This window comes from Streptomyces sp. NPDC048442, from assembly GCF_040651475.1.
Classification (GTDB): Bacteria; Actinomycetota; Actinomycetes; order Streptomycetales; family Streptomycetaceae; genus Streptomyces.
In genome coordinates this window covers 1-93,351 of record NZ_JBEZKB010000035.1, presented here as the reverse complement: position 1 = coordinate 93,351, position 93,351 = coordinate 1, and the positions used below count along the sequence as shown (strand labels likewise).

The 93,351-nt window shown below is 70.3% G+C and carries 85 protein-coding genes, 1 pseudogene and 1 riboswitch; of the genes and pseudogenes, 46 read left to right on the top strand and 40 right to left on the bottom strand.

Going from position 1 to position 93,351, the window contains the following annotated elements; genetic code table 11:
- Positions 1-186 precede the first annotated feature (186 nt).
- The 10 genes from AB0D18_RS35920 to AB0D18_RS35875 all read left to right on the top strand — a co-directional run bounded on the left by AB0D18_RS35920 (position 187) and on the right by AB0D18_RS35875 (position 10,233).
- Positions 187-795 (top strand): CDP-alcohol phosphatidyltransferase family protein, encoded by a 609-nt coding sequence (locus AB0D18_RS35920; protein WP_362428607.1) that lies wholly within the window; start codon positions 187-189, stop codon positions 793-795.
- Positions 796-910: 115 nt separating this feature from the next.
- Complete coding sequence (locus AB0D18_RS35915) at positions 911-3,406, top strand: mannose-1-phosphate guanyltransferase (RefSeq protein ID WP_362428604.1); 2,496 nt, start codon at positions 911-913, stop codon at positions 3,404-3,406.
- A 97-nt stretch (positions 3,407-3,503) separates the two neighbouring features.
- Positions 3,504-4,430: a DUF881 domain-containing protein gene (locus AB0D18_RS35910; protein ID WP_362428601.1), complete on the top strand. Its 927-nt coding sequence runs from the start codon at positions 3,504-3,506 to the stop codon at positions 4,428-4,430.
- Positions 4,427-4,759 (top strand): small basic family protein, encoded by a 333-nt coding sequence (locus tag AB0D18_RS35905; protein ID WP_040019805.1) that lies wholly within the window; start codon positions 4,427-4,429, stop codon positions 4,757-4,759. Before AB0D18_RS35910 ends, AB0D18_RS35905 begins: the two co-directional genes overlap by 4 nt.
- Complete coding sequence (locus AB0D18_RS35900; RefSeq protein WP_362428598.1) at positions 4,756-5,553, top strand: DUF881 domain-containing protein; 798 nt, start codon at positions 4,756-4,758, stop codon at positions 5,551-5,553. Before AB0D18_RS35905 ends, AB0D18_RS35900 begins: the two co-directional genes overlap by 4 nt.
- A 478-nt stretch (positions 5,554-6,031) precedes the next feature.
- Complete coding sequence (locus AB0D18_RS35895; protein ID WP_362428595.1) at positions 6,032-6,571, top strand: FHA domain-containing protein; 540 nt, start codon at positions 6,032-6,034, stop codon at positions 6,569-6,571.
- An 18-nt stretch (positions 6,572-6,589) separates the two neighbouring features.
- The gene (locus AB0D18_RS35890) at positions 6,590-7,333 is read left to right on the top strand and encodes a MerR family transcriptional regulator (protein WP_362428592.1); all 744 of its coding nucleotides are present in this window, start codon (positions 6,590-6,592) and stop codon (positions 7,331-7,333) included.
- A 65-nt stretch (positions 7,334-7,398) separates the two neighbouring features.
- Entirely contained in the window at positions 7,399-7,872 is a 474-nt protein-coding gene (locus AB0D18_RS35885) for a bifunctional nuclease family protein (RefSeq protein ID WP_185033262.1), read from the top strand.
- 220 nt (positions 7,873-8,092) lie between these two features.
- On the top strand, positions 8,093-8,701 hold the full coding sequence (locus AB0D18_RS35880) for a MerR family transcriptional regulator (RefSeq protein ID WP_362428589.1): 609 nt from the start codon (positions 8,093-8,095) through the stop codon (positions 8,699-8,701).
- A 44-nt stretch (positions 8,702-8,745) separates the two neighbouring features.
- On the top strand, positions 8,746-10,233 hold the full coding sequence (locus AB0D18_RS35875) for a DNA polymerase IV (protein WP_362428586.1): 1,488 nt from the start codon (positions 8,746-8,748) through the stop codon (positions 10,231-10,233).
- A gap of 690 nt (positions 10,234-10,923) precedes the next feature.
- On the opposite strand, the gene AB0D18_RS35870 is transcribed toward AB0D18_RS35875, so the two are convergent.
- Positions 10,924-11,289, bottom strand: a complete 366-nt coding sequence (locus AB0D18_RS35870; RefSeq protein WP_362428583.1) for a PRC-barrel domain-containing protein — start codon at positions 11,287-11,289, stop codon at positions 10,924-10,926.
- 126 nt (positions 11,290-11,415) lie between these two features.
- A riboswitch (glycine riboswitch) is annotated at positions 11,416-11,513 on the top strand.
- 199 nt (positions 11,514-11,712) lie between these two features.
- Here AB0D18_RS35870 and gcvP point away from each other — a divergent pair.
- Complete coding sequence (gcvP, locus tag AB0D18_RS35865) at positions 11,713-14,601, top strand: aminomethyl-transferring glycine dehydrogenase (protein WP_362428580.1); 2,889 nt, start codon at positions 11,713-11,715, stop codon at positions 14,599-14,601.
- A 127-nt stretch (positions 14,602-14,728) separates the two neighbouring features.
- Here gcvP and AB0D18_RS35860 read toward each other — a convergent pair whose 3' ends face one another.
- The 3 genes from AB0D18_RS35860 to AB0D18_RS35850 all read right to left on the bottom strand — a co-directional run bounded on the left by AB0D18_RS35860 (position 14,729) and on the right by AB0D18_RS35850 (position 16,183).
- On the bottom strand, positions 14,729-14,926 hold the full coding sequence (locus AB0D18_RS35860; protein WP_362428633.1) for a DUF5999 family protein: 198 nt from the start codon (positions 14,924-14,926) through the stop codon (positions 14,729-14,731).
- Positions 14,927-15,237: 311 nt separating this feature from the next.
- Positions 15,238-15,834 (bottom strand): hypothetical protein, encoded by a 597-nt coding sequence (locus AB0D18_RS35855; protein ID WP_362428578.1) that lies wholly within the window; start codon positions 15,832-15,834, stop codon positions 15,238-15,240.
- A 160-nt stretch (positions 15,835-15,994) separates the two neighbouring features.
- Positions 15,995-16,183: a hypothetical protein gene (locus tag AB0D18_RS35850; RefSeq protein WP_362428576.1), complete on the bottom strand. Its 189-nt coding sequence runs from the start codon at positions 16,181-16,183 to the stop codon at positions 15,995-15,997.
- A gap of 157 nt (positions 16,184-16,340) precedes the next feature.
- Between AB0D18_RS35850 and AB0D18_RS35845 the strand changes: the two genes are divergently transcribed.
- Positions 16,341-17,849, top strand: a complete 1,509-nt coding sequence (locus AB0D18_RS35845) for a glutamate--cysteine ligase (RefSeq protein WP_362428573.1) — start codon at positions 16,341-16,343, stop codon at positions 17,847-17,849.
- 77 nt (positions 17,850-17,926) lie between these two features.
- Here AB0D18_RS35845 and AB0D18_RS35840 read toward each other — a convergent pair whose 3' ends face one another.
- Entirely contained in the window at positions 17,927-19,693 is a 1,767-nt protein-coding gene (locus tag AB0D18_RS35840) for a substrate-binding and VWA domain-containing protein (protein WP_362428570.1), read from the bottom strand.
- A gap of 190 nt (positions 19,694-19,883) precedes the next feature.
- On the opposite strand from AB0D18_RS35840, the gene AB0D18_RS35835 reads away from it, so the two are divergent.
- Positions 19,884-20,705: a CPBP family intramembrane glutamic endopeptidase gene (locus AB0D18_RS35835; protein ID WP_362428567.1), complete on the top strand. Its 822-nt coding sequence runs from the start codon at positions 19,884-19,886 to the stop codon at positions 20,703-20,705.
- A gap of 16 nt (positions 20,706-20,721) precedes the next feature.
- On the opposite strand, the gene AB0D18_RS35830 is transcribed toward AB0D18_RS35835, so the two are convergent.
- A complete protein-coding gene (locus AB0D18_RS35830; RefSeq protein WP_362428564.1) occupies positions 20,722-21,582 on the bottom strand; it encodes a PhzF family phenazine biosynthesis protein in 861 nt (286 codons plus the stop codon).
- 207 nt (positions 21,583-21,789) lie between these two features.
- On the opposite strand from AB0D18_RS35830, the gene AB0D18_RS35825 reads away from it, so the two are divergent.
- The gene (locus AB0D18_RS35825; RefSeq protein ID WP_362428561.1) at positions 21,790-22,029 is read left to right on the top strand and encodes a hypothetical protein; all 240 of its coding nucleotides are present in this window, start codon (positions 21,790-21,792) and stop codon (positions 22,027-22,029) included.
- On the opposite strand, the gene AB0D18_RS35820 is transcribed toward AB0D18_RS35825, so the two are convergent.
- Positions 22,023-22,634, bottom strand: coding sequence for a hypothetical protein (locus AB0D18_RS35820; RefSeq protein ID WP_362428559.1), 612 nt, complete (start codon positions 22,632-22,634; stop codon positions 22,023-22,025). The two genes, AB0D18_RS35825 and AB0D18_RS35820, sit on opposite strands and share 7 nt — an antisense overlap.
- A 101-nt stretch (positions 22,635-22,735) precedes the next feature.
- Here AB0D18_RS35820 and AB0D18_RS35815 point away from each other — a divergent pair, with 101 nt between their 5' ends.
- Positions 22,736-24,211, top strand: a complete 1,476-nt coding sequence (locus AB0D18_RS35815) for a SulP family inorganic anion transporter (protein ID WP_362428556.1) — start codon at positions 22,736-22,738, stop codon at positions 24,209-24,211.
- A 74-nt stretch (positions 24,212-24,285) separates the two neighbouring features.
- Here the strand turns inward: AB0D18_RS35815 and AB0D18_RS35810 are convergent, their stop codons facing one another.
- Complete coding sequence (locus AB0D18_RS35810; RefSeq protein WP_362428553.1) at positions 24,286-24,717, bottom strand: SRPBCC family protein; 432 nt, start codon at positions 24,715-24,717, stop codon at positions 24,286-24,288.
- 312 nt (positions 24,718-25,029) lie between these two features.
- Here AB0D18_RS35810 and AB0D18_RS35805 point away from each other — a divergent pair, with 312 nt between their 5' ends.
- The 3 genes from AB0D18_RS35805 to AB0D18_RS35795 all read left to right on the top strand — a co-directional run bounded on the left by AB0D18_RS35805 (position 25,030) and on the right by AB0D18_RS35795 (position 27,809).
- Positions 25,030-25,506 carry a Clp protease N-terminal domain-containing protein gene (locus tag AB0D18_RS35805; RefSeq protein WP_362428630.1) on the top strand — a complete coding sequence of 159 codons (477 nt, stop codon included), beginning with the start codon at positions 25,030-25,032 and terminating at the stop codon, positions 25,504-25,506.
- Between the two features lie 40 nt (positions 25,507-25,546).
- Positions 25,547-26,605, top strand: coding sequence for an EamA family transporter (locus AB0D18_RS35800; RefSeq protein WP_362428550.1), 1,059 nt, complete (start codon positions 25,547-25,549; stop codon positions 26,603-26,605).
- Positions 26,606-26,825: 220 nt separating this feature from the next.
- Positions 26,826-27,809: an EamA family transporter gene (locus tag AB0D18_RS35795; protein ID WP_362428627.1), complete on the top strand. Its 984-nt coding sequence runs from the start codon at positions 26,826-26,828 to the stop codon at positions 27,807-27,809.
- On the opposite strand, the gene AB0D18_RS35790 is transcribed toward AB0D18_RS35795, so the two are convergent.
- Positions 27,810-28,463, bottom strand: coding sequence for an FMN-binding negative transcriptional regulator (locus tag AB0D18_RS35790; RefSeq protein ID WP_362428547.1), 654 nt, complete (start codon positions 28,461-28,463; stop codon positions 27,810-27,812).
- 10 nt (positions 28,464-28,473) lie between these two features.
- Entirely contained in the window at positions 28,474-29,178 is a 705-nt protein-coding gene (locus tag AB0D18_RS35785) for a pyridoxamine 5'-phosphate oxidase family protein (RefSeq protein WP_362428544.1), read from the bottom strand.
- A 35-nt stretch (positions 29,179-29,213) separates the two neighbouring features.
- Here AB0D18_RS35785 and AB0D18_RS35780 point away from each other — a divergent pair, with 35 nt between their 5' ends.
- A complete protein-coding gene (locus AB0D18_RS35780; protein WP_362428541.1) occupies positions 29,214-30,557 on the top strand; it encodes an aminotransferase class I/II-fold pyridoxal phosphate-dependent enzyme in 1,344 nt (447 codons plus the stop codon).
- 142 nt (positions 30,558-30,699) lie between these two features.
- Here the strand turns inward: AB0D18_RS35780 and AB0D18_RS35775 are convergent, their stop codons facing one another.
- Positions 30,700-31,707 (bottom strand): DMT family transporter, encoded by a 1,008-nt coding sequence (locus tag AB0D18_RS35775; RefSeq protein ID WP_362428538.1) that lies wholly within the window; start codon positions 31,705-31,707, stop codon positions 30,700-30,702.
- Between the two features lie 37 nt (positions 31,708-31,744).
- Here AB0D18_RS35775 and AB0D18_RS35770 point away from each other — a divergent pair, with 37 nt between their 5' ends.
- Positions 31,745-32,650: a LysR family transcriptional regulator gene (locus AB0D18_RS35770; RefSeq protein WP_362428535.1), complete on the top strand. Its 906-nt coding sequence runs from the start codon at positions 31,745-31,747 to the stop codon at positions 32,648-32,650.
- A gap of 30 nt (positions 32,651-32,680) precedes the next feature.
- Here the strand turns inward: AB0D18_RS35770 and AB0D18_RS35765 are convergent, their stop codons facing one another.
- Positions 32,681-33,157: a pyridoxamine 5'-phosphate oxidase family protein gene (locus tag AB0D18_RS35765; protein ID WP_362428532.1), complete on the bottom strand. Its 477-nt coding sequence runs from the start codon at positions 33,155-33,157 to the stop codon at positions 32,681-32,683.
- Between the two features lie 88 nt (positions 33,158-33,245).
- Here AB0D18_RS35765 and AB0D18_RS35760 point away from each other — a divergent pair, with 88 nt between their 5' ends.
- The gene (locus AB0D18_RS35760) at positions 33,246-33,893 is read left to right on the top strand and encodes an isochorismatase family protein (protein WP_362428529.1); all 648 of its coding nucleotides are present in this window, start codon (positions 33,246-33,248) and stop codon (positions 33,891-33,893) included.
- Here the strand turns inward: AB0D18_RS35760 and AB0D18_RS35755 are convergent.
- The 3 genes from AB0D18_RS35755 to aspT are packed head-to-tail and all read right to left on the bottom strand — an operon-like array spanning position 33,890 to position 38,818.
- Positions 33,890-35,377 (bottom strand): phosphatase PAP2 family protein, encoded by a 1,488-nt coding sequence (locus tag AB0D18_RS35755; RefSeq protein ID WP_362428526.1) that lies wholly within the window; start codon positions 35,375-35,377, stop codon positions 33,890-33,892. The two genes, AB0D18_RS35760 and AB0D18_RS35755, sit on opposite strands and share 4 nt — an antisense overlap.
- 58 nt (positions 35,378-35,435) lie before the next feature.
- Positions 35,436-37,085: a bifunctional aspartate transaminase/aspartate 4-decarboxylase gene (locus AB0D18_RS35750; protein WP_362428523.1), complete on the bottom strand. Its 1,650-nt coding sequence runs from the start codon at positions 37,083-37,085 to the stop codon at positions 35,436-35,438.
- 50 nt (positions 37,086-37,135) lie between these two features.
- Positions 37,136-38,818 carry an aspartate-alanine antiporter gene (gene aspT, locus AB0D18_RS35745; RefSeq protein ID WP_362428521.1) on the bottom strand — a complete coding sequence of 561 codons (1,683 nt, stop codon included), beginning with the start codon at positions 38,816-38,818 and terminating at the stop codon, positions 37,136-37,138.
- 230 nt (positions 38,819-39,048) lie between these two features.
- Here aspT and AB0D18_RS35740 point away from each other — a divergent pair, with 230 nt between their 5' ends.
- Positions 39,049-39,717, top strand: a complete 669-nt coding sequence (locus AB0D18_RS35740) for an HdeD family acid-resistance protein (RefSeq protein ID WP_362428518.1) — start codon at positions 39,049-39,051, stop codon at positions 39,715-39,717.
- 158 nt (positions 39,718-39,875) lie between these two features.
- The gene (locus tag AB0D18_RS35735) at positions 39,876-41,186 is read left to right on the top strand and encodes an FUSC family protein (RefSeq protein ID WP_362428515.1); all 1,311 of its coding nucleotides are present in this window, start codon (positions 39,876-39,878) and stop codon (positions 41,184-41,186) included.
- Between the two features lie 23 nt (positions 41,187-41,209).
- Here the strand turns inward: AB0D18_RS35735 and AB0D18_RS35730 are convergent, their stop codons facing one another.
- Complete coding sequence (locus AB0D18_RS35730; RefSeq protein WP_362428512.1) at positions 41,210-41,752, bottom strand: isochorismatase family cysteine hydrolase; 543 nt, start codon at positions 41,750-41,752, stop codon at positions 41,210-41,212.
- A 169-nt stretch (positions 41,753-41,921) separates the two neighbouring features.
- Between AB0D18_RS35730 and AB0D18_RS35725 the strand changes: the two genes are divergently transcribed.
- On the top strand, positions 41,922-42,887 hold the full coding sequence (locus AB0D18_RS35725) for an LLM class F420-dependent oxidoreductase (protein ID WP_362428509.1): 966 nt from the start codon (positions 41,922-41,924) through the stop codon (positions 42,885-42,887).
- A gap of 58 nt (positions 42,888-42,945) precedes the next feature.
- Here AB0D18_RS35725 and AB0D18_RS35720 read toward each other — a convergent pair whose 3' ends face one another.
- Both AB0D18_RS35720 and AB0D18_RS35715 read right to left on the bottom strand, forming a co-directional pair.
- The gene (locus tag AB0D18_RS35720) at positions 42,946-44,421 is read right to left on the bottom strand and encodes an aminotransferase class I/II-fold pyridoxal phosphate-dependent enzyme (protein ID WP_362428507.1); all 1,476 of its coding nucleotides are present in this window, start codon (positions 44,419-44,421) and stop codon (positions 42,946-42,948) included.
- A gap of 198 nt (positions 44,422-44,619) precedes the next feature.
- Positions 44,620-45,117 carry a hemerythrin domain-containing protein gene (locus AB0D18_RS35715; protein ID WP_362428504.1) on the bottom strand — a complete coding sequence of 166 codons (498 nt, stop codon included), beginning with the start codon at positions 45,115-45,117 and terminating at the stop codon, positions 44,620-44,622.
- A 179-nt stretch (positions 45,118-45,296) separates the two neighbouring features.
- Between AB0D18_RS35715 and AB0D18_RS35710 the strand changes: the two genes are divergently transcribed.
- Positions 45,297-45,539: a DUF6479 family protein gene (locus tag AB0D18_RS35710; RefSeq protein WP_362428501.1), complete on the top strand. Its 243-nt coding sequence runs from the start codon at positions 45,297-45,299 to the stop codon at positions 45,537-45,539.
- 215 nt (positions 45,540-45,754) lie between these two features.
- Entirely contained in the window at positions 45,755-47,341 is a 1,587-nt protein-coding gene (locus AB0D18_RS35705) for an FAD-dependent oxidoreductase (RefSeq protein WP_362428624.1), read from the top strand.
- Positions 47,342-47,398: 57 nt separating this feature from the next.
- Here the strand turns inward: AB0D18_RS35705 and AB0D18_RS35700 are convergent, their stop codons facing one another.
- The 9 genes from AB0D18_RS35700 to AB0D18_RS35660 form a co-directional block, all read right to left on the bottom strand.
- Entirely contained in the window at positions 47,399-48,874 is a 1,476-nt protein-coding gene (locus AB0D18_RS35700; RefSeq protein ID WP_362428498.1) for a non-reducing end alpha-L-arabinofuranosidase family hydrolase, read from the bottom strand.
- Positions 48,874-49,620 carry a cupin domain-containing protein gene (locus tag AB0D18_RS35695; protein ID WP_362428495.1) on the bottom strand — a complete coding sequence of 249 codons (747 nt, stop codon included), beginning with the start codon at positions 49,618-49,620 and terminating at the stop codon, positions 48,874-48,876. Before AB0D18_RS35695 ends, AB0D18_RS35700 begins: the two co-directional genes overlap by 1 nt.
- On the bottom strand, positions 49,614-50,492 hold the full coding sequence (locus AB0D18_RS35690) for a PmoA family protein (protein WP_362428493.1): 879 nt from the start codon (positions 50,490-50,492) through the stop codon (positions 49,614-49,616). Before AB0D18_RS35690 ends, AB0D18_RS35695 begins: the two co-directional genes overlap by 7 nt.
- On the bottom strand, positions 50,489-51,535 hold the full coding sequence (locus tag AB0D18_RS35685; RefSeq protein WP_362428492.1) for a Gfo/Idh/MocA family oxidoreductase: 1,047 nt from the start codon (positions 51,533-51,535) through the stop codon (positions 50,489-50,491). Before AB0D18_RS35685 ends, AB0D18_RS35690 begins: the two co-directional genes overlap by 4 nt.
- Positions 51,532-52,617: an endo-1,4-beta-xylanase gene (locus AB0D18_RS35680; RefSeq protein WP_362428489.1), complete on the bottom strand. Its 1,086-nt coding sequence runs from the start codon at positions 52,615-52,617 to the stop codon at positions 51,532-51,534. Before AB0D18_RS35680 ends, AB0D18_RS35685 begins: the two co-directional genes overlap by 4 nt.
- 26 nt (positions 52,618-52,643) lie before the next feature.
- A complete protein-coding gene (locus tag AB0D18_RS35675) occupies positions 52,644-54,041 on the bottom strand; it encodes a glycoside hydrolase (protein ID WP_362428487.1) in 1,398 nt (465 codons plus the stop codon).
- A gap of 47 nt (positions 54,042-54,088) precedes the next feature.
- The gene (locus AB0D18_RS35670; protein WP_362428484.1) at positions 54,089-54,919 is read right to left on the bottom strand and encodes a carbohydrate ABC transporter permease; all 831 of its coding nucleotides are present in this window, start codon (positions 54,917-54,919) and stop codon (positions 54,089-54,091) included.
- Complete coding sequence (locus tag AB0D18_RS35665) at positions 54,916-55,821, bottom strand: sugar ABC transporter permease (RefSeq protein WP_362428621.1); 906 nt, start codon at positions 55,819-55,821, stop codon at positions 54,916-54,918. Before AB0D18_RS35665 ends, AB0D18_RS35670 begins: the two co-directional genes overlap by 4 nt.
- 112 nt (positions 55,822-55,933) lie before the next feature.
- Complete coding sequence (locus tag AB0D18_RS35660; RefSeq protein WP_362428481.1) at positions 55,934-57,226, bottom strand: extracellular solute-binding protein; 1,293 nt, start codon at positions 57,224-57,226, stop codon at positions 55,934-55,936.
- Between the two features lie 272 nt (positions 57,227-57,498).
- Between AB0D18_RS35660 and AB0D18_RS35655 the strand changes: the two genes are divergently transcribed.
- The 3 genes from AB0D18_RS35655 (at position 57,499) to AB0D18_RS35645 (ending at position 62,545) form a co-directional block, all read left to right on the top strand.
- Positions 57,499-58,512, top strand: coding sequence for a LacI family DNA-binding transcriptional regulator (locus AB0D18_RS35655; RefSeq protein WP_362428479.1), 1,014 nt, complete (start codon positions 57,499-57,501; stop codon positions 58,510-58,512).
- Between the two features lie 9 nt (positions 58,513-58,521).
- The gene (locus AB0D18_RS35650) at positions 58,522-60,741 is read left to right on the top strand and encodes a glycoside hydrolase family 3 N-terminal domain-containing protein (RefSeq protein WP_362428476.1); all 2,220 of its coding nucleotides are present in this window, start codon (positions 58,522-58,524) and stop codon (positions 60,739-60,741) included.
- 373 nt (positions 60,742-61,114) lie between these two features.
- A complete protein-coding gene (locus AB0D18_RS35645) occupies positions 61,115-62,545 on the top strand; it encodes an endo-1,4-beta-xylanase (RefSeq protein ID WP_362428473.1) in 1,431 nt (476 codons plus the stop codon).
- Positions 62,546-62,549: 4 nt separating this feature from the next.
- Here AB0D18_RS35645 and AB0D18_RS35640 read toward each other — a convergent pair.
- The 4 genes and pseudogenes from AB0D18_RS35640 to AB0D18_RS35625 form a co-directional block, all read right to left on the bottom strand.
- Positions 62,550-63,545, bottom strand: a pseudogene (locus AB0D18_RS35640) (serine hydrolase domain-containing protein).
- A gap of 403 nt (positions 63,546-63,948) precedes the next feature.
- On the bottom strand, positions 63,949-64,359 hold the full coding sequence (locus AB0D18_RS35635; RefSeq protein ID WP_362428470.1) for a hypothetical protein: 411 nt from the start codon (positions 64,357-64,359) through the stop codon (positions 63,949-63,951).
- A gap of 69 nt (positions 64,360-64,428) precedes the next feature.
- The gene (locus tag AB0D18_RS35630) at positions 64,429-67,053 is read right to left on the bottom strand and encodes an FtsX-like permease family protein (protein WP_362428618.1); all 2,625 of its coding nucleotides are present in this window, start codon (positions 67,051-67,053) and stop codon (positions 64,429-64,431) included.
- Between the two features lie 128 nt (positions 67,054-67,181).
- Positions 67,182-68,000, bottom strand: coding sequence for an ABC transporter ATP-binding protein (locus AB0D18_RS35625; protein WP_362428615.1), 819 nt, complete (start codon positions 67,998-68,000; stop codon positions 67,182-67,184).
- A gap of 295 nt (positions 68,001-68,295) precedes the next feature.
- On the opposite strand from AB0D18_RS35625, the gene AB0D18_RS35620 reads away from it, so the two are divergent.
- On the top strand, positions 68,296-69,507 hold the full coding sequence (locus tag AB0D18_RS35620) for a sensor histidine kinase (RefSeq protein ID WP_362428467.1): 1,212 nt from the start codon (positions 68,296-68,298) through the stop codon (positions 69,505-69,507).
- Entirely contained in the window at positions 69,495-70,178 is a 684-nt protein-coding gene (locus tag AB0D18_RS35615) for a response regulator transcription factor (RefSeq protein WP_362428464.1), read from the top strand. The genes AB0D18_RS35620 and AB0D18_RS35615 overlap by 13 nt, the downstream gene beginning before the upstream one ends.
- A 169-nt stretch (positions 70,179-70,347) precedes the next feature.
- On the opposite strand, the gene AB0D18_RS35610 is transcribed toward AB0D18_RS35615, so the two are convergent.
- Both AB0D18_RS35610 and AB0D18_RS35605 read right to left on the bottom strand, forming a co-directional pair.
- Positions 70,348-70,779, bottom strand: coding sequence for a hypothetical protein (locus tag AB0D18_RS35610; protein ID WP_362428461.1), 432 nt, complete (start codon positions 70,777-70,779; stop codon positions 70,348-70,350).
- Between the two features lie 55 nt (positions 70,780-70,834).
- Complete coding sequence (locus AB0D18_RS35605; protein WP_362428459.1) at positions 70,835-71,044, bottom strand: hypothetical protein; 210 nt, start codon at positions 71,042-71,044, stop codon at positions 70,835-70,837.
- Positions 71,045-71,343: 299 nt separating this feature from the next.
- Here AB0D18_RS35605 and AB0D18_RS35600 point away from each other — a divergent pair, with 299 nt between their 5' ends.
- From AB0D18_RS35600 to AB0D18_RS35565, 8 genes are all read left to right on the top strand, one after another.
- Positions 71,344-72,615, top strand: a complete 1,272-nt coding sequence (locus tag AB0D18_RS35600) for an MFS transporter (protein WP_362428457.1) — start codon at positions 71,344-71,346, stop codon at positions 72,613-72,615.
- 9 nt (positions 72,616-72,624) lie between these two features.
- The gene (locus tag AB0D18_RS35595) at positions 72,625-73,536 is read left to right on the top strand and encodes a HipA family kinase (RefSeq protein WP_362428454.1); all 912 of its coding nucleotides are present in this window, start codon (positions 72,625-72,627) and stop codon (positions 73,534-73,536) included.
- Positions 73,533-73,946, top strand: a complete 414-nt coding sequence (locus tag AB0D18_RS35590; RefSeq protein WP_362428453.1) for a DUF3037 domain-containing protein — start codon at positions 73,533-73,535, stop codon at positions 73,944-73,946. The genes AB0D18_RS35595 and AB0D18_RS35590 overlap by 4 nt, the downstream gene beginning before the upstream one ends.
- 159 nt (positions 73,947-74,105) lie before the next feature.
- Positions 74,106-74,867, top strand: coding sequence for a 3-oxoacyl-ACP reductase FabG (fabG, locus tag AB0D18_RS35585; RefSeq protein ID WP_362428450.1), 762 nt, complete (start codon positions 74,106-74,108; stop codon positions 74,865-74,867).
- Between the two features lie 25 nt (positions 74,868-74,892).
- Positions 74,893-75,714: an SDR family oxidoreductase gene (locus AB0D18_RS35580; protein WP_362428447.1), complete on the top strand. Its 822-nt coding sequence runs from the start codon at positions 74,893-74,895 to the stop codon at positions 75,712-75,714.
- Positions 75,715-75,919: 205 nt separating this feature from the next.
- Positions 75,920-77,509: an ABC transporter substrate-binding protein gene (locus AB0D18_RS35575; protein ID WP_362428612.1), complete on the top strand. Its 1,590-nt coding sequence runs from the start codon at positions 75,920-75,922 to the stop codon at positions 77,507-77,509.
- Positions 77,510-77,667: 158 nt separating this feature from the next.
- Complete coding sequence (ung, locus tag AB0D18_RS35570; protein ID WP_362428444.1) at positions 77,668-78,351, top strand: uracil-DNA glycosylase; 684 nt, start codon at positions 77,668-77,670, stop codon at positions 78,349-78,351.
- Between the two features lie 198 nt (positions 78,352-78,549).
- Positions 78,550-79,059 (top strand): hypothetical protein, encoded by a 510-nt coding sequence (locus AB0D18_RS35565; protein WP_362428441.1) that lies wholly within the window; start codon positions 78,550-78,552, stop codon positions 79,057-79,059.
- A gap of 50 nt (positions 79,060-79,109) precedes the next feature.
- Here the strand turns inward: AB0D18_RS35565 and AB0D18_RS35560 are convergent, their stop codons facing one another.
- Both AB0D18_RS35560 and AB0D18_RS35555 read right to left on the bottom strand, forming a co-directional pair.
- A complete protein-coding gene (locus tag AB0D18_RS35560) occupies positions 79,110-79,625 on the bottom strand; it encodes a hypothetical protein (protein ID WP_362428438.1) in 516 nt (171 codons plus the stop codon).
- 136 nt (positions 79,626-79,761) lie between these two features.
- Positions 79,762-80,397, bottom strand: a complete 636-nt coding sequence (locus AB0D18_RS35555; protein ID WP_362428435.1) for a TetR/AcrR family transcriptional regulator — start codon at positions 80,395-80,397, stop codon at positions 79,762-79,764.
- A gap of 80 nt (positions 80,398-80,477) precedes the next feature.
- Between AB0D18_RS35555 and AB0D18_RS35550 the strand changes: the two genes are divergently transcribed.
- Both AB0D18_RS35550 and AB0D18_RS35545 read left to right on the top strand, forming a co-directional pair.
- Positions 80,478-81,704 (top strand): FAD-dependent monooxygenase, encoded by a 1,227-nt coding sequence (locus tag AB0D18_RS35550; protein ID WP_362428433.1) that lies wholly within the window; start codon positions 80,478-80,480, stop codon positions 81,702-81,704.
- A 20-nt stretch (positions 81,705-81,724) separates the two neighbouring features.
- Positions 81,725-82,630 (top strand): Gfo/Idh/MocA family oxidoreductase, encoded by a 906-nt coding sequence (locus tag AB0D18_RS35545; protein ID WP_362428430.1) that lies wholly within the window; start codon positions 81,725-81,727, stop codon positions 82,628-82,630.
- Here AB0D18_RS35545 and lnt read toward each other — a convergent pair.
- Positions 82,515-84,143 (bottom strand): apolipoprotein N-acyltransferase, encoded by a 1,629-nt coding sequence (gene lnt, locus AB0D18_RS35540; RefSeq protein ID WP_362428428.1) that lies wholly within the window; start codon positions 84,141-84,143, stop codon positions 82,515-82,517. The genes AB0D18_RS35545 and lnt overlap by 116 nt on opposite strands.
- Before the next feature lie 218 nt (positions 84,144-84,361).
- On the opposite strand from lnt, the gene AB0D18_RS35535 reads away from it, so the two are divergent.
- Complete coding sequence (locus AB0D18_RS35535; protein ID WP_362428609.1) at positions 84,362-85,630, top strand: IS701 family transposase; 1,269 nt, start codon at positions 84,362-84,364, stop codon at positions 85,628-85,630.
- A gap of 268 nt (positions 85,631-85,898) precedes the next feature.
- Here AB0D18_RS35535 and AB0D18_RS35530 read toward each other — a convergent pair whose 3' ends face one another.
- Positions 85,899-86,375 carry a nuclear transport factor 2 family protein gene (locus AB0D18_RS35530; RefSeq protein WP_362428425.1) on the bottom strand — a complete coding sequence of 159 codons (477 nt, stop codon included), beginning with the start codon at positions 86,373-86,375 and terminating at the stop codon, positions 85,899-85,901.
- Positions 86,376-86,566: 191 nt separating this feature from the next.
- Between AB0D18_RS35530 and AB0D18_RS35525 the strand changes: the two genes are divergently transcribed.
- Positions 86,567-87,529, top strand: coding sequence for a S8 family serine peptidase (locus tag AB0D18_RS35525; RefSeq protein WP_362428422.1), 963 nt, complete (start codon positions 86,567-86,569; stop codon positions 87,527-87,529).
- A gap of 100 nt (positions 87,530-87,629) precedes the next feature.
- On the opposite strand, the gene AB0D18_RS35520 is transcribed toward AB0D18_RS35525, so the two are convergent.
- Together AB0D18_RS35520 and AB0D18_RS35515 are read right to left on the bottom strand one after the other, a co-directional pair.
- A complete protein-coding gene (locus tag AB0D18_RS35520; protein ID WP_362428419.1) occupies positions 87,630-88,514 on the bottom strand; it encodes an undecaprenyl-diphosphate phosphatase in 885 nt (294 codons plus the stop codon).
- A gap of 140 nt (positions 88,515-88,654) precedes the next feature.
- Positions 88,655-89,512: a TVP38/TMEM64 family protein gene (locus tag AB0D18_RS35515; RefSeq protein WP_362428416.1), complete on the bottom strand. Its 858-nt coding sequence runs from the start codon at positions 89,510-89,512 to the stop codon at positions 88,655-88,657.
- A gap of 49 nt (positions 89,513-89,561) precedes the next feature.
- On the opposite strand from AB0D18_RS35515, the gene AB0D18_RS35510 reads away from it, so the two are divergent.
- The 3 genes from AB0D18_RS35510 to tuf all read left to right on the top strand — a co-directional run bounded on the left by AB0D18_RS35510 (position 89,562) and on the right by tuf (position 91,841).
- Positions 89,562-90,278, top strand: a complete 717-nt coding sequence (locus AB0D18_RS35510) for a DNA alkylation repair protein (RefSeq protein WP_362428413.1) — start codon at positions 89,562-89,564, stop codon at positions 90,276-90,278.
- Between the two features lie 69 nt (positions 90,279-90,347).
- Positions 90,348-90,533 carry a hypothetical protein gene (locus AB0D18_RS35505; RefSeq protein WP_362428410.1) on the top strand — a complete coding sequence of 62 codons (186 nt, stop codon included), beginning with the start codon at positions 90,348-90,350 and terminating at the stop codon, positions 90,531-90,533.
- 102 nt (positions 90,534-90,635) lie between these two features.
- Complete coding sequence (tuf, locus tag AB0D18_RS35500) at positions 90,636-91,841, top strand: elongation factor Tu (protein WP_362428407.1); 1,206 nt, start codon at positions 90,636-90,638, stop codon at positions 91,839-91,841.
- Positions 91,842-92,045: 204 nt separating this feature from the next.
- On the opposite strand, the gene AB0D18_RS35495 is transcribed toward tuf, so the two are convergent.
- Positions 92,046-92,648 carry a glyoxalase gene (locus tag AB0D18_RS35495; protein WP_362428404.1) on the bottom strand — a complete coding sequence of 201 codons (603 nt, stop codon included), beginning with the start codon at positions 92,646-92,648 and terminating at the stop codon, positions 92,046-92,048.
- Positions 92,649-93,351: the final 703 nt, after the last annotated feature.

Here is a 93,351-nt window from a genome sequence, read left to right as displayed (position 1 = left end):
CAGGGGGGACCCTGTGGGAGAGTAGGACGCCGCCGAACAATTATTGTGGGATTGCCCCGCACCAGGAAACTGGTGCGGGGCTTTTCTGCGTTCACAGGCAGGCCGCACCCCTGTGCGGCCATCGGTAGTGGCTGAGGGTAAGGTCAGTGTGAAAATCGTTGGCACGTTCCCACAGGAGGCTCCCGGGTGGAGGTCCAGGAGACTCGCGTTCAGACGGACCGAGTCCTCACCATCCCCAACATTCTGAGCATGGCTCGTCTCGTTGGCGTGCCCTTGTTCCTGTGGCTGATTCTTCGCCCTGTGTTCGGTGGGCCCAACAGCGACGGCTGGGCCTTGCTGGTGCTGATGCTCAGCGGCATCAGCGACTACCTCGACGGCAAGCTGGCGCGCAAGTGGAACCAGATCAGCAATCTTGGGCGGCTGCTCGACCCGGCAGCCGACCGGCTCTACATTCTGTCCACCCTGGTGGGGCTGACCTGGCGGGAGATCCTTCCCTGGTGGGTGACGGCAGTCCTCCTGGTGCGCGAGCTCATGCTTCTCGTGATGGTGGGTATCCTCCGACGACACGGCTATCCGCCGCCGCAGGTGAACTTCCTGGGTAAGGCAGCCACGTTCAATCTGATGTACGCCTTCCCGTTGCTGCTGCTCAGCGGTTACGACGGGTGGCTTGGCACACTCGGTGCTATTTTCGGATGGGCGTTCGCAGGATGGGGTACAACCCTGTATTGGTGGGCAGGGATTCTCTACGTGGTACAGGTCCGTCGGCTGGTCAAGGCGGACACCGCGGCCGATTGAGTCTGTCGAAGTGGCGCAGCGCAGCGCCGGCCCTTCCGGACCTCTGATGTCCGTGCGAGGGCCCCGGGCGGGCGCAGTCGGTTAGATCTTCTCTTCAAAGGAGGACGCTTCCGACATGAAGGCCGTCGTGATGGCCGGTGGTGAAGGTACACGCCTTCGCCCCATGACCTCGAGCATGCCCAAGCCGCTTCTACCGGTTGCCAACAGGCCGATCATGGAGCACGTGCTGCGGCTGCTCAAGCGGCATGGGCTCAATGAGACCGTCGTAACCGTGCAGTTTCTGGCCTCGCTCGTCAAGAACTACTTCGGCGACGGGGAAGAGCTCGGAATGGAGCTCACCTATGCCAATGAGGAGAAGCCACTCGGCACTGCGGGCAGCGTGAAGAATGCCGAAGAAGCGTTGAAGGACGACGCTTTCCTCGTCATCTCGGGCGATGCCCTGACCGACTTCGACCTGACCGACCTCATCCGTTTCCACAAGGAGAAAGGCGCACTCGTCACGGTGTGCCTGACTCGGGTTCCGAATCCGCTGGAATTCGGCATCACGATCGTGGACGAGGAAGGCAAGGTGGAGCGTTTCCTGGAGAAGCCGACCTGGGGTCAGGTCTTCTCCGACACCGTGAACACGGGCATCTACGTCATGGAGCCCGAGGTCTTCGACTACGTCGACGCTGACGTTTCGGTGGACTGGTCCGGCGACGTCTTCCCTCAGCTCATGAAGGAAGGCAAGCCGGTATACGGGTACATCGCCGAGGGCTACTGGGAAGACGTCGGTACCCACGAGAGCTATGTGAAGGCCCAGGCCGATGTCCTTGAGGGCAAGGTCGACGTCGAACTCGACGGGTTCGAGATCTCGCCCGGAGTCTGGGTCGCCGAAGGTGCCGAGGTCCATCCGGATGCCGTGCTCAGGGGGCCGCTCTACATCGGCGACTACGCCAAGGTTGAGGCCGGGGCGGAGATTCGCGAGCACAGCGTTATCGGGTCGAACGTGGTGGTGAAGAGCGGTGCGTTCCTGCACCGGGCCGTCGTCCACGACAACGTCTACATCGGGCAGCACAGCAACCTCCGCGGCTGTGTGATCGGCAAGAACACCGACATTATGCGGGCGGCCCGGATCGAGGACGGGGCCGTCATCGGGGACGAGTGCCTGGTCGGTGAAGAATCGATCATTCAGGGCAATGTGCGGGTGTACCCGTTCAAGACCATCGAGGCCGGCGCCTTCGTCAATACGTCGGTGATCTGGGAGTCCAGGGGCCAGGCGCACCTCTTCGGGGCACGTGGTGTCTCGGGGATCCTGAATGTGGAGATCACCCCGGAGCTCGCGGTGCGACTGGCCGGGGCGTACGCGACGACCCTGAAGAAGGGGTCCACTGTCACCACCGCGCGCGACCACTCCCGTGGTGCGCGGGCGCTCAAGCGGGCGGTGATCTCCGCGTTGCAGGCGAGCGCCATCGACGTACGGGACCTGGAGAACGTACCGCTGCCGGTGGCGCGGCAGCAGACCGCGCGGGGCAGTGCCGGCGGGATCATGATCCGTACGACACCGGGTGTTCCGGACTCGGTGGACATCATGTTCTTTGACGAGCGCGGCGCGGACCTGTCGCAGGGCGGGCAGCGGAAGCTGGATCGCGTGTACGCGCGTCAGGAGTACCGGCGGGCGTTCCCCGGGGAGATCGGGGATCTGCACTTCCCGGCGAGCGTCTTCGACTCGTACACCGGATCGCTGCTCAGGAATCTGGACACGACGGGGATCGCCGACTCCGGGCTGAAGGTCGTCGTCGATGCGTCGAACGGGAGCGCCGGGCTGGTGCTGCCCAGTCTGCTGGGGCGGTTGGGGGTCGATTCGCTGACCATCAACCCCGGGCTCGACGAGGCGCGGCCCACCGAGACCACTGATTCGCGGAGGGCCGGGCTGGTCAGGCTCGGTGAGATCGTCGCGTCGGCGCGGGCCGACTTCGGGGTGCGGTTCGACCCGGTCGGGGAGCGGCTTTCGCTGGTGGACGAGCGTGGGCGGATCATCGAGGACGACCGGGCGCTGCTCGTGATGCTCGACCTGGTGGCCGCCGATCGGCGCAGCGGGCGGGTGGCGCTGCCGGTGACGACCACACGGGTCGCCGAGCAGGTGGCGGCGTACCACGGGACCCAGGTGGAGTGGACGACCACCTCGCCGGACGATCTGACAAGGGTGGGTCGTGAGGACGAGACCATCTTCGGTGGGGACGGGCGCGGCGGGTTCATCGTGCCGGAGTTCAGCAGTGTCTTCGACGGGGCAGCGGCCTTCGTCCGGCTGATCGGGCTGGTTGCGAGGACGCAGTTGACGTTGAGTCAGATCGATGCGCGGATTCCGCGGGCGCACGTGCTGCGGCGCGACCTTGCCACGCCGTGGGCGGTCAAGGGTCTCGTGATGCGCCGGGTGGTCGAGGCGGCCGGGGACCGTTCGGTGGACACCACCGACGGTGTGCGGGTCGTCGAGGCCGACGGGCGCTGGGTGATGGTGCTGCCCGATCCGGCGGAGGCCGTCACTCATTTGTGGGCCGAAGGGCCGGACGACGAATCCGCCCAGGCACTCCTCGACGAGTGGTCGGCGATCGTCGACAGCGCAGGTCACTGAGGTCGGGCCGGTGTGCCGGAGGCCGTCGCAAGACGGCCTCCGGCACACCGGTGGGGCCATTCGGTGGCAGGTGCTGCGACATGCGACGATGTGCGGCATGTCGCAGCAGCCCCCCGTTCGGAGCACCCCTTCTCCACCGCGGCGTCCAGACGCCTCCATGTCGCTGCTGACGAACGTGATGGAGCACAGCCTCGACGACGGATACGCGGAGGCGGCGGCCCGTCAGAAGGCCGACGGAACCGCCGGGATGCCGCGGACCCTGCGGCGGAAGCTCGGTCTGGCGGCATGTCTTGTCCTTGCTGCCGCCGTCGTCACGCTCGGCGCTGCGAATGCCCGGATAGCGGCACCGGTGGTGGCCAAGGAGCGCGAGGAGCTCGTCGGCCGGATCGATTCGGAGACCGCGGCCGCGGACAAGCTGGAGAAGGAAGTCGACGCCCTGCGCGTGGACGTGGGGGAGCGCCAGCGCAAGGCGCTTGAGGAGCACGGTGGCGACCAGGGTCAGTTGGTGGCCCTGCTGTCCGGCGCCACCCCCGTCCAGGGGCCCGGCATCAAACTCGTCGTGGACGATGCCAAGGAGACCGGCGAAGGCAGTGACGGGCCGCGCGGCAGCAGCGGGTTCACCGACACCGGACGGGTACGGGACCGGGACATGCAACGGGTCGTCAACGGCCTTTGGCAGTCCGGCGCAGAGGCCGTGGCGATCAACGGGCAGCGTCTGACGATGCTGTCGGCGATCAGGGCGGCGGGGGACGCCATACTGGTCGACAACAAGCCCCTCGCGCCGCCCTACACGGTGCTCGCCGTGGGCGGGAAGCACCTCAACACCACGTTCAATGACAGTGCCGACGGGCAGTACCTGCATGTGCTGCAGGAGAGCTACGGCATTCGCACCAGCATTTCCGACCAGGAGGACGTGCGGCTGCCGGCCGCGCCGACCCTGATCGTACGCATCGCCCAACCACAGGCCGCAGGCGCCGGGAAGGGCGTGGCCGACGCACAGAAGACAGAGAAGGGCACATCGTGATCGCCGTACTGGGCCTCGTCGTGGGAGTCGTGGTCGGATTGCTGGTCCGGCCCGAAGTGCCGGCGGTGGTCGAGCCCTACCTGCCGATTGCCGTCGTCGCCGCGCTGGACGCGGTCTTCGGCGGGCTGCGGGCCATGCTCGACGGCATCTTCGTCGACAAGGTCTTCGTCGTCTCCTTCCTGTCGAACGTGGTGGTGGCCGCTCTGATCGTCTTCCTCGGCGACAAGCTCGGTGTCGGTGCGCAGCTGTCGACGGGCGTGGTCGTCGTCCTCGGCATCCGGATCTTCTCCAACGCTGCCGCCATCCGCCGGCACATCTTCCGGGCGTGACGCCGGTGAGCAGCGAAGAGCAGCACGCGGGCGAAGAGAACCCCCAGCACGAGGAGCACCACAGCCACAAGGAAGTGACGGGCCGGCAGCGGCTGGTCGCGGGGCTGTGGCCGCCGCGGGTCACCAGGGCCCAACTGATCGTCGCTCTACTCCTGTTCGGTCTCGGGCTCGGGCTGGCCATTCAGGTCAACTCGACCAACGCCGACGGCGCGCTGCGGGGGGCGCGACAGGAGGACCTCGTACGGATCCTGAACGAGCTGGACGACCGTACGCAGCGGCTGGAGGACGAGAAGCAGCGGCTGGAGGCGCAGCGGACGGAGCTGGAGAGCAGTTCCGACCAGGCCGAGGAAGCCCGTAAGCAGACCGTGGAGAAGGAGCGTCAGCTCGGAGTGCTCGCCGGCACGGTCGGTGCGCAGGGGCCCGGCATCACGCTGACCGTCAATGACCCGAGCGCCGCGGTCGAGCCCGACCGGCTGCTCGACACCATTCAGGAACTCCGGGCGGCCGGTGCGGAAGCGATTCAGATCAATGACGTACGGGTCGTGGCCAACACCTATTTCTCCGGGGACGCCGGCAGCATCCAGGTGGACGGCAAGGAAGTCCGAGCCCCGTACACCTTCAAGGTGATCGGGAAGCCGCAGGATCTGGAGCCCGCGCTGAACATTCCGGGCGGGGTCGTGCAGACTCTGGAGAAGGAGCAGGCCACCGCCACGGTGCAGCGACTTGAGAAGATCGTCGTGAATGCCTTGCGACCGGCGAAGCGGCCTGACTACGCTCGGTCGTCATCCCAGTGAAGCGGGGGCGAATGAGCGTTGTCGGACACGGGCATGAGGTTGCGGGGGGTCGGCGCATCAAGGACGTGGTGCGTGGTGGAAACTGTCCGAGTGATACGGACGTTGTGAAGATGTCCAAGTCAGCAGGTTTGTTGATGCAGGGTTCGTCCTGCCCCACGGGCGGGTCTGTTTCGGTCAAGGGGAATCGCCCGTGAAGTTGTTTGCGAAATTGTTCGGCAAGAGCGCACGTGAGGACAGCAGCTCGCGCACTGCTCGTCACCGTGCTCCGCGCCCTGGTGACGGGGAGGAGCAGAGCGGAGAGCGCCCGCTCTTCCGCGACGAGGTCGGCGGCCACGGCGCGCCGTCTGTTGACCCGGCCGGTCCCGGCCGCATAGGTTCCGGAGAACCATCAACCTCAAGTACGGGTGGAGGGTTTACCCCCGATCCGTACGCAACCAGCGCCCACCACGCGGGGCAGCCGCGGCAGGAGGATCCGTCCATGTCGGCCTTGCCGGTTTGTACGAGGTGCGGTCACCGGAACGCTGCGGACAGCCGATTCTGCTCCCACTGCGGCGCGCCGCTGCGGGGCGGCGCCGCTGCGGAGCGTCCGTCGGAGACCACGTCGACCATCTCCATCTCGGGCCTTGAGGCGTACGAGGCGGAGAAGACCGGGCAGACCGCTCTTCCGTCGCTGTCGCCCGAGGCTCAGGCCGCGGTCGACGCCCTTCCGCTCGGTGCGGCGCTGCTGGTGGTGCGCCGCGGTCCGAACTCGGGAAGCCGCTTCCTGCTGGACGGTGAGCTGACCACGGCCGGCCGCCACCCGCAGAGCGACATCTTCCTCGACGACGTGACCGTCTCGCGACGGCACGTGGAGTTCCGCCGGGGTGCGGACGGCGGGTTCACCGTCTCCGACGTCGGCAGCCTCAACGGCACGTACGTCAACCGGGAGCGCATCGACGCGGTCCTGCTGGCGAACGGCGACGAGGTGCAGATCGGTAAGTACCGGCTGGTCTTCTATGCGAGCCAGCAGGTCGTCTGATCCTTCCAGGGAAGGTCCATGCTGCGAATCCAGACGGGCGGTGCCGTGCGCGGCACCGCCCCTGCCGGCAGTCGGCTGATGAGCATCGGTTCGGTGCTCAGCCTGCTGCGTGAGGAATTTCCCGAAGTCACGATCTCGAAGATCCGCTTTCTGGAGGCGGAGGGGCTGGTCGAACCGCAGCGCACGCCGTCCGGGTACCGGAAGTTCAGCCCGGCAGATGTCGAGCGGCTCGCCCAGGTGTTGCGCATGCAGCGCGACCACTACCTCCCGCTCAAGGTCATCAAGGAGCACCTCGACGCGCTGGAGCGCGGCGAGGACGTTCAGCTGCCTTCCCCCGGCGGCCCGCGCGAGCTGCTCGAAGGGGCGCCGGAGACGGCGCCCGAGCGAGTGACCGTCGCCCGCCTCGGGCGGGAGGAGCTGCTCGCCGCCGCCGAGGTGGAGGAGAGCGACCTCGTCGAGTGGGAGGCGTACGGACTCATCGCGGAGCTGTCGGAGGGCGGCTACGACGCGGAGGCCGTCACGGTCGCCAAGCTCGTGGCGGATCTGGGGCGATTCGGCCTGGAGCCGCGGCACCTGCGGGCCATGAAGGCCGCGGCGGACCGGGAGGCCGGGCTGATTGGCAATGTCGTCGCACCGCTGCGGCGGCACCGCAATCCGCAGACCAGGGCACATGCCGAGGCGACCACCAGGGAGCTCGCGGGCCTGACCGTACGACTGCATGCTGCGCTGGTTCAGACGGCGCTGAGGTCCGGTTCGAACTGAGCCGTACTTGGAGTGAACAGGAGCCCGACTACCCAAACCGGTCGGGCACGTCCTAGGGTTGCTGTGTGAACGAGCTCGACGTCGTAGGTGTCAGGGTGGAAATGCCCAACAACCAGCCGATCGTGCTCCTGCGTGAAGTGGGAGGCGACCGGTACCTTCCCATTTGGATCGGACCGGGTGAGGCCACGGCCATCGCCTTCGCCCAGCAGGGGCTGGCACCCGCCAGGCCGCTGACGCACGACCTTTTCAAGGACGTGCTCGAAGCGGTCGGCCAGGAGCTCACCGAAGTGCGGATCACTGATCTGCGGGACGGGGTCTTCTACGCCGAGCTGGTTTTCGCCAGCGGGGTGGAGGTCAGTGCGCGGCCGTCCGACGCGATAGCGCTGGCGCTGCGCACCGGGACGCCGATCTACGGCAGTGACGGGGTGCTGGACGACGCCGGGATCGCCATTCCGGACGAGCAGGAGGACGAGGTGGAGAAGTTCCGCGAGTTCCTCGACCAGATCTCGCCGGAGGACTTCGGCACCAACAGCCAGTGAGCTGCTGCCGGCCGTGAGCCGTGGCCGGTGAGCCGTGGTTCCCGGCCGGGCCTGCCGTTCCTCAGGGGATTTCAGCGCATTCAGGCAGCCTTTCCCCGATGAGAGACACGGGAAACCACTCTCAGGGTGATTATCACTCGGCATGCCGAGTGTGGCGATCGTTGACGCACCCCGGGTGACTGCCTACCGTCGACAAGGCAGGTCAAGGACGGAGGTCGGCGTGAGAATCAGCGGCGATGGTACGGCGACGGGCGGGCCGTATCCGCTCGGCAGTTCGGCCGACCCCACAGCAGGTCAGCACTCCCTCGCGGCGGCACAGGCCGCCGCGGGAGTGACCGAGTCGGTCGGGTATCGGGGGCCCACCGCGTGCGCGGCAGCCGGTATCACGTACCGGCAACTGGACTACTGGGCGCGTACCGGGCTCGTCGAGCCGAGTGTGCGGCCCGCCTACGGATCAGGGACGCAACGGCTCTACAGCTTTCGTGACGTCGTGGTCCTCAAGATCGTCAAGCGGTTCCTGGACACCGGTGTCGCGCTCCAGAACATCCGTGCCGCCGTGCAGCACCTCAGGGAGCGCGGCTTCCAGGACCTGGAGCGGATGACGCTCATGAGCGACGGGGCGACCGTCTACGAGTGTGTCTCGCCGGACGAGGTCGTCAGCCTGCTGCAGGGCGGTCAGGGGATCTTCGGGATCGCCGTGGGCGTGGTGTGGCGGGACGTGGAGACGGCCCTGTCGCAGCTGCACGGGGAACGCGTCGACACGGGCGAGACGCTCGTCGGGAACAACCCGGGTGACGAGCTGGCGCGCCGGCGGAACCGGGCCGGCTGACGCTCTTCGGCCGATTGTCAGTGGCGTAGGGCAGCATCGGTGGTGTGAGGACCGCGCCGACCATTCTGCATCTCGACATGGATGCCTTCTTCGCCGCCGCAGAGCAGGCGGCGAAACCCAGCCTGCGCGGGAAACCGGTGGTCGTGGGCGGGCTGGGGCCGCGTGGGGTGGTCGCCACCGCTTCGTACGAGGCGAGGCGCTTCGGGGTGCACTCGGCGATGCCGATGGCCCAGGCGCGCAGGCTCGCGCCGAACGCCGCCTATCTGGTGCCGCGCTTCTCGCTCTACCGGACGGTGAGCGAGCAGGTGATGGAGCTGCTGGGGCAGCTGTCGCCCCTCGTGGAGCCGCTCAGCATGGACGAGGCGTTCGTGGACCTGGAGGCGGGCGGGACGGCCGCGGACACCGCGTCCGCGCGGGAGGTCGGTGAGCGGCTGCGGAAGCGGATCAGGGCGGTCACCGGGCTGAGCGGGTCGGTGGGGCTCGCGGGCTCCAAGATGCTGGCCAAGATCGCGTCCGAGCAGGCCAAGCCGGACGGGCTGGTGCTGATAACTCCGGGGACCGAGAGAGAGCTGCTCGCGCCGATGTCGGTGCGGATCCTGCCGGGGGTGGGACCCGCGACGGGGGATCACCTGCGGCGAGCCGGGATGACGACGGTGGCGGACCTCGCGGCGGCGGGCGAGGACGAGCTCGTACGGCTGCTGGGGCGGTCACACGGGGCGTCGCTGTACCGGATGGCGCGGGGGATCGACGACCGGCCCGTGGTGGCGGAGCGGGACGCGAAGTCAGTGTCGGTCGAGGACACCTTTGACGTGGATCTGCACGACCGGGTGCGGGTGCGGTCCGAGGTGGAGCGGCTGGCCGAGCGCTGTGTGGAGCGGCTGCGGGCGGCGGGGCGGTCGGGGCGGACCGTGGTGCTCAAGGTGCGAAGGTTCGACTTCTCGACGCTGACGCGGTCGGAGACGCTGCGAGGGCCGACGGACGACACCGGGGTGGTGCGGGAGGCGGCCGCGCGGCTGCTGGAGGGTGTCGACACCACGGGCGGGGTGCGGTTGCTGGGGGTGGGGGTGACGGGGCTGGCGGACTTTACGCAGGAGGACCTTTTTGCGCAGGCGGCGCAGGTTGCCCGGGAGGAGGCGGCGGCGGCGGGGGCTGTGCCGGGGACGGGGTCTGTGGATTCGGGGCGTGCGGGAGCGGTGGACGCGGTGGGGGAGGGCGTTGCGGGCGGCATTGAGGAGGCGGGGGAGAGCGGGGCGGACGAGGCAGCCGGGGCTGGGCGTGGAGCTGGGGCCGGGGGTGGCGGGGGTGAGCCGGTTTCTGCGCGGCGGTGGCATGCGGGGCACGACGTGCGGCATGCGGAGTACGGCGCGGGGTGGGTGCAGGGGAGCGGGGTGGGGCGGGTGACGGTGCGGTTCGAGGAGCCGGGGTCGCCGGCGCCGGGACGGGTGAGGACTTTCCGGGTGGACGATCCGGAGCTGGAAGCGGCGGAGCCGTTGCCGTTGGTGGGGGTGCCGGGGGAGGACGTGGGGGTTTAGGGGCGGGACAGGGGTCTGGGGCCTTTCCCTGGTGGGGCGGCGGCATGGCTGGGTGGGGTGGTGCCGGTGGGGTGGTGGTGCGGCTGGGTGGGGTCGCGTCGGCCGAGGGCGCGGCTGGATGGGGCGGTGTCGGTGGGGGGGATGGCATGGCTGGGCGGGGCGGGGCCGGTCGGGGCGGTGGCATCGCTGGGTGGGGCGGGGCCGGTCGGGGTGGAGGTGCGGCTGGGTGGGGTCGCGCCGGCCGAGGGCGCGGCAGGATGGGGCGGTGCCGGTGGGGGGATGGCAAGGCTGGGTGGGGCGTGCCAGTAGGGAGGCGGCATCGCTGGGCAGGGCGGGGCGGGGCCGGTCGGGGCGGTGGCATGGCTGGATGGGGTGGTGCCGGTGGGGTGGTGGCATGGCTGGACGGGGCGGTGTCGGTGGGGGGCAAGGCTGGGTGGGGCGTGCCAGTAGGGAGGCGGCATCGCTGGGCAGGGCGGGGCGGGGCCGGTCGGGGTGGTGGCATGGATGGGTGGGGTGGTGCCGGTGGGGTGGTGGTTTGTGGCTGAGTGGCTGTTGGTGCGGGTGAGGTGTGTTTGTCGTTGAGCAGGGTGCGGGTGTGCACGGTGTGCAGGTGGGGGTGTGTTTGGGGGCGTGGTGGTCCGTGGGGTGGGGCGGGTGTGGGGGTAGCGGGGGACCGGGGTGGGGTGGGGGTTAGGTTTCTCCGTTGGTCAGGGTGCCGAAGTCCTGGTCGGGGGTGGTCGGGGGTGCGGAGTCCAGGCCGTAGTGGTGGTAGAGCTGGAGTTCTTGTTCGGGGGAGAGGTGGCGGCCCACGCCGAAGTCAGGGGCGTCTTTGATCAGGGACTTTTCGAAGGGGATGCGGAGGGCGTTGTCGACGAGGCTGCTGGGTTCCAGGGGGACGAAGGCGTCGCGGGAGAAGAGGCCGGTGCGGACGGCTGCCCACTCCGGGATGCCCGTGGCGTCGTCCAGGTAGACCTCGTCCACCGTTCCGATCTTGGTGCCGTTGCGGTCGAATGCTTTGCGGCCGATCAGGCTGCGCGGATCGATGTCGGTCTGCACGGTCGGTCCCTTCAACTGGTCGCAACTGCTGTGTGAACCCCGTAAAACATACGAAAGAGCAGAATTGAGAGCCTGGCCACTCGAGGGATTGAGGCGGGAGTGCGCTGGTAGGCTGGCCGTGGCTGCTGACCCCGCGCGGGAGAGTCCTCCGAGGTGGATTTCGGAGGCGCCGAAGGAGCAACTCCTCCCCGGAATCTCTCAGGCCCCTGTACCGCACGGACGAGGTCACTCTGGAAAGCAGGGCGGGTGGCGGGCACGGCGCAGGCCGGTGCGTGACCCTTCCTCACCGACGGTGAAAGTCGGAGCTCCGTACGCGGTGTTCCGGTGAAGCTCTCAGGTTGAGATGACAGAGGGGGAGGCCGTCCGGGTACCCGTGCCGTGGTGCCCCTCGCAGGTCGTGTCAGACCAGGAGGCCTTCCGCAGATGACCGCCAACCGTCGTATTGCGCTCGCAGAGCTTGAGCGTGGAATCCCCTTTGAGCAGCGCCACATCGGACCTGATGACGAAGCGCAGGCCAAGATGCTCGCGCAGGTCGGTTACGGGTCGCTCGACGAGCTGACTGCTGCCGCGGTGCCGGACGCCATCAAGAACGCCGAGGCGCTGAACCTGCCGGACGCGCGCACCGAGGCCGAGGTGCTGGCCGAGCTGCGTACGCTCGCCGACCGCAACCAGGTGCTGGCCCCGATGATCGGGCTCGGGTATTACGGGACGTTCACCCCGCCCGTCATCCTGCGGAACGTGATGGAGAACCCGGCCTGGTACACGGCCTACACGCCCTACCAGCCGGAGATTTCGCAGGGGCGCCTCGAAGCGCTGCTCAACTTCCAGACGATGGTCGCCGAGCTGACCGGGCTGCCGACGTCCGGCGCCTCGCTGCTCGACGAGGGCACTGCCGCCGCCGAGGCCATGTCGCTCGCGCGGCGGGTGGGCAAGGTCAAGAAGGGAGTGTTCCTCGTCGATGAGGAAACGCTTCCGCAGACCATTGCCGTGATTCAGACGCGCGCCGAGCCCACCGGTGTCGAGGTCGTCGTCGCCGACCTGGCGGCAGGGATTCCGGCCGAGGTCGCCGAGCGCGGTGTGTTCGGTGTGCTGCTGCAGTACCCGGGCGCCTCCGGTGTCGTACGGGACATCAAGCCGGTCATCGAGCAGGCGCACGAGCTGGGCGCCATCGTCACCGTTGCCGCGGATCTGCTGGCGCTGACGCTGCTGACCTCGCCGGGCGAGCTGGGTGCCGACATCGCCGTCGGTACGACGCAGCGGTTCGGTGTGCCGATGGGCTTCGGCGGTCCGCATGCCGGGTTCATGGCCGTACGCGAGAAGTTCGCGCGCAGCCTGCCGGGGCGGCTCGTGGGTGTGTCCGTGGACGCGGACGGCAACAAGGCATACCGGCTGGCGCTCCAGACGCGTGAGCAGCACATCCGCCGCGAGAAGGCGACCAGCAACATCTGTACGGCGCAGGTGCTGCTGGCGGTGATGGCGGGGATGTACGCCGTCTACCACGGCCCGGACGGGCTCAAGGGGATCGCGCGCCGGACCCACCGCTACGCGTCGATCCTCGCCGAGGGGCTGCGCGCCGGCGGCGTCGAGGTCGTGCACGGCGAGTACTTCGACACGCTGACCGTACGGGTGCCGGGCAAGGCCGCCGAGGTCGTCGCCGCCGCCCGTGATCACGGGGTCAATGTGCGTCTGGTCGACGCCGACCTGGTGTCCGTGGCGTGCGACGAGACCACCGCGCGGGCCCAAGTCACCGCGGTCTGGGCCGCGTTCGGCGTCGAGGGCGACATCGAGGCGCTGGACACGGCCGTCGCTGAGGCGCTGCCCGACGCGCTGCTGCGGGCCGACGAGTTCCTGGCCCACCCGGTCTTCCACCAGCACCGCTCCGAGACGGCCATGCTGCGCTACCTGCGCAAGCTCGCCGACCGTGACTACGCGCTGGACCGCGGCATGATCCCGCTCGGCTCCTGCACCATGAAGCTGAACGCGACGACCGAGATGGAGCCGGTGACCTGGCCCGAGTTCGGTGCGATCCACCCCTTCGCGCCCATCGAGCAGGCCGCCGGTTACCTGACGCTCATCCGTGAGCTGGAGGAGCGCCTCGCCGAGGTCACCGGGTACGACGCGGTGTCCATCCAGCCCAACGCCGGTTCGCAGGGCGAGCTGGCCGGACTGCTCGCCGTACGGGCGTACCACCGGGCGAACGGCGACGAGCAGCGCACCGTGTGCCTGATTCCGTCCTCCGCGCACGGTACGAACGCCGCGAGCGCGGTCATGGCCGGCATGAAGGTCGTCGTGGTGAAGACCGCGGACGACGGCGAGGTAGACGTAGAGGACCTGCGGGCCAAGATCGAGCAGTACCGGGACGAGCTGTCGGTGCTGATGATCACCTACCCGTCCACGCACGGCGTCTTCGAGGAGCACGTCGCCGACATCTGCGCGACCGTGCACGAGGCCGGCGGCCAGGTGTACGTCGACGGTGCCAACCTCAACGCGCTGGTGGGCCTCGCCAAGCCCGGCAAGTTCGGCGGCGACGTCAGCCACCTGAACCTGCACAAGACCTTCTGCATCCCGCACGGCGGCGGCGGTCCCGGCGTCGGCCCGGTCGGTGTGCGCGCGCACCTCGCGCCGTACCTCCCCAACCACCCGCTCCAGCCGGCGGCGGGCCCTGAGACGGGCGTCGGTCCGATCTCTGCCGCACCGTGGGGTTCGGCCGGCATCCTGCCGATCTCGTGGGCGTACGTACGGCTCATGGGCGGCGAGGGCCTGAAGCGGGCCACCCAGGTGGCCGTGCTCGCCGCGAACTACATCGCGAAGCGTCTTGAGCCGCACTACCCGGTGCTCTACACCGGTCCGAACGGCCTCGTCGCGCACGAGTGCATCGTGGACCTGCGCCCGCTGTCGAAGGCGACGGGCGTCAGCGTCGACGACATCGCCAAGCGCCTCATCGACTACGGCTTCCACGCGCCGACCATGTCGTTCCCGGTCGCCGGGACGCTGATGATCGAGCCGACGGAGAGCGAGAACCTCTTCGAGCTGGACCGGTTCTGCGACACGATGATCGCCATCCGTGGCGAGATCGAGAAGGTCGCGGCGGGCGCATGGCCGGCCGACGACAATCCCCTCGCGAACGCCCCGCACACCGCTGCCGCGCTCGGTGGCGAGTGGACGCACGCGTACAGCCGCGAGGAGGCCGTCTTCCCGGCCGGGGTCTCGGCGGCCGACAAGTACTGGCCGCCGGTGCGCCGGATCGACGGTGCGTTCGGCGACCGCAACCTGGTGTGCTCGTGCCCGCCGATGGACGAGTACGACAACTGACGGGCGCCGTCGGTGGGTTGACATGAGTGGGGGCCGGTTCGGAGTGGATGCTCCGGGCCGGCCCCTTTGTCGTACGTCCTGCTGCGTGGTGCGTGTGGCGGCTGCGATAAGCCCCTGCGCGGATTGCCTAGGCAGCGGTGGCCACGTCCAGCGGGCGGTGCGGTGCGATGATCTGCCCGTTCGGCAGCAGTTCGCCGGTGTCCTCGAAGAGGAGGACGCCGTTGCACAGCAGGCTCCAGCCCTGCTCCGGGTGGTTCGCCGTCGGACGGGCGGCCTCCCGGTCGGCTGATTCGGCGGTCGGGCAGGACGGCTGGTGCTGGCACATGGAAGGGTTCTTTCGCTGCGTGGTGGTGGTGAAGGTGTTCCTGCGGCTTGAATCGGTGTTCATGGCCGCCCCCCGTATCAGTTGGTCCGGTCCCAGTGTTGCCCCACGGGCGTCGATCCGCAGGGATTTCACGGCAGCTCTTCTCACTGATTGAGGACGCATCACCCGTGCGGACGGTTCAGCTCAACTGGCCCCTCTTTTCGGGTGGTTCGGGGTGACCCGGGCGGGCTAGTCCGGATGGGTCATACGGGGGCAAGGCAGCGCCCCGCGCCTCCGGGCCTGGAGGGGCGGGGCGCCGTGCATGGGGACGGTCAGGCGGGCTGGCCGAGGAGGGGGGCCGACGGGACCGGGTTCAGCCGCAGGGCGAGGACGGGCAGCAGGTCGGCGACCTTGCAGGGGTGGTGCGGAGCGATGCCGGGCGGGGCGGGGGCCAGCGGCACCAGGATGTCGGACGGGGCGGGCGAGCCGGTGGAGGCGTCGGCGGTGGGGTCGCCGTGCAGCCAGAGGGTCAGCATGTACAGGGCGGGAATGGACAGCAGGCGGGGTTGGTAGGCGGCTGCCATGCCCTCGGCCTGGCGCAGTGCGCGCTCGGTGGAGCTCAGATAGGGGCCCTCGAAGAAGTGCGAGAAGGTCCAGCCGTCGGGGGTGAGTACGGTGTCGGCCGCGGCCACCGCCCGGTCGCCGTTGCGGATCAGGAACCGCCATCCGGTGAGGCGGGTGCGGGCCGGCCTGGCGCCTCCGGTGATCTGGTCCAGGACGTGGACGGGGAGCGGGAGTTCGGGAGTGAACGGCCCCTGGAGGGAACGGAGGGCCGGGGTGCGGGCCTCGGTGACGGCTGTGGGGGAGCCGAGTGCCGCGAGAACGCTGCGCAGGGCGGGCGCGGGAGCCGGGGGTACGTGCAGCGGCATGGTGGGTCGCCTCTCGCTCTGGGAGACATGGTGAAGCCTGGGCGGTGCGGACGGCGCTGTCAGCGGTGCGGGGCGGGAGGGGGCCGTGGGCAATGGCCTGGCGTCAACTCTCCGCCTCGTTCGCGGAGTTTATACGACACGTGTTCACGCGATGTTTCGGCTAGTCGTCGCGGGTATGGCCCGCAAGGCGGTATTCGGCCTTGCGGGAAGGGCATTGCGTGAGGGAAAAATCCCGGTTCGGGGCCGGAATGCAGGGTCCTTCCAGGGCATTTACCACAAGGGTGGTCGGCCGATACTCGTCGGCGTTTTTGACCACTTCGGTGAAGCTGGTAACTGCGCTCTGCGCCATGCCCGCGGAATGTGCCTGCCGGAATTCGCATCGAGAGTACTGCGTACCGGTCGCGCGCGGGGCGTTATGGATCAGTCCGCCGGGGCATCATCGACCGTGAACCACAGGACGCAGCGGTCGTTGCCGCGGGCTGCCCCGGCTGAGGAAGGACGCTTCGATGGGTGAGAAGGTCGTGGCAGACGGATTCGATCTGGTCGACCGGCAGAAGTACCGGCACAAGCTCCACGAGTGTCTGGCGGGGCTCGGGAGGCTCCTGGAGGAGAAGAAGTTCGACCGGCCGAAGAATCTCATGGGGCTGGAGATCGAGCTGAATCTCGCGGGGGCCGACGGGATGCCGAAGATGATGAATGCGGAGGTGCTGGAGCGCATTGCGAGCCGGGATTTCCAGACCGAGCTCGGGATGTTCAACCTGGAGGTGAACATTGTTCCGCACCGGTTGGGCGGTCGCGTTCTCGATCAATTGGCGGAGGAACTGCGCACCGGTCTTGGCTATGCCCACCGGAAGGCCGCCGAGGTCGACGCGGGAATCGTGATGATCGGCATCCTGCCCACGCTGGGGCAGGGCGACCTGGTCCACGCGAACCTCTCGGACGTGGACCGCTACGAGCTGCTGAACGAGCAGATCGTGACGGCCAGGGGCGAGCCCTTCCGGCTCGACATCGAGGGTGTCGAGCGTCTGGTCTGCAACTCCGAGTCGATCGTGCCCGAATCGGCCTGCACGTCCGTGCAGTTGCACCTCCAGGTGACACCGGGTCGCTTCGCCGACGTGTGGAACGCGGCGCAGGCCGTCGCCGGGGTGCAGATCGCGGTGGGGGCCAACGCGCCGTTCCTGTTCGGGCGCGAGCTGTGGCGGGAGTCGAGGCCGCCGCTGTTCCTGCAGGCGACGGACACCCGGCCGCCGGAGCTGATCGCGCAGGGGGTGCGACCGCGGACCTGGTTCGGGGAGAAGTGGGTGGACTCGGCCTACGAGCTGTTTGAGGAGAACCTGCGCTACTTCCCCGCGCTGCTGCCCATCTGCGACGAGGAGGAGCCGCTGCGGGTGCTGGACGAGGGCGGGGTGCCCCAGCTCAAGGAGCTGGTGCTGCACAACGGGACCGTGTACCGGTGGAACCGGCCGGTGTACGGGATCGCCGACGGTGTGCCGCACCTGAGGGTGGAGAACCGGGTGCTGCCGGCGGGGCCGACCGTGACCGACGTGATCGCGAACGCGGCCTTCTACTACGGGCTGGTGCGGGCGTTGGCCGAGGACACCAGGCCGGTGTGGCGGCGGATGTCGTTCGCGGACGCGGAGGCGAATTTCGATACGGCCTGCCGGTACGGGATCGACGCGGAGCTGGTGTGGCCGCGGGCGGGGCGGGGGTCGGGGACGCAGAAGGTGCCGGCGGTGAAGCTCGTACGGGACGAGCTGCTGCCGCTGGCCGCGGCGGGGCTGGACGCGTGGGGGGTGGAGGCGGCGGACCGGGACCGGTATCTCGGGGTGATCGAGGAGCGGTGCCGGCGGAAGGTGAACGGGGCTTCCTGGCAGGTGGAGACGTATCACCGGGCGCTGGAGGCGGGGTTGGGGAGGGAGGCGGCGCTGGCGGCGATGACGCGGAGGTATGGGGAGTTGATGCATTTGGGGGAGCCGGTGCATTTGTGGGGGGTGGGGTTTCCGGGGCGGGGGTGAGGGGGCCTTCCGGTGGTGGTGGCGGTGACGGTGACGGTGGCGGTGCGTGTGGGTGTGGGTGGGGTGCGTGACTGTGGTTAGGGGGTTTGGGAGGAGTTGGTGATGGCTTTGAGGATGACGGAGTGGATTTCGGCGGGGTCGGTTACCTGGTAGCCGCCGCCGCCCGTTGCCCTGGCGATTTGCTGGACCTCGTCCTTGTCGGCCTCGGGGCCGACCGCGATGGCGATCAGGGGGATCGGGCGCTGTGGGTCGGCGAGGGTCTTGAGCCGGGCGATCAGGGTGCTGCGGGAGAGGGAGACGGCGTCCTGGTTGGAGCCGTCGGTGAGGATCACGACCGCGTTGAACCTGCCGGGGGAGTAGCCGGCTCGGGCGTCCTGGTAGGCGGCGAGGGTGGTGTCGTACAGGCCGGTCGCCCCGTTCGGGTCGGGCTGCAGGGCGTGGAACGCGGCGGTGAGCCTGGTGCGGTGGGTGCCGCCGCCCGGCACGGGGGAGCCGAGCCGGGACGTGGGCACGAGCCTGCGGTAGTCGCGGGGGCCGTCGAGGTTCGTGGCGAACTTCCACAGACCGATCTCGTCCTCGTCGGTGAACTGGCTCAGGGCTCCGGCCAGCGACGTCTTGGTGACGTCCATCCGGGACCTGCCGCCGCTCCCCGGCACCAGGGTCGCCATCGAACCCGACGCGTCGACGACCGTCGTCAGCCGGGCGCTCTGGAGGGTGATCGTCCACATGCCGAGCGTCTCCTCGACGGCCTTCGTGGTCGGCGGAGCGTCCGCCGTCCGTACGTACGGCTGTGGAGCGAGCCCGCCCGCGGTGCGTACGACCTTCTCGTCCGCCGGCCTGCCCGGGGCGCGGAAGCCGTGCCGGGCCAGGACACGGCGGCCTTCGGACTGTCCGAGGTACGTCTGGAAGAGCATCGCGGCCCGGCTCTGGTCGGTGGTCGTCCCCGGCTGGTCGAGCAGCGTGTACGGATAGTCGAGCAGCGCGGTGCCGTCCTTCGGGTAGAACAGCTGGAGCTTCGGGGTGCGTCCCGCGGCGTTGTGCGCGAACGCGGCCTGTTCGGAGAGGAAGAGGGCCTGGTTGCGCCGCGGATCGCTGCGTTCCGTGGGGGAGTCGTTGCGGGCGAGGGTGTTCAGGAGCGGGCCTTCGCCGTCCGACATGCGTTTCGACAGCATCTTGGCGACGGCCGCGGTCCTGGTCCCCTCCGGGTCCGAGGCGCCCGCGGACTGACCGACGCTGGTGAGGGCGATCAGGCCGGTGGCGCTGCGGGAGGGGTCGGCCGTGCCCAGGTGCGGGGCGTTCCCCGAGGTGGTGGCGGTGGTCAGTTCGGCCCAGGTGTACGTCTTGCCCGGCCAGCCGAGGCTCTTGCCCGCGGAAGGGACCGTGGCCACTCCCAGCGGTGAGGAGGCCACGTTGCCGGCCGCGGTGAGCTGCGCGGTCGCCGAACCCCGCACCCGCTGGGGCCACATGTCGGCGTCGGGGATCCACACCTGGTGGCCCCCGGTCCCCTTGCCGCTGGTGAGCGCGTCGGCCGTCCGGGCGGAGTCCTGGGCGGTGACCCGGACGTCGAGGCAGTTGCCGTCGGACTTGGCCCGGGTACGGCGTACCTCGTCGGCGGCGGCGCGCAGGGCGGGGGCGATGTCGGGAGACGCCACGACGCCGAGCCGTACCGTACCGTCGCCGCAGGAACCGGAGCCGAGCACTCCGCTGCGTACGGCATAAGTGGTGGCTGCCGCCATGGCCAGGACCAGCGCGGTGGTGAGGACGACGGTACGGGTACGCACGCGTGGCCGGGCGGACCTGCTGCCGTCCGGTCCGTGCTCGTCGGGCAAGCTGTGACGTCCCATGCGGTGGTGCCCCTCCTTGAGTCCTGCGGCTGTGCGCCGTGAAGCCATTCAGCAAGGAAAAAAGGGGGGTTCGGCCGGTGGATTTGGCGCTCGGCCCCCCGGCCTGTCGCGCGCGATCTTCGTACCTGTATTCGAGACCCTAGTGGTGCGGGGAACGGGATGAGGGGGGATTACACAAGTGGAGGTTGGAGTGCAAGGGGATGCGGGGCAGATGGCCGACATGTCACCAGGGAAGTCGGCTCCGGTGGGTGAACGCCCGCTGACGCGGCGGGTGTTGGGTGCCGAGCTGCTGTTGGTGCTGGCCCTGTCGTTGGGGGCCAGCGGGCTGTCCGCGCTGATCAGGTTCATCGGGGCGATGACGAAGCCGGGTGGGCTGAAGGACCAGGCGGCGCATCTCAACAGCTCTGCCGCTCCGGGGCGTCCGTGGCTGGATCTCGTCTGGCAGCTGTTCGGTATCTCGACCGCCCTGGTGCCGGTGGCGCTCGTCGCGCATCTGCTGCTGCGGGAGGGAAGCGGGCTGCGTGCGCTCGGCTTCGACCGGCTGCGGCCGTGGTCGGACCTGGGGCGCGGGACGCTGATCGCGGCGGGGATCGGGAGTGCGGGTCTTGCCTTCTACCTGGTGGCGAACGCGACCGGGTTCAACCTGACGGTGGTGCCGGAGTCGCTGCCCGAGGTGTGGTGGAAGTACCCGGTGCTGATCCTGTCGGCGATCCAGAACTCGGTGCTGGAGGAGGTCATCGTCGTCGGGTATCTGCTGCGCAGGCTGGGGCAGTTGGGCTGGACGCCGATGGCCGCGCTCGTGGCGAGTTCGGTGCTTCGGGGGTCCTACCACCTGTACCAGGGGGTGGGGGGCTTCATCGGGAACATGGTGATGGGCGTGGTGTTCGTCCTGCTCTACCGGAAGTGGGGGCGGGTGGGGCCGCTGGTGGCGGCCCACGCGCTGCTCGACATCGGGGCCTTCGTGGGATACGCGGTGCTGGCCGGGAAGGTGGACTGGCTGCCCACCCTCTAGGCCGTCGGGGAGGGGGCTACTGGGGGGCTGCGAGGAGTTCGCCGTCGAGGACGGTGACCGCGTGGCCGGTGAGGTGGGTGCGGTCGCCGTGCAGGGCGGTGCGGACGAGGCCGGTACGGGCGCCGCCCTGGAGGCCGGTCAGTTCGGTACGGCCCAGGCGGGCGGACCAGAACGGGGCGAGCGCGGTGTGGGCGCTGCCGGTCACCGGGTCCTCGTCGATGCCGACCGCGGGGAAGAAGCAGCGGGAGGCGAAGTCGTAGCCCCGGGAGGGGTCTTCGGCGGGCGCCGTCGCGATGATGCCGCGGCGGGAGAGGGCTGCCAGGGCCTTCAGATCGGGGGCGAGTGCGCGGACTTCCTGCTCGCTGCGGCACTCGACGAGGTAGTCGCCGACCTGGTCCCCGGTGTAGAGGACCGTGAGGGGTTCGGTGCCGAGGGCTTCGGCGAGTCCCTGCGGTGCCTCTGCGGGGACCAGGGGTGCGGTGGGGAAGTCGAGGGTGAGGGTGCCGTCGGGGTGGGTGGTGGAGGTGAGGATGCCGCTTCGGGTGGTGAAGCGGACCGTGCCGGTGGCGGTGCCCGTGGTGTGCAGGACGTGGGCCGTGGCCAGGGTGGCGTGGCCGCACAGGTCGACTTCGGTGGTGGGGGTGAACCAGCGGAGGGCCCAGCCGGCGGGACCGGTGTGCTCGTCCGGGGCGTCGGTGGCTGCGTCCGTGGGCGGGAGGGGGTGGGCGAAGGCTGTTTCGGCGAGGTTGAGTTCGGTGGCTACGTGCTGGAGCCATTCGTCCTTCGGGAAGGAGGTGGCGTCCTCCAGGAGGAGGACGGCGGCGGGGTTCCCCTGGAAGGGAGTTGACGTGAAGGCGTCGACCGTTCGCATGCGCATGGGGCGAGCGTAGGGAGGGGTGATGACCGGCGGGTATGGCCAATTCGGGGTGGGTGGACCGCGAGGTGGGCGGGAGCGGGCGGCGCAGTCGGTTGGGAGGTGGTGGTGGACGTTTGTCGGGATGGGCTCAATGGGTGGTTGTGGGAAGGGTGTTGGGATTTGGGGGGTTAGGGTGCTTCGGTTCGCTGTTGGGGCTGAGGAGGCGTTGTGGCCGTATTTATGTTGCAGTTGGCCGAGGGTGTCGATGACGTGGTGGAGGCGCGGGCGGCCGGGCGGACCAGGTCGGGGGAGATCGTGCTGGAGTCCGTCGACGAGCGGGGGAATCCCGTGCGGATCAGGACCTATCGGCCCGACACGGTGACCGCGGTCTTCCGGCGCGGGCCGGGTGACTCGGGGAGCTACGGGTGGATTCCGCAGCCTGCGAGCGGTACTTGGTGGTGCTACTGAGACGGGAGCCGGCCGATGGGGGCGAGCGAGTGGCCCTGCGCGCACCACCACAGTGCCGAGTCCTCGTGCACGACCGCGTGTGCGCCCAGGCCGTGCCGGGTGCACACCGGCCACACCTCGCGGGTCCGGTCCATGAGCTCTTCCTGTACGTGACGTGCCATCGCCGCCACCGCACAGGTCGGGTCGTCACCCGTCGGGGCCTGAAGGCCCCCGTTGAGCCGCCGCCCGTCCGCCAGCACCACCCCGGCGGCCGGCGGGAACGTGTCCTTCAGGACCACCAGCCGGGGCGGGCCGAGGACTCCGGCCAGGGGCAGGTCCCGGGCCGTGAGACGCAGGGCGTGACGCAGGACCTCCAGACGTTCCGGGGCGAGGTCGAATCCCGGGTCGAAGCCGGTTTCGGCGAGGAGACGTGCGGCCAGGCCGGAGAGTTCCGCCGCCGGCATCCGGGCCGGGACCTCTTCCATGGCCTCCCGCGCGGCCTTGCCTTCGTACCCCTGGTCGATCAGTTCGCAGGCGAGAGCGACGACGTCCGGGGCGGAGGGGCTTCCCGTGCGCAGGCCGGCGTACACCCGGCGGCTCAGCCGGTCGATGGTGTCGGGGGTCATGGTGCTCCGTGGCTCCGGGGTGGCCACCACTAGAGTGGAGCTCTTTGCTCCGCACGGCGCCACAGTTTTCCGCGCCACGGTATTTCTACGGAAACGGCGCCATGTCCTCCCTGCACGTCCCCCGTCTGTCCCGGCCCGACTGGCTGGCCTCCCCGAAAGTGTTCCGGACCGAGGTTCTGGGTGGGCTGGTGGTCGGGCTGGCGCTGATTCCCGAGGCGATTTCGTTCTCGGTGATCGCGGGGGTCTCGCCGAGCGTGGGGCTGTTCTCCGCCGTCACGATGGCCGTGGTGATCTCCTTCGTCGGCGGGCGCAAGGCGATGATCTCGGCGGCCACGGGGGCCGTCGCGCTCGTCGTGGCGCCGCTGAACAAGGAGCACGGGCTCGGCTATCTGGTCGCCGCCGTGATCCTTGGCGGGCTGATGCAGGTGGTGCTGGGGGCGCTCGGAGTGGCCCGGCTGATGCGGTTCGTGCCGCGCAGCGTGATGGTGGGGTTCGTCAACGCGCTCGCGATCCTTGTGTTCATGGGGCAGTTCCCCGAGCTGACCTCGGTGCCGTGGGCGGTGTATCCGCTGGTCGTGGGCGGGCTGGTGCTGACCGCGCTGTTTCCCCGTATCACCACCGTGGTGCCCGCGCCGCTGGTCTCCATCGTCGTACTGACGCTGATCACGGTCGGGGCGGGCATCGCCGTACCGACGGTGGGGGACCGGGGCGAGCTGCCGTCGTCGCTGCCGGTGCCGGGGCTGCCGGACGTGCCGTTCATCATGGACACGCTGACCACCGTCGCGCCGTACGCCTTCGCGCTCGCGCTCGTAGGACTGCTGGAGTCGCTGATGACGGCGAAGCTCGTGGACGACATCACGGACACGCATTCCAACAAGACCCGTGAGTCCGTCGGGCAGGGCATCGCCAACATCGTCACCGGCCTCCTCGGCGGCATGGGCGGCTGCGCCATGATCGGCCAGACGATGATCAACGTGAAGGTGTCCGGGGCCAGGACCCGGCTGTCGACCTTCCTGTCGGGTGCGTTCCTGCTGGTGCTGTGTCTGCTGCTCGGGCCGGTCGTCTCCGAGATCCCGATGGCGGCACTGGTGGCGATCATGGTGCTGGTGTCGGCCGCGACCTTCGACTGGCATTCCGTACTGCCGAAGACACTGCGGCGGCTGCCGGTCGGCGAGACGCTCGTCATGGTCATCACCGTGGTGTGCGTGGTCGCCACCCACAACCTGGCCGTCGGTGTGGTCGTCGGCTCCATCAGCGCGATGGTGATCTTCGCGAAGCGGGTGGCGCACCTGGCGGACGTGGTGCGGGAGGTGGACGGCGGGAGGGTCGTCTACACCGTCACCGGTGAGCTGTTCTTCGCCTCGTCGAACGACCTCGTCTTCCGGTTCCGGTACAAGGACGACCCTCAGGACGTGGTCGTCGACCTGTCCCGGGCGCACATCTGGGACGCCTCGTCCGTGGCGGCGCTCGACGCGGTCGAAACGAAGTACGCCCGGTACGGGAAGACCGTCACCATCACCGGGCTCAACGAAGCGAGCGCGGCGATGCACAGGAAGCTCGCGGGGCGGCTGGGGTAGGCGGGCGGGGCGGGGGAGCGGTGCTCAGGAGGCCGGCGGGCGGGAATCCGCGCAGGCGGGCAGGAATTCCGTGCTCAGCAGACCAGTCCCGCCAGCTTCCGGAGCGACTCGTTCAGGGCCGTCGTCGCCGACTCCCTGAGCTTGCCCGCCATCAGTGACACGGCGGCGCCGGTGAATTCGCCGTCGATACGGGCCAGGGTGGAGCCCACGTCGGTAGGCGTCAGGGAGTACCGCATCGCCAGGGTCACGCCCATCGGGCCCTTGCCCCGGACGGCGAGCAGCCGGTCCTCCGTCAGTTCCTCGACCGTCCAGTTCACCTCGGCCGGGAAGCCCATCAGCTTCATATTTTCCTCGTACGTCGCCCCGACCGCGAGGGTGTCGGGGCCGCCGTGCGGGAAGCTGGTGTGGGTCGCGTTCCACCGGTCGTACGACGTGAAGTCCGTCAGCCGGGACCAGAGTTTGTCCGCGGGTGCTTCGATACGTGCCTCTGCGCTGACCTCGGCCATGTGAGCGTCCCTTCGCGCGGGTACCTGCTGGGTGTCGCGGAACGTAGCCGCCGGGCCGCGAACATTCAATACTGATGAACCGTCAGGCCTGCTGTCCGTCTCAGGGAAGATTCATGAGATCTCCTTCCCAAGGAGGAGAGGGCGCGCGGCATGCCCAACTCCGGTGGGATGCGGGAATGCTCCCCCGCGTGGATGACCGCACGGGCCCCGCTCTGATGGGGTGAGGGGGTGCACAGTTCCGCCCGACGGATCTCCGGCAACGGGGAGGCCGTCCCTCCCCGTGCCGGCATCGAGGCCGGACTCACCGTCGAGATGGCCACGGTGGTCGCCGGTGCGCGCCGTCGCGCGCAGCGCGACGGCGACCGGCAGATCGACACCGCCCACCTGCTGCACTCCCTGCTGGAGAGCGACCCCGAGGTGCGGGCGGCCTTCGAGAGCGGGTCACAGGTCGCGCGGGTGCTCGGCTATCTCGTGCAGCGCAGCATCGGGTACGGGCTGCGCTGGCAGTCCCGCGTCGAGGGTGCGCAGTCCCGCGTCGACGGTGCGGTGGGCGTGACACCGGTGGCGGGCTGGTCGCCCGCCGCCGTGGCCGCCATGGAGGCGGCGCTCGCGCGGGCGGCGGAACGCGGGGATCCGCAGGCCGGCGGTACCGGTCTGGCCGGCGGCACCGATCTGCTGGCCGCGCTTGTCGGTGACGTGGACTGCCGGGCGGTGGAGGTGCTGCGGCGCGCGGGGGTGGAACCTGCGGATTTCTGCCGGTATGCCGGGGGCCCGTCTCGACAGGCGTAACGCCGGTGACGGTCCTGACCGCAGCTGACATGATGTGCCGATGCACGCTCAGGGGAGAAGCGTCGGCCTGGGCCTCGCCCTTGCCTCGGCGCTCGCATTCGGTGGATCAGGTGTCGCGGCCAAGCCGCTGATCGAGGCGGGGCTCGACCCGCTGCACGTGGTGTGGTTGCGGGTGGCGGGGGCGGCGCTGGTGATGCTGCCGGTCGCCTGGCGCCACCGGACGCTGCTGCGCCGCAGGCCCGCGCTGCTCGCGGGCTTCGGACTGCTCGCCGTCGCCGGAGTGCAGGCCTTCTACTTCGCCTCGCTGTCCCTGATCCCGGTCGGCGTCGCCCTGCTCGTCGAGTACCTGGCGCCCGCGCTGGTCCTCGGCTGGGTGCGGTTCGTGCAGCGCCGGCCGGTGACCCGGGCGGCCGCCGTGGGCGTGGTGCTCGCGGTGGGCGGTCTCGCGTGCGTGGTCGAGGTGTGGGCGGGGCTCAGCTTCGACCTGCTGGGACTCCTGCTCGCGCTGGGCGCCGCCTGCTGTCAGGTCGGCTACTTCGTGCTGTCCGACCAGGGTGGTGACGGCGAGGACGCGGCCGACCCGATGGGTGTCATCGCGTTCGGACTGCTGATCGGCACCGCCGTCCTCACGGTGGTCGCCCGGCCATGGGGCATGAAGTGGGAACTCCTCGGCGCCGCTGTCGACATGGGCGGCAGCCAGGTGCAGGCAGGGCTGCTGCTCGGCTGGATCGTCCTGATCGCGACCGTGCTGGCGTACGTCACCGGGGTGGTGTCCGTACGGAAGCTGTCGCCGCAGGTGGCGGGCGTGGTGGCATGCCTGGAGGCGGTCATCGCGACCGTGGCGGCGTGGGTGCTGCTGCGCGAACACCTGTCGCTGCCGCAGATCGTGGGCGGGGCCGTGGTGCTGATCGGCGCGTTCATCGCACAGTCGTCGACGCCGAAGGCGGCGGGCGAGGGGCCGGTGGCGGGCGGCTCAGGCGACGCGGGCGAGGCGAGTGGTTCGGGTGAGGCGAGAGGCTCGGGTGAGGCAAGGGGCTCGGGTGGGAGCGGGGTCCAGGATGCGGAAAGGGCGTTGTCCGCCGGACGGACCACGCCGTAGGGTGACGATCATGCCGATGACGCTCGTACTTCCCCCTCCCGCCGCCTCCTAGCGCGCGGGCGCCCACCGGAGCCGCTGTCGGCGGCCGGTGGAGGCTCACTGAGGACGAAGACTCGACCCGGGCAGCCCCCGGGTGGATCGTCGCTGCCCGCGTGCGCAGCCGAGCGACCCATTCCGTCTTCGTTTTCCGTGGGGAAGTCACGTGTCCAGTCCCGTTGTGGTGTCCCGTCCTGCCGTTGTACGTTCCACCGGCCTGCCCGTAGGGCGTGGCCTGCTGTATCTGATCGTCGCCGGAGTCGCCTGGGGGACCGCGGGGGCGGCCGCCTCGCTGGTGTACGTGGCCAGTGATCTGGGGCCGCTCGCCCTGTCGTTCTGGCGGTGCGCGGGCGGGCTCCTGCTGTTGCTCGCCGCCGGCCGCTGCATGCGTACGGGCCGTACCGGCAAGGGAGTCGAGACCGCGGTGCGCGGCAGCCGGGCGGTCCGGGTGGCCCGGGTGCTGTCCACCGGGCTCGCCTTCACCGTCTTCCAGAGCGCGTACTTCGCGGCCGTCGAGGCGACCGGGCTCACGGTCGCGACCGTGATCACGCTCGGGGCCGGGCCGGTGTTCATCGCGCTGGGCGCGCGGGCGCTGCTCGGTGAACGGCTCGGAATCGGCGGAATCGGCGCAGTCGTCGGGGCGCTGGCCGGGCTCGGGGTGCTGACACTCGGCGGCGACGACGCCTCGGTGCGTACCGATGGTGTGTTCATGGCGCTGCTGTCGGCCGCCGCGTACGCGGTGATGACGCTGCTGACGCGGTGGCTGGGCCGGGACGGCGGCGGGGACGACCCGGTCGTGACGAGCGCCTGGTCCTTCGGTATCGGGTCGGTGTGCCTGCTGCCGCTCGCACTGGCGGAGGGAATCCTGCCGCACACCGTCGAACTCACCCGGGTGGTCTGGCTGTTGGTGTACGTGGCGGCCGTGCCGACGGCGCTCGCGTACGCGCTCTACTTCGCCGGAGCCGCCGTCGTACGGTCCGCGACGGTCTCAGTGATCATGCTGCTCGAACCGGTCAGTGCCGCCGTCATCGCCGTCGTGCTGCTCGATGAGCGGCTGACGGCGGCCACCGTGGCGGGCACCCTGCTGCTGCTCGCCGCAGTGGTGGGGCTGGCGTACGGGGAAGCACGGGAGGCCGCCCGGGTGCGCCGGGCGGCCGCCTTGGTCTGACTACGAGGCGCTGTACGAGGACCGGCGGCGGGCGTGGTGTGCGGCTGCCGCCGGGTCGTGCGGGCCGTTGCGGGCGGCGAGGCCGGCTGCCGTTTGGTCCTTGACCGCGTCGGGCTTGTGGCTCGCGTACTTGAACTTCGCCCGTACGTCGGTGACTTCCAGCCGCACTACGCGAATGCCCGACAGCATCCGGCCGAACGGGGCCTCGCCCGGCACGGCGGGCGCGGTACCGCCCTCGGGCTGGAAGTGGGCCACCTGCCGGTTGAGGAGCTCCGCCTTGGCGGCGGGATCGTCCACCAGGTGTGCGGTGCAGCGCAGTTGGACCGCCGTGTAGAAGCTGGTCGGGGTGGAGTGCTCGGACGGGGCACCCTCCGGGGCCTGCCAGGGGCCCGGGACGAAGGCGTAGTCGTCGACGACGCTCAGCAGGACCTGCGGGTTCGCCTCGAAGGCCGCCCAGATCGGGTTCGGGCGGGCGAGATGGATGATCACTTCGCCGTACGGGCCGGTCCGTGCGTCGTACGAGAAGTGGGTGGGCTGCACGAACGGCGGCTCGCCGCCCACGCCGTTGACCGCGAGCTGCCCGAAGTCGTGCGCGGCGAGCCAGAGTTGCCACTCGGAGTCGTCGGCGGGCGCGTCCCAGGGATGGATCAGCACGGCCGGCCTCTCAGACGGTGGAGAGGTAGTCGGGGAGCGTGACGGCCGGGTCCAGGTCGTCGGCGGGGATCGGCGTGCCGTGACCGCGGGTGAGGGGGACGACACCGGTCCAGTACGAGAGGGTGGCGTCCTCGGGCTCGTCGTTCGGCGGGCCGGTGCGGACCTTGGCAGACACCTCGTCAAGATCCAGCCGCAGTACGGCTGTTGCGGCGAGCTCCTTGGCGTTCGCGGGGCGCGAGTCGGCGGAGCGGCCGGGGACGACGTGGTCGACAAGGGCGTCCAGCGCGATGCGCCGCTCCTCCTCGTCGACGACCGGGCGGGCCGTGCCGTGCACGACGACGGAGCGGTAGTTGATCGAGTGGTGGAAGGCGGAACGGGCCAGCACCAGGCCGTCGACGTGGGTCACGGTCAGGCAGACCTCGATGCCCGGGGCCTCCTCGGTGCGCCCGGCGGCGCGCAACGGGCGCGAACCGGTCGAGCCGTGGACGTAGAGGCTTTCGCCGATCCGGCCGTACAGGGTCGGCAGCACGACCGGGGCGCCGTCGCGGACGAAGCCCAGGTGGCAGACGTACGCCTCGTCGAGTATCGAGTGCACCAGCTCGCGGTCGTACGACGCGCGGTCCGGGGAGCGGGTGGGGACGGTGCGGTCGGTGGGGGTGTAGGAATCAGGGGTGACAGCCGTCGCGGTGGGGCTATCCTGAGGGGCGTCCTGCATTGCGCTCTCCATTGCACTAGTGCATACTGCGTTTTGTGCTAGGAGAGTATCGGATCAGTGGCAGGCGTGCATCAGAAATCTCTGCGAGCGTGGAACGGGCGGTGGGTGAGGGTGAGCTGGAACCAGGTCAACTCCTGCCGCCCATGCGGGAGTTGGCGGCGCAGCTGGGCGTGAATCCCAATACGGTCGCGTCCGCATACCGGACGCTGCGGGAGCGCGGAGTGATCGAGACGGCCGGACGGAGGGGCAGCCGGATCAGGGCGAGGCCCGTCAGTACCGCGCGCGAGTCGATCAGGGCCGACGTCCCGGAGGGCGTGCGGGATCTCTCCAAGGGCAATCCCGACACCGCGCTGCTGCCGCCGCTGCGGGACGCGCTGCTGTACGCGGCCGAGCAGGCCGACGCGACGCCGGGGCTGTACGGGGAGGAGGCGCGGGATCCCGAACTGGTGCGGCTGGCGCGGGCGGACTTCGACGCCGCGGGGGTTCCGGACGGGCCGGTCGCCGTCGCGTCGGGTTCGCTGGACGCGATCGAGCGGGTGCTGGCCGTACATCTGAAGCCGGGGGACACGGTCGCCGTGGAGGACCCGGGGTGGGGCGCGATGCTCGACCTGGTTCCGGCGCTCGGGCTGCGGGCGGTGCCGGTGGCGGTGGACGACGAGGGTCCGCTGCCGGACGAGGTGGAGCGGGCGCTGCGGGGCGGAGCGCGGGCCGTCGTGGTGACCGCGCGGGCGCAGAACCCGACGGGGGCTGCGGTGAGCGCGGAGCGGGCGGTCGCGCTTCGGGAGGTGCTGGCGGCCCATCCGTCGGTGCTGCTGGTCGAGGACGACCACGGGCACGGGATCGTGGACCTGCCGGTGCACGTGCTGGCGGGGGCGGGCGGCGGGCCGTGGGTGTTCGTACGGTCCGTCTCCAAGGGGTACGGGCCTGACCTGCGGGTTGCCGTACTGACCGGGGACGCGGTGACGGTCGACCGGGTGCGGGGCCGGCAGCGGCTCGGGCCCGGGTGGGTGAGCCGGCTGCTCCAGCGGGCGGTCGTGCGGTTGTGGACTTCCGGCGTGGTGGACGCGGACGTCGTGGCCCGGTCGTACGGGGAGCGGCGGGACACGCTTGTCGCGGCGCTGGCGGAGCGGGGGGTGCGGGCGCACGGACGGAGCGGGATGAATGTGTGGGTGCCGGTGGCGGACGAGACGGGGGTGGTGTCGCGGATGCTCTATGCGGGGTGGGGGGTGGCGCCGGGGGCACGGTTTCGCGTGGCGGCGGGGGCGGGGGTTCGGCTCACCGTTTCCACGCTGAGTGTGGGGGAGATCGGGGTGGTGGCGGATGCGGTGGCGGCGGCGATTGGTCCTGGGCCGGAGGGGGAGGGGCGGAGGTACGGGTGAGGGGTGGTGGGGGCGGGTGTGGCGGGTTGGTACGTGCGGGTGCGTTGTGGCTGGTCGCGCCCACGCGGCGGAGCCGCACATGTGACAGCCCCGCGCCCCTATGGGGCGCTCCTGAGCGCGCGCCCCTGAAGGTGCGCCCCGGTCAGGGGCGGGGCTTGGTTTGGGTGAGGGCGGCGCCGGTCAGGACGATGAGGGCGCCCACGGGGGTGTTCCAGGTGAGCGGTTCGGAGAGAAGGGTGACTCCGGCGACCGTGGCGATGACGGGGATGAAGTAGGTGACCATCTGGGCGGTGGTCGGGCCGACTTCCGACACCAGGTTGTACTGGAGGAGCATCGCCAGGCCGGTGCCGAGCGCGCCGAGTGCCACCACGGCGAGCAGGGGGAGGACCGGGAAGGCGGTGGGGAGCGTGGTGAAGAGGGGCGTGACGACGGCCAACTGGACGGTGGCGAGCAGGAGTTGCGCACCGGTCATCGAGAGGGCCGAGTCGGTGCTGCCGGCGAGGGTGCGGCGCAGGTAGATCCAGCCGATCGGGTAGCTGAGCGAGGCCAGCAGGGCCATCGCCGTGCCGGTGAGGTCCAGTCCCGAGAAGCCCTGCCAGGCGCCGAGGACGGTGAGTACGCCGAGGAAGCCGAGGCCCAGGCCCGCCACCCGGCGGCGGGTGGGGCGGTCCTCGGAGAGGGCGACCAGGGAGAGGGCCATTCCCCACAGCGGGGAGGTGGCGTTGCAGATGCCTGCGAGCGTCGAGGGGATGGTCAGCTCGGAGTAGGCGAAGAGCGAGAACGGCAGTGCGTTGAGGAAGAACGCGGCGACCGTGAGATGACCCCAGGTGCGGGCGGAGCGCGGCAGCCGGGTGCGCTTGACCGCCATGGCCGCGACCAGGACGAGTGTGCCGAACAGCAGCCGCCCGAAAGTCACTTGGAAGGGCGCGTACGCCTCGGTGCCGACCTTGATGAAGAGGAAGCTGAAGCCCCAGATGAGAGCGAGCGCCGCGAAGCGGATGCGCCAGTCGAGGGTGCGGCGGCGGGTGGGGGCCGCGGAAGCGGCGGCAGGTGTGGCGGCGGAGGCGGGCCTCGGCTCGGTGGTGCGGGTTCGGGCCGCGGTCACGGGGGTCATGGAAACAACGATGGCGGCCCCGACCTCGTAGCACAAGCAAGTTCTGTTGGAGTGACCGCGTAGCATTGCTTACATGTTGAATCTGGAGCGGCTGCGCACCCTCGACGCCCTCGCCCGGCACGGCTCGGTCAGCGGCGCCGCCGAGGGGCTGCACGTCACCACGTCCGCGGTGTCCCAGCAGCTGGCCAAGCTGGAGCGCGAGGTCGGCGAGCCGCTGCTCGCCAAGAACGGGCGCGGGGTACGGCTCACCGAGGCGGGACGGCTGCTCGCCGGGCACGCGGCCCGGATCCTCTCCCAGGCCGAGCGCGCCCAGTCCGACATCGAGGCCCAGCGCGGCAGGGTCGTCGGGGACCTCGCGCTCGCCGCGTTCCCGACCGCGGCCCGCGGCCTGGTGCCGTCCGCGCTGGCCGAGCTGCGGGACCGGCACCCCCAACTGCGGGTGAAAATGCGGGAGGTGGAGCCGGACGCGGCGGTGCGGGGTGTGGTGCGCGGCGACTACGACCTCGCCGTCGTACTCGACTGGTACAACAAACCGCTGTCCATGCCGGCCGGACTCGCCAAGCGCGAGCTCCTGGAGGACCCGGCCGATGTGGCGATGCCCGCCGGGCACGCGCTCGCCGGGCAGGACGAGGTCGACCTCGCGGAATTCGCCGACGACGACTGGGTGACCTGGGCGGAGGGCGAGTTCTGCCACGAATGGCTGCTGCTCACCCTGCGCGGAGTGGGCGTGGAACCCCGGCTCGCGCACGTCGCCGAGGAGCATGCCACTCAACTCGCCCTGGTCGAGGCGGGGTTGGGGGTGTGCGTCGCGCCCAGGCTCGGGCGCGGACCCGTGCCGGACGGCGTGCGCGTCGTACCCGTACGGCATGCGATGCGGCGGCATGTGTACGTGGTGTGGCGCGCGGACGCCGACCGGCGGCCGTCGATCAGGGCGGCGGTGGAGGCGCTGGCGGCGGCGGGGACACGGGTGGCGAGCTGAATCCCCCCGCTCAAGGGCCGCCGGCTTGCGCTACAGGTCCGCCAGCTTGCGGAAGTCCCAGGAGGCGATCGCGTCCGGAGTCAGCCGCAGCCAGGCGTGCCTGCCGTCGTGCGGCAGCTGCGTCATACCGAAGTACTTCCGGGCGAACAGCCCCTCGGGGGCGTCCAGTTCGGGGCACGGCTCGCCCGTGCGGGGAGCCTCGCCGACGAACTCCGCGGTGCCGGACAGCTCCACGCCGCGCAGCTCCCCGTACTCGACACCGTCGTCCACGACCACCGCGAGCCGCGGGTCCTTGCGGAGCTGGGCCCAACGGCGGCTGCGGGTGATCGAATACAGCCAGAGCGAGGCCCCGTCCCAGACGAACCACAGGGCGCCCACGTGCGGGGCGCCGTCCGCCGAGACCGTGGCCACTCGGCAGACGCGCTGCCCGGCGAGGTATGTGTCGCGCTCGGCGTCCGTCATCATGATGCGGCGGCCCCGGCGCTGGGTGTGGTCCGTGGTGGCCATGAGGTCTCCCCTGAAAGGTTTCTGATGTGGCGTCAGAAATCATGGGGGCTCTTCCTTCGGTACGCAATGGCCGCTACTCTCGCGCGCCATGTCGGCATACGAACGACTCGTGGCACAGCTCGACCCCGCAAGCACCGCACTGCTCACCGTGGAGTGTCAGGAAGGCGTGGTCGGCGCGGACAGCGCACTGCCCGAACTGGCCGCGCAGGCAACGAAGTCGGGCGCCCTGCGCAATGTCGCGCTCCTGGTCGACGCCGCGCACCTGGCCGGCGTACAGGTGCTGCACGCCGTCGCCGAGCGGCGGCCGGACGGGCGCGGTGCGAACCACAACGCGCGCCTCTTCCGTGCCGCGGCGCGGCTTCCCGTGCAACAGGTGACCGGGACACCCGCCGTACGGGTCGCCGCCCCGATCGAGGTGGCGGACTCGGACCTCGTGGTGCGTCGGCTGCACGGCCTGTCGCCGGTCGCGGGCACGGAGGTGGACGCGCTGCTGCGCAACCTCGGATGCCGCAGCGTGGTCGTCGTCGGGGTGTCCGCGAACGTGGCCGTTCCGGGCGCGGTGTTCGACCTGGTGAACCTGGGATACCAGGTGGTGGTGGGGGCCGACGCGATCGCGGGCGTACCGGCGGACTACGTCCCGGCCATGGTGCAGAACACCCTCGCCCTCGTCGCGACGATCGCGTCGACGGACGAGGTGCGAGGGTGCTGGATGCGGCAGCCGGGCAGCCGGGTCTAGCCTTCCCAGAGAGAGCGGCGGGACGGGCTGTAAACCGTGAGCGCCGCACGGGACTTGGAGAGAAGCAGGGTGTCCGGCGCGGGGGCCGTCTCGCCGTCGTAGGCGAGGAGTTCGACGTCCGCGAGGCCGCCCACCTCCAGCCGCCGCACGCGTTCGGCGCAAAAGACCCGGGAGCGGTTCAGCGCGCCGGCGAGAGCGGAGATCACCAGGCGGGTGCGGGCCAGGCGGGCCGCCGCGTCGACGGTACGGACGTCCAGGAGTCCGTCGTCCAGGTGCGGGCGGTGCGAAGGGGCGAGGCCGTCGGGGAGGTAGCGGCCGTTGCCCACGAACAGCAGCCACAGGCAACGGGGTTCGCCGTCGAGGACGACGTTCAGGGGCGAGGCGTCGCGCAACACGCCCACCAGGGACACCGCAGCGGCCGGCCACTTACCGATCCGGCCCTCCCACCGCTCGCGGCGCTTCACCAGTTCCGGGTAGAAGCCGATGCTGAAGGTGTTCACGAAGTCGGTCACGCGGCGGCCCTCGCCGTCCGTGACCCGGGCCAGGTCCACCCGTACCGCCTCGCCGTGATGGACCGCGTGCGTGGTGTCCTCGAAGGTGTCGGAGTCCGCGTCGAGCGCGAAGTGGTTCAGGGTGCCGCCCGGGAACACGGCGAGCGGCAGACCGGCTTCCGCGGCGCGCGCCGCGGCCGCGCTCACCGTGCCGTCGCCGCCGCAGACGCCCAGGACCTTGGCCGACTGACCGGCCCGCATGACCGCATCGTCCAGGACGTCGTCGAGGTCGGCGCCCTCCTCACGTACGAGGATCTCGGCCTTGGGGAGGAGCAGCCGCAGGCGTTCCTCGGCGGAGAGGCGGCCCGGAACACCCTTGCCCGAACCGGAGTTGACGACCACGACCAGGCCCTCGCCGTGGGTGAGCGCGGGCGCTTCGGCGCGCGTGCGTCCGTCGCGTACGTACCGAGGACGGGGCGGCCACCAGTGGCAGGTGACGGCGGCAGCGGCCATCCCCAGCGCGCACCCGGCGAGAACGTCACCGGGGTAGTGGGCACCGACGTACACCCGGGAGAAGGCGACGGCGGCGGCGACCGGGGCGAGGAGGGCGCCGTAGCGGGGGGATTCGAGGGCGACTCCGGTGACGAAGGCGGCGGCGGAGGCGGAGTGGCCGGAGGGGAAGGAGGGGGTCCAGGGGGCCTTGGCGGGGAGCCGCCGGAGGGGGACCAGGTCGGTGAGGGGCCGGCGGCGGCGGATGGCGTACTTGGCGACGGCGTTGGTGGTGAGGGAGGCGAGGGCGAGGGAGCCGACGCCCCGGCGGGCGGCGCGGCGGGCGGCGGGGCCGCCGGCGGCGAGGGCCGCTGCTGTGGCGAACCAGAGGCGGCCGTGGTTGGCGGAGGCGGAGAGGGCGGGGAGGAGGCGGTCGGCGCCGGGGAGGCGGGCGGAGGCGACCTTGTCGAACCAGCGGTGGTCGAGCTTGCTGAGGCGGGTCATGGGGGCGCCGTCCAGTTTGGGGGTGGGGGCTCTTTGCGGGTGGGCACAGCGGGTGGGGTCAGGTGTGGGAGGCGTGCCACTCTGCTACGTAGTCGTTGAAAATGGTGCGCAGGTGGTGGCCGATCTGGAGGTAGTCGAGGTCGTCCAGGTTGGCGAGGGAGGCGCGGACGGACCACTGGGGGCCGTCGAAGCCGCCGCCGTTGAGGAGGACGACGGAGGTCTGTTCGGCGAGGCGGAACAGCGGGTCGACCGGGTCGTAGTTCTTCTCCAGGAAGTCGGCGAACGCCTTGCCGTGGGTCCGCTCCGCCTCTGCGAGGAGGTCCAGCTCGATGTAGTAGGCCGCCCGCTTTGGGTCCTCGGCGATCTTCATTTGGGCGCCTTCGAGGAGCAGTTGGAGGCGGCGCTGCACGATCGCGCGGATGCGCTCCTTGTACGCCTGGCCCTCCTCCAGCATGTCGAAGAGCGAGAAGAGGGCCATCATCACCTGCTGCGGGAGGGAGAGGCCCGCGGTGTGGTTGAGGGCGACCTGGCGGGAGTCGGCGACCAGACGGTCGATGAACTTGATCTTCTCGGGTTCGAGGGAGAGCGTGCTGTAGCGCTTGTTGAGGCGTTCCTTCTGGTCCTGCGGCTGGGCGGCGAGCATCGCGTCGATGACGTTGTCGTCGTGCAGGCCGATCACGCCGATGCGCCAGCCGGTCGCCCCGTAGTGCTTGGAGTACGAGTAGACGAGGAGCGTGTTGCGCGGCAGGTCGGCGGCGATCGAGCGGAAGCCCTCGACGAACGTGCCGTACACGTCGTCGGTGACGATCACGAGGTTCGGGTTGGAGTCCGCCACGATCTGCTTGATCTGGTCGGTGACCCGCCGGGAAAGCGCCAGGGACGGCGGGTTGCTGGGGTTGACCAGGCAGACCATCTTGATCGAGGGGTCAGCCAGCTTGGCGACCTCTTCCGTGGGGTAGCGCCACTGGCGCACCCCGGTCTCGGTGAACATGTTCGCCTCGACGAGCACCACGTCGAAGGCGTACGTGTCGAGCTCGGGGATCTCCAGGTACGGGGTGAACTCCGGCACCATCAGGGCGATCCGGTCGCCCTTGCGCAGGATGCCGTTCTTCATGAGGGAGTCGAAGATGTAGCACATCGCCGCCGTGCCGCCCTCGGTGGCGAAGACGCTGAGGTGGTCGGCCGGGGGGTCCGCGTCGAACATCTCGTCCTGCAGATAGCCGCGGACGATCTTCTCGCAGTGCGCCAGCATGCGGTCGGGGCTCGGGTAGTTGTCCCCGATCATCGAGTCGCTCATCTCATGGACGAACGCGTCCTTCTCGAAGCCGAAGCGCGCCACCGCCAGGTCGAAGCAGGCCTTCAGCATCTCGATGCCGGGCAGCTCCGGATGCGTACGGACGAACTTTTCGAAGCGCTCGCCGCAGCCCGGCTCCTCCGGCATGCCGCCCAGGTTGTCGGCGGTCCACACCCGGCGGGACTCGCCGAGCGCGAAGTAGCCGAGCGCGTAGTACGCCTCGCGGGGCCCGGTGGCGACCCAGTTGGGGTTGCCGCGGCCCGCGTTGAGCATGGTGCGGGTGGCCCTGCCCTTCTGGCCCGGCTTGTCGGCCTGCGCGGATTCGGCGAGCTTGATGAACTCGGCCTTCAGCTCGAAGGGGCTGAGGGAGGAGAGGCGCCGCATCTCTTCGCGGCTGTACGTGGACTTGGGCACGGGGCAACTCCCAGGAGAGGAAGGGGCGTTCAGGAGGGAAACGGTCGTGCTCAGGCCCCCAGGACACCGACGAGGACGGGCCCGGTCAGGGGGAGGAGGAAGTTGGAGAGGGTGTACGTGATCGTGTAGCCGAGCATCGGAACCGAGCTCTGGGCCGTCTGGGTGATGGAGGTGATCGCCGGGGTGGAGCACTGCTGTCCCGCGATCGCACCGATCAGCAGCGGCTGCTCGATCTTCAGGAGCTTCCGTCCGACGATCAGCGACAGGGTGGCGGGGACGAGGACCATGGCGATGCCGGCGAACGGGAGCAGCGCCCCGTACTGCTTGAGCAGCGGCCACGCCTGGGGCCCCGACACCAGGCCCGTACAGGCGATGAAAAGCGCCAGGCCCATGTCCTTGAGTGTGGTCGCGGCCTGCGGCGGAAAGGCGCCGAAGGTCTGTGAGCGCGAGCGCAGCCAGCCGAAGAGCAGCCCCGAGATCAGGCAGCCGCCGCCGGTGCCCAGCGACATCGGGATGTCGCCCGCCTTGATCACGAGCTGGCCGATCAGCGAACCCACGACGATGCCCAGGCCCAGGTAGATGAAGTCGGTGGAGTCGTTCTTGACCACCGCGCCGATCTTCGCCACCAGCTTGGAGAGCCCCGAGCGCGCGCCGACCAGGGTGAGCACGTCACCCCGGTGCACCACGGTGTCGCCGGTGGCCGGGAGGTGCTGGTCGTTGCGCAGGAGGTCGGTGACGTACACCCCGTCCTTGATGAACTCGGGGTTCTGAGCCTGGAGTTGGTCGATGGTCAGGCCGTGCGACGCCTTGTCGGTCACGGCGACCTGGCGGGAGGCGAGCGGAGTGTCCAGACCGGGGATGCCGGGGGTCTCCGGGCCGATGAGCCGGCCGGCTTCGATGGTGTTGGGCCGGCGCCCCACGATCAGGACCAGGTCGGAGAGGGTGAGCCGCAGGCCGGGCGCGGAGGGGATTAGCTTGCTGCCCCGCTTGACGGCCTCGACCGTGATCCGGCCGTCGAGGCCCGCTTCGAGTTCGCCGACGGTGCGGCCGTCCGCATGGGTCACCAGATACGTACGTCCGACCAGGCCCGGCAGCGCGGCACGCTCGTCGGACTCCAGGCCGTGCCCGCCACCGCCGCGCATCTTCTCCCACAGCTCGCGGGAGGCGTCGGCCAGGTTGATGCGCATCAGCATCGGCATGATCTGGCTGGTGTAGAGGACGATCGTGATCAGGCCGAAGAGGTAGCAGACGGTGTACGCGGTGGCGACGTGCCCCTGGTACTGGGTGATCTGCGCCGGGGACAGGTCGCCCAGCTTGCCGATGGCTTCGGTGGCCGTACCGACGACGGCGGACTCCGTGGCGGCGCCGGCCAGGATGCCCGACGCGGTGCCGACGTCGAGGTCGAAGGCCTTCGCGAGTCCGTAGGCGATGCCCAGGACGCTGACCAGCTCGATGAAACAGAGCGCGAAGAAGCGCAGGCTCTTGCGGTTGAGGTTCGAGAAGAACTGCGGGCCCGCCATGTAGCCCAGCGAAAAGATGAAGAGCGCGAAGAAGACGGTCTTCACATCGTCCGAGATCTTCACCTCGGCCCACGCGCCCATCAGCAGGGACACGATCAGCGTGCCGCAGATGCCGCCGAGCGTGATGGGGCCCACGCGGAGCTTGCCCACCAGATAGCCGAGAGCCAGGCACAGGAAGAGCGCCAGCTCAGGATGGTCCTTGAGAACGCCCATAGTCGTCAGATCCCGGGGGAGAAGGTGGAGCAAAGGAAGATTTGTCGCTCAAAGTAGCAATGTGACTACGACTCGGCATGTTTGGAGGGATGTGGAGGGATACGGAGGGATTTGGCGGGATCCGAGGGCGGGGCCCTCCGGCGCGGCCTGCTGCTCGCGGTGCGGGTCCGGTGACTGTTTGCTCTAGTGGTTTCGACCGGTGATCCACCGGACGCGAGAGGAGCCACTTCATGAGCACGGACCAGAGTCCGCCCCCGCCCCCGTCGGACCCGCCCCCGCCTCCGTCGGCCCCGCCCCCGGCTTCCGGAGAAGCCCCGCAGTGGGGTCCGCGCCCCGAGGAGGGGCCGCTGCACCGCCTCGGCAGAGGCGCCTGGCAGGCAGTGCTCGCCGCCGGGCTCGCCGCGCTGGTCCTGGGCGTCATGGTGCTCGCCTGGCCGGGCGCCACGCTGGTTGCCGTGGCCGCGCTCTTCGGTGTCTATCTGCTGGTCAGCGGTGTGATGCAGCTGGTCGCGGCCTTCGGCACGCATGTCTCCACGGCCCTGCGGGTGATGGCCTTCATCAGCGGCGCGCTGTCGATCCTGCTGGGCCTGTTCTGCTTCCGGGGCGCGATGCAGTCGCTGCTGCTGCTCGCCCTGTGGATCGGCATCGGCTGGCTGTTCCGCGGGATCACGCAGACCGTGGCCGCCGCCTCCGACCCTCAGATGCCGGCCCGCGGCTGGCAGGTCTGCCTCGGCATCGTCAGCGCACTCGGCGGGATCGTGCTGATCACCTCGCCGCTGGACTCGGTCGCGGTCCTCACCGTCATCGGTGGCTGCTGGCTGATCGCCGTCGGCATCGTCGAGATCGTCACCGCCTTCCGTATCCGCTCCCGGGCCCACCGGCTCCCGCGCAGCGTCTGAAGGCGGCCGGGAGCCGCGACTCCGGTGCGGGGGCTGACGAGTGCGGGGGCTGACGAGTGCCCACAGCCTCTGCGGGTAGTCGTCAGCCCCTGACGGGGAAGACGCGGTCCGGGCCGGAGGACGGCAGTGCTGTCACTGCCGTCGGTACGAGGAGAGTGATGGAGCACGAGGAGCCCGCAGCGACGGGCGGCGACGCACGGGCGGGCCGGGCGGCGGCCCGCCCGGAGCAGTGGGCACACCGGGCGCTCCAGTGGTCCCGGCGGGCGCTGAACCAGTCCGGCCCCGAGCGGCACTCCTTCCTTCTCGCGGCGAAGAGCGTGCTGGCGGCGACCCTCGCCTGGGTGGTCGCGCACGACCTCCTGCACGCACGGTCCCCCGCCTTCGCCCCGTTCTCGGCCGTACTGGTCATGCAGACGACCGTCTACCAGTCGGTGGTGCAGTCGCTGCGATACGTCGGTGCGGTGGTCGCGGGCGTGGCGGTGCAGGGGGTGCTGGGGTTCGTCGCGGGCCCCGACCTCCTGTCGTTCGCGCTGGTCGCGATCGTGTCGTTGGCGATCGGGCGGTGGCGCGTGCTGGGCGCGCAGGGCTCCCAGGTACCCACGGCGGCGTTCTTCGCCTTCTCCACGTACGTCGCCGCCGACAGCGGTGAGCGCCTCACCCAGCTCGGCGAGATCGTCCTGCTGGTCGTGATCGGCTGCGCGATCGGCACCGTCGTGCACATCTGCGTCGTACCGCCGCTGCGCCACCGGAGCGCCGAGGCCGGCATCCGTACGCTCGCGCGCACGTTCTGCGACCTGCTCGCCGACATGGCCCCCGAGCTGCGGCAGGGAGCGCCGGAGCGGGAGAGCGCCGCACGGTGGCGGCAGCGGGCCGCGCGCACCGACGACCTCATCGCCGAAGCGCGCACAGGGCTGCGCACCGCGCAGGAGAGCGTCCACTTCAACCCGCGGCGGCGGCTGCGCGGACACCGGGGGCACGTCACCTTCAGCGGTTACACGGCGGTACTGGAAGCCCTCGTACGCACGCTGTACCAGGTCGCCTCGCTCACCCGGAGCCTCGACCAGTGGTACGCGGAGGTCGAGGAGGAGAGGATCGAGGACTCGCAAAAGGACTCGCAAAAGGAGTCGCAGGAGGACTCGCAGGAAGAGGGGCCGGCGCGGCAGTACGAGGTGTTCGAGTACCGGCCGTTCCTGCGGAGCTACGCGGACTTCCTGGATGCCCTGGTGGAGTTCGGCCAGGTGCTCGGCGAGCTGGAGGAGAGCCAACTGCCGCGCCAGGCCACCCAATTGTGCCGCCTGGTGGGCGGGGCGCAGTCGTGCCGGCGAGCGCTGGCCGCGGAGGCCGCCGGGCAGGGGCTGCCGATGGCGGAGCCCGCCCACCCCTACGGCGTACTGGTGGTCGAGGCGAACCGGCTGATGGAGGAGAGCCAGAACTGCTGCGACGTCCTGCGGGAGTGGGCGCGGGACTGAGCCGCGGCAGGAAGACCGCCCGCTCAGAACTCCAGTACGTCGGCGGGGGCGATCTCGGCACCCATGTTGCGCTCCATCATCCGCAGTGCCGCGGCCGCGAGATCGGCGTGGATGTGCGCCACCGCGTCCTCGGGCACCGCGACCCGGAGGTGGCGGATGTGCGCGTCCAGCGCGGAGTACAGGACGCACTGCTCGGTCACCTGGCCGCAGAGCACGACCCGGTCGACGTCGAGCTGGGTGAGCAGATAGCTCAACGGGGTCTCGTAGAAGATCGAGTGCCGGGCCTTGACGACGAACAGCGAGTCGTCGTCGGGGAGCAGCGGCTCGACGAGCCCGGCGTGCGGCCCCGTGAGGGCGGTCTGGAGGATCTCGCCGTGGTGGGAACGCCACTCCCCGAAATTGTCGTTGACGTAGATGACCGGAACGTCTTCGACGGCGGCACGGGCCCGTTTCAGCAGACGGGCGATGACGGGGACGGCCTCGGCAGCGGACGGGAGGAGCAGCTCCGCGTCGTCGTGGTCGTACGTGTTGATCATGTCGATGACTACCAGGGCGCTCTTCGTCATATCTTCCAGAGTGGCAGGTCCGACGCCTGGGGAGCGGCAGGCCAGAGGGGTCTTTGGCCGCGGAACCGACGCTCGTCCGCTCGTCCGCAGAGGCGCAGGGGTGTCAGGCGCAGCTCTGCACGGCCGATCGGCAGGTTTCATGGAGGGCGAGACGGGAAATGCGCATCTTATGGTGCAAATCGGCTACACGATGATGACCGAGCAGGCCGGGCCCCGCGCTCTCGTCGAGGACGTGGTCGCTGCGGAGCGCGCGGGTTTCGACTTCTCGGTCACCTCTGACCACTACTTCCCCTGGCTGGAATCGCAGGGTCACGCCCCGTACGCGTGGAGCGTGCTCGGCGCGGCGGCGCAGGCCACCGAGCGGATCGGGCTGATGACGTACGTGACCTGCCCGACGGTCCGCTACCACCCGGCGGTGATCGCGCAGAAGGCGGCGACGATGCAGCTGCTCTCCGAGGGCCGGTTCCGGCTGGGCCTGGGCTCGGGGGAGAACCTCAACGAGCACGTGGTGGGCACGGGCTGGCCCTCGGCCCAGGTGCGGATCGAGATGCTCGAAGAGGCGGTGGAGATCGTCCGGGCGCTCTTCGCCGGCGGCAACGTCAATCATCAGGGTGCCCATTTCGACGTGGCGAACGCCAAGCTGTGGGACCTGCCCGACGAACTGCCGCCGATCGGCGTGGCGGTTTCGGGCGAGCGCTCCTGCTCCCTCGCCGGCCGCCTCGCGGACCTGGTGATCGCGACCGAGCCCAAGGCCGGGCTGATCGAGTCCTTCGACCGGCACGGCGGCAGCGGCAAACCCCGGGTGGGCCAGCTCCCGGTCTGCTTCGACACCGACCGGGACGCGGCGGTCGCCCGCGCGCACGACCAGTTCCGCTGGTTCGCCGGCGGCTGGCCGGTGAACTCCGAACTTCCGGGGCCCGCCGGCTTCGCGGGAGCCACCCAGTTCGTGACGCCGCAGGACGTGGCGGAGTCGATTCCGTGCGGCGACCGCGTGGACGACTTCGTCGAAGCGGTACGCCCCTACGCCGACGCGGGCTTCACCGAGATCGCCCTCGTCCAGGTGGGCGGCGACCACCAACGCCCCTTCATCTCCTGGGCGGAGAAGGAACTCCTGCCCGCTCTCCGGGAACTCTGACCGACGGTTTCGGCCCCGGCCCCCGCTGCCGGGGCCCGTCCTCACGTCGTCACGGGGGCTATGCGTCGCCGTGGACCACGCGGACGGTGTCCAGCCCGGGGTCCGTGGCGTCGGGGACGTTCATGCCCGCCTCCACACCGGTGCGGAGATAGGTGAGGACGGGGCCCGTGAGGCGCTCGCCCGGCAGGATCGCCGGGATGCCGGGCGGGTAGGGCGTGACCATCTCTGCGGCGACGCGCCCCGCCGCGTCGGCGAGCGGGACGTCCTCGGTGCGGGCGAAGAACGCTTCCCTGGGCAGCACCGCCTGCTCCATCCGCAGCTCGGCCGGGGCAGGCACCGCAACACGGACGCTCCCGCCGAGCTCGGCGCGGTGAGCGGCGAGGTCGCGCAGCGCGTCCAGCAGCCGGGCGACGGTGGTGGCGTCGTCGGCGTGCGTGATCTGGGCGCTCACCCGCCGGTGGTCGAAGAGATGCATGTCGACGTGGTGGCGGGTGCGCAGCCAGTCGGCGGCGCGGTACCCCGAGACACCCAGCTCCGTGAGGTCGATCACGAGGGGGAGGGGATCGAAGTCCGCTGCCGCACCCGGCCCGCAGAAGTCGTTCCGGTCGTTGACGTGCATGCCGTCGATGCCTTCGACGGACTCCCGGGCGGTGGCGGCGAGTTCCAGCGCGTGCGACATCAACCGGTCCCCGTGCAGCGCCATCTGGCGCCGCCAGCCGTCGATACCGGCATACAGGAGTACGGAGGGGCTTGTCGTGCCGAGGAGGTCGGCACGCAGGGCGAGCGCGGCGGGATCGATGAGGTCGCCCCGGAGGTGGAAGACCGAGCCCTGTTCCAGCCCGCTGCCCATCTTGTGGATGCTGGTGACGCAGAGGTCCGCGCCCGCGTCCATCGCCCAGGACGGCAGGTCGGAGTGGAACGGCAGATGTGCGCCCCACGCCTCGTCGACGATCAGCGGCCGGGACCGGCGATGGCACACGTCGGCCAGCGCCCGCAGGTCGGCGGCGGCTCCGTAGGGGGTCGGGCTGGTGACGAGGGCGCCCTTGGCATCCGGGTGTTCGGTGAACGCCTTCTCGTACGCATCCGGGGACGGCGGGTGGGCGAGGTGGCGCTCGGCGTCCCACTGCGGGTCGATCCACACCGGTTCGATGCCGCACAGGATGAGCCCCGCCACCACGGACTTGTGGGCGTCCCGGCTCACCAGCAGTTTTTCGTGTGGGGCCGCCACGGTCAGCATGGCCGCCTTGACCGAGAGAGAGCTGCCGCAGGTGGAGAAGAAGGTGTGGTCCGCCCGTACCGCGCAGGCCATCAGCTCCTCGGCGCGCTCCAGGACCCGGCCCCGGGTGCGCCGGTCGTCGAGGCCGCCACTGGCCAGGACGTCGCCGAAGAACACCGCGTCGCCCAGGACCTTGCGCACCTCCGGGTCAGCGCCCCGCGCCTGCTTGTGACCGGGTGGGGTGAAGGCCAGTTCGTCCCGTGCGTGGTAGGCGGCGAGCGCGTCGAGGACGGGCGCCTCGGCGTGATTCACAGACATGGAGCTTTCTCCTCGGTCGTACGGGGCACGGGGCACGGGCACGGGGCATCCGATGCAGCTGTCCGGCGTGCTCCCGCGTGCTCACGCGCACCTGACCACCCCTCGGGCAGGCCGCAGCCGTGCCCCGGGCCATGAGGCATCGAGTTCTCAGAGCCGCATCCAGAAGCGGCGTCGGTCAGTGGCGCCCCTGTGAGGGGTTCAGGACGCCTCGACGACTTTGCGCACATGGTCGATGCTGCCGCAGTCGGCCTTGAGGTGTTCCTCGCGTGCGCGCCAGAAGGCGGCACCGAGTTCGGCGCGGCGGGAATCGGCAACGTTCTCCCGGGCGCCGTTCAGGATCGTGCGCTCTTCCTCGTCGGTGTGATGGGCCACGGCTTCGACCAGTTTCTCCAGCTTGTCGTCCCAGTCGGCCGAGCCGACCTTGCCGACCTGGAGCAGCGCCAGAAGGGCTTCGTTCCCCTCGGTGTGCTCCTCGACGCCGTGCTCGACCTCGTCGTCGTCGATGTGCTTGTACCGCTTGAGAGCGGGATACACCTCGGACTCCTCCGCCTCACCGTGAGCGATCAGCAGCGCGGAGAATTCGTGCAGCGCCTGGGCACGGTCCTCCTCCACGCTGCGCATCCGGCGGAACAGCTCCTCCATCCGCCGGTGGTCGTCCAGGATCAGTTCCACCACGTCCTGCGACTGCTCTGCCACAGTCGTCACTCCCTTCGCGTTCGGCCGTGTCCTTGTCGCCCCTCCTACCCTGCCACCACTCTGTTGCACTGCACGGCGAGCCACGAGGAGCCCGACGGCCGGACCGCGCGGGCGGTCCTTTTTACCCTCATCGGCCGTGCCTTGTGCTGGACGCGCCGATCCGGGGTACTCGGCGGGACATGAATTCTTCAATGGTCCTGGCGGCCGGCGGCGGTGCTCCTCTCCTGCTCATCGTGGTGGGCGTGGCGGTGGTACTTGTGCTGCTGGCGGCCTTCGTGCTCGGAAGCCGCCGCACTACCCGCAAGAGGCAGTCACCCGCCGTGGAGGAGGCCCGGGTGGCACACGAATCGGGGGGCAGCCAGCGCGGCGAGACCTGGCAGACGATCGACGACGACCCCGAGCAGGGCAGTCCGCACCGCTGACGCTTCGAGCACGGGTGCCACGCCGTGGGCCGGAGTCGGAGCCGGTCGGGGGGAGACGCCCTGGCTGGTGACCTCCCTGGTCGAGCTGCGTTCCGAGCAGGCGCGTGTCGTATGGGCGTGGGAAACTCGGGTACCTGGCAGTGCCAAGAACGAAACGGCTTCCTCGCAAGGAGCAGCTGATGAGCAGTGCCACCGTCCGCTCCGGTTCGTACTGGATGGAGTACGGGGGCGGAGCGCCGCACCCGCCGCCGCCGGCCGGGATCACGGTGGACGCCGCCGTGATCGGGGCGGGCGTCGCCGGGATCTGCACGGCCTGGGAGCTCGCCCGCGCCGGGAGGTCGGTGGCCCTCCTTGAGGCGGGCCGGATCGCCTCCGGCGTGACGGGCCACACCACCGCCAAGCTGTCCGCCCTGCACGGCCTCGCCTACCAGCGGGTGCGGGACACCCGGGGTGCGCGGGACGCGGCTCTCTACGCGCGCTCGCAGCGCGACGCCGTCGACCATGTGGCGGCGGTGTGCGAGGAGTTGGGGATCGACTGCGACTTCGAACGGCTCGCCGCGTACACCTACTGCGTATCGGGTGAGCAGGCGCGCGCCGTGGTGGCGGAGGCCGAGGCCGCGCGGGAGGCGGGGCTGCTCGCGACGTACGTCACCGAGACCGGGCTGCCGTTCCCGGTGGCGGGCGCGGTGCGGGTGGAGGACCAGGCCCAGTTCCATCCGCGCAAGTATCTGCTGGCCCTGGTCGAGGACTTGGAGCGGCGGGGCGGATCGGTCTTCGAGGGTGCGAGGGTGACCGGGCTGCACGAGGGAGACCCGTGCCGGCTGACGGTGGGGGGCGGGCCCGTGGTGCGGGCGCGCGACGTGGTGGTGGCGACCCACTGGCCGGTCTTTGACCGGTCGTTGCTGTTCACCCGGCTGAAACCACACCGTGAGCTGGTGGTGGCGGGACCGATTCCGGCCGGCCGGGACCCGCGGGGCATGTACCTGACTCCGGAGGGCTCGACCCGGTCCGTGCGTACGGCCCCCTACGGAGACGGCGGAGACGGCGAGGACCGACGGCTGTTGATCGTCACCGGCGAGAAGTTCACCCCCGGTGACGGCGGGGTCGAAGAGCGGTACGCGCGGCTGGAGCGGTGGACCGTCGAGCGGTTTCCCGACGTACGGCTGACGCACCGCTGGGCGGCCCAGGACAACGAACCGTCGGACGGGGTGCCCTTCGTGGGCAGGCTGCGTCCGGGCGCGCGGCACTCCTGGGTGGCCGCCGGGTTCAACGGCTGGGGGATGAGCAGCGGGGTGATGGCGGGGCGGCTGCTCGCCGCACGGATCACCCGCGAGGCCGGCGACGGCACGGGCGACGGCAGCGGCGCTTCCGGGCGTGTGCAGGACGTCCTGTCATGGGCGGATCTCTACGACCCCGTGCGCCTGAGCCCCCGGCACGAAATCCCTTCCCTGCTCGGTACGTCGGCGAGCGCAGCGGCTCACTTCGTCGGAGACCGGCTGCCCCACCGCACCGGCTCCGCGGAGGACGTCCCCCCGGGCGGCGGCGCGGTGGTGCGCGACGGGGCGCGGCACCTCGCGGTGCACCGCGACGACGAGGGGACGCTCCACAGCCTGTCCGCCCGGTGCACCCACATGGGCTGCCTGGTCCGGTTCAACGACGCCGAGCGCACCTGGGAGTGCCCTTGCCACGGGTCCAGGTTCGGGGTGGACGGAGAGGTCCTCCAGGGGCCCGCCGTACGCCCGCTGCCCCGAGTGCCGGAGGCGGACGGTCCGGACGCGGACGGGCCGGACGCGCCTTCATGACGTACGGCACCGAAGCACCTGCCGGCTCCGTGCCGGAGCCGGACACCTGTCGTGCCGTCAGTGGCGCAGTGTCAGCAGGCCCGGTCGGTAGGGCCATTGGCCGTATTCGCCGCCGGAGTCGGGGCTGCGTCCCTGGTAGAGGAATTGCAGGTGGCAGGGATCGACGGTGAAGGTCTGATCGGCGTTCGTGCGGATGAGTTCGCCGTGGCTGATGTCGTTGGTCCAGGTGGCGCCACTGTTGGCCTTGCCGGCGAAGGGGTTGCTCTCGGTCGCGGCCTGGGGCGTCCAGGAGCCGTTCAGGCCGGTGGCCGTGAACGAGCGGAAGAAGCGGCCCTGCGCGCCCTGCGCCTCGACGATCATGAGGTAGCGGTTCTGGCCCTGGAGCTTGTAGACCTGCGGCGCTTCGAACAGGTTGTTCGTCGTGTCGCTCATGATCGTGGTGTAGGCCGAGCCGAAACTGCCCGGGAAGTTCCCGATCGGCATGCTCGCCCGGTAGATCTTGCCGTTGTCGCCGGCGAAGAACAGATACATGTTCGTGCCGTCGGCAATGAGCGTCTGGTCGATGGGACCTGTGGTGGAGCCGGTGATGCTGCCGGAGAAGAGCACCTGCTGCGAGGACCAGCCGTTGGGGTTGGTGGGGTCGCTCGACGTCCGGTAGGAGAAGGCGCTCCCACCGCCCCACTGGTAGGCGAGCACCCAGATGTTCTTCGGCGCGAAGTAGAAGAGCGTGGGCGCGACGACGGAGTTCGACATCGTGTTCTGGCCGGCCGAGGCCATCTCCGACCAGTTGCCGAACAGGCCGAAGTTCATCGAGCCCCAGCCCGCTCCCGTCCCCGCGGCGCCGTGCGTCGTCGCGTAGACGAGGTGCTTGCCGTTGTAGGGGGCGACGGTGAAGTCCTTGAGCGAGGCCCAGCCCGGCTTGGGCTGCGCCAGCGCGCCCGTCGACGACCAGCGGTACGACGACGGAAGGGCGCAGGCGCCCGGGGTGTCGGCGCCGACCTTGACGAGCTGCCACTGCTGGTTGCTGCCGCCCCAGTCGTCGTACTGGACGACGTTCGCGTTGTCGGCGGTGGAGGCGCCCTGTACTTCGAGGGCCTTGTTGCTGTGGCGCGCGACCAGCCGCACGTGGCCGTCCGAGCTGTCGGCAAGCCGCCACTGCTGGTGGGTGGCGTTCAGGTCGGTCCACTGGACGATCGCGCCGCCGTTGGCGGTGGACGCGTTCTGGACGTCCAGCACCTTGCCGGAGTGGCGGGACTTGATGCGGTAGTAGCCGCCGCCGGAGTCGACGAACTGCCACAGCTGCTGGTTCTGGTCGTTCCTGGTCCACTGAGTGATGCGCGCGCCGTCATTGGTCGTCAGGTTGTGGACGTCCAGGGCCTTGCCGCTGTTGCGGTTGACCAGGACGTACGAGGCGTTGGGGTCGACGGTCGCCGCGGCGGCGGGCGGGGCGTAGAGGAGCGTGGCCCCGAGCAGTAAGGACGAAAGGGCCACGAGTACGAGTCTCAGGACCCGGGGCGGACGGCGAAACCACATCAGAAGTACTCCTTCGGGGGACGGAGATGGGGTGACCCCGGCGAACCGTGGAGCGGCCGCGCCGGAGGGTCGGGGACGGCATAGGGGTGCAGGCGGCCGCACATGCCGAAGAGCGGGTGCTCCGGGCGCTCCAGTCGTGACACTTCGCCGTGGCCGAGGTGGGAGAGGTCTCCCGCCTTCAGTTGTTCCAGCTGACGGCCGGTCTCGACAGCTGCGGCCAGGGGGCCGTCACGCCAGCGCACCAGCCAGGTGTCCAGGAGCTCGCTCTTCAGGCGGTGGGCCGCACTGTGGAACTCCTGCAGCCCGCCTTCGCGCAGGGCCAGGAAACCCTCGAGCGCCAGGTCGCGGCGGCAGCGCGCTGCCGCGGCCCGGTCGCCGGTCAGGGCGGCCGCCGCCCGGTAGGCGGGGGGATCGGCCAGCACAGGGGCGGGGAAGGTGAAGACGGCGTCGCCGGCCTCGGGGAGTCCGCTGTTCTGCATGAGCACCACGAGGCGCAGGCCGCCGTCGTTGACCAGGCGGTGGATCGTGCCGGGGGTGAACCAGACGACGTCGCCGGTGTGCAGCGGGGTTTCGGCGAAGCCGGAGGCGGCGAGGGTCTGGACGCTGCCCGTGCCGCCGATGACGACGTAGGCCTCGGAGCAGACGAGGTGCATGTGGGGTGTGCCACCGCACAGCCCGTCGGCGGCCTCCCAGTCGTACACGGTCAACCCGGAGATCCCCACGCCGCCGGGCAGTTGGGTCACCACGGGAGTTGGGCGACATGGCGGGTCAGGCGCTCGCGGGTCCATGCGCCGTTGGCCACGACGATCCGGTAGCGGCGCGACAGGGTGTCGCCCGGGGCCAGCGCCAGTTCCTTGTCGAACGCCAGGGACGGGTTGACGGCGGGGAGGGGTTCGCTGCGGACGAACCAGTGGCAGGGGGCGTCCGGATCGTCGAGGAACAGGAGCGTGGAGGAGCGGTCGACTTCGTCGTGCGTACCGATGAAGGCCAGCCAGTCACCCTGCTCGCCCATCGCGGGGCCGATCACGTCGCCGCCGGTGAAGTCGCGCGGGCCGCGCCAGAACAGACCGGTGTATCCGGCGAGCTCCCTGCCCTGAGTGCCGGGGCTGCCGAACATCAGATCCGTGTCGTGGACGTTGGTCAGCGCGGTGGTGACGTCCAGGGTCCAGGAATCGGCCTCGACGTCGCGCGCGGTCAGCGTGCGGCGCTCGTCGATCCAGTGTTCTCCCGTACTCGTGTGCCAGGCCAGGCCCTCGGTGATCACGGCGCGGCCGTGGCCCGTTTCGGCGGACACGGTGAGGCTGCGCATCGTGCCGAGGTTCGGCAGATCCACGTAACCCTGGCCGCGGAGGTAGGTGCCGCCGCCCCAGAAGTTCTGCCCGGACACCCACGACGCCGTGATCTGGAGGCCCTTGTGCCAGCGGTGGTCGTGCGGGCGGTACCCGGTGACCACGTCGCCGGCGAGCGTACGCACGGGGTGCAGATAGGGCTTGGGCGCCTCGAAGGGGTCCATGACCGGCCGGTGCACATACCGGAAGAGGTCGACGCCGCGGGCTCGGACGGTCAACGAGTCCTCGTTCTGGCGGAGTTCGAAGTTCTCGGGCACTTCGCGCGTCATCGGAACACCTCCGGGCGTCCTCCGTTGAGCGAGCCGTAGAACGGGTCGGCCGTGTCGATCTCGCCGCGCCGGACCGGCAGCCCGGTGATCGCGGCCTTGTACAGGGCACTCACCAGTTCCATGGTGGATCTGCCGAGGTCGGGCCGGATCCCCGCCTCGTAGCCGTCCAGGAAGGCCGCGAGCTGGGCGGTGTGCGAGCTGGGCAGGTCGTCCGGCGGCTCCCACTTCGCGCGGGGCGACCTGGTGGTGAACGTCCAGTCCGCGTTGGAGTAGCCGTACAGGTGCCGCAGTTCGACCGTGGCGTCGGTGAGATCGAAGCGCAGATAGCTCTCCTCGCGCGAGGAGAGGACGCTGTTGACGACCGTCGCGACGGCTCCGTTCTCGAACCGGACCAGGGCCGCGGACACGTCCTCGGTCTGGATGTCGCGCTCCAGGCGGCCGGCCATCGCGCGCACCTCGGCCCAGTCGCCGAGCACTGCGAGCATCAGGTCCATCTGGTGGATGCCGTGGCCCAGCGTCGGGCCACCGCCCTCGCTCTCCCAAGTGCCGCGCCACGGCACGTCGTAGTAGGCGTCGTCGCGGTACCAGGCCGTGACGCACTGCGCGACCAGCGGACGGCCCAGCGTTCCGGCCGCGATCCGCTCGCGCAGGTACCGGGCTCCCGTGCCGTACCTGTGCTGGAACACCGCGCCCGCGAAGGCGGGGCCTTCGGCGGCTCGGATCCGGTCGAGTTCGGCCAGCGACAGCGCCACCGGCTTCTCGCACCACACCCACGCCTCCGACTCCAGGCAGGTCACGGCCTGTTCGGCGTGCAGGAAAGGAGGTGTGCACAGGTGCACGAGGTCCGGTCTCTGCTCCTCAAGCATTGCGTGCAGGTCGGTGTAGACCGCGGGAATGCCGTGTTCGGCCGCGAACGCCTGGGCGCGCGCGGCGTCCACGTCGACGGCTGCCACGACCATGGCCCGGTGCGCCTGGGCCCGGAGGGCGGGAACGTGGCAGATGTCCGCGATTCCGCCGGTTCCGACGATCGCCGTTTTTATCATCCGCCCAACGCCTCCTTGATCGAGTAGTAGGCGGGCTTGGGCCGCAGGTTCTCGTCGTAGGGCAGTGCCGCGCCCTCACCGGGGAAGACGGAGGGGATCCACGAGTACTTGTCCGTGTAGTCCCAGATCGTGATGCCGACGCACTTCTTGACCGCCAGGCAGGCCTTGACGTAGTCCGCGTACCAGGTGGCCTGGGTGGCGAGCTTCTCCGCGGTCGCCGGGAGGGTCATCCGGATGTCGAGTTCGGTGACCGCGACCTCGACCCCGAGGCCGGCGAAGCGCTGCATGTTCTGCTGTACGTCGGCGGGGAAGCCGTACTGGAGCGCCAGATGGCCCTGGATGCCGAAGCCCTCCACCGGGACGCCGTCGGCCTTCAACTGCTTGATCAGGGTGTAGTAGGCGTCGCTCTTGGGGCCGATCCCGTCGACGTTGTAGTCGTTGAGGTACAGCTTGGCGTGGTGGTCGGCCTCGTGGGCCCAGCGCAGGGCGTCGGCGATGTAGCCGGGGCCGAGCGTCTTGTAGAAGAGTGACTCGCGGTAGGTGCCGTCCTCGTTGAAGGCCTCGTTGACGACGTCCCAGTGGATCACCTGGCCCTTGAAGTGCCGGACCACCTTCTGTATGTGGTTCTTGAGGATGGCGCGCAGCTCGGCGGCGGACCAGGTGCCTTCGGTGAGCCAGGCGGGGAGCTGGTTGTGCCAGAGGAGCGTGTGGCCGCGGACCTTCTGGCGGTGGGCCTTGGCGAACGCGACGACCTGGTCGGCGGCGGTGAAGTCGAAGACGCCGCGCGCGGGCTCGGTGGCGTACCACTTCATGGCATTGCCGGGGGTGGTCTGCCCGAATTCGCTGCCGAGGCGCAACAGATAGGCGGCGTCGGTGAACTCGGGGTTGTCGGTGGCGGAGCCGAAGTACTTGTGGTGTTTCCTGGCCAGTTCGCCGAGCGTTCCGGGGCGGGACTCGGCTGATGCGGGGCGGGACTCGGCTGATGCGGGTGCGGCGGCGAGTCCGGCCGCGAGGCAGACGGTGGCGGACAGGGCGGTGAGAATCCGGGACACGGGCATGGACAAGGGCATGGGTCTGGGCATGACGGACTCCTCGGGTGGTGGGAGGTTCAGTCGAGGACGATCGTGGTCAGCGCACGCGGGGCGAGCGTCGCCGTGAGGGTCGTGCCGTGCGTGGAGGCAATGTCGGCCGGGGTGATCGAGCGCCTCTCGTCGGTGACGTAGCCGTCGGGGTGCCGGTCGTGGCCGCCGCGAAGAGAGAACTCGGCGGACTTCTCGGTGGTCGCGGTGTTGAGGATCTCGATCACACGGCTGCCGTCGGGGTTACGGAAAGCTGTCACCTGCAGCGCCGGGTCGGCGTTCGTGGCCGGCACGCGGACGGCGCCGGGGCGGATGAACCGGCTGAAGGCGGCCAGCGCCCAGTACCGCTTGGACACCCGGTAGTTGTCACCGGGGTCGGCGAGCTGGATGAGCCCCCGGGTCGCGCCGAGGGACGCGCCGGTCCAGTAGACATAGGCGTTGGCGTTGCCGACGGTCAGGGTCTTGTGGATGTCGGCCGCGACGGTGAGACCGTCGTAGCCGCTGCCGTCGTCCCAGTTCTCGTTCCAGGTGGAGCCGTCCGGCGACCATTCCGACATCCACACGCGCTTGTCGGTCGGCTGCGGGACGTCGGCCGGACCGCTGTAACGGTGGCCGGTGATGGTCCGTACGGCCTTGTCGGCCGCGGGGTCCGCCTCGATGGCCTTGGTGTAGTCGACCTGCCGGTCCCAGCCCGCGGCGTCGCAGCAGACCAGCTCGGTCTTCAGCCCGGACGCGCGAACGGTGGGCCCGAGCACCTTGAGGAAGTCGACGGCCTGCCGCGGGGTGAACCGCATCGAGGCGTATGCCGCCGTCCAGTCGGGTTCGTTGGTGAACCCCAAGTCGGTGATCTTGATGCCTTCCCGCTGGTAGAACTTCGCGTACTTCACGAGGTAGTTCGCGTACGCCTGACGCCATTCGGGCAGAAGCTCGCCGCCGTCGTTCTCGCTCCCGTTGGTCTTCATGAAGGCCGGTGCGCTCCAGGCGTCGGCGAAGAACCGTGTGACGCCGTAGGCCTTGGCCTCCTTGACGAGCCAGACCTGGCCGCCGTCCCAGCCGTCCCATACGTATTTCGGCGTGGCGTCGGGCCCGCCGGGATCGGTCGGCAGGATCGTCGGCATGTGGTCGTAGACCCTGTCGGTCGACGACCCGATGCCCAGGCGCAGGATCGAAAGGCCCGCGCCTCTGTCCTTGCTGAGCAGCAGGTCGAGCACCTCGCGCTGCTTGGCCGGGCTGAGGCCGCGCGCGCCGTGCAGCAGGTCGGCCCGCTGGAAGGCCATCGAGAAGCCGAATCCGTCGATGGGCTGGAGTGCGGAGCGGAAGTCGATGGCGGATCGCGCGGAGTCGATGGCGGGTCGCGCGGGGGCGGCCGCGGCCTGCGAGGCCAACGCCAGCGTCAGTACGGCTGTCAGTGCGGTCAGGCGTTTCACGACGTCTCCTCGGGGAGGGGGAGAGAAGGGGAGGTCACGCGGACGGGTCAGCCCTTGGTGGCACCTGCGGTGAGGCCGCCGATGAGCTGCCGCTCGGCGACGGCGTAGAAGGCGAGGGCGGGGGCCATGGCGAGCACGATGTAGGCGAGGACGAGCGCGTAATCGGTCGAGTACTGGCCCTGGAACTGCTGGACACCGACCGGGATCGTCTGCCATTTCGGATCGTTGAACACCAGCAGCGGCAGGAAGAAGTTGTTCCAGCTCGCGACGATCGCCAGCACCGAGACCGTGCCGAGCGCCGGACGTGCCATCGGCAGCAGGATCTTCCAGAAGAAGCGGAATTTGCCGCAGCCGTCCATGAGGGCCGCCTCCTCGACCTCCGCCGGAATGGTCCGGAAGAAGCCGCGCAGAATGATGATCGTCATGGGGAGCCCGAAGGCGGCCTGCGGGAGGATCACTCCGAGCGGGTTGTCCAGCAGGTCGAAGTTGCGCAGCAGCAGGAACAGCGGCAGTACGGCGACCGCGAACGGGAACATCAGCCCGATCGTGAACAGCGTGTAGAAGAGCTCGCGGCCCCGGAAGGCGTAGCGGGCCAGCACGAACGCCGCCATGGCGGAGGCCGCCACCGTGCAGAACGTCGTGCCGATCGCGATGCCCGCGCTGTTGGCGATCTGCCGCCAGAACATTGCGTCGCCGAGAATGCCGGTGTAGTTGCCGGTCTTCCAGTGTTCCGGCAGCCCGAACGGGTTGGTCGTCAGCTCGCCGGTGCTCTTGAAGCCGGAGATCACCGCGTAGATCAGCGGGACGACGACGAACGCGCCGATCAGCCAGATCACGGCGTGCAGCGACAGGCCGCGCGCCGCCTTGCGGGCGTTCATCGGCCACCTCCCGTGGTGATGGCCCCGCTCAGATCACGGCGGAGCACGTAACGCTGGTAGAAGAGGGAGAAGACCAGACTGATCATGAACAGCACCACGCTGATCGCACTGGCGTAGCCGACCTGGTAGCGCTTGAACCCGAACTGGAACATCGAGACCGCCATCGTCTCGGAGGAGTGGTTGGGGCCGCCCGCGGTCATGACCCAGACCAGGTCGAAGAGCTGGATGGCCCCGATGACCGAAAGGAAGACGCTGATGCGGATCGTCGGGCCGAGCAGCGGCAGCGTCACGTACCGGAAGCGCTGCCAGGCGCCGGCGCCGTCGATGGAGGCGGCATCGAGGACCTCGCGCGGGATGCTCTGCAATCCGGCGAGGAAGAGCATCATGTGGAAACCGAAGTACTTCCAGGTCATGACCACGAACAGGGTCGGCATGACCGTCGAGTGATCGGCGAGCCACTTGCCCTGCAACCCCTCCAGGCCGAGGGCGCCGGCGAGATGGTCGGCCATGCCGTCGCCCGGAAGGAAGATCATGGTGAAGAGGACCGCCGTGACCACCTCGGACAGGATGTACGGCGCGAAGAAGAGCATGCGGTAGACGGCCCGGCCGCGCAGCTTCTGATGGAGCAGGACCGCGGTGAACAGCGCGAACGGCAACTGCACCGTGATCGACAGGACGATCAGGTACAGCCCGCGCCCCAGGTCGCCGAGGAAGACCTGATCGGTGAACAGCCTGGCGTAGTTCTCGAAGCCGACGAAGTCGTCCATGGGGCCGATGCCGCCCCACTTGAAGAAGCCGGTGCAGACGGCGACGACGATCGGGGCGAGGACGAAGACGAGGAAGAGGATCAGGGCCGGGACGAGAAACCAGGCGACCGACGCCCAGCTTCCCAGCCCGCGCAGGAGCGACCGGGCCGGGGCGTACGGGCGCGGGGGCACGGCGTCCGCCGTCCGCTCCTCGGCCGGGTCCTCGGTCGGGTCTTTGGTTGGGTCTTTGGTGGGGGCTGCCACGGGGCTAGGCACCTTTCGCAGCCTCGGTGATCGACTCGGTGACCTGCTCGGGCGTCTTCTTGCCCGCGATGAGGTCGGCGACGCTGTCGTTGACCTCCTGGCCGACCGCCGGCGGGTAGGCCTGGTCGAGGAAGAGCTGGAAGCCGCTCGCCCTGACCAGGCTGTCGGCCACCACCTTCCTGTTGGCGTCGGTGAGCTGGCTCTCCGCGCCCTTGACCACGGGCAGGTAGCCCTGGGAGGCAAGCAGCTTGGACTCGTTCTCCAGCACGAGGAACTTCAGGAAGTCCAACGCCTCCTTCGGGGCGCCCTTGCGCAGCGCGAAGCCGCTGCCACCGCCGAACACCTCGGTGGCCCGGCCGACTCCGCCGTCGACCGTGGGGAAGGGGAAGAAGCCCAGGTCCGCTCCGAGGCCGGCGCCCGCGTCCTTCTGTACCGACGGTCCCCACTGCCCCATCAGCTCCATGGCGGCCTTGCCGTTGCCCATGGTCGCGGCCTGGCCGCCGGCCGTGGAGTAGCCGGCGCCGAGGAAGGCCGTCTGGAACGGCTGGAGGTCGACCAGCTCCTTGAGGTGAGTACCGGCCTGGACGAAGCCTGCGCCGGTGAAGTCCTTGGTGGTCGCGGCCTGTTGCAGCGCGGGCAGGCCCGCGACGCGCATCGCGAGGTAGGCCCAGTAGTAGTGGCCCGGCCATTTCTCCTTGCCCGCGAGGGCGATCGGAGTGATGCCCGCGGCCTTGAGCTTCTTCGCGTCTTCGAGGAGCTCGGCCCAGGTGGCCGGCGGCGCGGTGATCCCGGCTCTCGCGAAAAGCTTCTTGTTGTACCAGAAGCCGACCATGCCGATGTCGTAAGGCACCGCGTAGGTCCGGCCCTCGATCTGATAGGCCTGCAGCGACACCGGGGTGAGGTCGGACGACCAGCCGAACGCGTCGGTGAGGTCCTCGACCAGCCCCGCGTCGACCTGCTGCTGCAGCACGCCGCCGCCCCAGGTCTGGAAGACGTCGGGGAGCTTGCCGGAAGAGGTGGTGGCGGTCAGTTTGGACTTGAACGCCTCGTTCTCCAACGAGGTCGTATTGATCGTGATCTTCGGGTGAGTGGCCGTGAACGCCGAGGAGATCTGCGGGAAGAGGGACTTCCCCGGTTCCGTCGTGGCGATGTTCCACCACGCGAAGGACACCTTGCCGTCGGCCGCCGGCTTGTTGCCGGAGCCGTCGCCGCCGCAGGCCGCGGTCAGCGAGACGGACAGTGCGGTCAGGCCCGAGAGCGCCAGGAAGCTTCGTCGGCTCGGGGGTGTGCTGGCCATGGGACCTCCGGGGTGGGAATGCCGATACGTGCTCGAAAATGTTTCGAAATACTCTCGAATTCGGTGCTGCCACAAACTAGGAACGTGCGGCTTCTCGGTCAATACCTGTCGCAGACTTATCCGAAAACAGCTACTCCCCCCAGGGTTGACAAGGGGGTCGCAGCGACCGGAAACTCTTCGAAAGTTTTGCGATACTTGCCGCCAGATCGAGGCGCCAGATCGAGGCGCCAGATCCAGGCGCCGGCCCAAGGCGTCCGCGTAGAGGAGAGAAGTTGACCGAGCAGCGTCCGACCCTGGCCGTCATCGCCGCGGAGGCGGGGGTCTCCCAGGCCACCGTGTCCAAGGTGATCAACGGCCGCTCCGATGTCGCGCCCTCGACACGTGAGCGGATCGAGGGCCTGCTGCGATCCCACAACTACCTCCACCCCGGCCGGCAGGGCAGGGCCCGCAGATCGGGCCTGGTCGACTTGATCATCGGCGGTCTGGACAGCGCGTGGGCGGTGGAGATCCTGCGCGGCGTCGAGGCCGAGTGCGCCCGGCGGAGCGTCGGCACCGTCGTCTCGCTCGTCCCGCCGGGCGAGGCCACGCCGTCGAGCTGGGCCGCACTGCCGGTCCTGCACCACAGCGACGGCGTCATCCTCGTCACCGCCTCGGTCACCCACGCCCAGCGCGCCCAGATCGAACGGGCCGGGGTGGCACTGGTGGTCATCGACCCGATCGACCTGCCGGGCAACAGCGTGCCGAGCATCGGCGCGACCAACTGGGCGGGCGGCCTCGCCGCCACGGAGCACCTGCTGGAGCTGGGACACCGCCGGATCGCCACGATCGGCGGGCGCAAGGAGATGCTCTGCAGTCAGGCCCGCATCGACGGTTACCGGGCCGCGCTGGAGCGGGCCGGGATCGAGGTCGACCGCGACCTGATCCGGTTCGGCGACTTCCAGCACGAGGGCGGGTTCCGGTGCGCCCAGGAACTGCTCGCCCTCCCCGAACCGCCGACCGCCGTCTTCGCCGGGAGCGACCAGCAGGCGATGGGCGTCTACGAAGCCGCCCGGCAGGGCGGGCTGCGCATCCCGCAGGACCTCAGCGTGGTCGGCTTCGACGACCTGCCGATGTGCGAATGGCTGTCACCGCCGCTGACGACGGTGCGTCAGCCGCTGGAGGAGATGGGCCGGCTCGCCGCCCGCGTGCTTTTCCAGCTTCTGGAGGACCAGCCCCTGGTCAGCCCCCGGATGGAACTCTCGACCGAGCTCAAGGTCCGGCTGTCCACCGCCCCGCCCCGTGCCTAGGAGAACCCCTTGAGCGAGCCCTGGCGTGACCCCCTCCTGCCCGCGTCCGTGCGAGTCGCCGATCTGCTGGAACGGATGACGACGCAGGAGAAGGCGGGGCAACTCGTCGGCTTCTGGGCGCTGCCCTCGAACCCAGGAGCACCTGTCGCGCCGATGGAGGACGATTCCGGCGAGTCCGCGCCCGGCCTCGACGACATCGCCGTCCACGGGCTCGGCCAGCTCACCCGGGTGTACGGCACCGCGCCGATCACCGCGGAAGCCGGGATGGAGCGGCTCGCCCAGCTCCAGCAGCAGGTGAGGGAAGCCGGCCGGTTCGGGATTCCGGCGGTCGCTCACGAGGAGTGCCTGACCGGGTTTATGACGTTCGGGGCGACGGTCTTCCCCGGCCCGCTCGCCTGGGGTGCGTCCTTCGATCCCGGGCTGGTACGGCAGATGGCCGCTGCCATCGGCGCGGGGATGCGGCGGGTCGGGGTCCACCAGGGGCTGGCTCCGGTGCTCGACGTGGTCCGCGACTACCGGTGGGGGAGGACCGAGGAGTGCATCGGCGAGGATCCCTATCTCGTCGGAGCGATCGGCACCGCCTATGTGCAGGGCCTGGAAGGCGCCGGGATCGTGGCGACGCTCAAGCACTTCGCCGGGTACTCGGCCTCGCGCGGCGGCCGGAACATGGCCCCCGCCGCCGCGGGGCCGCGCGAGTTCGCCGACGTACTGATCGAGCCCTTCGTACGGGCACTGCGCGAGGGCGGCGCCCGGTCGGTGATGAACAGCTACACGGACGTGGACGGCGTCCCGGTGGCCGCCGACGCACGGCTGCTGACCGAGCTGCTCAGGGGCGAGCTGGGGTTCAGCGGTGTGGTCGTCGCCGACTACTACGCCGTCTCCTTCCTTCAGACCCGGCACGGCGTCGCCGGATCGCGCGGCGCGGCCGGCGCGCTGGCGCTGACCGCCGGGATCGACGTCGAGCTGCCCACGGCCCGCTGCTACGGCGAGCCGCTGACCCGACTCGTGCGGTCGGGAAGCGTCCCCGAGGAGCTCATCGACCGGGCCGCGGAACGGGTCCTGCTGCAGAAGGCCGAGCTCGGCCTGCTCGACCCCGGCTGGGAACCCGTCACACCCGGGCCGGTCGACCTCGACCCGCCGGACAACCGGGCACTGGCCAGGCTCCTGGCCGAACGGTCCACCGTGCTGCTCGCCAACGACGGCATCCTGCCGCTGCGGCCGTGCCGGGTCGCGATCAGCGGGCCGTACGCCGACGATCCTCAGTCCTTCCTCGGCTGCTACTCCTTCCCCAACCACGTGGCGCTGCCCGGCGACCTCGGGGTGGAGATCCCGACGCTCGGCGAGGCGCTGACCGCCGCCGGGTTCACGGTCACCGAGGACGAGCCGGACGTGAACGTGCTGGTGCTCGGGGACCGGGCCGGCATGTTCGGCCGGGGCACCTCCGGAGAGGGCTGCGACGCCGCGACCCTCGACCTGCCCGGCGACCAGGCCGCACTCGCCTCCGCCGTGCTGGACTCCGGCGTGCCGACCGTCCTGGTCCTCGTCTCCGGACGGCCCTACGCGCTCGGCACGCTGGCGGAGCGGGCATCGGCCGTGGTGCAGGCTTTCTTCCCGGGGGAGGAGGGCGGGACGGCGCTGGCCCGGATCATCCGCGGGGCCGCGGAACCGTCCGGGCGGCTGCCCGTCTCCATCCCCCGCCAGGCCGGCGGCCAGCCCGGCACCTACCTGCACGCCAGGCTCGGCGGGCACACCGACTGGAGCTCGGTGGACCCGACCCCGCTGTTCCCCTTCGGACACGGGCTGAGCTGGACCAAATTCAACTGCTCGGAGCTCTCGGTGGATCCCGTCGCCGCGACGGACGGGACCGTCGCCGTCTCGGTCACCACACGCAACGTCGGCGAGGTGGCCGGGACCGACGTGGTCCAGCTGTACCTGTCGGACCCGGTGGCGTCAGTCGTTCGGCCGCAGCGGTGGCTCGCCGGATTCGGCAGGGTCGAGCTGCAGCCGGGGGAGGCCGCCCGGATCACCTTCTCCGTCCATGCCGACCGGACCTCTTTCACCGGGCTCGACCTGCGGAGAAGGGTGGAACCCGGCGAGATCGGTGTGGCCGTCGGACGGTCCAGCGGCGACCTTCCGCTCCAGGGCTCCTTCACTCTGGAAGGACCCGTACGCCACCCGGCAGCCGACCGGGTGCTGTCCGTGCCGGTCGAGATCGTCCCGGTCCCCTGACGCACCGTCATCCCGGGTGGGTCGGCTGGAAGCGCGTCCCCGGCGAAGGATGCGGTGCGCTTATGGCGGGAATTTGTCGAAAGTCTTTCGACGGCTCCTGTGCGTTTGAAAGCCGGTATTTGGCTGCTTCGGGGGAGCGAGCCCCGAAACCATTTCGAAACTCTTGACATGTTTCGGCAAGGTTTCCACACTGAGTCCCGAGGCGGCGTCGCCCGTCTTTCCCGGGGGCCGGATGCCGGCCTCGAATCCTTACGCACTGATGGCGCGTGTCCTTTTTCCATGGACGACGGCGTCGTTTACGCGGATTCCCTCTGCCGCACTTCCCTCTGCCGCACTTCAATCCTTCCGTGATTTCCCCCCTGGAGGCTCAGTCGTGGGCTCAATTGCCATTCCCCCACCCACCGTCCGCCGGAGGATCGGCGCTCTGCGTACGGCGCTGGTCGTCGGCGTCCTCGGTGTTGCTGCCGCGTTGGTGCCGCCGCCGACCGCACACGCCGCCGAGAGCACGCTCGGCGGCGCGGCGGCGCAGAGCGGCCGTTACTTCGGCACCGCCATCGCCTCGGGCAGGCTGGGCGACCCGGCGTACACGACGATCGCGGGCCGCGAGTTCAACTCGGTGACGCCCGAGAACGAGATGAAGATCGACGCCACCGAACCCCAGCGGGGCCAGTTCAACTTCACCGCAGGCGACCGCGTCCACAACTGGGCGGTACAGAACGGCAAGCAGGTGCGCGGCCACACCTTGGCCTGGCACTCCCAGCAGCCCGGCTGGATGCAGAGCCTCAGCGGCAGCACGCTGCGCCAGGCGATGACCCAGCACATCAACGGCGTGATGACCCACTACAAGGGCAAGATCGCCCAGTGGGACGTCGTGAACGAGGCCTTCGCCGACGGCAGTTCGGGAGCCCGGCGCGACTCCAACCTGCAGCGCACCGGCAACGACTGGATCGAGGCCGCCTTCCGCACCGCGCGCGCCGCCGACCCGGCCGCCAAGCTCTGCTACAACGACTACAACGTCGAGAACTGGACCTGGGCCAAGACCCAGGCCATGTACGCCATGGTCAAGGACTTCAAGCAGCGCGGCGTGCCGATCGACTGCGTCGGATTCCAGTCGCACTTCAACAGCGACAGCCCCTACCACAGCAACTTCCGTACCACCCTGCAGAGTTTCGCCGCCCTCGGCGTCGATGTGGCCGTCACCGAACTCGACATTCAGGGTGCCTCGGCCACGACCTACGCCCAGGTGACCAACGACTGTCTGGCCGTCTCGCGCTGCCTCGGCATCACCGTCTGGGGCGTACGCGACACCGACTCCTGGCGACCGGAGCACTCGCCGCTGCTGTTCGACGGCAACGGCAGCAAGAAGCCCGCCTACACCTCCGTCCTCAACGCACTCAACTCCGGCTCCTCCACACCCCCCGTCGGCTCCGGACAGATCAAGGGCGTCGGTTCGGGCCGCTGCCTGGACGTGCCCGGTGCCAGTACCACCGACGGAACCCGGCTCCACCTGTGGGACTGCAACAACCGCACCAACCAGCAGTGGACCGAAACGGCCGCAGGTGAGCTCAGGGTCTACGGCAACAAGTGCCTGGACGCCGCCGGAACCGGCAACGGCGCCGCAGTCCAGCTCTACAGCTGCTCGGGTGGCGACAACCAGAAATGGCGCCTCAACTCCGACGGATCCCTCACCGGCGTCCAGTCCGGCCGCTGCCTCGACGCGGCCGCCAACGGAACCGCCAACGGCACCCTGATCCAGCTCTACTCCTGCTCGAACGGAAGCAACCAGCGCTGGACCCGCACCTGACCTGTCACGGCGAAAGGGGGAACCGACGAAGACCTACGGTGCGGCTTCCCCCACCCCTCGGCCGCAGGCGGCTGCTGAGCCACTCGCGGGTGACCCGTGCCGGGGGGAGGCCGGCCCCTGGCGACGCGTGCCTGGCCTGGCTCATTTCGTGTCGCCTTAAAGGCGTAGCGACCCGCGTTCGCCGGGCGGCAATCTGGACCCGGCAGGACGCCCTTGTGCACGGTCCAGGACCCCGCATGTGCGGGGTCCCGCGCAGTTCCCGAACCGCGGAGGCTTCCACGATCCGGCCGCCCGCACCGTCCAGGAGGAGGGCGGCGACACGTGCGAGGTCGGCGGCGCTGCCCGCGAGACCGCCCGCGGGTGCGGACCCGGGATCCGTCGTGCACCGCAACGGGTGCACGGTCCGCTCCACCGGGGAACCGGTGTGCGTGCGGTGGCCGGGCACGGCGCGGACGGTACCGGGGCCCGAGGACGCGCCGGGCAGCACACCGATGCCGGTACCGGCCGGCCCCAGCAGGTTGTTGCCCACGGCCCGGTGCCAGGGAAGCGCGGTGACGCTCTCCGTGACCCGGCCCGCGAGGGCGTAACCGACGTTCGAGTACGAGAAGGTGCCGGGCGTCGTTCAGGCCGCTGCGGGCCCGGTGGCGGACAGGAATCCGGCCGTCCAACGTGCCAGCGAGCCGGCGCTCTCGTCGTCGTGGTCGGACGGCAACCCCGCCGTGTGGCTGAGCAGACGGCGCAGAGTGGCGTCGAGCGCGGGGTGGCCGCCGTACGGGCCGACGGACCCGGGAGCGAGCCACTCGCGTACCGGCAGGTCGAGGTCCAGGTCTCCGTCGGAGACCAGCTGGGCCGTGGCCAGAGCCGTGAAGGTCTTGGTCACCGACCCGTAGGCGAACACGGAGTGCGGCGCGACGGGCCGCCCGGAGCCGAATTCCTCCTCGCCGTACTCCCACGTCGCTACCTCTCCCCGACGGTGAACGGCCAGCTGACAGCCGACCACGTGAAAGGAGCCGGCAAGTCGTGCGAGCACGTCGCCGAAGCCGAAGGACGCGGCGGAAAGCGTCGCGGCAGAGAGCGGGGCGGTGGAAAGTGAAGAGGTGGAGAGCGAAGAGGAGGGAAGTGAGGAGCGTGAAAGTGAAGAGCGGGAAGAAGGGCCGGAAGGAGCTGCGTCGCCCTGCGGAACGGCACGTGTGTCAGACACGGTGATGTCTCCCGCCTTCCGAATACCTCGCCGGTTGCATTCGCTCTGCGATCTGCTCGCCAGAGGAATTCTTCACCAGCGGGGAAGGCGGGGACAGGGGATTAAGCGGTGCTGTAAAAGCGCAGCCCAGATGCATGATCGCGGTTGTCCGGAAGAGGCAGTGCCGCCCCCGGACAACCGCTGTGGTGCTACCTGCCGCGCGTCACCGGCTGCGGCTCGGCAGTACGGCCGTCGCCAGCAGCAGGAGCAGCACCCCGCCCGCCGCGTTCCACAGTCCGCGCTCCAGATCCGTGAACCCGAAGGAGACCGGAGCCGCCTGACGGAACTGTTGCACCACCCACAGGACACCGGTCGCGAGTCCGACCACTCCGGCGAGCGCCATCAGCACCCGGGGGCGCAGCGCCAGCGCGAACAGGGCCAGGCCCGCCGCCACCGACAGCGGGAGCAGCATGGAGGTGCCGGTGTCCGCACCGGCCCCCTCCAGCCCGGTGAACAGGTCCAGCGCAGGCACCTCTCGTGGGTCGCGGCCCTCGTACCAGGGCTGGAAGGCGCTCAGGACGAGTGCGGCCGCCCCGGCCAGTCCCATCAGGACAGCCATTGCCATACGGGCCATCTCATACCCTCCTCTTCTCTCGTCCCTGCTTTCGTCTTCTTCTTGTCTCTTCTTTCGTCCGCACCGGATTCACCGGCTGCCGAGGCCGGCCGGATGCTTCTTGCGCAACGCCGACCTGGCCGGCACCAGACAGCCCGCGAACGTGGTCACCACCACCGTCAGGACGATCAACCCTGCCTGAACGGGAGGCAGATAGGGCAGAGAACCAGCCAGCGAGAAGCTGAACGCCGCCAGCGGTATGACCGCGGCCAGCGTGCCCACGATCAAGCCGGACAGGACGATCAGCGCGGCCTCCGTCATCAGCATGCGCCGCACCTGCCCGCGCCCCGCGCCGACCAGCCGCAGGAGCACCAGCTCCTGACGCCGTCCCACCATGATGAGGACGAGCGTGCTGAGGACGGCGATGACGGTGAAGACACCGATGACGCTCACCGCCACCACGGTGATCACCTGCCCCACCCCCCGGTCCTCGGCCTGGAGGTGTTCCGCGTCCGGGGCCCGCGACACCTTCGCGCCCAGCACGGACCCGTCGAGCGCCCGCTGCACGGCGGCCGCCACCCCGCCCGCCCCGGGTGCCTCGGTGATCAGCACGCGGCTGAGCAACGGGTGCGCCACGTGCGGGGCCAGCTCGTCCGTCGAGAACAGGAAGTCACCGAGGGCGAGGCCCCGTTCGTAGAGCGCGACCACCTTGAGCGGCGCCGCCACCCCGTCGCCGTAGCGCACCGTGACCTCGTCCCCGACGCCCGCAACGAGGGAGCTCGCCCGGCTCTTGCCGAGCGCGACCGTACCCCTGCCCAGGGCCTTCAGACTGCCTTCGACGACGTCCGGGTCGAGGGTGGCGGGAAGTGCGGCCGGGTCCACGCCCATGACGGGCAGCCGGTCCAGCTTCGGCTCGCCCGTCTCCCGGCGGGCCAGCACCACCGTGCTGTGCATCACCCCGGTGGCGGCTTCGACACCGGGTACCCGGCGGACCTCGGTCACCGTGTCCCGCGGGATACCGGGTCCGTCCGCCGTGACCTCCAGCGAGGCGCGCATGGCGGCCACGGCCTGCTTGCCGCCCTGCCGCTCGAGGGTCGCCCCCGCGGAGAGCTGGACGCTGACGAATGCCACGACCAGGATGATCGAGGTGATGGCGGCACCGAGCCGCCGGGAGTTGGCCTGCGAGGCGGCGACCGCCAGGTAGCCGCCGGCCCCGAGGTTGCGGGCTGCCGCACCGAGGGTGCGCAGGGCGGTCCTGGCGATCCACGGACCCAGCAGCGCGCACGCGATCACCAGCCCCATGGCGGCCGTGCCGGCGGCCATCGCAGCGAACTCGCCGGACTGGAGCGCCGCGGTGCCCGCGGAGCTGACCCCCAGCAACAGCAGCACGATCCCGGTGACGGTCCGGCCGCGGCCGGGCTCGGCGGGTTCGGTCAGCGATTCCCCCATCGCCTGCGCGGGGCTCACCTTTGCGATGCGCCCGCAGGCGATGCCCGCCGACAGCCGCGCGACCACCAGCGTCAGGACGGCGGTGAGCACGGGGGTCGCCATCATCCAGTAGGACGTGGGCAGTTCGAGGCCGGGCGGTACGGCGCTGCGGGCGCGCAGCAGGTGGATGAGGAGGAGGAACACGGGCACCGCACCGATCGCACCGAGCACGGTGGCGGACACGGCCACCATCCGCACCTCACGGCCGACGGTCAGCCGCAGCTGACGGGGGGTCGCACCGACGGCCCGCAACAGCGCCATTTCCCGCGCCCGTTGGTGGACGGCCTGCGTGACCGTGCTCGCGACAACGAGCACGGCGATCATCACGACCGTCGCACACACCGTGGCCAGGAGCATCAGGAGCATCATCCGGCTGGGCGCCGACTCCACGAACTCCGGTTCACCGCGCCCGTTGCCCGTCAGGAGGCGCAACGTCGACGAGTCCTCCTTGTACCGGTGCGCCGCGGCGGCGTCCCGGGCGGGCGCGGCGCCGTCGAGCGCCTTGCGCAGCGCCGGGTACAACTCGTGCACGGTGGTGCCGGGTTCGGCCAGCACGCCGATCGCGTCGGTGGTGCCCGGGTGCCCGGCCAGAATGCCGGCGCGCGCGTCGGTGAAGAAGACGGCGCCCTGGTGGGCGAGTCCGCTGGAGGCGGCGCAGCCCGCGGGAGCGGCGATGCTGGAGACCACGTAGGCGCCGGGTGATCCGTACGCCTGGAGCCGCACCCGGTCGCCGACGCCGACGCCGGCCCGCTTCGCCAGGTCCCCGTCGAGGACGACCTGATGGTCGCCGGACGGGGCACGCCCCTGCCTCAGCGTGAAGGGGGCGAGGGCCGCCACCCCCCATCCGTGGCCGTAGACGGGTGCGTCGCCGGACTCGGTGGCACGGCCAGGCACGGTCGAGCCCCCCTTGTCCGCCAGGGTGAGCGGGACGCTGTCGTCGGCGACGGCCGCCCGTACCCCCGGTACCGCCTCGATCCTGGCGACCGCCGAGCGCGGTACCCGGACCCGCTCGGTCAGCGAGGACTCGATCGTCGTCGGCGGGTCGCCCCACGGCTTGGCGGTGTACCGGGTGCTCTGATCGCCCGCCACGACGGCGGTCGTGGCCGCGTACCGCTCGACGCGCGCGTGGCCGACGAAGGCGGACAGCGTGGCGAGGGCGAAACTTCCGAGCAGCAGCGAGGTCAGCACCAGGGCCGCGAACACGGCGGTCCAGGCCTTGCGGTGCATCCGCAGGGACCGCTTCGCGAGGAAGTGGGTGGTGCGCCGGTCGGCGGCCGCGCCCGCGGTGTGCTGCCGCTCGCCGTCCGGGTCCACGGCCGTGCGGCGGGCGCCGTACGTGTCGGTCACCATCGCGCTCACCGCTCCCCGAGGCGCGCCATCGCCCGCGAGACGGCCTCGGGCCCTGGCTTGTCGAGGGCGTCGACGATGCGCCCGTCCTCGATGAACACCGCCTCGTCGCTCCACGAGGCGGCGACGGGGTCGTGGGTGACCATCACCACCGTGTGGCCCTCCCGGTCCACGGCGTCGCGCAGCAGCGCCAGCACGTCGCGGGCGGTGATCGGGTCGAGTGCCCCGGTGGGTTCGTCGGCGAAGATTACCGCCGGGTTGTTGACGAGTGCGCGGGCGATGGCCACGCGCTGCTGCTGCCCGCCGGACAGCCGGTGCGGCGAGTCGTCGGCCCGGTCCCCGAGCCCCACCGATGCCAGCACCCGCAGGGCTCGTTCCCGTACGTCGGGGTGGTCGGGGCGTTCACCGCTCAGAAGCAGCGGCAGCGCCGTGTTCTCCCGCACCGTCAGCGAAGGTACGAGGTTGAGCGCCTGGAACACGAAACCGATCCGGTCCCGGCGCAGCCGGGTCAACGCGGCCTCGCTGAGCCGGGACAGGTCGGTGCCGCCGATCCGCACGGTGCCGGACGTCGGCTGGTCGAGCCCGGCCGCGCACTGGAGGAACGTCGTCTTGCCGGACCCGGAGCGTCCCATGACCGCCAGGAAACGACCGCGTTCCAGGGTGAGGCTGACGTCGTCCAGCGCGTTGACCTGCTTGCCGTCACGCCGGTAACTGCGGGTGACCGACTCCAGCACCAGGGCGGGCTCGGGGGCAGCCGCGCGGCCGTGGTGCGCCGCCGATGTGCCGGGCGAGGTGGTCGAGCTGCGTTTCCCCGTACGAACCCTGATCATGCTGATGCCCTCCGGGGCTTGCGACCGGTTCACCGGTCTCGTTCTGACCGCGGGCCCGGTTGTCGGCGGGGCGGTTGTGTGCCGGTGGTTCCACCCGTGTCCGCACGTGCCTCTCCACCTGTGAAAGACGGTATGGATCCTCCGATCGGCAAGCGATGGTGCACGTACCCGAAGCGGAGTACAGCCAGCTCCACCATGGGTTGAGGTGACCGGTGCACCGCGCGGGGAGGCCGTGATCCGTATCCTCGGGGTATGCCGCTCGGCGGCCCGGCCTGTGCCCCAGGGAGTGCTGATGAACGTCCTCGAGTTGCAGCTCCGCCGTTCCTGGCTGGCCGGCCTCTACCTCTACTCCGGTCTGCTGGTGGCCTGGCTGTTCTTCGTGGGGATCTTCGTGCTGGCAGCGGGGCTGTTCTTCACCGTGTCCCTGATCGGTGCCCCGGCCTGGCCGGAGGTCGTACGGTTGCTGCGCAGACTGGCGGGATACGAACGGGTCCGGGCCGGCGCCCGGCTCAAGTCCCCCGTTCCCGAGCAGTACTTGCCCCTCGACGGCTCGCCGACCGACCGGGTGCGGCTCGCCCTGACCGACCCGGGCACCTGGCGCGACGCACGATGGCTGCCCGTCGCCGTCCTGACCCTCGTCGTCTTCTCCGTACTCACCGTGTTCCTGTGGCTGATCGGCCTGCTCGTCGACGGAACGCGCCTGGGCCTCGGCGGCGCCGCCGACCGCCGTCGCCTGGAGCGGTACGGCACCCCGCCCCCCGAGCGCTCTCCCCTCGTCCTCCAGGGGATCGAGAAGCTCGCGGACCTCCAGGCGACGTGGACCTCGGCGCTGTTGCGCCCCTCCGACTCCCGGCGCCTGAGCGACCGGATCGCCGAACTGTCAGAGAGCAGGGCGGGCGCGCTGGAGGCGCACAGTGCCGAACTGCGCCGCATCGAACGGGACCTCCACGACGGAGTCCAGGCGCAGTTGGTGGCCCTGTCCATGCGGATCGGGCTGGCCAAGCAGCAGTTGCGCGCCGACCCCGACGCCGCGCTCGCCCGCCTCGACGAGGCGCAGTCCGGCCTGGAGAGCGCGCTCGCGGAACTTCGTCACGTCGTACGCACCGTGCACCCGCCCGTGCTGACGGACCGTGGACTGGCCGGAGCGGTGCGGGCCCTGGCCGCCTCCTCCGAGATCCCCGTCGACATGAGCCTCAGCCCCGTGGAGAACGGCCACCGACTGCCCGCGGCGGCGGAAGCGGCGTCGTACTTCGTGGTCGCGGAAGCCCTGACCAACGTCCGCAAGCACAGTGGCGCCCGCCGCGCCTCGGTACGCTTCACCAGGAACAACGGGATGCTGAGCGTCGTGGTCACCGACGACGGGCACGGCGGCGCCGACGAACACGGCGGCAGCGGTCTGATCGGTATCCGCAGGCGTGTGGCGGCGTTGGACGGAACAGCGAGCCTGACCAGTCCTGTGGGCGGGCCGACCAAGCTGGAAGTGGAGCTACCGTGCGGATCGTGATCGCAGAGGACAACACCCTGTTACGCGAAGGGATGATCCTGCTGCTGACAACCAACGGCCACGAGGTGGTGGCTTCGTGCGCCGCAGGCCCCGAGGTACTGCCTGCGCTGCGCCAACACCGCCCCGATGTCGCCGTGCTCGACGTGCGGCTGCCGCCGACCTTCCGTGACGAGGGTCTGCGCGCGGCCGTCGCGGCCCGCGTCGAGTTCCCCGAGCTGCCCATCCTGGTGCTCTCCCAGTACGTGGAACAGGCCTACGCCTCCGAGCTGTTGGCGGGCGGCGCGCACGGGATCGGCTACCTCCTCAAGGACCGGGTGGGACGGGTCGAGCAGTTCCTGGAGGCCCTGGAGCGCATCACCGCCGGAGGCACCGCACTGGATCCGGAGGTGGTGACCGAGATCCTCAGCCGGAAGGCCGCGGCCCGACCGCTCCAGGGGCTGACGCCGCGGGAACAGGAGGTGCTGGCGATGATGGCCCAGGGACTTGCCAACGGTGCCATCGCGGAACGACTGGTGGTCACCGAGCGGGCCGTGAGCAAACACATCCGTGGCGTGTTCGACAAGCTGGGGCTGCCCCCCGAGAGCAGCAGCGTGCACCGCAGAGTCCTGGCCGTACTCGCCTACCTCGACGCCGGCACCGCCCCCCAGACCCAGCACCCCCAGAAGACCTGAAGGACCGGCCCGGGTACACACGTAAATACCCGGGTGCCCGGAAGAGTTTCCGGGCACCCGGGTCGGGGACTCGGCACGACAACGGCGGGGGAGGCCAGTCGTGCTGTCCCAGTCACGGGGGGGGGGGACTGCTGGAGTCACTGCGAACTGCTGGGATCCGTCACAGACGTCACAGATAGTCCTTCATGGACGTACAGGTCTTGCGCAGCCCGTCGAGGCGCTTGTTCTGCGCCGAGACGTAAGCGGACACCGACCCGGGGCTGCGGTCCTTCGGACTGGTGGCGCGCAAGTCCTTCGCCACGCCCCGGGCGGCATCGGCGAGCGAGTCGTCACCGGCCTTCTTCGCCAGCTCGTCGAGCTTGTCCGCCCGCTGCCCGACCTCCTTCTTGGCCGCGTCCGCGTCCTTGGTGTTCGGGTCGAAGAGCGCGAGGTCCAGGATTTCCAGACAGGTGTCGCCGCGGTCCAGTACTTTCTGCGGAGTGTCCTCGCAGGAGGCCAGTCCTATGGACGCGGGCACGACAAGCATGATCGCCACCACAGCCCTGGCGAACCCCTCCCGTTTCCCCTTCAAAAGGCCGTTCAGGTGCTCGTTCGCATTCATGGTTCCGCTCTCCTCGGAGTGGCTTCTTCGGCGGTGTCCGGGATCGGGCCCGAGGTCAGCCGTTGGCGTTGTTGGCCCGCATCCAGCGCACGACGGCCCAGATCACGGCGATGGCATCCAGAGAGAACCCCACGATCATCACCGTCGTGTGCGTGCTGCCGTCGACCGCGTGGGAGACCACCGAGGTCAGCATGGCGCCCACGAAGAAGACGAACAGCGGGGGGATGATCCAGCCGCTTCCGATCTTTCGCTTAGTCCGTTCCATGAGAGCCTCCAGCCCTACCGGTTCACCGCACGGTTCGACCCGCGCCGTACTTGTTCCATGGTGTCCGGCGGGAGGGTTCGGAGCAGTACACCGCGTACCCGAACAGGGGTGGAGCCTGTACTACCCCGGCGAGTTCAGCATTCCGTGCGTCCCACCCCGGGCGGCCGTTCCCACCGTGCCCACCAGCGCAGTTCCACCCAGCCTTAATAGCCTGCCCCGCACGTGTCACGGGTGCCAGCATCGACTGGAATTCGCTCGGCCACGCAGGAGCGGCCGGACCACGGGAGGGTGCAGCACCGATGGACACGCCCAAGGACGAGCTGCCGTTGCGCCGCCACAGGAACTACCACCTCCTGTGGGGGAGCCAGGCCCTGTCCGAACTCGGCGCTCAGATATCGATGTTCGCCCTGCCGCTGCTGATCCTCGCGCTGACCGATTCCGCGCTCTACGCCGGAGCGGCCGGGGCGGCCAGTGCGGCGACCCGGCTGATCGTGCTCATTCCGGCAGGCGCTCTGATCGACCGCTGGAACCGCAGGTCGGTGATGCTCTACTGCGAGCTCGCCCGTGTCCCGGTCATGGTGGCGCTGGCCTGGGCCGTCCTTCAGGGCAACACGACCCTCGCGCACATTCTGGCGGTGGCGATCGTGGACGGAGCCGCCGCGGCGATGTTCGCCCCCGCCGAGGAGGCGGCGCTTCCGCAGGTCGTCGCCAAGAGCCAGTTGTCCACCGCTGTCTCGGTGAGTGCGGCCCGCAGCTACGTCGCCACGCTGGCCGGCCCCGGGGTCGGCGGATTCCTCTTCAGTGCGCACAAGGCACTGCCGTTCACGGTGAACGCGCTGACGTACGTCGCGTCCTTCGTGATGATCCTCTTCCTGCGGTTGCGCTCGGCGAAACCGGCCGCCGCGCAGCCCGGAGGGTCCCTGCTGAGGGAGATCGGTGAGGGCATCGGCTGGATCTGGCGCAGGCCGGTGATCCGGGCGAGCATGATGGTGGCGGTCGTGGTGAGCGTGTGCTTCAACGCCCTTTACCTGGTCGTGCTCACGGCTGCGCAACGTTCCGAGGTGTCCGCGCCCGAGATTGGGGCCATCGGCGTCATGGTGGGCCTGGGCGGGCTCGCCGGCGCCCTGTTGGCACCGCAGGTGCATCAGAGGCTCTCCCCCCGCGCCTCGATCATTCTGCTCGGCGTGCTGGGTTCGTGCTTCACGCCCCTTCTGCTGCTGGGCGACAGCGGCTATCTGTTCGGCGGTGTGCTGGCGCTGGTCGCGTTCTGCGCACCGGTGGTGCAGACCGCCGTGGTCTCCTACCAGATGTCGGCGACCCCCGACCGGCTGCGCGGAAGGGTCAGCGCGGCGATGGGGCTCGCCGGCGGAGCGGCAGGCGCGATGGGGCCACTGTTGGGCGGGGCCCTGATGGACGCGGGCGGGAAGACCCTCGCCGTGCCGGTGTGCACGGCGGTGCTGCTGCTGGCAGCCGTCCTGGCGGTCCTGAGCCCGGCCCTGCGGAAGTTCAATCAGGCTGGTACGGGTGGCTTGCAAGTGGTCCGTGGATGTGTAGGACCGGGGGCCGGATAGCGTGGGAAAATGCTGACCGAAGTCATCGCGACCCGTTACGTCACGCCTCTGCGTGAGGGCGGCTCGCTCCCCGGAATCGTCGAGGCCGACGATCTCGGCACGTACGTCATGAAGTTCACCGGCGCCGGACAGGGCCGCAAGACCCTGGTGGCCGAAGTCGTCTGCGGCGAGCTCGGCCGCCGGCTCGGGCTGCGGGTGCCGCGGCTGGTCACCATGGAGCTCGACCCGGTCATCGGGCTCGGCGAGCCCGACCAGGAGGTGCAGGAGCTGCTCAAGGCGAGCGGCGGGCTGAACCTCGGGATGGACTTCCTGCCGGGCTCCCTCGGCTTCGACCCGCTCGCGTACGAGGTCGGGCCGGCCGAGGCGGGGCGGGTGGTCTGGTTCGACGCGCTGATCAACAACGTCGACCGGTCCTGGCGCAACCCCAACATGATGGTCTGGCACGGCGACCTGTGGCTCATCGACCACGGCGCCACCATGATCTGGCAGCACAACTGGCCCACCGCGCGGACCGCGGCCGCCAAGCCGTACAACGCCTCCGACCACGCGCTGGCCCGCTTCGGTCCTGACGTGCAGGCCGCCGCGCGCGAGCTGGCCCCGCTGGTCACCGAGGAGCTGCTCACCGAGGTCACCGCCCAGGTCCCCGACGTGTGGCTGGCCGGCGAGCCCGGCTTCGAGAGCCCGGACGCGCTGCGCCGCGCCTACGTGGACGCGCTGCTTCCGCGCGCCGCGACCATCCACGAGCGGATCACCCTCGAAGCGCCGACAAGGGAGCGGCCCTCGCAGGCGCCCGGCTGGCTGACCGAGCACCTCAAGCCGTGGCCGCACCCGACGAAGGCACAGAAGGAGGAGCAGGCACAGGAGCAGGTACGGCAGCAGGCACAGCAGCAGCCGGCGCAGCAGGACGGTGGCGGCAAGTGAGCGAGCAGCAGCAGCGGACGGGCAGTGCCGTCCAGCGCCATGTCTTCGAGTACGCCCTGGTACGCGTCGTGCCCCGGGTCGAGCGCGGTGAGATGTTCAACGCGGGGGTGATGGTCTACTGCCGGGCCAAGTCGTACGCGGCCGCGCTCACGCACCTCGACGAGGCCAAGCTCCTCGCCCTCGACCCGCAGGCCGACGTGATCGGCGTACGGGCCGCGCTGCACGCCGTCGCGGGCCTCTGCGGGGGAGGCGAGGCGGCGGGCCAGGCGGCGGGTGACGATCCCGGGCGGCGGTTCCGGTGGCTGAGCGCGCCGCGCTCCGGCGTCGTACAGCCGGGTCCCGTGCACACCGGACTGACGGCCGATCCGCAGGCGGAACTGGCGCGGCTGCTCGACGTACTGGTGCGCTGAGGCACGGGGGACGCCGTGTGACCTTCGCCGGGGGAGCCGGGCGGCCGTTGACACCGGGTGCCGTGGCTTCTAGCGTCACGTCTGCTGAGTCCTACTAAGCGGTTGCTCAGCTGATGAGCGGTCCCCCGGGGCCGGTTCCCAAGGGCGAGGAGATCAGGGATGTCCACCACCGAGCAGCGTGTGGCGATCGTGACCGGGGCGGCGCGCGGCATTGGCGCCGCCACCGCACTGCGGCTCGCGGCCGAGGGCCGCGCCGTCGCCGTACTCGACCTCGACGAGGCGGCCTGCAAGGACACCGTCGAGAAGATCACCGCGGCCGGCGGCCGGGCGCTCGCCGTCGGCTGCGACGTGTCCGACGAGGCCCAGGTGGCCGCCGCCGTCGAGCGCGTCGCCGCCGAGCTGGGCGCGCCCACGATCCTCGTCAACAACGCGGGCGTGCTGCGCGACAACCTGCTGTTCAAGATGAGCGAGCTGGACTGGGACACCGTCATGGGCGTCCACCTCAAGGGTGCCTTCCTGATGTCGCGCGCCTGCCAGAAGCACATGGTGGACGCGAAGTTCGGCCGCATCGTCAACCTGTCGTCCAGCTCGGCGCTCGGCAACCGCGGCCAGGCCAACTACGCCACCGCCAAGGCCGGCCTCCAGGGCTTCACCAAGACCCTCGCCAAGGAGCTCGGCAAGTTCGGCGTCACCGCCAACGCCGTCGCCCCCGGCTTCATCGTCACCGAGATGACCGCGCAGACCGCCGCCCGCGTCGGCATGGGCTTCGAGGAGTTCCAGGCGGCGGCCGCCACCCAGATCCCCGTGCAGCGCGTCGGCCACCCCGAGGACATCGCCAACGCCATCGCCTTCTTCGCCGGCGACGCGGCGGGCTTCGTCTCGGGCCAGGTCATGTACGTCGCCGGTGGACCCCTCAACTGACCTGCCGCACAAAGGGATTGAGCTCATGACTGAAGAAGCGCAGGACAGTGGCGTGCAGGACAGTGACGTGCAGGAGACCGGCGTGCAGGGCGGCGGCGTACGGGACAGCGGCAGGGTCGCGCTGATCACCGGTGCCAGCCGGGGCATCGGCTACGGCATCGCCGAGGCGCTCGTCGCCCGCGGCGACCGGGTGTGCATCACCGGCCGCAACGAGGACGCCCTCAAGGAAGCGGTCGAGAAGCTCGGCGCGGACCGGGTGATCGGCGTCGCGGGCAAGGCGCACGACGAGGCCCACCAGGCCGTCGCCGTCGAGCGGACGATGGAGGCCTTCGGCCGGGTCGACTACCTCGTCAACAACGCCGGTACGAACCCGGTGTTCGGCCCGATGGCCGAGATGGACCTGAACGTCGCCCGCAAGGTTTTCGAGACCAACGTCATCTCGGCGCTCGGCTTCGCCCAGCAGACCTGGAAGGCCTGGCAGAGCAGCAACGGCGGTGCGATCGTCAACATCGCGTCGGTGGCCGGTATTTCGGCCTCGCCCTTCATCGGGGCGTACGGCATGAGCAAGGCGGCCATGGTCAACCTCACGCTCCAGCTGGCGCACGAGTTCGCCCCGCTGGTGCGGGTCAACGCGATCGCGCCCGCCGTGGTGAAGACCAAGTTCGCCCAGGCGCTGTACGAGGGCCGGGAGGCGGAGGCGGCAGCGGCGTACCCGCTGGGGCGGCTCGGCGTACCGGCGGACATCGGCGGCGCCGCCGCGTTCCTCACCTCGGAGCAGTCCGACTGGATCACCGGACAGACCCTCGTCGTGGACGGCGGCATCTTCCTCAACGCCGGGGTGCAGTGACGCGAGTGGCTTGAAACCGTCGACCGGCAGAAGCGGTGCGAAGGCGTCGGACGGCTGACGCGGGCGGCTGATGCGGGCGGCGGCCCCAAGCCGGTGACGGAATCAATCGTTCCGAAATGGTGACCGGCCCGTCGGACAACTCCCTTGTTCCGGCGGGCCGTTGCGGTATGGTCTGCCGACCCACGGCTGATCGAGGAGCGTGCACGTGTTTGACCGGGCCAGGCGTCTGCGGGTTGCCGCAGCCCTCACGTCGATATCCCTGCTGGCTGGATGCGGGGTGTTGGCGCAGGACAGTCCCGACGCGGAGGACACACTGACCGTCGGAACGACCAGCAAGCCCAGCACGCTCGACCCGGCGGGCTCCTGGGACGGCTCCTGGGAGCTGTACCGCAACGTCTTCCAGACCCTGCTGAGCTACCCGACCGGCAGTGTCGAGCCCACCGAGGACGCGGCGAAGGAATGCGGCTTCGACGACAGCGCCCACCGCGTCTACACCTGCACCCTCAAACCGGGACTGACCTTCTCCGACGGCACGAAGCTCGATGCCGCCGCGGTCCGGTACTCGATCGAACGCATCCTCAGGATCAAGGCGGAGGGCGGTCCCGACGGACTGCTCAGCAGCCTCCAGCGGGTCGAGGCCCGGGGTGCGGACAAGGTCGTCTTCCGCCTCAACAAGCCCGACGCGACCTTCCCGTTCGTCCTCGCCACCCCCGGCATGTCGCTGGTCAGCCCGGCCGCGTACCCGGCGGACCGGCTCCGCCGCGGCAACTCCCTGACCGGCTCCGGCCCCTACCACCTCCGGGCCTACCGCCCCAAGGGGGCGGACGCGGGGGCGGAATTGGTGCGCAACCCGTCGTACAAGGGCTTCGCCGACCGTAAGAACGACGCCGTCACCATCCGCTACTTCGACAACTCCGCGAAGATGGTCAAGGAGCTCAAGGAGAAGCAGATCGACGCGACCTTCCGGGGCCTGACCGCGGGGCAGATCGTCGGCCTCCAGGAACAGCAGGCGGGAGGGCCGGTCAAGGTGACCGAGTCGCCCGGCTCGGAGATCCACTACCTGGTCTTCAACCCGAAGGACCGGAACGCGGCCAACCCGGCGGTCCGCAAGGCGGTCGCCCAGCTCGTGGACCGGACGGCGCTCGTCGAGAAGGTCTTCAAGGGCACCTCGGAGCCCCTGTACTCGATGGTGCCGAGCGGCATCGCCGGGCACACCACCGACTTCTTCGACAAGTACGGCCAGCCCGACCCGGCAGCGGCGAAGCGGCTCCTGCGCGCGTCGGGCATCACCCGGCCGGTGTCACTGGCCTTCTGGTACCCCACCAACCGGTACGGCTCGGCGACCGCCCTGGAGTTCGCGGAGCTCAAGCGGCAGCTGGAGGAGTCCGGGCTGTTCCGGATCACCCTCAAGGGCCTCCCCTGGGACGACTTCCAGCGCGGTGTGCAGAAGGGCGACTACCCGGTCTTCGGCCGCGGCTGGGCGCCGGACTACCCGGATCCCGACAGCTTCGTCTCGCCCTTCGTCGGCGAGAAGAACGCGATCTCCACGCCGTACGTGGTGCCCGAGATCACCGGGGACCTGCTGCCGAAGTCGCGCCGCGAGATCGACCGGAGCAGGGCGGCCGTCCACTTCGTGAAGGCCCAGGAAATCCTGATGCGCGACGGACAGCTGCTGCCGCTGTGGCAGGGCAAGATGTACGTCGCCGCGTCCGAGGACATCGGCGGCACCGAGCGGGCGCTGGACCCGCAGACCGTGATGCAGGTCTGGGAGCTGTTCCGCAAGACCAGCTGGTAGCCCGTCTGGTGCTGGTGCTGGTGCTGGTGCTGGTGGAGGGGCTGGTGGAGGTGGAGGGGCTGGTGCCGGTGGAGGGGCAGGTGGCCGGGAGCGGCGTTGTCAGTGGTGGCCGGTAGGTTCTTTTGCAGAGAACGAATCTTTCACCGGAGGTTGTTGACGTGACCGACACCCAGATGCTGCCCGAGTCCTGGCGCGGGGTCCTCGGCGAGGAGCTGGCGAAGCCCTACTTCAAGGAGCTCGTGGAGTTCGTCGAGGACGAGCGGGCGAAGGGGCCGGTCTACCCGCCGCGTGACGAGGTCTTCGCCGCCCTCGCCGCCACCCCGTACGACAAGGTGAAGGTCCTGGTCCTCGGCCAGGACCCCTACCACGGCGAGGGCCAGGGGCACGGCCTGTGCTTCTCGGTGCGGCCCGGCGTCAAGACGCCCCCGTCCCTGCGCAACATCTACAAGGAGATGCACGCCGAACTGGGCACCCCCGTCCCGGACAACGGCTATCTGATGCCGTGGGCCGAGCAGGGCGTGCTGCTGCTCAACGCGGTGCTGACCGTGCGCAAGGGCGAGGCCAACTCGCACAAGGGCAAGGGCTGGGAGAAGTTCACCGACGCGGTGATCCGCGCGGTCGCCGCCCGTCCCGACCCGGCGGTCTTCGTCCTCTGGGGGAACTACGCCCAGAAGAAGCTCCCGCTGATCGACACCGAGCGGCACGCCGTGGTGAAGGGTGCGCACCCCTCGCCGCTGTCCGCGAAGAAGTGGTTCGGCTCGCAGCCCTTCACCCAGATCAACGCGGCGGTCGCGGAGCAGGGCCACGAGGCGATCGACTGGACCGTGCCGAACCTGGGCTGAGCCTGAGCACGATTGCGGGTGCCTCCGGCTAGCGTCACTGGGACCAGTGAGTACGCACGTGAGTACGTGCGTATGCGAGTACGGGGTTCAGCGGAGGCCGCAGTGGTGGAGCAGCAAGGGGCGTCGGGGGGCGCGGATTCGGGTGCGCCGGGGGATCCGGGTGCACCAGGGGATCCGGGTGCACCAGGGGGGCCGGGTGTGCCGGAGGGCGCGGGGGCGTCCGGGGACGCGGTGACGACCCGGATCGGGCAGACGGCGATGCTGCTCCACGCCGGTGACCGGCAGGAGGCGCGAAGCCGGTTCGGCGCGCTCTGGGAGGAGCTCGGACTGTCCGGCGACGCCCGGCACCGGTGCATGCTGGCGCACTACATGGCGGACGCCCAGGACGACCCCCGCGACGAACTGCTGTGGGACCTGCGGGCGTTGGCCGCCGCCGACGGGCGGGACGGCGGAGCGGGACGAGGTGCGGGACGGGGTGCGGGACGGGGTGCGGCACGGAGCGCGGGGGTGTCGGGGGAACTGCTCGGCTTCCATCCCACGCTCCACCTCAACCTCGCCGCCGACTACATGAAGCTCGGCCGCCCGGCGGCGGCCCGCATCCATCTGCGCCGGGCGAGGGCCCTGTGCGACACCCTCGCCGACGACGTCTACGGGGCCGGGGTCCGGGCGGCGGTCGGCCGGCTGGAGACCTGGCTCGCGGGGGAGTGAGTTCCCGTCCGGGAGAACACCCTCCCGCAACAACCTCTGTATGTCCCGCGTCAACCCCCGTACGTCTCCCGGCAGATGCGGGCCTGGGGGCTGTTCGGGCTCCAGCCTCCGTAGCCCTTGCCGAGCGCGCAGACATCGGCGGCCGACGGCGGGATCTCGGGCAGTGCGGGCAGCGAGTCCGTCTTGCGGTGCGGTGCCCGGTGGCGGGGCGGGGCCGGTTCCGGCGCGGCGTCCCGGCGGGCGGGCCGCTCGGCCCGGGGCGGCTGCGCCTGCGGGGCCTGGGGAGTCCCCTGCTTCTCGGCGGGCTTGGGCCTGGGCTCGGCCCCGGGCTCGGGCGCCCGCTCGGAAGGCGGCATGGCCGCTTCCAGCACCTCGTGGACGGGGGCCTCGATGAGCTGTTCCGGTTGCCCGCCGTTCCCGACCAGGTGGGGCAGCGGGGGGTGCTGCGGCGCGGGGGACTGCTGGTGGGCCGCGGGCGTCCCAGCCGGTCCCGAGGGGGTGGAGACGCAGCCGGAGACCGCCGACACGGCCATCCCCACCAGGAGCGTCGCTGCGGTTCTCGTCACGGTTCTTGTTCGGTGCACCCGCGCAACTCTGCTGATCACGGACCCCGTGGGGGAAGCCGGGAGCCCGATATTGCCCCGCACGAGTGAAGCACCGGTCCGCCGCTTACGCGGCAGACCCGGGCAGTCTTCCCGGCACCTACCCGCCGGTCCCGAGCATCCCGCGCAGCAACTCGCCGAATCCGGTGCGGAGTTCCTCCTCGGTCGGCACCGCTGCGTGGTACGAGCCCACGGCGCACGAGTACATCAGCCCCTCCACCCACGCGATCAGCGACAGGGCGTGCCGCTCCGGTTCCTTCGACCCGGCCGCCGTCATCATCGCCACCAGCGGCTCCCGGAACCGGGCCCGTCCCGCCGCGTCGTAGAACTCCCGCAGCTCCGGCCGCCGGGTGGCTTCCAGGCCCAGCTCGTAGCGGGCCACGAGCATGTCGCGGTGTTCGGTCAGATGCCGGTGCAGCACGCCCGCGAGCATGCCGAGCAGGTCCTCGACACTCGGGCCGGGGCCGGGGCCTGCGCCGGTCAGTGCGTCGATCCCGAGCGCCCGCGCCTCCAGTACGGCAAGGCGCTGCACCGCGGTCTCCAGGAGGGCCTGCCGGGTGCGCGCGTAGTTGGAGGTCGAGCCCTGCGGCAGCCCGGCCGTCTCGTCCACGGCCCGGTGGGTGAGCCCGCGCATACCCCGTTCGACCAGGAGTTTCAGGGCCGCGTCGGCGATCAGTTCCGAGCGGGGGGCAGCGGGTCCGGGGGCTGCGGCGGGGGAGGGAGTGCGTGCGGTCATGAGGGCCAATCTACCGCGCTAACTACATCTGTAGTAGCCTGGCATGTCACTACAGATGTAGTTTCCGAGGAGGGGTTCCCATGTCCCAACAGGCTCAGCACCGCGCGGTCGTCGTCGGAAGCGGAATCGGAGGCCTCACTGCCGCCCTCGCCCTGCACCGGCGCGGCTGGCAGGTCACGGTCCTGGAGCGGGCCGCCGCCCTGGAACCGGTCGGCGCCGGCATCGGCCTCGCCCCCAACGCGCTGCGCGCACTGGACGTCGTCGGCCTCGGCGACACGATCCGCGACCTCGCCGCCTGGCAGGGCGAGGGCGGCATGCGCGCCCCCAGCGGCCGCTGGCTCTCCCGTACGGACAGCTCGGCGGCCGTCGAGCGGTTCGGCGACCCCCTGGTGCTGGTCCACCGCGCCACCCTGGTCGACGTCCTCGCCGCCCCGCTGCCCGAGGGCACGATCCGTACCGGCGCGCCCGCCGAACTGGTCGACCCCGGCGTCGTGGACGGCCGGCCCGCCGTCGTCCGTACGCCCGAGGGCGACATCGAGGCCGAACTCGTCGTCGGCGCCGACGGCATCAGGTCCGGGGTGCGCGGCGCCCTCTACCCCGAGCACCCGGGCGCCGCCTACGCCGGATTCACCACCTGGCGCGTCGTCGTGCCCGCTCCGGCCGAGCCCTTCTTGCCGCACGAGACCTGGGGCCGCGGCCGGCTGTGGGGCACCCAGCCGCTCAAGGACGGCCGGATCTACGCGTACGGGGCGGCCGCCGCCCCCGCCGGGGAGCACAGCGCCGACGGCGAGAAGGCGGAACTCCTGCGCCGTTACGGCGACTGGCACCACCCCGTCCCGGAGATCATCGCCGCAGCGACCGAGGACCGGATCCTGCGCCACGACGTGCACCACATGACCACCTCCCTCCCCGCCTACCACCGGGGCCGCACCGTCCTCATCGGTGACGCCGCGCACGCCATGTGCCCCACCATGGGCCAGGGCGGCAACCAGGCCATCGAGGACGGCATCGTCCTCGCCCACCACGCCGCACCCGGCGCCGGCCTCGGCCCCGCCCTCGCCGCCTACAGCGCCGACCGGCTGCCGCGCACCATGGGCATCGTCGACAAGTCCGCGAAGATCGCGAAGCTGATGATGCTGAGCAGCACCCCCGCCGTGGCGCTCAGGGACGGCGTCATGACGCTGGCCCGCTTCGGCCCCGGTCTCGCCCTGCGCACCTTCGACGGGATCGCCGACTGGCGGCCGCCGCAGCGCACGTATGCTGCCCGGACACCCGTTCACCAGGCACAACAGGCACAACAGGCATAGAGCTACAGAGGGAGACCCCCGTGAAGGTCGGCGTCATCGGGCTCGGAGACATCGCGCAGAAGGCGTACCTGCCGGTCTTCGCCACCCTGCCGGAGACCGAGTTGCACCTCCAGACCCGCACGCCCGCCAACCTGGCACGGGTCGCGGCGGCCCACCGGATCCCGGCCGAGCGGACCCACACCACGCTCGACGGCCTCCTGTCCCAGGGCCTGGACGCCGCGTTCGTGCACGCGTCGACGACCGCCCACCCCGAGATCGTCACGCGGCTGATCGAGGCGGGCGTCCCCACGTACGTCGACAAGCCCCTCGCGTACGAACTGGCCGACTCCGTACGGCTGGTGGAGCTCGCCGAGGAGCGCGGGGTCAGCCTCGCCGTCGGCTTCAACCGACGCCTGGCGCCCGGCTACGCGCAGTGCGTCGAGCACCCGCGCGAGCTGATCCTGATGCAGAAGAACCGGGTCGGCCTGCCCGAGGACCCGCGCACCCTCGTCCTCGACGACTTCATCCACGTCGTCGACACGCTGCGCTTCCTCGCACCCGGCGAGATCAACCACGTCGATGTGCGCGCCCGCATCGTCGACGGGCTGATGCACCACGTCGTCCTCCAGCTCTCCGGCGAAGGATTCACCGCGATCGGCACCATGAACCGGCTCTCGGGCTCCACCGAGGAGATCCTCGAAGTGTCGGGACAGGACACCAAGCGGCAGGTCGTCAACCTCGCCGAGGTCATCGACCACAAGGGCCAGCCGAGCGTCCGCCGCCGCGGCGACTGGGTGCCGGTCGCCCGCCAGCGCGGCATCGAGCAGGTCGTCACCGGCTTCCTCGACGCCGTACGAGCGGGGAAGGTGCTCGACGCGCGGGACGCGCTGGCGACCCATGAGCTGTGCGAGCGGGTGGTACGGACGGCCCTGGAGCAGGCTTCCTGAGGCTGCGCACCCCCTCCGCCGCGAGCAGCAGGGCCAGTACGGCCATCGCCAGGTGGACGGCCCAGTCGCCGTACTTCGCGTACGGAGTGAGGCCGTGCGCCAGCGGTACGTCGTACACGGCGGCGGCGCTCTCCTCGGTGCCCAGCGGGGCGCCGAGCCGGGCGCCGTCGGGCCCGTACACGCTGCTCACCCCTGTGAGGGTGGCGTGCACCATGGGCCGGCCGGTCTCGGCGGCCCGCAGCGCGGCCAGCGAGGCGTGCTGCGCGGGCGCCCAGCTCTCCTGGAACGTCGAGGTCGCGGACTGTGCGATCAGCAACTGGGCCCCGTCCCTGACCAGATGGCGGCTCATGTCGGGGAACGCGGACTCGAAGCACACCAGCGGGCCGAGCCGCAGCCCGTTCGGCAGCGGCATCACCACCGGGCCGCCGCCGCGCATCCGGTCCTCGCCCGCCGCCTTGCCGACCGAGGTCGCCCAGCCGAGCAGGGCGCGGGCCGGAACGTACTCACCGAACGGCACCAGCCGCATCTTGTCGTAGCGCGCCCCCGTCGGCCCCTGTGGCCCCACGAGCACCGACGATTTGAAGATGCCGGGCCGGTCGGAGCGCCTGGCATCCACATTGACGAGAACGTCCGCGCCGACGAGGCGGGACAGCGCGGCGATCCGCGCGGCCACGTCCGGGCGGGCCAGCAGGTCCTCACCCACACTGCTCTCGCCCCACACCACCAGGTCGACGCGCTGCCCGGCCAGCGTCCGCGTCAGCTGCTCGCCGCGCGCGAGCCGCTGCTCGGTACTGCCGATGCCGTCGAAGACCCCGGGCTGTACGACGGCGATGCGCGCGGTGTGCTCGGGCTCGGGGCGCGGCGCCCACAGCCACGCCGCCCCGGCCGACAGGGCGACGGCGAGAGCGGCGGAGACGGCCGCGACACGTGCGTACGGCAGCGTCAGCAGCACCACGACGGCGGTGTTCACCGCGACGACCAGCAGACTCACCAGCCACACCCCGCCCAGCGAGGCCAGCCGCAGCGCGGCGGTGACGTCCCACTGCGAGGAGCCGAGCAGACCCCAGGGGCCGCCCAACCCCTCCCAGGAACGGGCGAGTTCGACCATCAGCCAGCTGGAAGGCAGCACGGCCACGGCGGCGAGTGCCCGGGGCACGGTCGGACGGCCGCCGAGCATGACCCGTACCAGCCACCCCCACGGCACCCACAGCAGACCCAGCAGCGCGGCCAGCACGACGATGAACACATGCAGACTCGGCATCAGCCAGTGGTGCACCGCCAGGACGAATCCGAGCCCGCCCAGCCACCCGTCCAGCGCGGCCCGCCGCCCGGTCGGCGCGGAGCGGACGAGCAGCATCCACGGCACCAGGGCGACATACGCGAACCACCACAGGCCGGGCGCGGGAAAGACGAACACGGGCAGCGCACCGGCCAGGACCGCGGCGCCGCCACGCCCCCACGCCGAGTCGAGCAGCCGCCCCGGCCCACCGGCCGGCACCCAGTGCCTCGGCATCCCGCGCCTCCTCACCACCGGAGTGATGCTCCCAGTGTGGGGGAGGGGCGGGGCGGGGGACAGTGGGCGTCGGCCCGGGGGCAGGTCCTGGGGTAGCCCGGGGCGGGCGTGGCCGGTCCTGGTCCCGGGGGGGGGCTTGGCCGGTCCTGGTCTCCGGGGGCCTAGTAGTGCTTCGTTAGGTCTTTGCATTGACGCTGATCAAGAGCATGTTGAAGGGTGTGGATGCACATGAAGTGAACCGATTACGGGCTGCGTTAGCGATGTTTGTGGCGGATGTATTCGCCTCGGTGCCGCGGAAGGATCAGCGGCGGTGGGGCGACTGTTATCTGCGGGGTCTGATGCTGGACGGGCGCCGGAAGTCGATCCAGCCGATGGCCGAGCGGTTGCCGGACGGGAACATGCAGGCTCTGCAGCAGTTCGTGAACCAGTCGCCGTGGGAATGGGAGCCGGTTCGCCGGCGGATCGCCGAACGATTCTGCGGGGTGATCACTCCTGAGGTGTGGGTGGTCGACGACGTGTCGTTCCCCAAGTGCGGGACCGCGTCGGCGGGAGTGGCCCGCCAGTACTGCGGGGCACTGGGCAAACGGGCGAACTGCCAGGTCGCGGTTAGCGTGCACGCGGCCACCGACACGGCATCGTGTCCGTTGGAGTGGGAACTGTTCCTGCCCGAGGAATGGGCATCGGACCACGATCGCCGTCGACGGGCCGGGGTGCCCGACGAGGTCGGTCACGTGTCCAAGATGCGTCTGGCGCTGGGTCTGCTGGACCAACTGGCCGCACACGGCCTGGCAGTTCCGGTGATCGTGGCCGATGCCGGCTACGGCCGCAGTGTCTCCTTCCGGATCGCTCTGGAGGAACGCGGCTGGTCCTACGTCATGGCGGTCGATCCCAAAGAGGTCGCCCGGCCCGCCGGTGCCAGACCGCATCAGCCCGCCTACAGCGGGCTGGGACCACCCACCCTGCCCCGCTGTCGCGAGGCTCCGCTGTCGTTGCGCACGTTCATCACGTCCGACATCTCCTTTGAGGAGGTCACCTGGCGTCAGGGCAGCAAGGGGACGATGACCTCGCGTTTCGCCGTGCTCGAGGTGAGGCCCTCGGGCAAGGAAGCCAGCCGCACCAGCCAGGAACAGGCCGGCGGCCGCGGCAGCTGGGACGGGGCGCTGCCGTCGCGGACCCTGCTCGTCGAACAGCCCTGGGACGCCGCTGAACCGACCGGCTACTGGATGAGTAACCTGCCTGCCACCACGGCAGTCGCGGACCTGGTGCGGTGGGCGAAAATGCGCTGGCGCATCGAACACGACTACCGCGAACTCAAACACGGCCTGGGCCTGGACCACTTCGAGGGCCGCACCTGGCGCGGCTGGCACCACCACGTCACCCTCGTCACCGCCGCCCAGGCCTTCCTCACCCTGCGCAGGCTCGACCCAAAAGTCCAGGCATCGGCCCGAGCCTCTACCAGACCCTCGATGCACTCCAAGACCTGCTGAGGTGCTGGACCGGCACCTGCACGACCTGCGGCCGCCCCCTCAAAACCAGCAGAACCAGACCAAGAACCTAACGAAGCGCTACTAGGGCCTGTCCGGCGGATCTTGCCGCGGTCGCGTGCCCTGGCACGCACATCTGCGGCGTTGTCGTCAATCGACGACGCTCCGCGTCGCCTCAATCCTCCGCCTTGCAGCTGCACGCACCATGCCCCGCTCAGCGGTAGTGAAAGGGCAAGGTCACTCCCATGCGGCCTGATCCGCCGGACAGGCCCTAGTCCCGGCCGGTGTGCCGCCACTTCTCGTGCACGGTCACCCGGCGCACCCGCCAGGACCCGTCGTCGGAGCGCACCAGACCGAAGGTGTAGCGGCCGCCGGTGATGAAGTTCGGGGGCCCGGCGGCGCCGTTCGTCCCGCCCGCGCTCTCCAGCCGCATCGGATTGAGGTAGTCCGCCTGGAGCTCGGCGCTGTCACCCGTGTCCCCGTTGAGGTCTTCGAGCTCCAGCCGCCGGTTGACGATCAGGTGCTGGCGTACGGGGAACAGCAGCAGCATCTCGGCGAGCCACCCGGCGACCTCGCGCGCCGGGCCCTCGATGCCGCCCGCCGAGCGGTAGTCGGCGCGGCCGTCCGGGGTGAACAGATCCTGGTACGCCGTCCAGTCGGCGTCGTCGACGGCCACGGCGTACCCGGTGATCACCGCATCGATGGCCAGCCGGTCCATTACGGTCGCGAGCTCCACACGCTGGGTCATCGGCTCAGTCTCAAGCAGTGGGAGCGTGCCGCCAAGGGCCCGTGGGGCCCGAGTGTTCGCCGTGCGACCGGACCAGGTCTCTCCTACGATCGGCCAGAACGTCTCATTCCGCATTCAACCGGTCACTGTCCTCATTCAACCGGTCACTGTCCTACCGGTCACTCGGTCACTCGTGAGGTGCACATATGGGTATGCGTCGTACGACCTCCGTCCTGCTGGCGACCGCCGTCGCTTCGGCCGCCCTGGTCACCGGATGCGGCGACGAGGAGAAGACCGACCCGATGCGCGGCCGGCAGTGGGCGCTGGACGCGATCAAACTGCCCGACGCCTGGGGGACGTCGAACGGCGACAAGACGGTCATCGCGGTCGTCGACACGGGCGTGGACCGGACACACCCCGACCTCAAGGACCGGCTCGTCGACGGTCACGACTTCGTCGACAACGACGACGACCCCACCGACCAGAACGGCCACGGCACCCATGTCTCCGGCATCGCCGCCGCCGCGACCGACAACGGCATCGGCATCGCGGGCGGCGCCCCCGGCGCGAAGATCATGCCGGTACGGGTACTGGGCGCGGACGGCAGCGGCAGCAACGCCAACATCACCAAGGGCATCGTCTGGGCCGCCCACCACGGCGCCGACGTCATCAACCTCTCACTCGGCGAGTCCGGTCTGATGGCCCGCCTGCTCAAGGGCGGCGTCCTCAACCAGGCGATCGCGGCGGCCCACGCGAAGGGCGCGGTCGTCGTCGCGGCGGCCGGCAACGACGGCACGGCCCTCCAGCCGTACAGACCGAAGACCCCGGTCCTGGTGGTCGGCGCGAGCGGCCCGGCGAACAAGCCGGCGGACTTCTCCAACTTCGGTGCCCAGGACGCCGTGAGCGCACCGGGCGTGAAGATCCTCTCGACGCTGCCGACGTACAGGACGAAGGAGACGGAGAAGAACACGTCGGGGTACGGGACGCTGGACGGGACGTCGATGGCCGCGCCGTACGTGTCGGCAGTCGCAGCACTCCTGCACTCGCAGGGGCGGACCCCGGACCAGGTGATGAAGGCGATCCGGAGCACGGCCAGGAACCCGGAGAAGCTGCCGAAGCTGGGACTGGGCATTGTGGACGCGGGGGCGGCGGTGTCCAGCCCGTCCGGCGGTTGAGGACGCGCGGCGGCAGCCGTGCACCGGGCGCGGCCCGACACGCCGGCCCCCACCGGCGCGAGCTGTGCTGCCCAGCCGCACCTGTGCCCGCTGCCGCCCCTCAGCTCCCCGCCGACTCCCCGGCATGCGGGCTCAGCGCGTCGGTTCCGACCAGGACGAACAGCAGGATGCCGAGCGCGATCCGGTAGTACACGAACGGCATGAAGCTCCGTGACGAGATGAAACGCATGAACCATGCGATGACCGCATACCCCACCCCGAAGGCAATCAGCGTGGCGAAGACCGTCGGCCCCCACGACACATGCCCCTCGTTCACGTCCTTCAGCTCGTACGCACCCGAAGCCAGCACCGCCGGAATCGCCAGCAGGAACGAGTACCGCGCCGCCGACTCCCGCGTGTAGCCCATCAGGAGGCCGCCGCTGATGGTCGCGCCGGAGCGGGAGACGCCCGGGATCAGGGCCATCGCCTGGCAGAAGCCGTAGATCAGACCGTCCTTGACCCCGAGGTCCTTCAGGGTCTTTCGGTGGTTGCCCGCCTGGTGGCGGCCCGAGCCCGCGTTCGCCTCCGCGCGCGCCGCCAGCCGGTCCGCGATGCCGAGCACGACACCCATCACGATCAGCGTGGTGGCGATCAGCCGCAGATCGCGGAACGGCCCCTCGATCTGCTCCTTGAGCGTGATCCCGAGAACGCCGATCGGGATCGATCCGACAATCACCAGCCAGCCCAGCTGCGCGTCGTGGTCACCGCGCATCGACTTGTCCCGCAGCGAGCGGAACCACGCGGAGAGGATCGTCGCGATGTCCTTGCGGAAGTAGATGAGGACCGCGGCCTCGGTGCCGATCTGAGTGATCGCGGTGAACGCGGCCCCCGGGTCCTGCCACCCCGCGAAGGCGGCCGTCAGGCGCAGATGGGCGCTCGATGAGACGGGCAGGAACTCGGTCAGGCCCTGGACCAGACCGAGGACGAATGATTCGAACCAGCTCATATGGGGTGGCGCCGTCCAGGGTGTGCGCGCAGCGCTGCGCCGCGCGGAGGGTGGGGTGAGTGGTGCGCAGCGTACCGGTGGGAGGTGGCCGGGAGGTGTTCAGCGAACGACGGGCGTGGCTCGGCGCCGCGCCCAGAAATTCACTTGTTCGAGAGGGGGAACACGGAGGCCTTCACCAGAGAGGGCGCCTTCACGAGAGAGGGTGCCTTCACGAGGGAGGGCGTCTTCACCAACGAGTGCACCCGCGCCCCCTCCGCCTCAGAACCGGTCTCCTGCCCCGCCGAGCGACCGATCGAGTGGCGCTTGCACCACGCCACCACCACACCGGCGATGCTCGTCACCACGATGAAGCCCGCCGAGATCAGGAACGCCGGGGACGTCGGCGACTTCGCCTCGCTGCCCGCTATGACGTACGCCAGGGTGTTGGGGATCGAGCCGAGCCCGGTCGCCGACAGGAACGACAGGTACCGCATCCGCGACACCGCCGCGCAGTAGTTCGCCGCCGCGAAAGGCACCCCGGGGAACAGCCGGATCGCCAGCATCGACCGGAAGCCGTGCCTGCTCAGCACCCCGTCGGCCGCCAGCAGCACCCGCCCCCGCAGCATCGGCCGCAGCGCGTCCTGGCCGAGGAGGCGGCCGAGCGCGAAGGAGATGCCGCCGCCCAGCACCGTGCCGCCGATCGACGTGGTGAGGCCCAGGACGGTGCCGAACAGCGCGCCCGCCGCCAGGTTGAGGATCGGCCGCGGCACGAACGCCACCGTGCACAGCCCGTACGCCACCCCGAACAGCCCCGCGGCCGTGAGCCCGTCCAGCTGTGGCGGCCAGCCGTCGGCCAGCATCTTCTGCGGTTCGTACAGCAGGACCGCCGTGGCAGCCGACGCCAGCACGACCGCGAGCAGGGCGAGCCGGGACCAGGGCGACATCAGTGCCCTGGCGCAGCGCACCGTGCGCGGTGTTTCCGTGCGGGCGGCCGTGGCCCGGGTGGCTTGGTCGAACATCCCGGGAGAGTAACTGACATGTGTGTGTGATCGCCGTAATGTGCACCGCATGACCCGCTCGACCCGGACGGCCGACAGCGGCACCTCCAGCGCTCTCGCCGACACCGTCCTGGCGCGGCTCACCACCGTGTACCCCACGGGAGCAGACCCCGTACGGGCCGGACAGGCCGCCGCGTACATGAAACACATCGCCCCCTTCCTCGGCATCCCTACTCCCGAGCGCCGCGCTCTCTCCCGCCGTGTGCTCGACGGCACACCGCGCCCCACCGGGGCGGACTGCTCGGCGATCGCGCTGCGCTGCTGGGCGCTGGCGGAACGCGAGTACCACTACTTCGCCGTCGACTACCTGCGCCGGTACGCCGGACGTCTCTCCTCCGGCTTCCTGCCGGTGGCCCGGCAGCTGATCACCACTGTCCCCTGGTGGGACACCGTCGACTTGCTCGCCGCACATGTCGTCGGGCCGCTGGTCGCCGCCGACCCGGAGCTGAGACCCGTCATGGACGAGTGGATCGGCGACGACGACCTGTGGATCGCGCGCACGGCTCTCCTCCACCAGCTCCGGTACAAGGACGCCACCGACGCCGACCGGCTCTTCGCGTACTGCCTGCGCCAGGCCGCTCACCCCGACTTCTTCGTACGCAAGGCCATCGGCTGGTGCCTGCGCGAGTACGCGAAGACCGATCCGGCGGCCGTACGGGACTTCGTCGCCGCGCACCGGGACGTGCTGTCGCCGCTGTCCGCGCGCGAGGCCCTCAAGAACCTCTGAGCCGGACGAACAACCGGACAACTCCGCTGCCTGCACGGGTTCCTGCGCCCCGCAGAAAATGATTCGACCGTGACGAGCCCGCAGGGCAGGATCAAGCACATGTTCCGGTACGCCTTCCTCGCAGCGCAGTCCGCAGTCGCGGACGCGCCGAAGGCTGCCGTCACCGAACTCTTCGCCGAACTTCTCACCGCGGCATGCGTCGCGGTCCCCGCAGCAACTGCTGCCGCAGCGCCCCTCGACGGCGCCCGAAGCTGACCCTCCTCGGATCGCGTCCGACGGACCCCGCAGGGGGAGGGTCGGCCGGACCAGGGGGTCTGAAACACGCTTCGCAGCACTCTGCAGAGGAACGAGTCAGTCATGCCCAAGACGGCATACGTCCGCACCAAGCCGCACCTCAACATCGGCACCATGGGTCACGTCGACCACGGCAAGACCACCCTGACCGCCGCCATCACCAAGGTCCTCGCCGACCGCGGGACCGGCACCTTCGTACCCTTCGACCGGATCGACCGGGCACCGGAGGAGGCCGAGCGCGGCATCACCATCAACATCAGCCACGTCGAGTACGAGACCGACACCCGCCACTACGCCCACGTCGACATGCCCGGACATGCCGACTACGTCAAGAACATGGTCACCGGAGCCGCCCAGCTCGACGGGGCGATCCTCGTCGTCTCCGCGCTCGACGGCATCATGCCGCAGACCGCCGAGCACGTCCTGCTCGCCCGACAAGTCGGCGTCGACCACATCGTCGTCGCCCTCAACAAGGCCGACGCCGTCGCCGACGGTGAGGACGCAGAGCTGGCCGACCTGGTCGAGCTGGAGGTCCGCGAGCTGCTCTCCGCCCACGGCTACGGCGGCGACGCGGCCCCCGTGGTCCGCGTCTCCGGCCTCAAGGCCCTGGCCGGCGACCCACGCTGGACCAGCTCCATCGAGGCACTGCTCGACGCCGTCGACACGTACGTACCGATGCCCGAGCGGTACGTCGACGCACCGTTCCTGCTGCCGGTGGAGAACGTACTCACCATCACGGGTCGCGGGACCGTCGTCACCGGGGCGATCGAGCGCGGCACGGTGCGGGTCGGTGACCGGGTGGAGGTACTGGGCGCGGACATCGAGACCGTGGTCACCAGTCTGGAGACCTTCGGGAAGCCGATGGACTCGGCCGAGGCCGGCGACAACGTCGCTCTGCTCCTGCGCGGAGTGCCCCGCGACGCGGTGCGCCGCGGCCATGTCGTGGCGCAGCCCGCCAGCATCGTGCCCGCGCGTCGCTTCGCCGCGCAGGTGTACGTCCTCTCGACGAAGGAAGGCGGACGATCGACGCCGATCGCCTCCGGATACCGGCCGCAGTTCTACATCCGCACCGCGGACGTGGTCGGCGACCTGGACCTCGGCGAGGCCGCCGTAGCCCGGCCCGGCGACACCGTCACCATGACGGTCGAGCTCGGCCGTGACGTGCCCCTCGAAGCGGGTCTGGGCTTCGCGATCCGCGAGGGCGGGCGCACCGTCGGTGCGGGCACCGTGACTGAGGTCCTCGACCAGGGGCGGACGGTAGGGCCCTGAGCCGCCTGATACCGGGCCGGTGCCTGGTCAGCGTGCTTGCAGTACGCACAGTACGCACGCAGACCAGGCACCGGCCGTCAGCCACGTGCGCGGCCCGGCTGCACCCTCAACGGCATCATGCACCGCCGGTTCTGCCCTGGCTGGTCCCAGCCTGCCCCCTTCCCGACCGGCGCGCTGATGCTCTCTTCGTCGAGTGCTTGGGCGTCAGGACGGTGTAGGGGTGAGCGACTCGGTGGCCTCCCAGACGAACCCGTCAGGGTCGGTGAGGGTGCCCGCGCTGCTGCAGAGGACGATGCGGTGCGAGCCGGTGCCCTCGGCGGAGACGCCAAGGTCCTTGGCAAGGGCACGGCGCTTGTACAGCGCCAACTTGACGCGGCTGGACCGACCGGGGGCGAACTCGGCGTACTTGCCGCCGAAGCTCTTGGCCACGGTCAGGCCCCGGCCGACGTAGAACTGTTTGCTCGCCTTCACGTCCTCGACGCCGAGCAGCAGAACGACCTCGTCGATCTCGCGGGTGGCGGGGCCGCTGACCTTCTTCGCCGAGGTCGCGATCTTCCAGATCGTTCCGTCCGGGGCCTGGACGACGCCGCCGTAGCCCCACATCGACTTCGCAGCGGGCTTCAGCACTGTGGCGCCGGCGTCCACGGCGGCGCCGACGAAGCTGTCGACAGTGGCCGGCCCGGACACCGTGAGCGCCAGGGTGAAACCGCGGAAGCCGGTGGAGTGCACTTCGGACGCGCGCAGACGTACGTACGCGACCACGCCGAAGGCGCTGTAGAAGTGGCCGACGGCCTCGGGGTCGGCCACTTCAAGGGTGACGGAGGCGAGGGAAGTGTGGGCTGGCTTTGCGGTCCTGCCTACCCGCTCGCCCGCGCCCGGCGCATCCTCAACCCGGCAGGGTTCGATTACCTCACCGTCGAGCACGCGGAAATCTATGTCAGCGGGAGTAGACATTGGCCGGTGGTGTGGTTATGGTTTCTCTCGTAGCCCAGAGAGACAGCAGGGCCCGGCAGAGACGAACTGGCGGGCAGCAGTACACGCAGTCGCAGTATGCAGTGCGGTGCGGTGGTGGAGTTTCGAAGCCAGAGCGGTTGCAGGACGGTGACGGGACTGGCGACCGGACTGGGTGGCCCGCAGTGATCAGGGGCCGCCGTGAGCAGTACCGCAGTGTCCGCAGTGGCAGTACCCAGCAGTGAAGTCAGGTGAGCAGCACCTCGGTGAAGGCGTCGGCTGCGGGCGCGCGCACCGGGAGGTTCGGCAGTGGGGTTCCAAGCCAGAGCAGACGCAGGAAGGGCGACGGGGCTGGCTGCCGGAGAGTGGCGCTTGGTCAGGTCACCCGCAGTACGAAGAAGGCAGTTCGTGCAGAGGGAAGGAACGGAGGAGCGCAGGCGCCATCAGGATCGCCCGGGTTGAACGCTGAACCCGGGTACCGCAGGACATCGATAGTGAGGTGGTCTCCGGTCAAGCAACCGCGATCCCCGCATCCCCGACAGCATCCAGGTCGGGTCGG

Coding starts and splice junctions, on each gene's coding strand:
- lnt (WP_362428428.1), bottom strand. CDS start 84,143: ATGCCGAGGCACTGGGTGCCGGCCGGTGGGCCGGGGCGGCTGCTCGAC.
- AB0D18_RS35815 (WP_362428556.1), top strand. CDS start 22,736: ATGTCCTCCCTGCACGTCCCCCGTCTGTCCCGGCCCGACTGGCTGGCC.
- AB0D18_RS35550 (WP_362428433.1), top strand. CDS start 80,478: ATGTCCCAACAGGCTCAGCACCGCGCGGTCGTCGTCGGAAGCGGAATC.
- AB0D18_RS35810 (WP_362428553.1), bottom strand. CDS start 24,717: ATGGCCGAGGTCAGCGCAGAGGCACGTATCGAAGCACCCGCGGACAAA.
- AB0D18_RS35725 (WP_362428509.1), top strand. CDS start 41,922: ATGGTGCAAATCGGCTACACGATGATGACCGAGCAGGCCGGGCCCCGC.
- AB0D18_RS35895 (WP_362428595.1), top strand. CDS start 6,032: ATGTCGGCCTTGCCGGTTTGTACGAGGTGCGGTCACCGGAACGCTGCG.
- AB0D18_RS35525 (WP_362428422.1), top strand. CDS start 86,567: ATGCGTCGTACGACCTCCGTCCTGCTGGCGACCGCCGTCGCTTCGGCC.
- AB0D18_RS35820 (WP_362428559.1), bottom strand. CDS start 22,634: ATGACCCCCGACACCATCGACCGGCTGAGCCGCCGGGTGTACGCCGGC.
- AB0D18_RS35805 (WP_362428630.1), top strand. CDS start 25,030: ATGGCCACGGTGGTCGCCGGTGCGCGCCGTCGCGCGCAGCGCGACGGC.
- AB0D18_RS35670 (WP_362428484.1), bottom strand. CDS start 54,919: ATGAACGCCCGCAAGGCGGCGCGCGGCCTGTCGCTGCACGCCGTGATC.
- AB0D18_RS35735 (WP_362428515.1), top strand. CDS start 39,876: ATGGAGCACGAGGAGCCCGCAGCGACGGGCGGCGACGCACGGGCGGGC.
- AB0D18_RS35840 (WP_362428570.1), bottom strand. CDS start 19,693: ATGGGACGTCACAGCTTGCCCGACGAGCACGGACCGGACGGCAGCAGG.
- AB0D18_RS35510 (WP_362428413.1), top strand. CDS start 89,562: ATGACCCGCTCGACCCGGACGGCCGACAGCGGCACCTCCAGCGCTCTC.
- AB0D18_RS35660 (WP_362428481.1), bottom strand. CDS start 57,226: ATGGCCAGCACACCCCCGAGCCGACGAAGCTTCCTGGCGCTCTCGGGC.
- tuf (WP_362428407.1), top strand. CDS start 90,636: ATGCCCAAGACGGCATACGTCCGCACCAAGCCGCACCTCAACATCGGC.
- AB0D18_RS35860 (WP_362428633.1), bottom strand. CDS start 14,926: ATGTGCCAGCACCAGCCGTCCTGCCCGACCGCCGAATCAGCCGACCGG.
- AB0D18_RS35555 (WP_362428435.1), bottom strand. CDS start 80,397: ATGACCGCACGCACTCCCTCCCCCGCCGCAGCCCCCGGACCCGCTGCC.
- AB0D18_RS35700 (WP_362428498.1), bottom strand. CDS start 48,874: ATGTGGTTTCGCCGTCCGCCCCGGGTCCTGAGACTCGTACTCGTGGCC.
- AB0D18_RS35740 (WP_362428518.1), top strand. CDS start 39,049: ATGAGCACGGACCAGAGTCCGCCCCCGCCCCCGTCGGACCCGCCCCCG.
- AB0D18_RS35830 (WP_362428564.1), bottom strand. CDS start 21,582: ATGCGCATGCGAACGGTCGACGCCTTCACGTCAACTCCCTTCCAGGGG.
- AB0D18_RS35690 (WP_362428493.1), bottom strand. CDS start 50,492: ATGACGCGCGAAGTGCCCGAGAACTTCGAACTCCGCCAGAACGAGGAC.
- AB0D18_RS35855 (WP_362428578.1), bottom strand. CDS start 15,834: ATGCCGCTGCACGTACCCCCGGCTCCCGCGCCCGCCCTGCGCAGCGTT.
- gcvP (WP_362428580.1), top strand. CDS start 11,713: ATGACCGCCAACCGTCGTATTGCGCTCGCAGAGCTTGAGCGTGGAATC.
- AB0D18_RS35755 (WP_362428526.1), bottom strand. CDS start 35,377: ATGACCCGCCTCAGCAAGCTCGACCACCGCTGGTTCGACAAGGTCGCC.
- AB0D18_RS35620 (WP_362428467.1), top strand. CDS start 68,296: ATGAACGTCCTCGAGTTGCAGCTCCGCCGTTCCTGGCTGGCCGGCCTC.
- AB0D18_RS35515 (WP_362428416.1), bottom strand. CDS start 89,512: ATGTTCGACCAAGCCACCCGGGCCACGGCCGCCCGCACGGAAACACCG.
- AB0D18_RS35770 (WP_362428535.1), top strand. CDS start 31,745: ATGTTGAATCTGGAGCGGCTGCGCACCCTCGACGCCCTCGCCCGGCAC.
- AB0D18_RS35705 (WP_362428624.1), top strand. CDS start 45,755: ATGGAGTACGGGGGCGGAGCGCCGCACCCGCCGCCGCCGGCCGGGATC.
- AB0D18_RS35710 (WP_362428501.1), top strand. CDS start 45,297: ATGAATTCTTCAATGGTCCTGGCGGCCGGCGGCGGTGCTCCTCTCCTG.
- AB0D18_RS35635 (WP_362428470.1), bottom strand. CDS start 64,359: ATGGCCCGTATGGCAATGGCTGTCCTGATGGGACTGGCCGGGGCGGCC.
- AB0D18_RS35760 (WP_362428529.1), top strand. CDS start 33,246: ATGTCGGCATACGAACGACTCGTGGCACAGCTCGACCCCGCAAGCACC.
- AB0D18_RS35610 (WP_362428461.1), bottom strand. CDS start 70,779: ATGAATGCGAACGAGCACCTGAACGGCCTTTTGAAGGGGAAACGGGAG.
- fabG (WP_362428450.1), top strand. CDS start 74,106: ATGTCCACCACCGAGCAGCGTGTGGCGATCGTGACCGGGGCGGCGCGC.
- AB0D18_RS35850 (WP_362428576.1), bottom strand. CDS start 16,183: ATGGCGCAGAGCGCAGTTACCAGCTTCACCGAAGTGGTCAAAAACGCC.
- AB0D18_RS35600 (WP_362428457.1), top strand. CDS start 71,344: ATGGACACGCCCAAGGACGAGCTGCCGTTGCGCCGCCACAGGAACTAC.
- AB0D18_RS35730 (WP_362428512.1), bottom strand. CDS start 41,752: ATGACGAAGAGCGCCCTGGTAGTCATCGACATGATCAACACGTACGAC.
- AB0D18_RS35595 (WP_362428454.1), top strand. CDS start 72,625: ATGCTGACCGAAGTCATCGCGACCCGTTACGTCACGCCTCTGCGTGAG.
- AB0D18_RS35605 (WP_362428459.1), bottom strand. CDS start 71,044: ATGGAACGGACTAAGCGAAAGATCGGAAGCGGCTGGATCATCCCCCCG.
- AB0D18_RS35530 (WP_362428425.1), bottom strand. CDS start 86,375: ATGACCCAGCGTGTGGAGCTCGCGACCGTAATGGACCGGCTGGCCATC.
- AB0D18_RS35785 (WP_362428544.1), bottom strand. CDS start 29,178: ATGCAGGACGCCCCTCAGGATAGCCCCACCGCGACGGCTGTCACCCCT.
- AB0D18_RS35845 (WP_362428573.1), top strand. CDS start 16,341: ATGGGTGAGAAGGTCGTGGCAGACGGATTCGATCTGGTCGACCGGCAG.
- AB0D18_RS35685 (WP_362428492.1), bottom strand. CDS start 51,535: ATGATAAAAACGGCGATCGTCGGAACCGGCGGAATCGCGGACATCTGC.
- AB0D18_RS35915 (WP_362428604.1), top strand. CDS start 911: ATGAAGGCCGTCGTGATGGCCGGTGGTGAAGGTACACGCCTTCGCCCC.
- AB0D18_RS35720 (WP_362428507.1), bottom strand. CDS start 44,421: ATGTCTGTGAATCACGCCGAGGCGCCCGTCCTCGACGCGCTCGCCGCC.
- aspT (WP_362428521.1), bottom strand. CDS start 38,818: ATGGGCGTTCTCAAGGACCATCCTGAGCTGGCGCTCTTCCTGTGCCTG.
- AB0D18_RS35910 (WP_362428601.1), top strand. CDS start 3,504: ATGTCGCAGCAGCCCCCCGTTCGGAGCACCCCTTCTCCACCGCGGCGT.
- AB0D18_RS35765 (WP_362428532.1), bottom strand. CDS start 33,157: ATGGCCACCACGGACCACACCCAGCGCCGGGGCCGCCGCATCATGATG.
- AB0D18_RS35580 (WP_362428447.1), top strand. CDS start 74,893: ATGACTGAAGAAGCGCAGGACAGTGGCGTGCAGGACAGTGACGTGCAG.
- AB0D18_RS35800 (WP_362428550.1), top strand. CDS start 25,547: ATGCACGCTCAGGGGAGAAGCGTCGGCCTGGGCCTCGCCCTTGCCTCG.
- AB0D18_RS35680 (WP_362428489.1), bottom strand. CDS start 52,617: ATGCCCAGACCCATGCCCTTGTCCATGCCCGTGTCCCGGATTCTCACC.
- AB0D18_RS35520 (WP_362428419.1), bottom strand. CDS start 88,514: ATGAGCTGGTTCGAATCATTCGTCCTCGGTCTGGTCCAGGGCCTGACC.
- AB0D18_RS35630 (WP_362428618.1), bottom strand. CDS start 67,053: ATGCACCGCAAGGCCTGGACCGCCGTGTTCGCGGCCCTGGTGCTGACC.
- AB0D18_RS35890 (WP_362428592.1), top strand. CDS start 6,590: ATGCTGCGAATCCAGACGGGCGGTGCCGTGCGCGGCACCGCCCCTGCC.